Origin of the sequence: Streptomyces sp. BV286, from assembly GCF_019090165.1 — a bacterium.
GTDB lineage: Bacteria > Actinomycetota > Actinomycetes > Streptomycetales > Streptomycetaceae > Streptomyces.
On record NZ_JAHRIB010000210.1, the window covers coordinates 56,968 to 157,874 of the forward strand.

The window sequence follows — 100,907 nt, forward strand, 5'->3', positions numbered from 1 at the left end:
CGGCGGCCGTCCGCACGCCGACACAGGCGGCTGCCCGCTGCGGCGGCCCCGGAAGGGAGACGCCGTGCGGACATCGGCACACAAGGAGGCGGCGGTCACCGTCGTCCTGCCCCACTACGACTGCGCGGACTATCTGGGCGTGGCGGCGGCCTCGGTCCTCGCCCAGGACCGCACCGACCTCCGTCTGGTCGTGGTCGACGACTGCTCCCCCGACGAGACCTGGACGGCCGCGCTGCGTCCGTACGCCGACGACCCGCGTCTGACCGTGCTGCGTACCTCCGAGAACGTCGGCCATCTGCGCATCAAGAACAAGGTTCTTGAGCGCGTGGACACCCCGTACGTCGCCTTCCAGGACGCCGACGACATCAGTCTGCCGGGCCGGCTGCGCCATCAACTCACCCTGCTGGAAAGGGACAAGGCCGACCTGGTGGGCTGCGCCTACGAGTACATCGACGCCGCGGGCGACAGCACGGGCCGCCGCCGGATGCCCCGCAACGGCAACCTGTGGATGCGCCTGGGCCGTTCGACGGTGGTGCTGCACCCCTCGTCGGTCGTACGCCGCGACGTGCTGGAGCGGCTGGGCGGCTTCGACGGCACGGTCCGGCTGGGCGCGGACACCGACTTCCACCTCCGGGCGGCCCGGCTGTACCGGCTGCGCAGTGTGCGCCACGTCCTGTACCGCTACCGCATCTGGCCCCAGTCGCTGACCCAGGCGCCCGAGACGGGCTTCGGGTCTGCGGAACGCCGCTCCTACACACGGGCCATGAACGACCAGGAACGCCGCCGCCGCGAGGCGACGACCCGCGAGGAGCTGCTGCCCCTGCTGGTCGCGCCGCCCAACGACATCGACTTCACGCTGGACCCGGTCGCGGTGGGCGGGTGACGGGTGACCGACATGGAAGCGCCCCTGCCCGAAATCGCCGTGGTCGTCGCGGCGCCCGAGGGCAAGTGGGAACCCGCGGTGCACAGCCTGCTACGTCAGTCCCCCCTGCCGCCCGCAGCGATCACGGTGGTCACCCCGGACGACCCGCCGCCGGACCCACAACTGCACTTCATACGCTGCGCGTCCGAAACCGCCGCCGAGCGGTGTGTCGAGGCCGCGCGCGCCGCCCGGACTCCCTACGTCGCCTTCCTCCACGGTCGCGACGAGGCCCTCCCGGACTGGCTGCACCACCTGGCCCGGGCGGCCCAGGACGATGCGGGCCTCGTCCAGTGCGGCACGCTCCGGCTGCGGGCCGACGCACTGGTCGAGGGCATCACCCTGGCGCCCCATCTCGACGGTGCCGCGTACGCCGTACGACGCGATCTGCTGCACACGAGAGATCACCGGGCAGCGTGGGTCATGGTGCCGCGACTGCTGGTGCGGCGCCGTACCGACGACACCGCCGCCACAGCGTCCGCCGCCCTGGCCGTGGGGACCGGCCTCGTTCGGGACACCCGCCTCGCCCCCTCCACCCACGCACCCTCCACGGACGTCTCCGTGCACAGAGGGGCCCCCGACCTCGTCTCCGTCGTGATCCCCGTCCGCGACGGCGCGCTCACGCTCCCGGCACAGCTGCGTGCGCTCGCGACCCAGACCTACACCGCCCCGTGGGAGGTCCTCGTCGTCGACAACGGCTCGACCGACTCGACGCGCGAGGTGGCGGAGAAGGCTCGCCCCGACCTGCCCGGCCTGAGGATCGTCGACGCCCACGAGCGCCCCGGCGAGAGCTACGCCCGCAACCGCGGAATCGCCTCCGCCCACGGTGACTTCATCGCCTTCTGCGACGCGGACGACGTCGCCGACCCCGGCTGGCTCGCCGCGCTGGCCGCGGCCGCCCCGGACGTTGACCTCATGGGCGGCAGCCTGGACAGCAGCGTGCTGAGCCCTATGTACGCCGACGAGCAGCCGGCGCCGATGACCGAGCAGACGGACTTCCTGCCCTTCGCGCGAGGCGCCAACTGCGCCGCCTGGACAGAGGTGTTGACGACGATCGGCGGCTGGGACGAGAGCTTCCGGGGCGGCGGCGAGGACATGGACCTGTCCTGGCGGGCCCACCTGTGCGGCTACCGGGTCGGCTATGTGCACGACGCCCGCATGCACTACCGGCTGCGCGCGGAACTCTCCGGCCTGGCCCGGCAGAAGTGGAACTACGGCAGGTCCGGCGCCCGACTGTACGCCGCCTACCGTCACGCCGGTTTCGAGCGCCGCGACAACCGGACGGTCCTCATGAACTGGTCCTGGCTGCTCCTGCACACCTCCGACCTCGCCCGCTCCCCGAGTCTGCGCCGCCGCTGGATCCGCTACGGCGCCCGGCTCTCCGGCTTCCTGGCCGGCAGCACGGAACAGGGCGTCAGATACCTCTGACGCCCCGCACCCCACCGTCCTCCCCGCCCGACCACGGCTGCTGCGACTGCACCTGGGGCGCGATCAGCTCGAGGTGCTCCCGATTGGCGAGGTCGAGGATCTGGAGGCAAATGCGCCCGCCCGGCCGGTCGGAGGCACGACGACGCGCCGGGTCCGGGCCCGCGGGCACGGACCCGGCCGGCATCGGTCACCGGATCGGGTGAGCTCAGGTCCGGTCAGGTCAGGTCAGGTCAGGTCAGGTCACCGGATCGAGGAAGGTCAGCACGGAGGCGTCCTCTTCGATCAGCGGGACGAGGACGGCGTTGAAAGGGCCGCCGTACGGGGCGTTCAGGTGCGCCTGGAAGGCCTCCTCGTCCCGGTACACCTCGAAGATCCAGAAGGCGCGTGGGGCGGCTGCCTTGGTGTAGACGTCGAAGGCGAGGTTGCCTTCTTCCTCGCGCACCTTGAGGGCGTACTCGCCGATCAGGCGGGCGACCTCGTCCTCGGTTCCCTCGCGGGCGGTGAACTCGGCGAGCAGGGTCTTCTTCACGGTCTGGTTCTCCTTGTCGGCTGCGGACGTCACTTGTGGGCGGAGTCGAGATGCCAGACCGCGGCCCGGTCCAGCTTCACCGAGCCGTTCTCGGCGAAGACCTGCACCCCCTGGCTGGCGGGGTCGGGGAAGATCTGGTCGGTGATGACGGCTTCGCCGTTGCCGCCGAAGACCTCGACGGCCGACCAGTCGACGAGGATGCGCAGCTTGACCTTGCCGTTCTTCGCCTTCAGGGGTGCGGTCTGGACGCCGGGGAAGGTGCTGTTGAAGTCGACGGCGCCGGAGTGGGTGCGGTCGACGTACAGCTCCTGCGTCGTGGTGTCGTAGCCGATGACGGTCTCCTCTCCGTTCGCGCCCGTGCGCACCTTGAGTCCGAAGCGGTCGGCGTCCTTGAGGGAGAAGGTCGCCTCGATGTCGAGTGCCTTGCCCTTGGCCGCGGGGCCGATCAGGGTCTTCGTGGTGTTCTTGACGGTGACTGCGGTAGCTGTCGCCGGGCGCTTCTGCCGGAGGGACTCCAGGCTGCTGACCGGCTTGCTGGTCAGCCGGACCTGGCCGTCGACCGTACGCAGGGCCATCTCCCGGGGGACGCTCTGCGCACCGCGCCACGGGGAGGTGGGGATCGCGCCGCTGTAGTCCCAGTTGTTCATCCAGCCGATCATGTACCGCTTGCCGTCCGGCGCGTCCTCCCAGGACACCGCCGCGTAGTAGTCCTTTCCGTAGTCGGCCCAGTGGGCGCGCTGGACGACGGACTTGGCGGCGGTGTCGGCTTCGGTGAACCGGTCGGCCAGGAGGTGGCCCCAGCCGGCCTTGTTCATGTCGACGATCTGGATCTTCGCCTTCTTGCCGGCGTAGGCACGCAGGTCGAAGGAGGCCCAGTCCAGGGTCTCGCTGTTGGCACCGGTGGCGCTGCGGACGACCTGGCCGTCGACGACCAGGTTGACGGACGTCTCCTGGGAGACGGGCTGGGCCGGGGTGTCGGACAGCATGATGTGGTCGACGGTGAGGTGGCCCCAGCCGCCGGTGTTGTTGTCGACGATCCTGATCCGCGCCTGCTTGCCGGCGAGGTCGCCGACGTTCCAGGAAGCCCAGTTGAGCGCCTCGCCGTCCTTTCCGGTGGCGCTGCGCACCACTTCGCCGTCGACGACGAGTTCCATGGCGGTGGGGTCGGCGGAGGCGGCGGGGTGGTTGCCGCCGCCGATGAGGAAGTTGATGTGCTTCTTGCCGATGGTGAATTCGGGCGATGTGAGGGTGCCGGTGGTCGCGTCGCCGTTCAGGTAGCTGTTGACCAGGCCGCCGCCCAGGAATCCGGAGACTTCCTGCTGGTTGGGGAGGGTGCCGGCGGCCGGTGCCGTACCGAAGGCGTCTCCGGTCGTCGTCCAGTCGCCGTAGTTGCCACCCTCGAAGTCGGCGAGGACCGTGCCCGCGGGCGGCGGTCCCTGCTCCATGACGGTTCCGGACTCGTGCGGGTGCCGTCCGCCGCCGACCTTGAAGTTCAGGTAGGAGCTGTCGACCGTGAATTCGGGCGAGGTCAGGGTGCCGGTGGCGCCGTCACCCGAGTGGAAGCTGTTGGCGAGGCTCTTGCCGTCGAAGCCGTCGACGGTTCCCTGCCCGGCCACGGCCCCGGCCGCCGGCCCGTCGCCGAAGGCGGTGCCGGTCGTCGTCCACGAACCGAAATTGGTGCCCTCGAAGTCCTGCACCACCGTGCCGGTGGGCGGGGTGTAGGTGCCCTTGTCGTCGGCGGTGAACTTCTTGCCGTCGAAGTCGCCGACGAAGTACTGGGCGGCCGAACCGCCCGCGATTCCACCGGGGTTGATGTTGACGACCAGGACCCACTTGATGTTTTTCTTGTCTCCGTCGACCGCGAGGGGGAACAGGTCGGGGCACTCCCACACGCCGCCCGTCGCACCGGTCGGCCCGAACTCGCTCTGCAGCTTCCAGTCCTTGAGGTTCTTGGACGAGTAGAACTGCACCTTGTGCTCGGCGGACAGCGACACCGTCATCAGCCAGCTCTTGGTCGGCGCGTACCACTGGACCTTGGGGTCGCGGAAGTCCTTGGAGCCGATGTCGATGACGGGATTGCCCTGGTACTTGGTCCAGGTGCGGCCGCGGTCGGTGCTGTAGGCGAGCGACTGCGCCTGGATGCCCGTGGCCTTGTTGTGGCTGGTGTAGATCGCCACCATGGCCGGGTTCTTCTTCGTGCCGAAGCCGGTGGTGTTGTCCCGGTCGACGACCGCGCTGCCGGAGAAGACCATCTCGTTGTCGTCGTGCGAGAGGGCGAGCGGCAGTTCCTTCCAGTGCACGAGGTCCTTGCTGACCGCGTGGCCCCAGGACATGTCTCCCCAGGAGTTGCCGTTCGGGTTGTACTGGTAGAAGAGGTGGTATTCGCCCTTGAAGTACACGAGGCCGTTGGGGTCGTTCATCCAGTTCTTCTCCGGCGTGAAGTGGAACTGGGGCCGGTAGGTCTCGGAGTACGGCGGGGTGTCGGCGGCTACGGCCTGGGGGGCGAGCGGGGCCGCCGACAGGGCGCAGACGGTCGCCACCGCCGCGATCATCCGTATGCGGGCATGCCGGGATACACGTCCAGAGCTCATGCTGTCTCCTGTGCTGCGGCCGTCCGCGCAGTGAAGCCTGCTGCCCGGCGCGGATCCGGCGAAATGTGACGCCCTTTTCGGCGCCGTCGTCCACGGCATCGGCAAGGGGTGTCATCGTTGACTTGTGTCATCGATGACAGCGAGTGGCCCGATGATGAAGGCAATCCGGCCAACGCGTCAACGGTGCGGCCGGATCTCCTGCTGAGCGGCGTGCTCGTCCGTCATGCCCGGTCGGCCGCGGCAAGCTGCGCCAACTGGCTCTGCCACGGCGGGTTGGGGCCGGCGACCGAGCAGGTCAGGGCCGCGACGCGGGCACCGAAGCGGCAGGCTTCCTCGACGTCGTCCAGGCGCAGTTCCGCCAGCCGACCACCCAGAAGCCCGCGAGCGCCGAGGTGGTGCAGCAGTCCGGCGGTGAAGGAGTCGCCTGCCCCGACCGTGTCGGCGACGCTCGTCGGGACGACGGGCACCTGGACCCGTTCACCGTCGAGCGAGGCCAGGGCGCCGTCGGCACCGCGCGTGATCACGACGAGCCGCGCCCCGGCCGCGTGCCAGATGTCGCACGCCTTCTCGGGCGGGGTGTCCGGCAGCAGAAGTTCCAGGTCGTCCTCGCTGAGCCGCAGCACGTCGGCGAGGGTGCACCAGTGCGCCAGCCGTGCCCGGTAGACGTCGGGACGCACCAGCAGCGGCCGGACGTTGGGGTCGATGCTGATGGTCGCGTGCGGGGCCGCCGCCGCCAGGAAGTCCTCGACCACCGTCGCACCGGGCTGCCGGACCAGGGCCAGGGATCCGGTGTGCAGACAGGCGGTTTCGGACAGGTCGACGCGCGCCAGTTCCTCGGGCTTCCACTGCCAGTCGGCCGTGTTCTGGGCGTGGAAGGAGAACGCGGCCTGGCCCCTGTCGTCCAGCTCCGCCACGGCCAGGGTGCTGGGCTCGGCCGCCTGGACGGCGTCCGACAGGTCCACCCCCGACGCCTCCAGATGAGCGCGGAACAGGCGGCCGAACACGTCGCCCGACAGCCGCGCGAGGAAGCGGGCCGGGGTGCCGAGACGGGCCAGGGACACAGCCGTGTTCGCAGGTCCGCCGCCCGGTAGTACACGGAGGGCGAGTTCGTTCGAGGTACTGGTGGGTTCGGTGAACGCGTCGGCGACGCACTCTCCGAGGACGGTGATCCGAGGCAGGGTCATGAACTGCTCTTCTCTTGGAACAGGCCGGCGAAACGGGCACGTCGCGGGCAGTCGCTGAGCGGCTTCGGGCGGGTGGCAACGACGGGCGTTGCCGATTTGTGACGGGTGCAAGGCATTGACGTTGCCTGGCGACGGAGTCCATCATCCTGGCCAAGCAGTGTCAACGATGACATAAGTCAACGATGACACCACGGGACGGCATGCCCAGATGCCGGCCGCTCGCCCGCAATCCCGCAGGAGTCGTTCATGTCACGCATCTCTCGTCTGCCCTCTCCCCTGCTCAGAGCCGCCGCTTGCACGGGCATCGCGGCCCTCACCCTGACCGCCTGTGGATCCGGATCCGAATCGGGCACCGCGAGCACCGGATCGGGCAGCGTCAAGGTCGGCCTGATCACCAAGACCGACACCAACCCGTTCTTCGTGAAGATGAAGGAGGGTGCGGAGAAGGCCGCCAAGGAGAACGGCGCGCAACTGTCCACCGCGGCGGGCAAGTTCGACGGAGACAACGCCGGGCAGGTCACCGCCATCGAGAACATGGTCGCCGCCGGGGTCAAGGGCATCCTGATCACCCCGAGCGACTCCAAGGCGATCGTGCCCGCGATCGAGAAGGCCCGCGCCAAGGGCGTCCTGGTCATCGCCCTGGACACGCCGACCGAGCCGGAGAGCGCGGTCGACGCCCTCTTCGCCACCGACAACGTCAAGGCCGGCGAGCTGATCGGCGAGTACGCCAAGGCCGCGATGAAGGGCAAGACCGCGAAGATAGCCGCCCTCGACCTCGCGCCGGGTGTGTCCGTCGGCGTCCAGCGGCACGAGGGCTTCCTGAAGGGCTTCGGCGCCACCGACAAGGACGTCGCCTGCGCCCAGGACACCGGCGGCGACCAGGCCAAGGGCCAGACGGCGATGGAGAACTGCCTCCAGAAGGAGCCGGACATCAACGTCGTCTACACCATCAACGAGCCGGCCGCGCTGGGCGCGTACACCGCGCTCAAGGCCAAGGGCCGGGAGAAGGACGTCCTGATCGTCTCCGTCGACGGCGGCTGCACCGGGACCCAGGCCGTCAAGGACGGCAAGATCGCCGCCACCTCCCAGCAGTACCCGCTCAAGATGGCCGCCGAGGGCGTCAAGGCCGTCGTGACGTACGCCAAGGACGACAAGAAGGCGTCCGGCTACACCGACACCGGCGTCACGCTGATCACCGACAAGGCGCAGGACGGGGTCACGTCGAAGGACACCGCCTACGGCCTGGAGAACTGCTGGGGCTGAGCCGTACGCCCGAGCCGTACGCCCGAGCCGTACGCCCCCAACGGGGCGGCCGTCCCTCCCTCCCCGACCGGGTGACGGCCGCCCGCTCGTCCTCTTGTCCTCCGACCGGGAAGGACAACGACCACTGTCTTCCGACAAGGACTTCGCATGACAGCCACGACCACGCCGTACGCCGAGCTCAAAGCACCGACCACGGCCCGCCGACTGCTCACGGCGCCGACCACCGGCCCGCTGGTCGCCCTCCTCCTGGCCTGCGCCTTCTTCTCCCTCTCGACCGAACAGTTCCTCACCGGCGGGAACTTCTCGCTGATCGTGCAGCAGGTCATGGTCGTGGGCACCCTCGCCATCGGACAGACCCTGATCATCCTGACCGCGGGCATCGACCTGTCGTGCGGGGCCGTGATGGCGTTCGGCAGCATCGTGATCGCCAAGATGGCCGCCGAGGGCTCCCTGCCCCCGCTCGTCGCCATCGCTCTGGGTATCACCGTCTGCGGCGGCTTCGGACTGCTCAACGGGCTGCTGGTGCAGAAGATCCCGCTGCCACCGTTCATCGTCACCCTCGGCATGCTCAACGTGGCGTTCGCGCTGACCCACATCTACTCCGAGGAGCAGACGGTCACCAACCTGCCGGGCCCGCTGACGGCCCTCGGCGAGACCTTCCCGCTCGGCCACACCGACATCACCTACGGCTCCCTCGTCACCATCGCCCTGTTCCTGCTCCTCGCCTACTCGCTGAGCAACACCGGCTGGGGCCGGCACGTGTACGCCCTGGGCAACAGCCAGGAAGCGGCGCGCCTCAACGGCATCCGCACCTCGCGCCTGACCATCGGCATCTACACCGTGGCGGGTCTCCTCTACGGCATCGCCGCCCTGCTGCTCATCTCCCGCACCGGAGTCGGCGACCCGCAGGCCGGTCAGACCGACAACCTCGACAGCATCACCGCGGTGGTCCTCGGCGGCACCAGCCTCTTCGGCGGACGCGGCTCGGTCCTCGGCACCTTCATCGGCGTCCTCATCGTGGGCGTCTTCCGCAACGGCCTGCAGCTGATGGGCGTCGCGTCCATCTACCAGACCCTGATCACCGGAGTCCTGGTGATCCTCGCGGTGACCGTCGACCAGCTCTCCCGGAAGAAGGCCCGATGACCGCCACCTCCTCCCCCACGCCCGTGCTGCAGGCCCGCGGCCTGTTCAAGCGGTACGGGCAGGTCACCGCCATCGACGGCGCCGACTTCGACCTGCTGCCCGGCGAGGTCCTCGCCGTCATCGGCGACAACGGCGCCGGCAAGACCAGCCTGATCAAGGCCCTCACCGGCGCGATCACCCCCGACGCCGGCGAGATCCGCCTCAACGGACAGCCCATCACCTTCTCCGGTCCGCAGAGCGCCCGCGCCCACGGCATCGAGACCGTCTACCAGGACCTCGCCGTGGCCGCCTCCATGGACATCGCCTCGAACGTGTTCCTCGGGCGCGAACTCCGCCGCCCCGGCGTCCTCGGCAGCGTCTTCCGCATGCTCGACAAGAAGCGCATGCGCCAGGAGGCCGCCGAGCACATGGCCGACCTGAAGATCGGCCTGCGCTCGCTGACACAGTCGGTCGAGACGCTCTCCGGCGGGCAGCGGCAGGCCGTCGCGGTCGCCCGCTCCGTCGCCTGGGCGCGCAGCGTCGTCGTCATGGACGAGCCCACCGCCGCCCTCGGCGTCAAGGAGTCCGGTCAGGTCCTGGACCTCATCCGCCGGGTCCGCGACAAGGGCATGCCGGTCGTCCTGATCAGCCACAACATGCCGCACGTCTTCGAGATCGCCGACCGGATCCACGTACACCGCCTCGGCCGGCGCGCCGCCGTGATCAAACCCTCCGACTACTCCATGGCCGAGGTCGTCGCCATCATGACCGGTGCTCTGACCGTCGATGCGGCCGGGGATACTGTCGTAGCGGATTCCGAGGCCGCAAAGGCCGTCGGAGTCCAGGCCACCTGACAGCACAACTCTGCTCTCGCGGTTCCGGCCGAGGCCGCGGCCGGAACCGAAAACCCTCAGGAGACGCTTTCCTCCATGGCAGCAAACCGCCGACCCACCCTGGCCGATGTCGCCCGAGAAGTCGGCGTCAGCGCCAAAACGGTCTCCCGCGTCCTCAACGAGGACGGGCCCGCCTCCGCTCAGACCAGGGAACAGGTGCTCGCGGCGGTGGCCAAGCTCGGCTTCCAGCCGAACCTCATGGCACGCAACATCCGCGTCGGCGGACCCGACACCACGGTCGGACTGGTCATCCCGGACCTCGGGAACCCCTTCTTCGGGGCCGTGGCCCGAAGCATCGAGGACACGGTCCGCGACCGCGGACTGACCCTGCTCATGGGCTCCTCCGCGGACGATCCCGCACGCGAACGTGCCCTGACGGACAAGTTCCTCGCTCGCCGCGTCAGCATCCTGATCGTCGTACCGTCCGTCGGCGCCGACCACGCCCACCTCAAGGCCCACCGTACGGCGGGACTTCCGGTGATCTTCCTCGACCGGCCCGGAGTCGGACTCGCCACGGACAGCATCGTCAGCTCCAACCGTGCCGGAGCCCACAACGGCGTCGCCCACCTCCTCGCCCACGGACACCGGCGCATCGGCTTCGTCGGCGACCTGCCCCCGAAGCTGTACACCCGCCGCGAGCGGCTGGCCGGCTACCGCTCGGCGCTGCACGAAGCCGACATCCCCTTCGACCGCTCGCTCGTCACCAACGCCCACGACCAGCAAGGAGCCGAGGCTGCGACCGCCCGACTCCTCGGCCTGGCCGATCCCCCCACGGCCCTGTTCGCCGGAAACAACATCATGGCGCTGGGCATCGTCGCCGAACTCGCCCGGAGCAAACGCAAGGACGTCGCCGTCGTCGCGTTCGACGACGTCGCACTCGCCGAAGCACTCGAACCCGCCCTGACCGTCGTCGCCCAGGACGCGGAAGAACTCGGCAGGGCAGCCGCGACCACCGCCCTGACCAGACTCGACGGCGACCGCACCCGGACCCGCACCATCACCGTGCCCACCCGGCTGATAGTCCGCGGCTCGGGCGAGCAACCCTTGCGCAAGCCGTAGGCAGCCTGACCTGATGGAACCGGAGGCGGCGCTCGAAGAGCGGATGCGGAGCCGGTGAACGTGACGCCTGCATCACGGCGCGCACGGAGGCGTGTGGCTCCGCCCTTGCCGCCGCGGAGGTCGGCACGGTCGTGGTCTGCCTCGATTACCGGCTCGCTCCGGAACACCCCTTCCCCGCCGGGCTGGAGGACTGCTTTGCGACCCTGGTGTGGACCGCGAATTCAGCGAGCGAACTGGGCATCGACGCCGACAGCGGTGCTCCCGTCGTCCGCCGATCCGGTCCCACCCCGGGGGCGCGGCGCCCACGTCAACTACCCCGCAGGCCATGCGACTCGGATCACACCGTGTGCATCCAGCGCGAGAAACGCCTGACTCGTCAGATACTCTCCAGGTGAACCGCTCGCCCTCAGCGAGCCCCATTCCCGACCGAAGAGCGAAGAGCCCTGATGAGCACGCTCGAATCTGCAGTCCTCGGCCTGGACTCTCCGGTCGGCACCACGGACAAGACCACCACCCTCGCCACCGGCGAGCAGGAGGCGATGCTGGTCAACGCCCGGCCCCACCCCCGAACACGGCCGGCTCGGCGCCAAGATTCCCTGTCCCGGAAAACGGCTCACCACCGTGTTCGTCAGCCAGGCCACGGACGCCGGGGCGAGATGACACGGGGGTGACATGGGCCTGTTGAGCACGCCGTACCAGAACACCGGTTTCGCCATTTCCGCTCCCACTGTCCCGGCCGAGGCGGTCCGCCGCCCGTACCTCGGGAAAATCCCTGCCCCCACGCAGAAAGGGTTACCCCAGTGACCAGCCTCCCCAGTCGACGGGACCTCCTTGCCACCGGAGCGGGCGCCGCACTCGGACTCGGCGCCCTCGGCGCCACCGCGACCCCCGCCGCGGCCGCCCCGGCAACAGCCGCACGCGGCGCCGGCTCCGAAGAGACCAGGAGCCTCGACGAGCTGTACCAGGCCGCCATCGCCGAAGGCGGCAAGCTTGTCATCTACGCGGGCGGCGACCTCGCCAACTCCGGCAGCGGCGCAGGCGCCCGGACCGCCTTCCGCGCGCGGTTCCCGCAGATCGACCTCGACCTCATCGTGGACTACAGCAAGTACCACGACGTCCGCGTGGACAACCAGTTCGCGACCGACACCCTGGTCCCCGACGTGGTGCAGTTGCAGACTCTGCACGACTTCACCCGCTGGAAGCGCCAGGGACGGCTGCTGCACTACAAGCCCGCCGGCTTCAGCAAGCTCCACAAGAAGTTCCGCGATCCGGACGGCGCCTGGGTGGCCGGCATGGTCATCGCCTTCAGCTACCTGTACGACGTGGCGGCGGCCGGGGCCGACGCGCCGCAGACGCCGCTGGACCTGGTCGACCCGCGTTGGAAGGGCGCCATCGCCTCCTCCTACCCGCACGACGACGACGCGGTGCTCTACCTCTTCGCCCTTTACGCGGAGACCTACGGCTGGGACTGGATAGCCGACTTCGCCGCCCAGCAACCGCAGTTCGCCCGGGGCTCCTTCTCCCCCGGCGCCGCGGTCACCAGCAAGGAGAAGATCATCGGCGTCGGCACGGGTGGAAGCCCGCTCATCACCACCCCGAACCGCTGGATGATGCCCGACGGGCACCCGTTCGTGGGATGGGGACAGCGGATCGCGATCCTGAAGCAGGCCGCCAACCCCACAGCGGCCAAGCTCTACCTCAACTGGCAGCTGTCCACCGAGCGCCAGACCTCCAACAGCTGGTCGGTGCGCACCGACATCGCGCCGCCCACCGGCCTCAAACCGATCTGGGAGTACCCGAACGCCAACCTGGACGGGTTCCCGCGCTTCATGGAAGACAGGGCCCAGGTCGAGCGGCTGAAGCAGACCTTCGCCCTCTACTTCGGCGAGGTCAAGGGCGACCCGACACCCGGCTGGCCCGGTCTCCACCCGGGCGCCTGACCTCCGAATAGGCCCCGTACCGGGCTGGCCCGACGGCCTCCGGACTGTCGCACGACGTCTCGCATCCCCACCAGCTCTTCGGCGGGTGGGGATGCAGGCCGGTGTTCCTGCGACCAGTATGGGAACGCTCAGTACCGCTTGCGGGCCGCCGACAGACAGTTGCCCGCTGCGGCTTCTCTCGCCATGGTCTACCGGCGGTACGGGCCGCAGTGGGACGACCACGGCTGTCAGGACGAATTCAACGTGGTGTCCTTGCCGCGATCCTTGTTGATCAAGAGGACGTTCAAGTGGGCGTTCGCCCAGCCCGCCGCCGATGCCGGCCACTTCATCGTGATTCCTCTGCCTTCACAGCCACGCGGGGGACGTCGTCGAAACCGGTTCCCGCGTTCAGGTCGAAGGTGTGCACCCACACCTCCCGCACCCGCATCCAGGGCACCTCCGAGGCCGACACTGCCCTCCCACGCGCTGTCCGGACGGTCACACTCCAGCACTCGTCGGGCAGAGTGGTGAGTGCCTCGCACAGTCGGCCGTCGGCCGCGAGGAGCGCGGCGCCCAGTTCGTCGGCCGGGCGACGGGCGTTTGCCTCGATCTCGTTCGCACGCTGGTCGTCGTCGGCGTACATCGGGGTCGAGCTGGACGAACTGGCCGTCGGCCATGAAGCGGCCGCTCGCGTGGACCTTACGCTGGGCCCAGCTGGCCCAGCTGGCAAGGCGGTGGAGGCGGCGGGGATGTCGCTGTCCACCGTCCGCGACGGCACCAGCTTCACCACCGCCGTCCACCTGGCCTCGTACGCCGGCCCCGCCTCGACCATCAAGCCATCCGAGACATCGATCGGCGACGAACGCGCGCCCAGAGGCAGCAACCGGCTGCTCAAGGCGTGATCCGTGAGTTCCTCACGATGTTGGCTCTCTCATGAGGAGGAAGCCACGGACAGTCACTCGTCGCAGCGATTTGGTGAGGCGCCCTGACATCAGAAGAAATGCTTGCGTCCACCGACCGCGCGCCCGGTCGCACCCAGGACCCACAGAATGGCGCCCACCAGAATGAGGATGCCGCCGATCGTTGTCAGCAGCCCTATGCCGACAAGCAAGCCGATGATCAGCAGAATAAGGCCAAGAATGATCATTTCAAGCTCCTGTCGTCAGGTCCTAGACCGGTAGGTCCGGCTCCGAATTGCACCAGGACCTCGGTGCGATAGCCCTAGTGCCCGGCGACACGGTATCCACGCACATCTTCGAAAACTTGTTAGGCGCTGTTTCTCGGATCTGCTGACGTGTGTGCGGTGTTGGGGTCAGGGTGGCAGCGCAGCACAGTTGGCGCTCTCTCTTGTGCAGGTCTGCGGCGGGTTCCCGACGGGGTGGGCGAGACGGTCGTGCAGGGCAAGGACCTCGGAACCTGGTTCACCGGCAGCGGGTGGGGTGCGGACGCCGAGGCTCAGCTCGCACGAGGAGTGTTCCTCACGCCGGGCGAGGTCGCCTCCGTCGACTGGCTGGGCACCGGTGGCAGCGCGGGCAAGCTGCTGACCTACGTGACCGACGCCGCTGGATCCCGCATCGTGGTACTCACCTAGAGTCCCGGGACCGTCGCCCTGGACCTGCCGATGATGAAGTGATGGTGGTCATTGCGCCGCCGCCCCCGACGTGGACGCCGAACGGGCCTGGGGCCCGTCAGCGATGTGCGTCGCCCAGTCCAGGATCTGCACCGCCGCCCCTGCGGCTTCCAGTCCTTGGCAGTGGGAATGGTGCCTCCGGGCGATGCCCTCCAGGTCGAGGTGCCGACCGAAGGCGGGGTGGGCGGCCAGTCGCCGTGCGTAGGCCCACAGGTGTTGGTGGCCGGCGATGCGGTGGACGGCGGCGGCGTCCAGGTGCAGTCGGTGCACGGTGTCGAGCTGGACCAGGGTCACCCACAACTGCACGTCGGCGGCGGACATTTCGTCGCCCAGGACGAACTCCTGGTGGGCGAGCCGCCATTCCAGTGAGTGCAGGACGCGAAGCAGAGTACCGAGAGCGGTCTCGCGTGCCGTGGCGTCGACGTTGGCCTGCCCGGCCTGCTGTGCGGCTTCGTTGATGCGGTACTCGCAGAGTCGTTCGACGGCCTCGATCTCCTCCTCCGCGCCGTGCGGATAGAGGGTGGGCCGGTCGGAGTCGTCAACGCCGAAGCGCCGGGCCAGGTCCCTGAGGATGTCCGGGGCGTGTGTGCTGACGATGCGTCCTGTCCACGTGTCACTCAACACCGGTGCCACGGCTGGTCCGGGATGCCGGTGTGAGCTGGCCTCGTACAACGGGCGCAGAGCGGAGTGTTCGCCGTCCGCCCCGTCGGGGACTGCCGACAGAAGCACGGTCGGGAGGGTCTCTTCCAGACCGAGCAGGCTGTGGGTGATGGCGATCCGCAGACAGGAGGGGCAGGACGGCGACAGGTGGAGGCGGTAGCGGCGCGACTCGGCGTAGTAGCCGCTGTTCGCGTCACAGCCGATCCTGCCTCGGAACGACGGCGGGCGGAGGAGGGACAGCTTGGTGGGCAGAGGTGCGGCAGGCATGTGTCTCCCTGGGTCCGGGTCCGGATTCTGGCTCGCAGAGATGCGGAGGTCGGCACACGTGGGCTGATGGGCGCGCGGCGGCGTCGGCGCGTACCCGTACCGGCGGGACGCGGTGCCGATGGGCACCATCGATTCAGCGCGGAGGGCTCGCCGCGCTGCAGACACGCAGGAGATCGATGTGGCGGCGGGAGGTCAGCAGAAGCGACGGCCGGCCCGCGCGCATGGCGCGGCTGGCGTGCGGCTCCAGATGCTCCATGATTTCCTACCGCTTCACTAGGGATCTCTGCTCTGGAGTGTCGTGCGGCCCTGGTGCCACGTCAAGAGGGCCTGCTCTGGGGAAGAGCGCGCACAGCCTCGACGGCGGCGGGCATTCCCTATATTTCCCATCGATTTGCTAGGGAAGCATTGACGGCCCTCCCCTTGGGCACGCAGGATGACACACATGGCACACACGCAGCAGCGACTCGTTCGTCGTCGGCATGTCGACTTTGGTCACGTCGTCAGCGCCGCCTGCCGTCGCGTGTAAGGCACGCGACGCACACAATGCGCGTGCCACTCCGCCCCTTCCCTCATCCGAAGTGATCAGGCACGTCCACCACTGCGCCTGATGGCTCGACGTACCTCTGAAGGGCGACTGCCATGACCACGGCACTCTCGACTCAGGAAACTCCATCAGCCTCGCCACTCCCCGACATGCGCCGTCTCCGCCTCGTGGGCGACGCCGCGCAGGCAGGCGACGAGGGAAACGGTTCCGCTCCCCTCGTCGGCTACCTCGTCCTCGTCCCTGAGGGCACTGATCCCGCAGACCTCTTCGCCAAGGACGTGACCCTGCCGGAGATCCGGCCGGTCGCCTACACGAACCCGCCTCCCGTGCGTCAGACGGAAGACGGTGTCGTCCGCATCCACCCCGAACGACGCGTGGCAGAACTGGACGGACGCGAACTCGACCTCACCTACCTGGAGTTCGGACTGCTGGCCCATCTCGTCCTGCAGCCCGACCAAGTGCACTCGCGCGAGCAGTTGATGGCAGGGATCTGGGGCTACGAGCACTTCGGCGACGGCCGCACCGTGGATGTCCACATCGCACGGCTGCGCCGCAAGCTGGGCAGGGACCACCGGCACCGGATCGTCACCGTACGGCGTGTGGGTTACAAGTACCTGCCCAGCCGCCGACCTTGAGGAGACCACCACCATGAGCGTTGCCACTGCGCCGTCCGGACCCGCCCCGGAATCCGACCGAACCGGGCCCGGCCGTGCACACTGGCTTCGCGTGGCCCACGAGACGGCGGACGACCTGGCCACGGACGCGGTGGCCAGGGAGCAGGCAGGCAAGACCCCGTTCGACGAGGTCTCCCGGCTGCGCGAGTCGGGACTGCTGACGCTCCTCATACCGGGCGAACTCGGCGGAGGCGGCGCGGACTGGCCCACCGCCTACGCCGTCGTTCGGGTGATCGCCGCGGCCGACGGCGCGATCGGTCAACTGCTGGGCTGTCACTACTTTCTGTCGTACAGCGCCCGCTTCTTCACCGAGCCCTCTCTCGCCGGTCGGATTGAGCAGCGGTCCGCGGCGGAGCAGTGGTGCTGGGGCGGTGGTTTCGCCCGCCAGGAACCGCCTCTGACACTGACCAGGACAGCCACCGGTTATGTGCTCGACGGCCGGCAGAGCTACACCTGCGGGGTCCTGGTCGCCGATCGCCTCGCCGTACGGGCCGTACGGGCCGATACCGGCGAGCCACTCGCCGTCGTCGTCGATCCCGTCCGTGACGGCGTGGGGGTCGTCGGCGACACCGACACTTTCGGCCAGCGGCTCGCGGCCGGCGGGAGCGTGGAGTTCGACGGTGTACCGGTCTCCGCCGACGACGTACTCGGCTCCCTGTCCGCGGACGAGGATGTCCTGTCGCCCCTGACTGCTCTGGCATCGCCGGTCGGGCGTCTCAATTCCGTCCAGCTCTGTCTCGGCATGGCTGAGGGAGTGCTCGCCGAAGCCCGTGAGTACAGCAGGGCAACGCACTCTCCCTGGCATCCGGACTGGCCGGCCGGCTCCTCTCAGGACCCACAGATCCTGACCGTCTACGGGGAACTCACCGTCCTCACCCGCGCGGCGTCCGCGCTCACCGATCAAGCCCAGGAGGCCGTGCACGGAGGGCTGGCACGCCGCGAAAGTCTCACCTACGACGAGTACGCGGAGATCTCCATCCTCGTCGCCATGGCGGAAGCCGCCACCTCCAGGGCGGCGCAGGAGGCCACTTCCCGCGCCCTCGACATCGTCGGCGCCCGCTCCGCGTCCGCACGGCTGGGCTTCGACCGCTTCTGGCGCAATGCCCGCACCCACACCTTGTACGAGCCCGTCGCCCCCCGAATCCGCGATGTCGGGGATTACTTCCTCAACGGTGCGCACCCCCCGTTCGTCCTGCCTGCCTGACCGGGAGCCCTCTGAGCCCCTGAAGCCCCTGGAAGGAGGACTCGACGTGAGGGAGTCTCACCATGCGGACATGGGGCAACCCTCAGAAGAGACGCCTGGCAAGCAGCACAGCCACCGCTGGCCATGGCGCCCTCAGCCACAACCTAGAAGCCGACGGCGTCCCACTGAACGCCCGCCGCGGCTGAGCGCCCTCGCCGCCGGTCAGGGAGACCGGACCCAACCAGTACGGGATAATGCACCCATGAGGATCTCAGCCAGGGCGGACTACGCGGTACGTGCCGCGTTGCAGCTCGCCGCGTCAGGAAATGACGGGCCGCTCAAGGCGGAGGCCATCGCCGACGCCCAGGACATCCCGCACAAGTTCCTCGAAGGCATCCTCAACGATATGCGTCGGGGCGGCCTTGTGCTCAGCCAGCGCGGCGGCAACGGCGGCTACCGGCTGGCCAGGCCCGCCGAGTCCATCAGCATCGCCGACGTCATCCGTACCGTGGACGGACCGCTGGTCTCGGTGCGCGGAGTCCGCCCACCGGAGCTGTCCTACACCGGCCCCGCCGAGACGCTGCTCCCGTTGTGGATCGCGCTGCGGTCCAACGTGCGCGAGATCCTCGACGGCGTCTCGCTCGCCGACGTCGCGTCGGCCCAACTGCCCGCCGCTGTTTCGGCGTTGACCAAGACCCCGGACGCCTGGGTCAACCCCTGAAACGCTGCACCACGCACGGACGATCCCATGAAACGAGATGGCGGCGGCCGTTGAGGTCCGTCCGTCACACCACGGTCACCGGGTGACGGACCACGCCGTTGAACAGATAGCCCTGGGTGTTGGGCACGGCGGTGTCGGGCTGGGTGTGGCCTGCCGTGTCCGTGGCGCGGACCAGCAGGTGGGTGGCGCCCGGCGTGTCGGGCCGCCAGCCGAGGGACCAACGGGTCCAGGTGCCGGCGCGGGGCCGATCGTGCAGACGGGCAGGCCGCCAGTTCGTCCCGCTGTCGGTGCTGACGTCGACCCGGGTGACGGCACCCTCACCCGACCACGACCGTCCGTGCAGTTCGTGCCTGTGGCCCGCCGTGAACGTGGCCCCGCTCGCCAGCTCGAAAGCACTCTTCGTGGTCTGCCGGGTCAGCGGCGCACTGCCGCCCTCGGGGTAGGAAGAACCGAACAGCCGGTAGAAGGTGGTGTTCCACGGCGAGTACAGCGGCTCCGCGGACACCTCGATGTCGCCGACCCACTTGATCGACGCGATCCCCACCCAGGACGGCACCAGCACCCGCACCGGGTAGCCGTGGTCGTACGGTAGCGGCTCACCGTTCATCTCGTACGCGAGCAGTACGTCGTCCAACGCCTTGGCCAGCGGCAGCGGACGGCGTACCCGGCCCAGGCTCTCGCCTCCGCTGACGTACTCGGCGTCGAGCCCGCGCGGCTGCACGTCCACTGCGTACGGGGACAGCCCCGCCCTGCGCAGCACATCGGACAGGCGTGCCCCGCGCCAACGTGCGACGCCGATCGCTCCCAGAGTCCACGCCGTGCCGGTGACCGTCTCGCCCTGCTGGGTCGTGTAGTAGGTACGCCCGTTACCCGCGCACTCGACGAAGGCGGTGCGGGTGACGACCGGCAGGGCCCGCAGATCGTCGTACCCGAACTCCACCGGCCCGTCTTCGCCGGGGGCTCCACGCAGCCCGCTCCCCCACAGCCGCAGCCGCCAGTCGGCAGCGTCCAGGACGGAGGTGGCGGTGTGGTTGCGCACGAAGAACCGCTCGTTGGGGGTGTGGTGGCCGGTTGTGCGCAGCGCCTCCCAGCGGGTCTCGGCGTTCGTGCCGCGTTGGATGAACCATTCGGGCGGCAGAGGCTTGACGATCGGTCCTGCGGAAGCATGGGCGGGCCGCGTGGTGCCGACTGCGGTCCCGGCGGCGGTGGCAGCAAGCAGGGTGAGCAGCCGACGGCGGGTGACCCCGTCGGCCCTGGCCTCACCGGCGAGCCACTGGCGCAGTCTGCGGCGGTCGTAGTCGGTTTCGTAGCGGTCGCCGGCGGGGGTGGGCGAAGGCATGGCACGTCCTCGTCACGAAGGGGCGGAACAGCGTGGGGAGGGAGTGGTGCGGTCACGGCATGACCAACTGCCGTGCTTCACAAAGCAGTTGCCGCGGACGTCAGGAAGCGAGCGATCAGCCGGTCGTCCGACACAGCGCGGCGGCGACGCGGACGAGGTCCACGGCGCGGCGGCGGGTCAGGGGCTGCGACAACGGCATGGCGGGATGCAAACACGTCGGGCGGACGGTGTCAACGGAGCGTCCGCGTCGCTTGCCCTTGACGTGCGCGTCAGGGGTTAGCGTCTGCGCGCCGGCAGCCGGACGAACGATCCGGCTGTCACGGCCCGCGCTCAGGCGGTGCAGGAACACTGCGGTGACTGGCCCTCCGGCACGCAGGGCGTCGAACCGTTCGCCCCGGTACAGGCGGCCGCGACCGGCCCGGCCGAAACCTTCGAGCTCGAGCTCGCCCGCTCCGGGCTCACTCTCACGGTGCCGCCGGACCGCTCGGTCCTCGAAACCGTGGAGCAGGCCGGCGTCGCCGTCGACTTCTCCTGCCGGGAGGGCACGTGCGGCACCTGCGAGACCGACGTACTCGACGGCAGGCCCGACCACCGCGACTCGCTGCTCACCGAGGACGAGCGGGCCGCCGGCGACACCATGCTCATCTGCGTCTCCCGCTCGTGCGGACCTCGGCTGGTCCTCGATCTGTGACGGCAACCCATTCCAATAATTTACTAGGACGTCCTAGTATCTCTTCTGTCACCTGTACCCCACCCTGCCCGGGAAGGCCCCCATGAGCGACCTGCACCGACCCGTGCACCCTGTCCGCCTGGTCACCGCTTCGGCCCTGTTCGACGGGCACGACGCGTCGATCAACATCATGCGGCGCATCTTCCAGTCCCAGGGCGCCGAGGTGATCCACCTCGGACACAACCGATCGGTGCGGGAGGTCGTGGACGCGGTGCTGGAGGAGGACGCACACGGCGTGGCGGTCTCCTCCTACCAGGGCGGGCACGTGGAGTACTTCGAGTACCTGGTCGAGTCGCTGCGCGCGCAGGGAGCCGACCACGTCCGCGTCGTGGGCGGCGGAGGCGGCGTGATCGTACCCGAGGAGATCACCCGGCTGCGCGAGAGCGGGGTGACCATCTTCTCCCCCGAGGACGGCCAGCGGATGGGCCTGGCCGGGATGGTCAACTCGGTGGTGAAGGACTGCGACTTCGACCTCTGGGACGGCAAACCGGCCGACGCGGCCGCCGTGCTCGCCGGCGACCGGTTCGCGATCGCCCGCGCCATCACCGGCGCGGAGCTCGGCAAGCTGCCCACTGACCTGCTGGAACAGCTGCGAGCCGCCGCCGCGGCACAGGTCACGCCGGTGCTCGGCATCACCGGCACCGGCGGCTCCGGAAAGTCGTCACTGACCGACGAGCTGGTGCGCCGCTTCCGCCTCGACCAGCAGGACAAGCTACGCATCGCGGTGATCGCGGTCGACCCGACCCGTCGCCGTGGCGGGGGTGCGCTGCTCGGTGACCGGATCCGCATGAACTCCCTCGACGGGAGCCGGGTCTTCTTCCGCAGCCTGGCCACCCGCGGCAGCCGTGAACTGCCCGAGCACCTGTCCGACGTCATCGACGTGGTCAAGGCCGCCGGGTTCGACCTCGTGATCGTGGAGACGCCGGGCATCGGGCAGGGAGACGCGGCGATCGTGCCGTTCGTCGACACCTCTCTCTACGTGATGACACCGGAGTTCGGTGCCGCCTCGCAGCTGGAGAAGATCGACATGCTCGACTTCGCCGACGTCGTGGCGATCAACAAGTTCGAGCGGCGCGGCGCCCAGGACGCCCAGCGCGACGTCAGCCGCCAACTGGTCCGCAACCGCGAGGCCTTCGGCATGAAGCCCGAGGACATGCCGGTGTACGGCACGTCGGCGGCGACGTTCAACGACGACGGTGTCACCGCGCTCTACCAGCACCTGAAGACGGGCCTGGCCGAGAAGGGGCTGCCGCTGTCCGAGGGCGCGCTGGCACCGGTCGGGGTACGCCACTCCTCCGGCATCCGGCAGGTGGTCCCCGCAGGCCGGGTGCGCTACCTCGCCGAGATCACCGACACGATCCGCGCCTACCACGCCGGAACCGCGCAACTCACCGACGCGGTCAGGCGGGTGCAGCACCTGGAGACGGCGAGGGACGGGCTCGTCGAGGCGGGCTCCGACGCGGCGAACGTGCAGTCGCTCCTCGACGACGCCCGCAAGCAGCTCCCGCCCCAGGTCACGGAGCAGCTCGAGAACTGGCCCGCCGTCATCGCCTCCTACTCCGGAGACGAGCAGGTGGTGAAGGTCCGGGACAAGGAGATCCGCACCACGCTGACCCGCGAGTCCCTGTCCGGCCACAGAATCCCCCGCGTCGCCCTGCCCCGCTTCACCGACCACGGGGAGCTGGTGCGGTTCTGGCGCGAGGAGAACCTGCCCGGCTACTTCCCCTTCACGGCCGGGGTCTTCCCCTTCAAGCGCGACGGTGAGGACCCGGCGAGGATGTTCGCCGGTGAGGGCGATCCGTTCCGTACCAACCGGCGCTTCAAGCTGCTCTCCGAGGGCCAGCCGGCCACCCGCCTGTCCACCGCCTTCGACTCGGTCACCCTGTACGGCCGGGACCCGGACGAACGCCCCGACATTTACGGCAAGGTCGGCACGTCCGGAGTGTCGGTGGCCACACTCGCGGACATGAAGGCGCTCTACGACGGCTTCGACCTGATCGCGCCCGCCACCTCGGTCTCCATGACCATCAACGGGCCCGCGCCGACCATCCTGGCGTTCTTCCTCAACACCGTCATCGACCAGCAGCTGGAAGGGTTCCGCGCCGCCGAGGGCCGTGACCCGTCGCCGGAAGAGGCGGAAGGGCTGCGGGCCCGCGCACTCGCGAGCGTGCGCGGCACCGTGCAGGCCGACATCCTCAAGGAGGACCAAGGGCAGAACACCTGCCTGTTCTCCACCGAGTTCTCCCTGCGGATGATGGCCGACATCCAGGAATGGTTCATCGCGCACAAGGTCCGCAACTTCTATTCGGTGTCCATCTCCGGCTACCACATCGCCGAAGCCGGCGCCAACCCCATCAGCCAGCTCGCCTTCACCCTTGCCAACGGCTTCACCTACGTCGAGGCCTACCTGGCCCGCGGCATGCACATCGACGACTTCGCCCCGAACCTGTCGTTCTTCTTCTCCAACGGCATGGACCCCGAGTACTCCGTCCTCGGCCGGGTCGCCCGCCGTATCTGGGCCGTCGCGATGAGGGACAAGTACGGCGCGGGCGAGCGCTCGCAGAAGCTGAAGTACCACGTCCAGACCTCCGGCCGCTCCCTGCACGCCCAGGAGATGGACTTCAACGACATCCGCACCACCCTGCAGGCCCTCACAGCCATCTACGACAACGCCAACTCACTGCACACCAACGCCTACGACGAGGCCGTCACCACCCCGTCCGAGGAGTCGGTACGGCGGGCGCTGGCGATCCAGCTCGTCATCAACCGCGAGTGGGGCCTGGCGATGAACGAGAACCCACTGCAGGGGTCGTTCGTCATCGACCAGCTCACCGACCTGGTCGAGGAGGCGGTGCTCGCCGAGTTCGAGAGGATCAGCGAGCGTGGAGGTGTGCTGGGCGCGATGGAGACCGGCTACCAGCGCGGCCGTATCCAGGACGAGTCGATGCTGTACGAGCAGCGCAAGCACGACGGCACTCTGCCCATCATCGGCGTCAACACCTTCCTCCGCCCCGGCGGCGACAGCAGGCCCCCGGAGCTGGCACTCGCCCGGGCCACCGAGGAGGAGAAGCAGTCCCAGCTGGAGCGCGTGCGGGACCACCAGACCCGCCACCGCGACCAGGCCCACGAGGCCCTGGCCGCGCTCAAGGACGCGGCGACAAGCGGCCGCAACGTCTTCGCCGTCCTCATGGACGCCACCCGGGTCTGCTCGCTCGAGCAGATCACCGACGCCTTCTTCGAGGTGGGCGGCCAATACCGCCGCAACGTCTGACCCAGCCCCGGACACCACCACGCAGCGACGCATCAGATAGGACCTCAGATGGATCCCGTAACCCGTCTCGGCGTTGTCGGATGCGGCCTCATGGGCTCCGGCATCGCCGAAGTCGCTGCCCGCCACGGCATCGACGTCCGTGTCGCCGAGGCCACGCCGGACGCGCTCGAGGCAGGCCGCCGCCGGCTCACCGCCTCCCTCGACCGAGGCGTACGGCGTGGCAAGCTCGGCGAGGAGCAGCGCGACCAGGCCCTCGCCAGGCTTTCCTTCACCCATGACCTCAGCGACATGGCCGACCGCCAGTTCGTCGTCGAGGCCGTCGCCGAGAACCGCGACATCAAGACCGACGTCCTGCGCACCCTGGACAAGGCGGTCGAGGACCCTGCCGCGGTCCTGGCGACCAACACCTCATCGATCCCCATCGTCGACCTCGCCGTCGTCACCGAGCGTCCCGCACAGGTCATCGGCATGCACTTCTTCAACCCCGTGCCCGTACAGCAGTTGGTCGAGTTCATTCCCGCCCTCACCACCAGCGCGGACACCGTGCGGCGCACCCAGGGCTTCGCCGAGCAGTTGGGCAAACAGGCCATCCAGGCGCCCGACCGCTCCGGCTTCGTCGTCAACGCCCTCCTGGTGCCCTACCTGCTCAGCGCCGTACGGATGGTGGAGTCGGGCTCCGCACAGCCGGAAGACATCGACCGGGGCATGGAACTCGGATGCGCCCACCCCATGGGGCCGTTGCGCCTGCTCGACCTCATCGGCCTCGACACCGCCCAGGCCGTGGCCGAGTCGATGTACGAGGAGTTCAAGGAGCCGCTGTACGCACCGCCCGCCCTCCTGCGCCGCATGGTCGCCGCAGGCCACCTCGGCCGCAAGAGCGGTCGCGGCTTCCACACGTACGACGCCTGAACGAGCACCACTCCGTCAGGCCATTTCGCTCTCCGGCGCATGACGAACGGGGGCCAGTCGAACTACTCAAGCGTGCCTTGAGACGGCATCGCCTCCGAGCTGCCACATCTCATAGTTCCCGCATTCTGCCGTGATCTCCGCCGTCGACCGAGCCGCGGAGACGAAGTCGTCCACTACCGGCGAGATGTGCGATGCCGACACCGCGAGGCACACCTGGTCGGGCGTCAGATCAGGGATGGGCACATAGACGATGTCCGGATGCGAGTAGAACACGGACGCCGAACGGGCCAGGAAGGAGATGCCCCGTCCGGCCGCGACATGCTCGAGCGTCTCGTCCACCCCGCGCACCGAATACCCGGCGTTGGGGAGCGGGCGCTTGGTGGGCTGCGTACTTGGGTCACCGTGCCAGACCAGCGATTCGCTGGTCAGGTCGGCCTCGGTGACCTCCGCCTTGCCGGCAAACCGGTGGCCGGCGGGCAGTACCGCTACCCGCGGCTCGGTGTACAGCGGGGTGACGCGCAGGCCGGCCTCGTCGACGGGTAGCCGCACATAGCCGACGTCGATGCGGCCGTCGAGCAGCATCGCAGCCTGCTCGTCCCCTTCGATCCGCTGCACGTCCACGACCACGTCCGGGTGCCGGTCCTCGAAGGCACGGGCCGCCGGGGTGACGGCAATGCCGGCCCGGAAACCGACCATCAGCCGCCGCTTGCCGCGGGCGGCCGCGGACACCCGGCGGCGGACCGCGTGGGTGGAGGCGAGCAGCGGACCGGCGTCGGCCAGCAGTTGCCGCCCCGCATCCGTCAGCTCTACGCCGTGGCGATCCCTGGTGAACAGCGAGGCGCCGAGATCCTGCTCGAGCGCGCGGATCTGCCGGCTGAGCACCGGCTGCGCGATATGGAGCTCATCGGCTGCGCGGCCAAAATGCAACTGGTCGGCCACGGCGACGAAGTAACGCAGTTTGCGTAGATCCAGATCCATTGGTTCCCCCAGCCTGGTGATGCCTTCAAGGTATCACCAGGCCTTAAAGGGGTCTTGGACACCTACTCAGACCCAATGGCAACATAAATACAGGCACTTCAGAACGCCGAATTGAATTCGCTCCAAGAATTCGGCACTGGAAGTGAACCGCAGGGCCAGGCCCGGAAAGCAGGAATATCGATGAGCAGTATCAGCATTATCGGACTGGGAAACATGGCTCGTGCTGTGGCCGGCCGGGCGCTCGCCGGCGGCAACGCCGTCGAGATCATCGGCCGCGACCAGGGCAAGGCCGAGGAACTGGCCGCTGCGCTGGGCGGCGCCACTGTCGGGACGGCCGGCGCTGCCCCAAGGGGGGACATCGTTGTCCTCGCCACGCCGTACGCCGGCGCGGCAGCGGTGGTGAGGGAGTACGGAGACGCGCTGCGCGGCAAGATCATCATTGACGTCACCAACCCCGTAGCCCCCGACCTGCAGGGCTTCGTCGTCCCCGACGACAGTTCCGGCGCACAGGAGATCGCCAAGGCAGCTCCCGACGACGCGCATGTCGTCAAGGCGTTCAACACTGTGTTCTCCCGCGTCTTGGCGGCCGGCCCGGCCGAGGACCGCCCTCTGGACGTGTTCATCGCCGGTGACGACGCGCCGGTGAAGGCACCCGTGTCGGAGTTCGTCGAGAGCCTGGGGCTGCGCCCCTGGGACATCGGGAAACTGTTCATGGCGCGGGCTCTGGAGAATGTCGGCCTGCTGGAGCTGGGCTTGATGAACCACTCCGTCAAGCACGCCGATTTCTCCCTCGGCATCACCCTTCTCGACTGAGCACGCCCTTACCGCCACCTCTCGTGCCGCATTACGCCAGTTCACTTGCGGCACGAAAAGACCCTGCACCTACCCTCACAAGGACAGTCAGATGCGCGTATTCGTCGCTGGAGGGACCGGTCATTCCGGTTCGTACATCATCCCCGAACTCATCGCCGCCGGGCACGAGGTCACCGGCCTGGCCCGGTCGGACGCTTCCGCGGCGGCCCTGTCCGCGCTCGGCGTGAAGGTACGTCGCGGCGACCTCCAGGATCTTGACGGGCTCAAGGAGGCAGCCTCGGGTTCCGACGGTGTCATCCACGTCGCCCACAGGCAGGATCTGCTTCCCTCTGGCGGGATGGACGCCGTGGCCGCTGCGGAGCTCCCGATCATGTTCGCGTACGGAGAGGCACTCGCGGGAACCGGAAAGCCTCTGGTCACGGCGGGAAGCATTGGTTCGCCCGGGAACCTTGGGCGACCAGTCACCGAGGAGGACCCGGCCCTCCCCGCCGGTGATGAGCACAAAGGCACCCTGCGGGTCCGCAACGTCACGGAAAGGGCCGTGGTCGACCTCGCCGAGCAGGGGGTGCGGTCTTCGGTCGTGCGCATCGCCAACATCGCGCACAGCACGACCGATCGTGTCGGCTTCCTCCCCACGCTGATCGCGCTCGCGAAGGAGAAGGGGTTCGTCGGCTACCCCGGGGACGGCACGAACCTGTGGAACGCCGTGCACATCCGCGATGCCGCCTCCCTGTTCCGACTGGCGCTGGAGAAGGGGCCGGCCGGCAGGTACTGGCACGCGGTCGAGGACGGGGGAATCCCGTTCCGCGACATCGCCGAGGCCATCGCCGGCCGCCTGGGCCTGCCCGCCGTGAGCGTCCCCAACGATGCCTTGACGACGCCGGGGTACTTCGGAGTCCTCACGAACATCGTCACGCAGAGCTACCCGACGTCCAACCGCATCACCCGCCGGACCCTCGGCTGGGAACCCGCCCAGCCCGGCCTGCTCGCCGACTTGGACAACGGCCACTATTTCCCCGCCGGCTGACGGTGGGACCCGGATCGTAACGAGGTCGGCAACCGGCAAGCTCGGCCTTCTGGAGGACGTAGAGGGCACGGTGCCGGTCAGTGCCTTCCCCCACGTCCCCACCACGCCACTGGCGGCCGTACTCGAACGAAACCGCTGGACAGTGCGGGTTGAGGTACGTGAACCGGCGCACGGCCAGCTCGGTCGGGCACCCTGGGCGGTGCTGCGGCCCGCGGCACAGCACCGCTCAAGGCGGTCAGCTTTGGCGCTTCCCCTCTGTCCGTTCCGCGTCGGTGGGCTGTCGGCCGGCTTCGTCGACGACGGCGTGTTCCAGCTCGGCCGTGCTGGACAGCAGGGTCCCGGCTTTTCCGTATGAGACGTCCTTGGTCAGGTAGCTGCGGGAGCCCAGGAAGGCGAAGTCCTTCTCGTCGAAGACCCACTCGGTCCGGATGCCGTAGCGCGTGTCGTCGCGGGCGATACCGAGGCCCTTGCGACCGATCGCGTCGCGGGCCTCAGGAGCCGGGGTGACACCCGGGATCTTCGCCGCGGCCCGGTAGAGGGCCGCGGCCGTACGGGGCGGCATCACTCCGCCGAGCAAGGATCCGATCTGCTCGAACACCGCCTGGTCGCGTTCCCGTCCATCGGCCTGCGGAGTCTTGGCGTACAGATAGGTCAGCAGCTTGTCGGGCGCGCTGGGCAGCGAGCTGAGCCAGCGGTAGGTGGGCCGGTTGATACCTGCTGGTGTGCCCTCGGTGTCCCCGAGTTCGGCGTTGATGGGGAACGTCTCACCGCCCTCCCGGATCAGGCCGAGCTTCCGCAGGGGCGCCGGATCCTCGGCGGCCCACACCTCACGGTCCATCAGCGGGCCGAGGACCGCCTTTCCGCTGGTCAGGTCGGCTCCACGGGTCTTCTCCCTGGTGTAGACGAACTGGTCGTCGCGCACCGTGAGGCCGGTGCGCGTCTCCGTGGCGTCGGAGATCCGGTCCAGGAGCGCGGCGGCGGGCTGCATGTCCGTGGCCGCGCGGTGCGCTTCGGTGCGGGTGGGCGCCGGGTCACCGCCGGTCAGCGCAATTCCCGCGGTCACCGCGCAGGCCAGCGCCAGAGCGGTCGCCGGCGCCAGGACCGCGGGCCGCAGCAGTCGGCGGGCCGGCCGGGTGCGGGCGGCCTGGTCGTGGTCGATGTGGTGCATCAGAAGGTCCCTGTGACGAAGGTGCTGCTCGCGCGGAAGGTCCCAGTCAGCCGGGGCCGGGAGCCGGCGCGCGATCTCCTCGCGGTCGCCGTGCCGCTCCGAGGAAGCGCCGGTGGTGTCGTCGTTCATGTGAGCTCCTCCCGTACGGGCAGGGCCGCGATCGCGGCCTCACTTGTCATCTCTCCGCGGGCGGTCGGTGGTTCCCGGTCTTCTTCCGCGAGGTGGGCGAGTTTCTTGCGGGCACGCGAAAGGCGGGACCGTACTGTTCCGACGGCGATGCCCAGCGCCTCGGCCGTCTGCTGGTAGTCCAGGCCGGACCACACGCACAGGGCCAATACCTCCCGCTCCTGGCGCCGCAGCCGTCCCAGCGCGGTCTGCACGGCACGCAAGTACCGTGCGTCGTCGATGCGCCCGATCGCCCGAGGTGCGAAGTCCTCCTCCACACGTGGCTGCGGTTGACGCGCCAGGAACAACTGCCGTCTGCGTACTCCCCGGCGGGCGTTGTCCGCCTTGTGGGTGGCGATGCCCAGCAGCCAGGGCAGCAGGGAGCCTCCGTCCTCCTGCACCCGCTCGCGGGTCCGCCACGCGGTCAGGAACGTTTCGGACATGATCTCTTCGGCTGTCGACCAGTCGCCCGTCAGTCGCAGCCCGTGGTTGTAGACGGCGCGGGCGAACCGTTCGTACAGCAGGGCGAACGCCTCTCGGTCCCCCTCGCGCACACGGCGACGCACATCGTCTTCTGAGTCCTTCACGACCACTTCTCTCCGCGACACGGGAGGAGTTCCTGTGGCCTGTGTCACGCACTGGTGCGGGCGGTCTGGGCACAGAAGTTTGTACGCAGTGGTGCACGACAAAGTCGTACACCACTGGGGGGTGTTCAGCGGTACTTCCCCCCCCCCTCAATACGGGGGAAGTACCAGGCTACGTGCTCAGGCGGCGGTGGAGGCGTCTGTCGAACGAGCGGTGCAGCTGGGAGTAGTTGGGGTACTGACGGGCCGCTTGGAGGCGGCCATCGAAGATGGGATGCCGGTCAGTACCGGTGCTGGGCGGCCATCCACTGCCAGATGCGCGTTCCGTTGGTACTGGGGTCATTGCGGGCGACGTAGATCCACGACCAGTGGCCGGCGAACTGGTGGCCGTTCCAGGTGACGTGGTCGTACAGCGTCATCAGTGAGCCTGGAATGAGGTCGTGCGCGTGGGCGGTGTTGGCCTGTGAATCCACGGTGGTGTCGTCACGGGAGGCGACGAGCCAACTCGGGGTGCTGATCCTCTCCAACTCGGCGTCAGGGATCAGCGGGTCACCACCAGGCGGGAAAGACGTGACAACGCCACATATCGGCACGGAAGCAGCGAACAGGGTGGGATAGGCCGTGGTCATCTTCATGGTCATGTAGCCGCCGTTGCTGCAGCCGACGACGTAGATCCGGTCGTGGTCGATACGGTTCCTGCGGGCGACATCGCCGATGATCTCGTGAATGCGTGGCGCAAAGCCGGGGCCGTCCTGCATCCAGGCGGAGGTGCTCTGCGGCGCGAGGACGTAGGCCCCCTTGAAGATGCGTTGCGCCTGGGGGGTGGCGAAGCCCAGTGCGCCCCGGTTGGCTCGTAGCGTGGTCTCGTTGTCGTAGTAGTTGTCGGGGAGTGAGGCGCCCTCACCTCCGCCGTGCAGCCAGACGATCAGCGGGTGCCTGCCTCGCCGGGAGGAGCGGGAGCCGGTGGGCGAGTACAGCCGGTACTTCATTCCCGACCCGGAGACGTGGGAGCTGAACGCGTCGACCTCGGGGTCCGACAGCCTGCGGCCCTGAACGAAGTTCTCGATGGTGATCGATCGGTGATCACGTAAGGCGATCGGGGCGTGCTGCGTGATGGTGTAGGCGAGGTCGAGCATGACGTTGCGGCCCCTGCCCGCGACGTACCCGAGGGTGTTGCCGCCGGTCTGGCCTTCGGCGTGGCTCAGGTCGAGGACGATATTGCCGCGATGGTCGAGCCGGACGGCGGTCACCGTCCGGTCGAGGTCGTACTCACCGAAGATGACGTCGCCGACGGCGAGGGGGATCGGGCTGGTGGCCTTGGCGTGCACGGTGAAGGTGCCGGTGGTCAGACTGGCCGGGTCGATCGGGCCGAGCCGCGCGGTGTTGAGGGTGATCGAGGTGACCTGTTCGCCACCGTCGAGCACCTGGGCGTTCAAGGTGAATCTCGCGCTGGTGGTCGCATGGTCGTCGGCATACGCGGCGACGCCGGGCAGGGACAGGCCGGCGGCGGCGCCCGTGCCGGCGGCCAGAATGGTGCGACGGTTGATCGATGTTGCCATGCGGACTCCTCGGGTGGTGGAGAGGCTTCATCGCGGCCTGCGTACCGAATCCGGGGCGAGCGCTGCCAGGTGACAGCGGCCCGCTACGTACAGGATCAGGACCGTCAGTGTCATGAGCAAGACACAGGCGAACACCGTCGGCACCTTCCCGGCTCGTAGCGGACACGTTCTGCTCCGCTGTTCTCCAAGCGGTGAAGGCGACCTTTTTGGCAGATAGTTCACGTATTTACGCTGATGGCAAGGGTCTTGGACGGCACGTCGGAACGCGGGCACAGAGGCCCGCCTCGATCAGTTGGTCCGTCAAGAGTGTGAATCGCCGGGGCGTGCTCGCCTTCGCCGGCCCGGAGGTCATCGGCTTCACCACCACGTCGACGCCCCTCCTTCCCGTCCCCACCGACCGCTGCCGCTCGCAACCGACCCGACATCACTTCTTCTCCGGCGGGTCGCTGAGAAGTGCAGGTGCCTGAACATCGCTGGTCGGCAGTCGGCGCGGACCGGGGCGCCGACTGCCGAGACCCCGGATCAGTCGGTCTGCGCGCGCTGGAGGCGGCGGGCCTTGACGCGGCGGGCCGGTGCTGCGGGGTCGGCCACCGTGCCGGCGGTCTGCGCCCGGTACAGAGTGGGTTTGCTGGTGTCCAGCCTGGCGGCGACCCGGGCCAGGGTCTTGTCACCGGGGCGGGCAGCAATGTGGAAGTGGGAGGCCTTCACGGGGGTCAGGTCGCCGCCCCAGACGACGGTTCCCTCGCAGTCGGCGAGGATGTCCCGCACGATCTGCTCGTGATGCGGCCACAAACCTTCGCTGCCGGCCAGTGGATAGGCCCTGGGGTGGAGGGCGATGGCGGTGCCGGAGAGGTGGTTGGACTCGAAGTCGGCACCGACGGTACGGCGGGTGGTGTGGGCGGTCATGCCACCACCTTCTCCCGAGTCGACGGCGCCGATCTCGTAGTGCCAGCGGCGTGCGACATGCAGCAGTACCGCAGCGGTGTCGCCCTGGTGCAGGGAGACCGACCTGGAGGTCCCCTCGACGCGGTGGACCGCGATGGCGTCGGGATCGATCCGCCAGCCGTTGGCGGAGAGTTCACGGTCCCACTGGCCCGTGGGCATGGCGGCGGCGTCGGCTGACGCGGGGGCGGCCAGGGCACTGGATGCCACCGCAAGAACGCCTGTGCCGGCAGCGGCACTCAGGAGACTGCGTCTGGAAATCATGGGTGGGTCCTCACTCGCCTTGGCCTACAACGGACACACCTGGGTCGCTTCCCTCGCGCCAGATGTTGTGGTCCAGTCCCCAGCCCGCCTGGAACTCGTACTCGAGGATCTGGTTGAACGACCAGTTCTCCGGCAGCGGGAAGCCCAGGTTCCCTGAGAAACCCCAGGACATGCCGGAGACGAACGACCAGCGGGCGCCAACACCCTTCGATACACGGGTGCAGACGTTGCGGGAGCCGTAGACACCGAAGGTGTACCGGCCTCCCAGTTCGGCGAGACCGACCTTGACGCCTGTGAAGTAGGGCGCGATGTGGCTGACGATCTCCTCGTCCGTCGCGTCGTAGTCGACTCCGAAGTAGATGCAGGTCCCGGCACCGATGCCGTGCTCGGCGGCTTTCTGGTGTGCCTTCTTCCCCTGGTCGTAGCCCTTGTCGTAGGTGAAGTTGGCGAGTTGGGTGCCGTTGTACTGGAAGATGGGGAAGAACCTCAGTCCGGCGTCCAGTATCCGCTGCGGCTCCCCGGGCTTGAGAGCCTTCCCTCGGTAGTCCTCGTCGCCCGGGCTGAGATGCTCGTCCAGATAGCGGCCGACGATGTGATAGCCATTGGCCTTCAGCAACCGTCCACGCTGCAGAGTGATCTCGGTGATGCAGTCGCAACCAGTGGCATCCCGCGTGGTGTCACCGGAGGACACAAGGAGCTGAGCCCAGGTGGTGTAGTCGTTGTGGCCCGTGACGGGGATCTGGGAGAACGCCTGGAAGGCTTGCAGCCATCCCAGGTGGGTGCCGGTCTGGGCGTCGATGCTGATGTCCGCCGCGAGGTAGTTCACCTGTCCCTCCGCCCTGTACGTGGGCGAGTTGACGTAGCAGGCGGCGCGGAACAGGTACCGCAGATCTCCCGTGAGGGTGGTCGATCCCTTGCCCTTGAGCGCGGCCTGTGTGCCGGGGCCGAAGTATCCGTTAATGGCACTCGCAGCTATGCCGATCTCGTACTGGATGCCCATCATGAGGCCCTGTTGGACATCGCGGGAATAGATGCCGTCGCAGGGCACGAGCCCCATCGCGGGAATCCCGATACCCGCGACATAGCGGGAGTTCAGCCGCTGCTGGATGGTGCGGACATTCTTGTCACCGCCGGGTACGAGGCGGAACTGGTCCATGCGCAGCAGCGCTTTCAGGACGTGCGGCCACATCTTGGTGACCACCGCGCCACTCGCGTATGTCACGCCCAGGTCGTCGTAGACCTGCTCGATGCAGTCCTCGGAGTCGGACGTCCACTGGTCCGGGTGGATGGAGGCCCAGTAGCCCTTGCACCACAGGACGCCGTTGTAGAGGCGGATCAGGTTCTCGTTCTTTTCATCAGCGGGCATCTTCCCGCGGTTCTTCACTGCTTCGAACGTGCCCGGGCCAAAGTTCTGGACCAGGGGAGAGATGCCGAGTTCATGTTGGAGAGCCTGGGTGAGGGTCAGTACCGTGGACCAGCCGGTACGTCCGTTCTCGGGGCACGCGACGAATCCGGGCTTGTCACCGTAGGTCTTGTTCACCCATTTCTGGGTCCGATACACGTGGATGTCACCGCCGACCCCCGTCCACGGCGCGGAGGGATCGATCGTGGATCCAGGGCGCGCGTACATGCCGAGGTCCCCGGGGCAGTCGGTGTTGAACTGGTATGAGTGGGGGAAAATCATACCGCCGGTCTTCTGCGGGGCCTCGGTGCGCAGATGATCGATGAGGTCCCTGATGGTACGCAACGTGGTTTCGTTCACCACGTCGTTGGAGCGAATGAGCGCCACGATCGAATAGAACCCGGTGTTGCGGCCCACACCCTCGATGGCCGGCGCGGCATCGCCCGCGTTGGCTTCACCGCGTTCGTATCCGCGCCCCTGGTAGATGACGCCATGTGGACAGACGGCAAAGTTGTAGGCGATGTCGCCGAAGTATTTTGGCCAGTGGTCCTCGTAGACCTTCGCGATCGCCTCCTGGCAATCCTCCTCCTTCTCCAGGTCGCTGGTGCTCCCACCTCCGAGATAGTGGATGAACACCCCCTTCTCCGGTTTCCAGGCCCGCGGTGACCATTCGGGAGGTGCGGAGGCGTGTGCCCGTCTGTCCTCCGTCACGTACTTGCCCCAGGTGTCGCGCTCGTGGATCGTGACGTTCATGGTTCCTCGTTTCACGGACGGCCTGGCAAACGCAGGCGCCCGGCATGGAAAAGTCGGTATATGTAGTGCGGTACTTGCGCGAAGCCGCTGGCATGTCCCCTGCTCCGGAGCACATGCCAGCGATCGTGTCGTCCGTCTGGCAACTTGATATCGGCCCGCCTGCCAGATGTGGCCGGTGCGACGGCCCTGCCAGCCATCGGGGCCGATGCCAGTACCGGTCAACTCGGTATGCCGTCGAATCAGTCGGGGGTGCTGTCGTTGTTATGGCCCGCCATCCGCAACGAAGTTCGGTCGCCTCAGGGTGCAGGAGCCCCAACGCCCCCGCACCCACTTTCGGGCTCACCCGAAAGCCCCGCCTCTTGGGGAGATCACCGATCTGGATGCACGGCGGTCGGGCGTGCCTGCGGCTGAATCCGGATCAGGTAAAACTCGCCACGCCGCTGTCATGTCTACGCCGCGGCCGGGGCCCGAACCGTCGCCTCGGCATCCCGCCCTGCGGTTTCGACGGAGGACTTCGCATGTCGCGGAGGTCAGTTGAGCGCGTCGATTGCGTAGAGGGCGCCGAGCATGGTGGCGAGTGTGCCCAGCAGCAGACGGAGGAGCGTCTCGGGCAGCCGGGGCTGGAGGCGGGCTCCGAGGTAGCCGCCGATGAGGCCGCCGAGACCACAGGCCAGACCGAGCGACCAGTCGGGGGCAATGCTCCCGCTTTGGGCCAAGGACAGCAGTGCGTAGGTCGCGGCTCCGATGACGGAAGTGGCGAAGGTGGAGGCGAGCGCCGCGGGGGCGACCTTGGCGACAGGGACTCCGCGGCCGACAAGGACAGGGCCGAGGATCGAGCCACCTCCGATGCCGTAGATTCCGCCTACGACCCCGACGGCGAGCGCGAGGCCGGTGACAGTCCGGGGCCTGGGCTCAGAACGCGGGCTTTCCGAGTGTCTGGGGCGGAGTGTCCGGGTGATCAGCCAGATGCCGAGCGGCAGCATCAGAGCGGCGACCAGGAGCCGGAAGACCTGAGGGCCCGGCAGGGCGAAGACGCGGATGAGCACGCCGAGAATCACTCCGGGCAGGGTGCCCATCACCAGTCGGCGGACGAGCGGCCCTCGCAGCGCCCCGTCGCGCCGGTAGCGCAGCAGGGCACCTGGTCCTGCGACGACGTTGTAGAGAAGGTTCGTGGGTGTGACGGACGGGCTGGGGACGGCGAACACGCTCAGTTGCACCGGCAGCAGGAACACGGCTCCGGATACCCCGACCGGCGCGGTCACCACGGCGATCAGCAGCCCGACCACGCCGCCGGCCGCTACCAGTCCCCACTCCATCCAATTCCCCTTGTGCGCGCGTGGCAGCCGATGTGGGCCTCCACTCGTGCCCAGGTGAGAGCGTAGAGCGCCTAGTCGGCGTGACGGCGATGGGATTGCTGTTCGTCCCCACACTGCGCTGCCCCACCGCCGCACCGATCTCCGTCAGGGCGGGGCCTTCCCTGCGCTCTTCGAACGGCTGGCGGATACAGCGCAGGATCTGCTTCTTCCGCACGGTCTGATGCGCAGCCGTGCGGCTCTCCACCGCGCACCCGTATCCGGGCGCGACCGCTACTGAGGGCTGCGTCCGCCGATGCCCCCGTCGGGATCGTCCTGCAGCGCGAGGCGGGCGGTGATGCGTTTGCCGACCGTCTCCCGCTGGACTGCGAAAGCCTGGGCGACGGCCATGACGATCTCCAGACCGTGCTGTCCGACTCGGCCCACGTCAGCAGCGCGGGCCACCGGCAGGACCGGGTCACTGTCCCAGACGACCACTTCCACTGCCGCGCCCACAATGCGCAGCTCCATCAGCACCGGTCCGGGAGCGTACTTGCGGGCGTTGGTGACCAGCTCGCTGACCACCAACTGCGTCAGGTCCATCGCGCGCGCCGACACCGGCAGGCCGTGCTCAGCCTGGACACGGGCGAGGAAGCCCGCCGCGCGGTGGCGCGCCTCAGCGATGACGGACCCGTCACCGTCCAGGGCCACCGCGTCTTCAATCGGATGGGCGCCACGCACCCCGCCGCCCTCGTCCTCGGGAGCTGCATCCACCGGGTCCACCTTGATTCTTCCCCCGTTCACACGCTGCGCTTACCCCACACCCTCTCTCACATGTGCGTGGACTCCCGCTAAAATAGCGAACGGTTGTTCGCCTTACGGTCGGGGCAGGCTAGCAGCGCATACATCTGGGATCCCCCAGTGCCCCGCCAGTGAGCACAGTCGAGGAAACGGTGACAGAGACCCACGAAGCAGCCCAGTCCGGCCAGCTGTCGATCGACCACACCAGCATCGACGGCATCCGGGTGGTCACCCTGCGCGGCGAGATCGACCACACCGTAAAGGACATACTCACCGAAGCCCTGCTGCCCCCGTCCGCCGCGACACCGCTGCGGACGGTGGCAGACCTCAGCGGCGTGACCTTCATGGACTCCAGCGGCATCAACGTCCTGGTCCTCGCTCACCGGGCCACGAGCAGCGCTGAGGGTTGGCTGCGCATCGCCAACGCGTCGGAGGCTGTCCTGCGGGTCCTTCAGGTCGTCGGCCTGGACACGGTCATCCCCTGCCACCCCAGCGTCGAGGAGGCCCTGACCGCCTGATAAGGACCGTGAGCAAGGTTCACCGGATCCGGCCCCGCCCGCGGATCGTTCACTCGTCTGCTATTTGTCCAGCAGCGACATGTGGTGCTCGTTGTAGCGGTCCCCCTGTACCCCGACGCGACCGGCTAGTTCGTTGAGGCCGGCCAATTCGTCGGCGGAAAGCGGGAGTTGGGTGGCGCCGATGTTTTCCTCGATGCGGGCGGTGCGCCGGGTTCCGGGGATCGGCACGATCGACGGATGCTGCGCGAGGAGCCAGGCGAGCGCGACCTGCCCCGGCGTGGCGTCCTTGGCCCGCGCGAGCCCTGCGACGTGCTCGACGAGTGCCTGGTTCGCCGCCCGGTTCTCGGCCGTGAACCGCGGAATGTTCGTGCGGACGTCGTCGGCGGCGAACGACGTCGACGCGTCCACCGTGCCGGTCAGGAACCCTTTGCCGAGCGGGCTGAAGGGCACGAACCCGATGCCGAGTTCTCCGCACGTCGGCAGGACCTCCGGCTCGGGATCCCGGGTCCAGAGCGAATACTCGCTCTGGACCGCAGTCACCGGGTGGACCGCGTGGGCAAGACGGATGGTCTGCGCGCCGGCCTCCGAAAGCCCGAAATGGCGCACCTTGCCTTCCTCTACGAGCTCGCCCACCGTGCCGGCGACGTCTTCGATCGGCACGTCCGGATCGACGCGGTGCTGGTAGAACAGGTCGAGTGTCTCGACCCTGAGACGTTTGAGGGAGGCCGCGGCGACGGCCCGGATCTGCTCGGGCCGGCTGTCGAGTCCAGCCGGGGCGCCGTTCTCGATGCGGAATCCGAACTTGGTGGCGATCACCGTCTGGTCCCGCACCGGAGCGAGGGCTTCTCCAAGAAGTTCCTCGTTGACGTAGGGGCCGTACACCTCCGCGGTGTCGAAGAACGTGACTCCGCGGTCGACGGCGTCACGGAGTACGGCGATCATGTCGGTGCGATCGCCTGGGTTGGGGCCGTAGCTCTGGGACATTCCCATGACGCCGAGACCGATGGCGGAAACACGCAGGTCGCGTCCGAGCGTTCGAGTGTGCATCTGTCTTTCCTCCTCGTAACTGTCAATGCCGGTGAGTGGGCTCCAGACCGCAGGAAGGCGGCCGCCGCAGAATCCGTAGTCGGCTGCTCAGCCGGGTAGCGGCAGGACCAGCCCATTGTGTCTGCGGGATGCTCTCCAGCTGCCTGGACACGGAGTCACGCCGCCTCGGCCCCGGGGCGGGGCGTCGAGGGGACTCGACCGCGGCGGCAATTCCGGCGCCGTACCCGCTCGGTCCATGACGCGCAGTGGTTCACCGCGCGCTCTCCGGAAACAGGCGCTTGGCGTTCGCTGTCGTCAGCGAACGCCACGTAGTGCCCTTCGCCGGTGACTCGGCCGAGTCGATCGCCGCGAGGTGCGCGTCGGCCAGCGGCGCAGGCGTCCAGCAGTAGTCGCTGCCGAAGAGCAAGCGGTCAGGGTCGACGAGCTTCAGCAGGGCGGGGACCTGGCGTGGGAAGGCCGTGCCCGCCATGTCGTAGTACAGGCCGCGGAGTTGCTCCACCGCATCCTGGGTGGGCGACTTCTCCGCGGGCACGAACAGTCTCATGAACTCGTTGATGCGGTCGGCCAGGACAGGAAGCGCGCCACCGCAGTGCGGAACGATCACCTGCATGTTCGGATGACGTGTCAGGACGCCCGCCATGACCAGGTCTGTGACGGTGCGGGCCGTGTCGAAGATGTACTCGATCATCGGCCGTGGCCTTCCGAGTGCCGACTGTTCCCAGCACACCGGCGAGGTGGGGTGCAGGAAGACCACGGCCCGCCGGCGGTCGAGTTCCGCGAAGACGGGGTCAAGGCGCCGATCCCCCAGGTACACGCCCTGCGTGTGAGTCAGCAACGCGACACCGTCGGCGCCGAGTTCGTCGAAGGCGAAGGCGATCTCCTCCAACGCGCCCTCCACGTCCGGGAGGGGAAGCGACACGAAGTTGCCGAAGCGGCCCGGGTGGTCGCGGGTCAGTTCGGCGGTGTACTCGTTGACGCGCCGGGCCAGGCGGCACGCAGCCTTGTCGTCGCCGAAGTGCACTCCGGGCGAGGACATGGACAGCATCGCGGTCTCGATGCCGTTGCGGTCCATCAGGTCCAGGTGTGCCCGCACGGACCAGGAGGGCCAACTGCCCATGCCGTCGGGGTGGGTGTGGCCCGCCTCTGTCGCCTGTTGGACGTAGAAGTCGGGCAGGAGGTGGGCGTGTACGTCGATGAGGCCGGAGGACATGACCAGAAGTCCTTCTCGTAGGGCTTGGCCCGAGGCGGGGCGGCGCGAGGGCGGGTGTCGGGCTGCTCGGCTCACTCCACCTGTTCGCGTCCCGCCAGCCGCACCTCTTCGTTGTCCAGGGCTGCCTGGAGGCGGCGCAGCACGGTGTCGTCGATGTTGCGTTCGTCGCGCAGGCGGACGACCGTGGCGCGTTTGTGGGCGATGAGAGCGAGGCGCAGGTCGGTGTAGTGGCGGTTGTGGAGCAGGGCCGGATCTCCGTCGGAGCCCGCGCCTCTGGCCCGTACGGTGGCCAGGTGGGCCTCGTACTCCTGGCGCAGCCACTCCATGACCTTCGGGGTGGTGCCCAGTTCACCGGCGAGTTGCGGAAGCGCCCGGAGGGCTTCTTCGGTTGCCGTGGTGTCGGCCAGGACCTCTTCCTCGTCGGCGGAGGTGTCGTGCGGCAGCCGGGCCCAACGCACCACGCGCGGCAGCAGTAGTCCCTGCACCACGAGGGTCACCACGATGACGCCGGAGGTGACGAAGACGATGAAGTCACGGTCGGGGAAGGGACCGCCGGAGTCGAGGGTCTCAGGCACCGAGAGCGCCACCGCGAGTGACACCGCGCCCCGGAACCCCGCGAACCCGCTGACCACGCGTGCCCGGTGACTCATTCGCCGTAGCCGTTGCTCGGGACGGCGGTCGATGGCGCGGATCAGGTAGGCGGAGGCGAAGAGGAACGCGAAGCGGACCGCGACCAGGACGATACTGACCACGCCGATCGCGATCAGGGCGTCCTGGAGGTCGGACCGGTTCAAGTGGCGTAGCGCGTACTGGAGTTCCACTCCGACCAGGACGAACAGGGTGCCGTTGATGATGAAGGTGAGCAGGGGCCAGAAGGCCAGGGCCTGGCGGCGGTGCTCGGCACGGATGAGGCTCGGAGCCACCTGGGCCATGATCAGCCCGCTCACGACGACCGCGAGGACGCCGGAGGCGTGGATCATCTCGGCGAGCAGATAGGCGGTGAACGGCGCCAGGATCATGACGAGGTTCCCCAACAGGGGATCTTCCAGGCGGCGCCGCAGGTTCATGTTGACCCAGGCGACCGCCACACCGACCGCGGCCCCTCCGCCGTACGCCAGGAGGAACAGTGCGCCGACGTGCGGAAGAGTGAGGTGTTCCTCGCCGACGGTGATACCGACCGCCAGACCGAAGATGACCAGGGCGGTGCCGTCGTTGACGAGGCTTTCCGCGCGCAGCACGGTGACCTGACGGCGCGGCAGTGCGCGGGCCAGGACGCCCACCGCGGTCGCGTCGGTGGGAGCCACGGCGGCGCCCAGCGCCCATGCCGGTCCCCACGGCAGCCCGAGCGCGTGCCCGGCGACCGCGACGGCCCCTGCGGTGAGGATCACGAGGACCGTGCTGAGCAGGGCGATTCCGCGCAGGTTCGTACGGATCTCCCGCATGGACGTGGTGAGGCTCTCCCAGTACAGCAACACCGGCAGGAAGAGCAGCAGCACCACTTCCGGGGGAAGCTGTGTCTGGCGCACGGCGGGGACCAGCCCGACGAGGGCACCCACGACCAGCAGCACGACGGGCGGTGCTACACCCAGGCGCTGCGCGACGAACTGGCCGACCAACACGGCCACACCCAGGAGTACAACGAGTTCGAGACCGATCACGGGGCTTGCTCCTGAGTCGGGCGAACGACTGGCGGGAGGCCAGTGGCCGCCGGGCACGTCGTACTCATCTGGGCACCAGCTTCAGCGTCGTGGCGCGTGCGGCGACCATGGGATTGACGTACGCGCCGCCGAAGCGGCCGTACTTGGTGCGGTACGCGCTGTCGATGCGGTCGTTGAGGCCGGAGTCAGGCGCCTCGACGAAGGTGACGTCCTTGTCGACGCCGCCGGAGCGGATGCTCCCCGCGTGGCTCGTGCTGGCCGTGCGCCACCAGCCGCCGTCCGTCCCCCGGAAGGAGCGGACGTACAGGTCGTCACCGTCACGGACGACCCAGATCGGCACCGGCCGGTGCGGGGTGCCGTCACGCCGGAGCGGTGAGACCTCCAACTCGTCCGCTCCCCCGATGCGGTCGAGCTCGTCGCTCGTCCACGCAGGCGTCAGCGCGGCGGGAGTGGTGGTGAGCGGTTCACCGAGGTGGGTGCGGGTGATGCCGAGCGAGTCCTCGAAGACGCGGCAGTCGGCGATCAGGCCCTCGGCGACGGCGAAGCGCAGGATCATCTCGCTTTCGAGCACCTGCCCCGAGGGGTGGAACCGGGAGGTGTACCGGCCCGGCACCAGGACCCGTCCGTCGGCCTCCACCATGGTGCCCAGCTCGAAGGCGAGCGGCTCGACCGCGGCGAAGAACGCGGTGAGGGACTGCCGGATCTCCTCCGGACCGGTGCGGGCCCCGGCCCAGGGGGTCAGCGCCGGGTCACCCGGGATCGTCCACGTCACGTCGGGAGCGAAGTGGACGAGGATCCGCTCCAGGTCGCGTGTGCCGAAGGCCTCGAAGTACGCCTCGACGGTGGCGATCGCCTCGCTGGTCATGACTGCCGGTCCGTTCTGCTCGGTGGCTGCGGCGGTCGAACGGCCGCTGCTCCTCCTGGTGGTGCCGGCGGCGGTGGGCGCTGCCGACAGCGCCCACCACCGCCGGGGCTCTTTTCGGATCAGGGACGCAGCAGCGTCTTGACGGCGCGGCGATCGGCCATGGCCTTGTAGCCTTCGGCGGCCTCGTCCAGGGGCAGGGTGAGGTCGAAGACCCTGCCCGGGTTGATACGGCCGCTGAGGACGCGGTCGATCAGGTCGGGAAGGTAGGCCCGCACAGGGGCGGGGCCACCGCGCAGACCTACGTGGGAGAAGAAGAGCTGCTGGCCGTCGATCTGCGTGCCGTGGGGGAATCCGACGAAGCCGACGTTGCCACCCGGGCGGGCGGACTGCAGGCCCTGGTGCATCGACTCCTGCGTGCCGACACACTCGAGGACCGAGTCGGCACCGATACCGTTGGTCAGTTCCTTGACGCGGGCCACGCCTTCCTCGCCCCGTTCGGTGACGATGTCGGTGGCTCCGAACTCCAGGGCCAGCTTCTGCCGGGACTCGTGGCGGCTCATGGCGATGATGCGTTCGGCGCCCAGTTCCTTGGCGGCGATGACGCCGGACAGGCCCACCGCGCCGTCACCGACAACCACGGCCGTCGAACCGGGCTTGACCTCGGCGGCCTTGGCCGCGTACCAGCCCGTGCCCATGACGTCGGACAGGGTCAGCAGGCTCGGGATCAGCTCCTCGTCCGGCTCCTCCGGGGTGGTGACCAGGGTGCCGTCGGCGAGGGGGATGCGGACGTACTCGGCCTGGGCGCCGTTCACCCACTGCGCGTGCCGGCAGGAGGTCTGGTAGCCGGCCTGGCAGATCGGGCAGGTGTTGTCGGAGGCGACGAAGGAGCCGATGACGAACTGGCCCGGCCTGACGCTCGACACGTCGCTGCCGACCTCCTCGACGATGCCGACGTACTCGTGGCCGATCGGCTGCGGCTCGGTGACCGGCAGAACACCCCGGTAGCTCCACAGGTCGGAGCCGCACACGCAGGCGGCGACGGTGCGGATGATCGCGTCCGTCGGTGCGGTGATCTTCGGTTCCGGGGCGTTCTCCACCCTGATGTCCCCGGGCGCGTGAATGATGGTTGCTCGCATGATGCCTTCTCAGCTCTTGTCGGGTCCGTCGTGGCCTCAGGGGTGCGTACGGGTGCTGACGCGCGGGCCGTTGTACTCGTCGTCGGAGACGTGTTCGAGCCACGTGGCGTCGTCCGTCTCCCACAGGGCGAGGTGGCTCATGAACTGGCCGGGCGCGGCGCCGTGCCAGTGCTCCTCACCGGGGGGTGTGTGGATGACGTCGCCGGGGTGTGCCTCGATGATGTCGCCGCCGCGGGACTGCACGAGCGCGACGCCCTCGACGATGTAGAGGGTCTGACCCAGGGCGTGGGAGTGCCACGCGGTGCGGGCGCCGGGTGTGAACCGGACCATGTTCGCCCGCATCCGGGAGGGCTCCTCGCCGCGGTGGATCACGTCGGCGTAGGCGTCGCCGGTGAACCATTCGGCAGGAAGCTTCACGGTGGGAGGCTGCGTCAGCAGTTCCATGGTGCGTCGTCCCTCTGGTGTGGCGGTATGTGGGGAGAGCCCGCGACGTGGGGTGCGGGCGGAAAGGCGTCAGCCCGACTGGTCGGACTTCTCCACGATGTCCTTGAGCTGGGTCATCGCGGTCATGGCGTTGGGCCATCCGGTGTAGAAGGCCAGATGGGTGATGGCCTCGACCAGCTCGTCCTTGGTCACGCCGTTCTCCAGCGCCTTGCCGAGGTGGAAGCCGAGCTGGTCGGCCCGGTACAGGGCGGCGAGAGCGGTGACGGTGACCAGGCTGCGGTCGCGCGGGGACAGACCCGGCCGCTCCCAGATGTCGCCGAACAGGACGGTGTCGGTCACCTCCGCGAGCTTGGGGGCGAACTCCTGGATGGCCGGCGGCGCGAACTTCTTCCGTTCGGACATGGGGTGGTGCTCCTTGCGTGTGTGGGGGATTTCAGGCTGCCCGGTCTTCGGCCGGGCTGGGTCAGTGCTGACCGTGGAGCGGGGTGAGCTCGGCGAGGGCGTACCTGTGCCCCTGCCGGAAAATGGTCCGGCGTCGTCTCGTCGACTTCCTCGGGCTCGCTGTGTTCGTGGAGGGTCGGCTCGCCGAAGTCCTCGCCGTACGGAGGAGACCGGCGCGGGCGGCGAAGCCGTCGGGAGTATGCAGGTGGCCGCTCGGCGTCAGGCCATCGCTGACGAAGGTGACATCCGTCCGCACTGTCTTCGCTCGCCTCCTCCACCTGCCGCAGGGAAATCCGGAATATCGGCGACGTACGGAAGGAAATTCCAGTCAGCGGGCTGGCCGTCCCTCCTGATCGGGCAAATTCTCCCCGCAGGTCGATAGACCGACAGGCCGATTTCGGTCGCCGAACTCGCCATCGACCCTGCCACCCTCACGGGGACCCGCAAAGGGGAGAATTCCATCCGGAGGATCACTTATCCAGGGGAGAAATCCTTACCCCCCTCGTGGAGACCGCGCGGTGCGAGACTGACGGTCATGACCAGCGACGCGCATGTGAACGAGCTGGGATCATTCCTCAAGGCGCGGAGAGCCGAGTTGAGCCCGCGCACCGTCGGCCTGCCCGACACCGGTGGGCGGCGGGTGCCCGGCCTGCGCAGGGAGGAGGTCGCCCTGCTCGCCGCCATCAGCACCGACTACTACACGCGGCTGGAACAGGGCCGCATCCAGCCGTCCGCGTCAGTGCTGGCGGCCCTGGCCCATGTCCTGCATCTGTCCGATCACCAGCGTGACCACCTGTTCGAGCTGGCCGGCCGGCAGAGGGCACGACACCGCCGCCCGGCCGCACAGACGGCGCACCCGCAGTTGCGCCGCCTGCTCGACGATCTCACCACGAGTCCCGGCGTGGTGATCGGCCGTCGTATGGACATCCTGGCGTGGAATGCGCTCGCCGCCGCCCTGCTCACCGACTTCGCGAAGGTGCCGGAAGACAAGCGGAACTGCGCCCGCATCCTCTTCACCGACCCGTCCATGCGGGCGCTGTACGCGGACTGGCGTGCGGTCGCCCGTGGCTGCGTGTCCCATCTGCGCGTGACGGCCGCCAGATACCCGGACGATCCGCGGCTTACCAGTCTGGTCGGCGAACTCTCCATGCGGGACAGCGACTTCGGGCAATGGTGGGGAAGCCGTCGTGCCCCGTCACGCGGTGCGGCCATGAAGAGGTTCCACCACCCCCTCGTCGGTGCACTCGTCCTCGACTGGGACACCTTCACCTGTGGCAGCGATCCCGAGCAGGAACTCGTCGTCTGGACGGCGGAGCCCGGCACACCGTCGTACGACGGGCTCCGCGCCCTCGCCTCACGGGCCGCCGGTCGGCTCAGCGGGCCCGCAGTCGACCAGGTCGACTGACATAACGGTGTGATCCGGCCCGCCGACTCGGGAAAGCCCGGGTGATTGCCAGACACTGGGAGAAAACTCTCCCCCTCATTTTCCAGGCGAACGCTGCGACACTGGCTGCTATGTACAGCAAAGAAAATTTGTCTGAACTAGGAGAGTTTCTCAGGGAGTGCCGAGCCCAACTCAGCCCGCGAACCGTGGGCCTGCCCGAGTCCGAGGCATCCCGGCGCGTGCCGGGGCTGCGCCGGGAGGAGGTCGCCCAACTCGTGGGAATCAGCACCCACTCCTACGCGCGGTTGGAGCAGGGGCGCGCCTCCGCGCCGAGGTCGGTGCTCGCCGCGCTCGTCCGTGTCCTGCACCTCGACGACGACCAGCGGGACCACCTGTTCGAGCTGGCCGCGAGCGACGAGTACGAACCGCGCCGCCGCCCGGCACAGAAGGTCCACCCGCGGCTCAGGCGCATTTTGGACGAGCTGACAACGACCCCCGCGCTGGTCCTGGGCCGACACCTGGACATCCTCGCCTGGAACCCTCTCGCAGCCGCCCTACTCACCGACTTCGACCTGGTCCCCGAGAAGAAGCGCAACTACGCCCGGCTGCTCTTCACCGACCCCGCCTTCCGGGAGCTCTACCTCGACTGGAGGACGAACGCCCGGACCTGCGTCGCCCACCTGCGCCTGGAGGCCGCCAGGCGCCCTGGCGACCCCGGTATGGCCACACTCGTCGGCGAGCTCTCGGTGATCGACGACGACTTCCGGCAGTGGTGGGCAGGCCGGCAGATGACCGGTCTGCGGATGGGCACCAAGAGGCTGCGGCATCCGCTCGTCGGCGATCTCACCCTGGACTGGGACAGCCTGACCTGCACGGCCGACCCCGCGCAGAAGCTGGTGATCTCGACCGCCGATCCCGGGACCCCGTCCCATGACGGGCTGCTCTTCCTGGCGTCGTGGACCGCAGACCGGCACTCGCCGACCCGGGACGCGGCAGCTTGACGAAACCAGGGGCAATCGACTTGCGCCGTCGTGCCTCCAGGCCAGCGTCGACGGGGCCGGGCCGGCGCGTGTGCCGCCGTCCCGGCCCCGCCCTTGCACACGGCGCGACGCGGAATTCACAAATATGTGCCGGGGCGGCCGACGACAGCTACGCGGCAGGAAATGCACATCGACGCATGAGGGGGAGGGAGGATACGCGGACGGGCCGCGTGGAGTTGCCGCGGGAGGCGATGGCGAACGTCCACCCTGTCGGGCCTCGGGCGGAAGGAAGCGAGTCACCTACGTGACTCCGTTCAGAACGTCAGGACCAGTCAGCCTCGCACGCCGCACCACCTGCCACCAGCCCCTACCGAGCAGACCTCCGAGATCGAGACAGACCTAACGGAGTTCTACTAGGGACTTCTCCCCCGCGGACGGACGTCGGACAGGGCTCAGGTGGCGGTGTCGGACGCCGTCGGCTTCTGGTCCGCGGCCCAGGAGGCCAGGAGGCGCAGCCCGTCGTGGGACGGGGTGCCGGGTTCGGCGTTCCACACGATGATGTGCTGGTCGGGGTCCGTGCCACAGGTGAGCGTGTTCCAGTCCAACGTCAGCTCGCCCACCACCGGGTGTCGCAGCTTCTTGACGCCCTTGCCCCGCATCGCGACGTCGTGCGCCGTCCACCACTCCCGGAACTGCGCGTCACGGGCGGAGAGTTCCTCGACCAGAGCGGCGAGGCGCGGCTCGCCGGGGTAGCGCGCGCTCTCCATGCGCAACTGGGCGATGGCCAGCCGAGTGACCTCCTCCCAGTCGACGTACAGCTCGCGCATCCAGGGTTCGGTGAACAGCAGCCGGAGGAACACGCGTTCCGGCTCCGGGTAGCGCCCGAAATCGGTCCACAGGGCGGCGGCAAGCTGGTTCCAGCCAAGGATGTCGGTGCGTCGGCCGATGACGAAGGCCGGCGAGGCGGTGAGATCGTCCAGCATGCGCTGCAACTGCGTATCCACCTGCTGGCGATCGCCTGACGTGGGCGGACGCAGCCTCTCTTTCGCCGCGAGATCGAAGAGGTACGTGCGCTGGTCATCGTTCAGGCGAAGTGCCTGGGCGATCTCGTCGAGGAGGGGAGCCGAGGCCTGGAGCCGGCCCTGTTCGATCCGCGTGTAGTACTCGGTGCTGATCGCGGCGAGAAGCGCCACTTCCTCACGGCGCAAACCGCTCACTCGTCGCCGTTGCCCTCCACGCAGACCGACCTCGGAAGGGCTGAGTTCACCACGGCGGGCCTTGAGGAACTCACCCAGCTCGTTCAGATGAGGGTTGCGGTTCATGATTTGCAGCCTCGCACAAAAGCCCGGCGCTGTAAGGGGGAGAGATCGTGGCCATGCTGGGCTTTACCCATATATGAACAGGGTCTCGGCTCCGACCTGCGAGGCGGCGGGCGTACGAGGGCTCGGCGGCCCGAAGCTGCCTACCGGGCCGCCGAGGATGAGCGAGGAGCGGCGTCAGCTCAAGGCCTTGAGCACTTCCTGGGCCAGCGGGACCGCCGAGCCCGGGTTCTGGCCGGTGTACAGGGTGCGGTCGGACTCGACGTGCGCGGTGAACGGGTCGGCCTCGCGGTAGTCCGCCCCGAGTTCGTTGACGAGACGGTCCTGCAACAGCCACTTCGCGCGGTCCGCAAGACCGTTCTGCTTCTCCTCGGCGTTCGAGAGACCGGTCATCCGGTAGCCGGAGAACGGGGACGTCCCGTCAGGACCGATAGTGGCCAGCAGCGCCGCGGGGCCATGGCACACCAAAGACACCACCTTGCCGGAGGCGAGCCACTCGGTGAGCAGCCTGCCGGATGCGGCGTTGTCGGGCAGGTCCTCCATCGGACCCCAGCCGCCGGGGTAGAACACGGCCACGTAGTCGTCGATGTCGACGTCCTCGATGCGCATCGGGTGCGCCAGTTCGGTCGCCTCGCGCAGGGCGGTCCGCATGCGCTGCGCGCCTTCCTCGCCGCCGTTGAAATCCGCGGTGAGGCTGAGCGCGTCCGCCGTGGGCGGCACGCCACCGGGTGTCGCCGCCGCGATCTCGTAGCCGGCCTCCTTGAAGACCTGGTAGGGGCCGATTGCTTCCTCGGCCCAGAAGCCGGCCGGCTGCCGGGTTCCGTCGGCCAGCGTCCAGTGGTCGGACGCGGTGATCACGAAGAGGATCTTCGCCATGGGGTGTCTCCTGGTACTGGGTGGTGGTTCTCAGCCCTTGAGGGCTTCCTGGAGGATGTGACTGTCGGCGGCCTGCCGCATGCTGACGGCCTTGCCGTCGCGGACGGTCCACAGGTGGATGAACCGGACGTCGGCCGTCGCGCCGGACTTCGTCTCGGCGTGGTAGTGGCCGGACACGAAGACATGGCCGTCGTCATCCGCGTAGAACTCCTGGGGCACCGCGCCGAAGGACACGATGTTCGGCATCGGTGTGCCGAAGAAGTCCTTCGCCACGCTGTCCCAGCCGTGGTAGACGCCACTGTTCGGGAAGCCCGGGGTGATGTCCCAGACGAGGTCCGGGGCCATGACCTCCTTGGTGACCTCCGGCGCCATTCGGGATTCGTAGACGCGGCGGATGAGGGCGAGGTGCGGAGAGTCGGACATGGTTGCTCCTTGAGCGGGATGGTGGATCGGAGTGCGGAAAGTAGGCCCTGTGATCAGGCCGCGAAGGCGGCTCGCCCGGCGCGGAATATCGCGGCCTGCCGTGCGACGCGCGCACCCAGGTACTCCGCGGTGGCGAGGTCCGACCGGTGGACCGCTTCGGGGCCGGCGTCGGTGGGGCTCTGGGCGCCGGCGCCCATGAAGAAGCCCAGGCGGTTGATGTCGTCCTCGCTGCCCTTGGTGGAGTCCCAGCCCGGCATCAGCCCCAGGCTGATCCAGTGCATGCCGTGCTGGGCGGCCAAGGTGGCGAAATAGCCGAGGGTCGACGACTTGTCGCCGCTCTTGGCGCCGGAGTTGGTGAAGCCCGCGGCCAGCTTGTCCACCCAGGCGTGGGTGAACCAGCGCCTGCTGCTGGCCTCGGCGAACGCGTGGAAGGCCGCAGATGCAGTACCCATGTACGTGGCGGCGCCAAAGATGATCGCGTCAGCGGCGTCCAGCTGCGCCCACTGTTCGTCGTTGATGGTGTCGACCGGGATCAGGACCACCTCGGCGTCGGTTCCCGCCGCGCCACGCGCCACGGCTTCGGCGACGACGGCCGTGTGGCCGAAGCCCGAATGAAAGGCAATGACGACCGTGGTGCGGCTGGAATGGCTCATGGTGATCGGGCTCCTCGAGACTCTTGTTCGGTATGCGCCCGAGCATTGCACCGGAACAGCGCGCTGTGAGGGGGAGGAACTTTTCCCCTGTCTACCGTTCTCCGGGTATGCGATCCCGGCCCGACGGCCTGACCAGGAATACCGGCCCGATCCGCATACGCCAACGATTGGTGCGCGTATTCCGTCCGGCACGGTGCGGGCCACTAGAGAACAGCGAAGAACTCCACCATCTTGGGGATCGCCTGGTCCACGTACTCGGGCACGTCGTACAAGGCGATATGAGTTGCGCCTTCGACGACGAACAGCTCCTTCGGCCCCCGGGAAAGTTCGTAGGCCCGGTCGCTGAATACCTTGGTGTCCGCCTTGCTCCCGGCGATGAGGAGCATCGGCTGGGTCAGCAGTTCCGGGATCTGGTCGAACGCCGAGAAGGCGAACATCTTGTCCATGCTGGTCAGCAGGAAACGGCCCTTCGAGTTGGGATGCTGACCTCGAGGCGTCCTGTAGTAGTCGTACCCCTCACGCAGGAGGTCCGGCGTGTTCTCGTCGATCTCGTCCAGTGTTTCAGGGACGAACGGGGCGTAGAGCGGCTCCGCTCCTCGTGCTTCTGCCGTGCGCTGGTTGGCGACCATCTCCAGCGTTCCGATCTGCTCGGCCACCGGAGACAGATGCCCCAGGAAGCCCCGGGACCCTTCTCCCATGGGAGCTGCGCTGACCGTAGCCACTGCCTTGAAGCGACGTTCGGTTTGAGCCACGCTGATCGCGTAGCCGCCGCCGGCGCAGATACCGAAGACCCCCAATCGCTCGGAGTCGACGAACGGAAGGGTGGTGAGGAAGTCGGCTGCACAACGGGCGTCTTCCACCCGCGTCGTCGGGTCTTCCAGCAGGCGGGGCTCGCCGCCGCTCGCTCCCTGACAGGAGGAGTCGTAGACGACGGTGACGAATCCGTGCGCAGCAAGCCTCTCGGCGTAGTGGCCGATGGTCTGTTCCTTTACGCCGCCCGCCGGATGAATTCCGACGAGGGCTGGATACTTCTTGTCTTCGCTGAAGTCTTTCGGCAGATGAAGATGTCCCGCAAGTTCCACTGCCTTGTTCCTGAACGAGACAGTTTCCACCATGGCGCCTACCCCTTTATCGACCTCGACCCGCCGCTGGACGGTCCTCGCTCATCTTTCGCCGTGGTCGAGATTGTGTCCAGTCGTCAAGGGGGGAAGAAACCGTCCCCTGGATGCGACTCTCCGGGGCGACAATTACCTTCTCGAGTCAGCGATTTACGTCGCCTGTATGCATTGGGCTTGCACCTGGAATATTCGCTGCACTCGACCAGGCCGACGATGCGACAGGCCGCTGATCCGAAAGACCCGCAGGACGACGTCCGCACGGCGCTGGAACACACCATCGAGCGCTGCGAACCCCGCGCACAGGCATGAGGATCGGGTCCGCCGAGTGGGCGAGTCGTTGACGACGTAGCGCGCGTCGGCCTCCCTGTGCGGGGGCGCGCCGTAGGGGCCCGAACCCTGTCCGGTCTCGGGCCCCGTCCTCGACTACCCGACCTCCCCTAACCGGGCGAATCGGATGCGTCTCCCGGTAGGTGCCGCTGCACCGCCGCTTCCAACTCCCGGCGCACCGGCTCCGGCAGCGGCTGACCCAGCGCCCAGGCCATCAGGGATTCCGCGACCGAGTCCAGCTCGATGCCGGTGCGCTGGGAGACCTCGCGGAGCACGTCAAGCCCGGCTGCCGGCGAAATGCGGTGAACCGCGATGAGGGCGCCGATGGCCCGGTCGACCATCACGTAGGAGTCGACCGCATCCGAGACCCCCTCGCCGGCTCCTTCCTGCCGAGTCCCGCTGAGCAGGCTGGAGTTGTGCGGACTTTCGTGCTGAGGCCCGTGCCAGTCAATGCACAGGACAGTGGCATCATCTCTGGGCTGTCGGCCCTTGTAGGCGTCGGCCACCGCGGCGACCAGTGTGCGGACCACCTCGCGCGGGTGCTCGGCAGCCGTCGCGCGGACGAGGCCCGGCAGGTCGACCACGTCGGCTTCGCGTTCCTGCATACCGTCGGTGTGGAGGACGAGACGGTCGCCGGGGCGCAGATCGAGATCCTGCACCTGATACGGGCCCTTGTGCGCGGTGACCCCGAAGGGCAGATTGATGGCCAGGTGGAGTTCCTCGACCTGGCCGTCGCGCAGGCGAAGGGGCCAGGGGTGGCCGGCGTTGACGAGCTGGGCGCCGCTGCCGTCCAGGGCGATGCGCACCAGCTGACCGGTGGCGAAGGTGCGCCGGCCGTGGTCGAGGAGCGCCTGGTGGGTCTGGCGGGCCTGTTCGGCCAGGTCGCTTCCGGCGCGGCGGGCACCCCGGGAGGCGTTGACCAGGAGGGTCGCCATCAGCGAGGCGTCCACGTCGTGGCCCATGGCATCGGTGACCGAAAGGTGCAGTGTGTCCTGGTCGAGCGAGTAGTCGTAGGTGTCGCCGGCGATATCGGAAGCGGGCACCAGCGCGCCCGCGAGATCGAACTCGGGAGCCTCGCAAGAAGAGGCCGAGGGCAGGAGCTGGCGCTGGATCTCCGCCGCCAGGCTCACCGAGGTGGTGCGGTTGCCCCAGTGGTAAAGATCGGTGAACCGGCGGTCGGTGACGATGATGTACGCCAGCGCGTGCGCGGCCTCCTCGATCTGCTCCAGCACATCCTCGGTGACCTGGGTGAGGAACAGCTCCAGAACCCCGATGGCGTCGCCGCGGTTGGTGACCGGGGCCAGGACCCGCCAGCCCTGTTCTCCGTCCGGGGACTGTACGAGCGTTTGGGTGCGAAGGACCTCGTCGTAAACGCTGCTGCCCGCGAGGGGAACCTGATCGGGATGGCGCTCCTGCTCCGGGGCGGCCTGATCACTGACCCGCAGCAGGCGCCGGCCCACGACGTCCACGAACAGGAACGACACGTACCGCGCCCCGAACCGGTCACGCAGATCACGCGCCACCACGTCCAGCGAACGCACCGGTGCGGCATCCTCCGCCGCCGCCAGCACATCCGCCAGCCCGAACCGATCACGCAGCACTTCAACCTCCTCCAGCCGCGAGCCCTGCTTACCGACACAGCAAGCCTCGCCGCTGCGCCCCCGCCTCAGCACCTACGGCACTTCGGCAAGAGACCCGATCACACGTCCTTACCCCGGACCACAGCCCGCAGCCCTCTTCCTCACCACACAACCAGACGGATGCATCACAGACCCGGCGCACGCCGACCACAACCAGCAGCGGTCAGTACCAGTCGGCCGGCCGACTGGCGGGAGACGTCGATCGCGGCACGCACCTCCTGCGTACCATCCCACTCGCCGAGCTGTTCGGCGCCGTAACCGCGGAAGCGTCACTGTCCCGTCCGGTCCCCCAAAGATCGTGGTGGAAGTCGGCGTTGACGTCATCCGGGACGGCGCCGAGCGGTGGCGGCACTCTTGGCTCCGCATCCCGCTGTCTTGAGCGGGATGCGGTGGTCGCGCCGCCATCAGGCAGAGAACCCGGCAGCGAATGGTCGAGCAGGAACGTCGGCGTCAGGAAGAGCGGCAGCGACGACGGACATAGCGACCAGGGCGTGCCGGCCGGCTTGGTGGGCTATGTGGTGAGAGCGGTCATGCGGGTATTCCGACGGCCTCCGCGATGGCGGTTGTGTAGCCCTCGACGCTTGTGGCGCCGACGACGGCGTGGGTGCCGTTGAAGACCGCGAACGGCACGCCCTGGATGCCGAATGCCAGACCGGCGGCCCGCTCGTCGCGGACGGCCTGTGTGTAGGTGTCCCCGGACAACGTCGCTCGGGTCGCCTCGGCCGGAACTCCGGCCTCGGCGCCGACCTTGACCAGTTCGTCCCTCTCGAACCGGTTGACCACGCCGGCGATGTAGCCGCGCTGAAGCGTCGAGAACAGCGGTGTGGCCACGCCATGAGCGCGGGCGAGATGCAGTACACGGTGGACGTCGAAAGTGTTCGCGGCAGAGCGGTCCACGCTGTACGGCAGGCCCTCAGCCTGGGCCAGTTCGGCCAGCTTGCGGGCAGGACATGAGGGCGCCCTCCGATTCTTATCTTTTGTGCGCAGCGCCATCATGCGACAGTATGGAGGCCTCTACAGAAGGCACACTCGTGTCCGTATCGGAAGGGCGTGTTCTCGTGGACACCGCTGGAGCAGCCGCGAAAACGATGCCGGTGGGGCCGTGTGCTCGTATTCCGGCAGAGCAGTCCGACTTCATCCGCGCGATCCTCGACCGCGTCGGCGACAAGTGGACTCTGCTCGTGATCGCCACCCTGCAGCACGGGGTACGTCGCTACTCCGATCTGCATCACACCGTCCCGGGAATTTCCCAGCGCATGCTCACCCTCACGCTCCGGCAGCTCGTCCAGGACGGCCTGATCACCCGCACCGCGTACGCCGAGGTGCCGCCACGTGTCGAGTACGCCCTTACGCCCCTCGGAATCAGCCTCCTCGACATCGTCGGTTCCCTGATCGACTGGGCCTCGACCCATCACGACGAGATCCGTGAGCATCGCAGTCGGTTCGGACAAGCGACAACGAAGCCGACGAGTTGACCAGCCCAAAGCAGCCCAGCCTTTTGAGGAACGGGCTGGCGCAGACGTTTCAGCGCGACAACCTGGCCGCGGGCATAGGTCACGATGGTGCGGGCGCCGACGCCCACGAGATGAAGCGCAAGCCGCCGTCCGTCACGTAGCGCCTGCATGAGAATGGGCACCATTGTGGACTCCACACCGGTGCGGTCTGCTTCCACTCGTTCGTGCACCTCTGATGCCCGGCGCATAGCCTCGCGTGAGGCGAAGATCGTCTGATGCCCGGCGTCAGGTGAAAGCGGCTGCCGGAAGCTCTGTCTCTGTCTCCTCAATGGGGAGGTAGATGCCGAGCTCGCTCTCCAGGAACCGCAGGAACGCGACATCGCCCAACTCGTCACCGTTGTCCACGAAGCCGAGCGCCTCCTCGGCTGGGACGCCGTTCGTAAGGTGCGGCAGGCCAGGCTCGAAGGATGTCACCTCATCACCGCGGTAGGCATAGTCGACGCGGCTGAAGCCCTTCGCGTTGCGATGCACGCAGAACGCCCGTCCCCGTTCGGACAACGACGCGAGGTACGTGCCCGTCCGGCAGTGGAATTCCTCCAGCGCAAACGCCCAGCCCGCCACCGAGCCCGCTCGGACGATGGTCTCCGGCGGGGCGGGCAGAAAGCCGGCGCTCGTCAGCTGGGCAACAGCCGCTTCGTCTTCCGCGTCCAGGAAATCGAGGTCACTGATGGGGTCCTCCTCATCCCGCAGCAGCAACTCGTACGCTGCGGGGCGGCTGAGCAGAACAACGTCGCGCTCCTCGGCGCCGACGTGACGCAGCAGCTCGTACGGCGAGAGGCCCTCACTGAGCGCGAGCGTGAAGCTGGTGCTGTAGGCATCGGCTATCCAGCTCAGCCCGTTCTCCGTAGGTCGCCGGTTCATCAAGTCGCCCTTCCCGCACGGTGGCTGATGCCGCACAGTTGCCGGGCGGCACTGCTCTGGACGGCACTAGGAGCCCGGTGGGGAGTGTCTCAGTCACAAGGTGACTCAGGCGACGCAGCCCTCATGACGGGACGAGACGTGACGGGCGTCGCGGCCACGTACCGCAGCGGCCGCTCAGAGGTGGCCGTCCAGGACCTTCCGCACCTCGGTGATGGTCATGGGCCCCGTGCCGTGCGCCACCACCTCTCCCTCCTTCAGCAGGACGTAGGACGGGGCTCCGGTGATCCCGTATCGGTCGGTCGCAGCCGGACAACGCGTGATGTCGGCGCGGACGGCCGTCAGGCGGCCCGTGTAGTCGTCGGCGATGCCACCCACGACGAGGTCCATCACCCGGCTGGGCTCGATCGCCTTGGGCCATGTCCCGGTGAAGTATGCGAGGACCGGAACAGCGCTCATGCCGAGGATGAAATTGAACTCCGCGTCCTCACGGGGTCGGTGAACCCGCATCGCCATGGAATCTCCTGCCGTCACATTCCGCCATTCCCTCCCCATCATCCCTCGCGCTGCGTGCCGGGCCGGCCCGTGCGCATCGTCCACCGGATCCAGGCGAGCCGTATCCGCCACAGCGCTCCTCAGAAACAGCGCCCCCGACGGGCTTCCCGAGGCCTTGCCCGGTCTGCACCTCACCCCCGGTCTCAGCTGGCTCACACCGCTCTTCGCCGGCTCGCATGAGCCGGCTGATGACGCCGGGAACGAGGCACGATGCCTGGACCGCTCGCGGACGCGGTCGTGGACGGTCGGCGTACGCGTCAGTTGCCCCGAAGACCGACCGCCAGCGTCAGTTCGAGGACCCGGTGGGGCGATGCGAGATCCGGAAACAGCTCCCTCAGCTGCGTCATCCGGTACCGGACCGTCTGGGGATGGACGAACAACGCCGCCGCCGTCTCGTCCCGCCTGCCCTGGTGCAGCAGCCACGCGCGCAAGGTCTCCTCCAGCTTCCGCGCGGTCGCGACAGGCAGGGTCCGCAACGGTGCGAGGGCTCGGGCACGCAGGTCTGCGAACGCGTCCGCATCGGCGCTCAGCACCAGCTCGGGCAGGTGCTCCTCGGTGTCGCGGATATCGGAGGAGAGGGAACGCGCGCGCACGGCTCGTGCGTACGAGGCGGACGCACGAGTCCATGGCCGGGCCGGGCCGACCACGGCAGTGCGGTCGGTCAGCTGCCGCAAGAGATGTGATCGGTCGGCATCGGGGACGAGCAGCACACCGGTGGCGTCCGGCAGATCGTCGAGGACGAGGGAGCCCGGGTCGAGCCTGCGGTAGGCGGGCCGGGCCTGGGCGGCGGGCAGCAGGACCGCGGTCAGCGAAACCGGAGGCTGCCACCCGGCCCGTTGGACGGAGGCCAGCAGCACGTCCGGACTCGCGTCGGCGAGGAGGTCGCGAACCAGTTGTTCCAGGTGACGCTCATGAGCCCGGCCCCGGACGGCCAGTTCGTCGGCGTGGCCCGCGGCACTCGCGGCGGAGAGCTCGTCGATGTAGGCGAAGGTCAGCTCGGCGAACTTGGCGACCTCGGCGGCGGGCAGACCCGCGGGTACGGCACCCGCGGCCAGACCTCGCCAGGCCACGCGGGCGCCGACGCGGTAGGCGCTGAGCAGGGCGTCCATCGAACGGCCGTCGCGTACCTCGCCACGGCCCAGCTCGTAGGCTGCGTCACCGGCGTCGCCGCCGGTGACGTTCCCGCTCGCGAGGTCCAGGTAGTGACCCAGGGCGGTACGGACGGCTCGGCGGATGGTGCCGCCCATGCGGCCCGACAGCGCGTTGGCGTAGGGAGGAACCTCGTCGATGATCGCCTGGACGACCTCGTCGGCGGTGCTCTTCAGCACGGCCCGAAGTGCGGTGACCGTCGTCTCGTCCAGGGCCAGCTCGGTGGCCCTCTGGATTGCATGGCTCATTTTTTGTTCCCTGCGAACAATTCAGCCGACCAGATTTACGTCCTGTGGTCAGGACTTTACGCCCTGAGGCGCAGCAAGCTGAAGTCATGACGAGTACAGCCCTTCGCAGCAGGGCGTGGAAACTGCTGGAGATGGTCACGACGCCGCTGTTGCCGTCGGACTACCTCGACCTGGTCAGCCCGCTCCGTGCGGGCGCTGACCTGCGTGGGCGCATCGAGGCCGTGCACCCCGAGACGGGTGACGCCGCGACCGTCGTGATCAGACCGGGACGGGGCTGGCGCGGCCACACAGCCGGTCAGTACGTGCGGATCGGGGTCGACGTCGACGGGGTGCGCCTGTGGCGTGCCTACTCCCTCACCTCGCCGACCGACCGCCAGGACGGCCGCGTCACGATCACCGTGAAGGCGATCCCGGACGGCAAGGTCAGCAACCACCTGGTCCGCAGGGCGAAACCGGGCACGCTGATCCAGCTCGACCAGGCGACCGGTGACTTCGTGCTGCCGCAGGCCAAGCCTGCCAAGGTGCTCTACCTGACGGCCGGCTCCGGCATCACTCCCGTGATGGGCATGCTGCGCGACACCGAGTTCGACGACGTCGTCATGGTCCACTGCGCGCCACAGCCGCAGGACGTGATCTTCCGCAACGATCTGCACGACCTGGTCGCGGACAAGAAGCTTCAGCTCACCGAGGTGCACACCGACACCGACGGCATGCTCGACATCGCCCGTCTCGACGAACTCGTGCCCGACTGGGCCGAGCGCGAGACCTGGGCCTGCGGGCCCGCGGGCCTGCTCGACGCCGCCGAGGAGCACTGGACCGAGCACGGCGTCCAGGAGCGCCTGCACACCGAACGCTTCCGCCCCAGCATCGTCGTCGCCGGCGACGGTGGTGAGGTCACGTTCAGCACCACCGGCAAGACCGTCGACGCGGACGGCGCCACGCCGCTGCTGGACGTCGGCGAGGAGGCCGGCGTGCTCATGCCCTCCGGGTGCCGCATGGGCATCTGCTTCGGCTGCGTCACGCCGCTCAAAACGGGCGCCGTCCGCGACCTGCGCACCGGCGAGATCACCGAGGCCGAGCCGGGCGTCCTCATCCAGACCTGCGTGTCCGCTGCGGCGGGCCCTTGCGACATCGAACGGTAGGAGCACCTTGACCGCCATCGACCCCACCGCCCACCTGACCGCGGAGCAGATCGAGGAGCTCGGCCGCGAGCTGGACGCGATCCGCGACGAGGTGATCGCCGCCCGCGGTGAGAAGGACGCCGCCTACATCCGCAAGGTCATCTCGGCGCAGCGCAAGCTCGAGCTGGCAAGCAGGGGCGTACTGCTGTTCTCGATCTTCCCGCCCGCCTGGCTGATCGGCACCGCCGGTCTGTCCGTGGCGAAGATCATGGACAACATGGAGATCGGCCACAACATCCTGCACGGCCAGTGGGACTGGATGCGGGACCCGAAGATCCACTCCACCACCTGGGACTGGGATCACGTCTCGCCGGCCGAGCAGTGGAAGCACTCGCACAACGAGCTGCACCACACGTACACCAACGTGATCGGCAAGGACAACGACCTCGGCTACGGCATCATGCGCGTCGACGAGGACCAGAAGTGGCACCCGTTCCACCTCGGGCAGCCGCTGTGGAACTTCCTCAACGCCTGCTTCTTCGAGTACGGCATCGCGGCGTACGACCTGGAGCTCGGCAAGAACCTGAACAAACGACGCCGCAAGAGCCCGGAGTTCCGCGCGCGGGCCAGGGCCGTGGGCCGCAAGATCCGCAAGCAGGTGCTCAAGGACTACGTGATCCACCCGCTGTTGTCGGGCCCGTCGTTCCTCCCCACGCTCGCCGCCACGTTCACCGCGAACCTGGTCCGCAACCTCTGGACCCACTCGGTGATCATGTGCGGGCACTTCCCCGAGGGCGTGCAGGTCTTCGAGCGTCGGTCGATCAAGGGCGAGACGCGCGGCCAGTGGTATCTGCGCCAGATGATGGGCTCGGCGAACATCAGCGGCAGCAAGGCCATGCACTTCATGAGCGGCAACCTGTCGCACCAGATCGAGCACCACCTGTTCCCGGACCTGCCGAGCAACCGGTACGCCGAGGTCGCGGTGAAGGTGCGCGCGTTGTTCGACAAGTACGAGCTGGACTACGTCACCGGGCCGCTGCCCAAGCAGGTGTTCTCCGCGTGGCACAAGGTCTTCCGGCTCTCACTGCCGAACAAGAAGCCCAAGGTCACGACGCCGGACCGCGAGCAGGAGCTCGTCGCGGCCTGATTGCCGGTGTTGGCTGCGAGCTTTCGGCCATACCGGCGGCACCCCCGGGTTCGGTGAGATCCGTTGCGGACGGTGGGCGGCCGCGACATCTCCGTTGCCACGGAGATCCGCGACGCAGCCGGTTTGTCTGTCCGTCTCAGAACATGCCGCATCCCTCTGCCAAGGCCGTACGAAGCTCCGTGGCACCGGCGGGTCTCCCGGGTCGCGGGTCCAGGGCGGTCGGGGATCGGGCAGGTCGGTGATACGGCTGTCCTCGGCTGCGCCTGGTCATGCCTGCCGCCCGCGGACCGTGGTTGGGGGAGGTCCGGTCCGCGGGCGTGCCTGGCTGAGCTGGGTGATCAGTGGCCGGATTCGACGCGCTTCTTCAGAGCCCTGACGTAGCTCGCGGAGCCCTCCTCCATCTGAGCCCGGGCGGGTTCCACGGTCTCCACGGCGGCCGATCCGGTGAACTCCTCGGATTCCGTGAAGTGGGTTGCGCCGTCGTGCGGTTCGAGGACGAAGGAGTGCAGCCCCGTGAGGACGTCGGGAATGCCGCCCGTCCAGGCCAGGCGTTTGGGTGCCTCGTAGTCGACGACCGTGAACTCGTAGGCGCCGTCGTTCTCGGTTCCCAGCGTCAGCTGGGCCTGCAGCCGGGTTCCGGGCAGGACCTCGGCGGGAACGTCGACGAAGCGCAGCGCAGGGTGCCACTCCGCGTATCCGGCGAAGTCGGTCAGGACCCGCCACACCTGCTCGGGCGAAGCGTCGATGTCGGTGACCGCGGTGATCACAGGATTGTTTGCCATGGTGCTCAGACCCCCCTGCGGTTTTCGAGGACGACCTTGCCCCGGACGTGGCCGCCGGCCAGCAACTGCTGGGCCTGCGCCGCTTCTTCGAGCGGGAAGGCCCGGTCGATGTGGACGGTGAGCTTGCCTTCCTCGGCGAGTTCCACCAGCCGGGTCAGGTCGTCGCCGTCGAGGTAGAGGTAGACGTCGATGGCCCCCGGGTACTCGGCGGCGGACCGTGTGATCGAAGCGACGCGCACCCCGAGGGCGGCGACGTCCTGTGTCGTGGCCAGGGAGCCGCGCCCGGCGGTGTCCAGGACCGCGTCGACCCCGTCCGGGGCGATCTTGCGTACCTGCTCGACCAGTTCGTCGCCGTAGCGCACCGGCGTCGCGCCCAGGGAGGCGATGAACTCCTGGCTGGCCTCGGAGCCCGTTCCGATCACTCGTGCGCCCCGCGCGACGGCGATCTGGACGGCGAGGTGTCCGACGCCGCCCGCTGCCCCATGCACCAGCACGGTGTCACCGGCCGCCACCTCAAGGCTGTGCACGATCGCCTGGTAGGCGGTGAGCCCGGCGACCGGCAGCCCGGCGGCCTGGGCCCAGCTCAGGTTCCTCGGCTTGCGCACCAGTTGGCGCGGCTCGGCCGCGACCTTCTCCGCGTAGGTGCCGTGGTGCATGATCTGTCCGCGGACGAACCCGATCACCTCGTCGCCCGGCCGGAATCCCGCCGTCGCCTCTCCGGCCTGCTCGACGACCCCGGCCACATCCCACCCCGGGATCACCGGGAAGAAGAAGTCCACGACGGGATCCACGGCTCCGCTCTGGAATCCCAGATCCGCCGGGTTGAGCGCCGCCGCCTCGATTCTCACCAGCACGAGATCGGCGAACATCTTCGGATCCGGGATGTCGGTGACCTCAAGGACGTCGGGTCCGCCGAAGCTCTGGTACTGAACAGCCTTCACAGCTCTGCCTTTCGTGTTGCCTGCGGTTCGGCGCAAGCAGCCTGGGGCGCCCGGGAGTGGAGGGCGCACAACCAAGCTGACCAGGGCGTCTTCGGCGGAGCAATGACTGTCTGGGCACGGGGTTATACCTTGGATGCATGAATCAGCTGGAGACCCGGCAACTCGCGTACTTCGTGGCCGTGGCCGAGACGCTGCACTTCGGCCAGGCCGCGGAGAACCTCGGCATCACGCAGCCGCCGCTGTCCCGGGCCATCGCCCATCTGGAGAGGCGTGTGGGCGTCCCCCTGCTGGAGCGCACCACGCGACAGGTGCGGCTGACAGCCGCGGGTGAGGTCTTCCTGGCTGAATGCCGCACGATTCTGGCGGCGCTGGACACTGCCGTACGCAAGGCGCTCAAAGCCGCCGGGCAGCAGCGGGTCACCCTCGCGGTACGGCCCGCCACCGGCCCCGGCGTCCTGCCCGCGCTCCTGGCCGCCGACGCACAGGGTCCGGACGGCTCGCTCACCGACGTCGTGTTCACCTATGACGAGATCGGCGCCCTTAGGGACGGCACCGCGGACGTCGCCCTCATGTGCCAGTCGACTGCCACACCTCCCGGTCTCCAGCTGATGGAGCTCGGCGTTGAGGAGCCGGTCGTCCTGCTCCCGGCGGGCCATCCGCTGGCCGACCGCCCGTTCTTGACCCTGCCCGAGGTGGAGGCGCTGCCGAGCTACGAAGCCGAACTGCCCCACGAGGCACTGGACACCATGGTCGACCGCGTGGCGCTGGGACAGCTCGTGCTCGTCGTCGGCGACAGCGTCCGCGACCGTCTCGGCAACTCCGTACGGGCCGTGCCCGTCCACGGATACCCGGACACCCAACTGGTCCTGGCCTGGCTCCCGGACGCCAGCCCGGCGGCGTCCCGCCTCACCGCGGCCGCCCAGGCCGTGCTGGAACAGCGCACGCTGCGACGGCCGGAGCCAGCAAGTAGCTGACCGGAGCGGAACCCGGCCGTACACAGAGGACGGTCAGCACGATGTGCAGCGGGTGTCAGTGCCAGTCGGCGGCGAGGCAAGCCCTGCTGGTCCTCCCGCCTCGTAGGCTATCCGTCCCGCCTGGGTCCGGCCGCTTCCTCGGTCCGGACTCAGCCGCAGCGGCGCACAAGGTGCCCGAAACGGTTCTTCTCGCGGAGTCCCACCCTCAGGACCTACCCCCAGGACTTGCACCTGACGTTAGCGTCAGGTTCTAGCGTAGGTGATGTCGGCCCCCACCAGGGCGTTTCCGACAACGCAACTCCTACGTGAAGGACCACCCCCCATGGACATCGCCAACTCTGTCGCCCTTGTCACCGGTGCGAGCCGCGGCCTCGGCCGTCACTTCGCCACCCAGCTGCTGGAGCGGGGAGCGAGCAAGGTGTACGCCACCGCACGCAACCCCGAGAGCGTTGATCTGCCCGGAGCGGAGGTGCTGCGGCTCGACATCACCGACCCGGCTTCCGTCGCCGCTGTGGCGGAAGCCGCCTCGGACGTGACGCTGCTGGTCAACAACGCCGGCATCATCACCACCCACGGCCTGGTCGACGGCGACCTGGACCAGATCGAACTGGAGATGGACACCGCCTACTACGGCCCGCTGCGCATGATCCGGGCCTTCGCCCCAATCCTCAAGGCGGGTGGCGGCGGCGCGATCGTCAACGTCCTGTCGGTCGCGTCCTGGGTCCCTTCCGAGCACTGGGGCGCCTACAGCGCCGCCAAGGCCGCCGCCTGGAGTCTGACCAACAGCGTCCGCCTCGAACTCTCCGGCCAGAACACTTTGGTCACCGGCCTGTACCTGGGACCCACCGACACCGACATGGCCCGCGGGGTGCCGTTCGAGAAGAACGACCCGGCCGACGTCGTCAAGGCCACTCTCGACGGGATCGAGGCCGAGCAGGCCGAGGTCATCGCCGACGCGCTGTCTGTGCAGGCCAAGGCTAATCTGGCGCTGGACCCCGCCGTGATCTACACACCGGCCGCTGTCTCCGCCTGACATCCAGGCCCACTCACCACGGGCGCGACCCTGCGCAGCCGAGGAGCGCCCCCTCCACTCCCCCAGCTCACAGAGCGAAAGAAGGCCCGCCATGAACGCCCCCGTCTCCTCCAAGCCCAAGGCCCTGATCATCATCCCGTCGGCCGCTCTCCTGCCGCTCACCGCACCGGCTGACCACCCCGGCGTCTCGACCGGGTTCTACCTGGTCGAACTGGCGCAGATCCTCAAGGAATTCGGCGACGAGTACGACTTCACCTTCGCCACCCCCGGCGGAATCGTCCCGCAGCTGGAAATCAACGGCCTGGCCCTGCCGATGCACGCCGCGGACAAGTTCAGCTCCGCGAACATCACGGCCACCGCGGCGCAGGCGTTCCGTTTCGATGTCGACACCTTCCGCGCCAAACGGCCAGGGCTTGTCGCCCGCCGGGACGGCGAACTCGCCCTCGCCCGCCGCTACCTGGGCCGCCTGCCAGTCTCCGAAGCGCTGCCCGGCAGCGACAAGGAAGTCGTGGTGCTGCGCGACGACCTGGTCAAGTCGATGCAGGATCTGCCGGAGCACACCTACCTGTCCATCGAGCAACTCGTGCTCAGACACCGCGACCCCGAGGACTCCTTCGACCTGAGCGGCTTCGACTTCGTGCACATGCCCGGCGGCCACGCCCCCATGGTCGACTTCGTCGACAACCCCTGGCTCGGCGAACTCCTGCACACCCTGCGGGAAAACGGGGTGATCATCTCGCTGATCTGCCACGCACCCATCGCCATGGCCTCGGCCAAGTACCGGGTGGGTGCCGACGGCACCGTCGTCACCGACCTCGATCACGCCTTCAAGGGCGTGCGCGTGACCACGGTCGCCAAGTCCGCCGAACTCTTCGTCCTCAGCAACGGCTACCTCAAGATCCCCGGCAAGAAGGTGCGGATGGGCTACTACATCGACGAAGCCCTCCGGAGCGCCGGCTACAAGGTGGAGACGACCACCAACCCGACCGCCATCAAGGTCATCTGGGAGGAAAATGTCCGCCTGCTCACCAGCAACGGCCCCCAGTCCATCGACGAGCACACCGCCCGCCTGCGCACCCTCCTGCCGAGCCACTGACCCTCCCTCTTCCTGGCATCGCCGGGATCACAGATCTGGCGCATGCCGTCCGCGGATGGCATGCGCCAGATCTGTATGCATCCACTGATTCGCCGTGATCCGGCGCGCTGCTGCCGGACGAGACGAAAGGCCCACGATGTCGACTTCAGCTACGCTGAAACCTCACGCCGACGTCAGATGCAACTCTGGCACGACGCCAACCCGGCAAGGAGGAGCGATGCGGATCGGAGAGGTCGCCGAACAGGCGGGGGTGAGCGTCCGGGCGCTGCGCTACTACGAGGAGCAGGGCCTGCTCGGCGCCACGCGTACCGGCGGGGGGCAGCGGCAGTACCCGGACGGCGCGGTCGCCCGAGTCAGGATGATCCAGCAGCTGTACTCCGCCGGCCTGTCGAGCAGGCTTGTCCGCGAGGTCCTGCCGCGGTGCATGAACGAGGGCCCCTCGCCCGTCGGGTTCAGCGACAGCCTCATCACCGAACGGGCCCGCATCGACCGCCAGATCGGCGACCTGACAGCAGTGCGCGCCCGCCTCGACGAGATCATCGAAGTGGCTACGGACCCCAGCCACCCGCACCACAGCCACCCCGTACGCGGCGGCGCTGCCGCGAGTACCGCCTGAGCCGACCGACCCCACCCTCATTCCAGTGGGGTCGCTGCGCGCGGAACGTCGTCCTCCTGTGTGCACGTGCTCGCCGTGGCGTGCAACCGGTACCGGACGGCGACGGCCTCTGTCCCTGCAGGCCGGCAGGGACAGAGGCCGTCGTACGAGAGGGTGTCGCGCTCACTCCATGGTGAGGACGACACGTCCCTGGAGCCCGCCCCTGGTCATGCGCGCGTAGGCCTGCGTCACCTCCTGCAGGGGATAGGTCTCCGCCACGCGGAGCGCCAGGTCTCCCGCCGCGGCGAGATCGGAGAGCGTGGTGAGCATCGCTGCGTCAGGGCCTACCTGCGTCAACAGAACCCTGATCCCCCGCTCGGCCTCAGGCAACGCGTCACGTCGCGTGGTCACGAACCTGCCGCCGTCCGCCACCGCTCCGATGACGGCATCCCCCAGCCGGGCCGTGTCCAAGACGGCGTCGACTCCTTCGGCACGCACCGTGCGGACGGCCTCCACCAGCGGCTGCGACGCCGGCACGTACACGTCGGCCCCCGCCGTCTCGGTCGCGAACCCGCCCTCGGCGGACAGGTCCGTCGCGATGACCACGGCTCCCCGACGCTTCGCCAGCTGCACCGCGTAACCGCCGACCGCCCCCTCCGCACCGGTGATGAGCACGGTCTGGCCCGCCTGGATGCCGAGCAACTCGACGGACTGGGAAGCGGTCAGGCCGTTCAGCGGGATCGTGGCGGCGTGGACGGGGTCGACACCCGCGGGCGCCTCGGCGATCGCATGAGCGGCAACCACGACGTACTCGGCCTGACCACGGTTCAGCCCCAGGGGCAGACCGTAGCTGAACGCGATGACACTCTGTCCGGGCGTCCAGTGGCTACCCGGGCCGACGGCATCCACGACGCCGGCGATGTCCCAGCCGAGGCCATAGGCAGCCCCCTCCGGCGGAGCGGGGAAAAAGCCCCCGCTCCAAGCCGCCGCGTCGGTCGGGTTGAGCGCGGACGCCTGGACCCTGATACGAACCTCGCTCAGGCCCGGAACAGGCTTGTCGACCTCGGCCACCTCGACAACGTCCGGGCCACCGAGCGAACGGTAAACGGCTGCGCGCATGAGTACTCCTGCTGTCGGTCGCACCTGCTCACAGCAGACACGGAAGATCATTGACGTAAGGAGGCGATGTCCGCAGCAAACTTCGGAACGCCCACAGCCACCACGCTAAAACCTGACGTCAACGTCAGATGCAAGTCGACGGCTGCCGGACCCGGTGGCATCGGGGCGTCCGGAGCTGCCACCACGACCTGGACGATCCAGACAACGACGCAGCGCCACCGGTGGGCTGCCGCCGTCACGTTCAAGAACACGATCCGAGAAGCGCCTGGCCGCAGCGGTCGCCATAGCCAGGCTGCATGGCCGACATCCTTACAACCTCAGGGAATTGACAGGGCGCGGGTGTCCGGGAGGTGTCGTTGTGTCATGCCTTCCAGCTACGACGCACACCCCGCGGGATGGGGGTCGAGCTTGTACCCCCCATAAACCCAACCTGCCACGCCTGGCGCAGAAGCGGTCTCCTGGAAGCACGCCTCGGTCACAACACCACTGACCGTCGCGCCTTTTCCCCCACCGACCGATTATGAGGTCCACTCCATGGAACGTCGAAAAGCGCTCGGACTGATCGCCGCCACCGGCGCCGCCTCCTCCTTCACGGCTCTGCCCGCCTTCGGTGCGGAGCGCGGCCGTGCCGCGCGCGCCCCAGGACAGGGCAAGGCCGCGGCCAAGGGCGGCTACACCTTCGCACTGGACAAGAACGTCAAGCGGACCTCGGTGCGGTTCAAGAACCGCTACGGCATCGAGGTCGCCGCGGATCTCTATGTGCCGAAGGACGCCAGGGGAAAACTGCCGGCCTTGGCGGTCAGCGGCCCGTTCGGCGCGGTCAAGGAGCAGTCCTCGGGGCTCTACGCCAACGAGTTCGCCCGCCGCGGCTATGTCGCCCTCGCCTTCGACCCCTCCTTCACCGGGGAGAGCGGCGGCACCGTGCGCGACGTGGGCTCGCCCGACATCTACACCGAGGACTTCAGCGCCGCCGTCGACTTTCTCGGCCTGCAGAAGACCGTCGACCGCGAGCGGATCGGCGTGCAGGCCATCTGCGGCTTGAGCGGTATGGCGCTCACCGCGGCGGCTGCGGACAGCCGTATCAAGGCGGTCGCCGCGGCCTCGATGTACGACATGTCGCGCAGCATGTCCCGTGGCCACGAGGACTACTACACGCGTGAGCAGCGCCAGAAGGTCGTGGACCACCTCAGTCGGCAGCGCTGGATCGACGCCGAAAAGGGCACCTACGCGCGGCTCTCCCACGAAGTCCCCTTCGACGAGAACGGCGACGTCGCCCCCTCCAACCGCGTCCTGCCCAAGGCCCTCCCGGCGGACGCCGATCCGATCACGAAGATCTTCTTCGACTACTACCGCACCGAGCGCGGCTACCACCCGCGCTCGATCAACTCCACCACCGCGTGGACCGGGACCACGCCGATGTCGTTCTTCGCCTTCCAGCAGATGACGAACCTCGACATGCTGGCGCCCCGCAAGGCCCTGCTGGTGGCCGGCGCCGACGCGCACTCGCGCTACTACTCCGAGGACGTCCAGGCGATGGCCCCCGGCAGTGTCGACCTCGTGATCGTCCCGGGCGCGGACCACGTCGACCTGTACGACCGCAAGGACCTCATCCCCTTCGACAGGCTCGACGAGTTCTTCACCAAGAACCTCGCCTGACTGCAAGTGACCCCGCCAGGCCGGTACCGCCGCCGGCCTGGCGGGGCGCGTCCTCTTCGGTGTCCTGCTCCGCCTCGGCCAGGCCCGGTAGAGCGAGGCAATTGGCGGGTTCTTGTCGGCACACCAACAGGGCGCCTGATGTGACGTGGCTCACATCGGCGACCTGTCACGTCTGGTGAGGGTTGCTTGTCCCATGGGCGTCACCGACACCGAAGCCGGTTCCCGACCTTGGGAGATCGAGATGAGCAACGGCCACCACATCGTCGTCCTCGGCGCTGGATACACGGGCATGTTCAGCGCCATCCGGCTGGCCCACCGCACCCGCCGGACCAGCGTCAAGATCACCCTGGTCAACCCCTCGAGCCGGTTCGTCGAACGGCTGCGAATGCACCAGATCGCCGCCGGGCAGGAACTGACCGACCACCAGATCCCCGTCCTGCTCGCCGGGACCGGCGTCACGTTCGTCCAGGGCGCCGCCACCGCCATCGACCCCGAGGCCCGGCAGATCACCGTCGACGACGCCGAGACCCTCGGGTACGACACACTCGTCTATGCGCTGGGCAGTTCGACCGACACCGGCAAGGTCCCCGGCGCCGACACCCACACGTTCACCCTCAACAACCCGGAGATCGCCGGTCGGTTCGCCGTGCGGCTCACCGAGGTCGCCACGTCCGGCGGGACGGTCACCGTCTGCGGCGGCGGCCTGACCGGCATCGAGGCAGCCACCGAGATCGCTGAGAGCCACCCCGGCCTGGACGTCACGCTGATCAGCCTGGCCGAGCCCGGCGGAATGATGGGCGCCAAGGCCCGCGCCTACCTCTACCGCGCGCTGGACCGCCTCGGCGTCACTCTTGTGACCGGCGCCCGCGTCACCAAGGTGCTGCCCGACGCCGTCGAGCTGGCCGACGGCCGGCTCGTCCGCTCCGACGCCTGCCTGTGGACCACCGGCGTCAAGGTGTCGCCGCTCGCCGCCGACGCCGGGGTCGCCACCGACGGCCGCGGCCTCGTCCTGGTCGACGCCACCCTGCGTTCGGTCTCCCACCCGGAGATCCACGCCATCGGAGACGCCGCCGCCGTCCGGCTGGGCTGGGGACAGATCCACGGCACCTGCCAGAGCGGCCTGCCCACCGCCCAGTACACCGCCGACACCATCGCGCGGCTCGTGCGCGGCAAGGCCGTCAAGCCCTTCCGCTTCGGCTACTTCCACCAGCCGGTCAGCCTCGGCCGCCGCGAAGCCGTCATCCAGTTCACCAAGGCCGACGACACCCCCCGCCGCATGCACCTCACCGGCCGGAGCGCCGTCGCGTACAAGGAGATGATCAGCGGCAGCCCGCTCACGACCTACCGGTTCAGCAAGCGCATGAACGTCACCACCATCGTCTCCAGGGGCGGCCGCGCCACCCGCGAGCCGGCGGTATGACGGGCACAGCGGCTCCCAGCGCCGCGATCTCGAGCCTTGCCGCCCTGGTTACGCCGCTGGCAGCATGAGCCGATGGTCGACACCAGATCTGAGCAGGACCCCTATATCGAGCACCGCAGGCTGCTGTTCGCCACCGCGTACCGCATGCTGGGCAGCGTCGCCGACGCCGAGGACGTCCTGCAGGACGCGTGGCTGAGCTGGAACACCACGGACCGCGAAGCGATTCGCCACCCCAAGGCCTACCTGGTGCGCACGGTCACCAACCTCTCGTTGAACCGTCTGACCTCCGCGCGGGCCACTCGCGAGACCTACGTCGGCCCCTGGCTTCCCGAGCCCTTGCTGACCTCCCCCGACATCGCCACGGAGACCGAACTGGCCGACAGTGTCTCCACCGCGATGCTGGTCGTCCTGGAAACCCTCAGCCCCGTCGAACGCGCCGTCTTCCTGCTCCGCGAGGTATTCCGCTACTCGCATGCCGAGATCGCCGAGGCCCTCGAACGCCCAGAGCCGACGGTCCGCCAGATCGCCCGCCGCGCCCGCGAGCACGTCCAGGCCCGCCGCCCCCGCTTCGACACGGACCAGACACAGCGCCAGCAGGTCACCGCCCAGTTCATGGATGCCTGTGCAGGCGGCGACCTGAACGCCGTCATGGAGCTGCTCGCCCCCGACGTCACCGCCTGGTCCGACGGCGGCGGCAAGGTCACCGCCGCCCGCCGCCCTCTCCACGGCACCGGCCACGTCGCGCGCTGGATCGTGGGTTTCCTGGCCAAGCCCGAACTGGCCGCCCTGACCATGGAGTCGGCCGTCATCAACGGCGAGCTCGGCGTGCTGGCCACCCTCGGCGGGCACACCGTCGGCGCCCTCTCGTTCGACCTCGTCGACGGCCGCATCCAGGCCCTGCGCTTCCAGGTCAACCCCGACAAGCTCAGGGGCCTGACCTCCGACAACGGCTTGGCGCTCACCTGAAGTGTTCGAAGCTGGAGCTTTACCGGCGGGACCCTGAGCCGGGACGAGCTGCCCAGGGGGCGCAGCCCAGAGCTTGCAACGCGGAAGGCGTCCTTGACGGAGCTGAGTAGCCTCGAACCCTTCGCCGGCGGGCGAATCGCCCCCAGTTGACCGAGACAACGGCCCGGGCAGAGAAGGGCATCGCCGGCCGATCACCGCGGGGGCGCGCGACTTCGGCCGGCACCGCCGCAGCCCCCGACCGCGCGCGGCCCGAGGGCGACCGCTTCATCGGCAGAGGCGGCGCCGTCGGTGTGTACAAGACGCAATTACGCTCAGGTGCGCATTCGTCTGTACGCCGACGGCACCGCCCCATGCCCTCTTTCTTGCTGGGCTGTGTCGGTGAGGGGTGCGTCAGTTGTTGATGAGGACCTTGAGGCTCTTGCGGTCGGCCATGTCCTGGTAGCCGGCCGGGACTCCGGCGAGGTCGGTGGTGACGTCGAAGACCTTGCCGGGCTCGATGGCGCCGCTGAGGATGTCGGGCATCAGTTCCTCGATGTAGGCGCGGACCGGCGCCGGTCCGCCGGCCAGGCGGATGTTGTGGCGGAAGAGGCTGCCGAAGCCGATCGGTGCCTCCTCGTACTGCGGGACGCCGACGCGGCTGATGACCCCGCCCGGACGGACGATCCCGGTGGCCTGCTCGTAGGCGGGCATGTTGCCGACGCACTCCAGGACCACGTGCGTGCCGTGACCGCCGGTCAAGTCCCGCACCTGGGCGATGCCTTCGTGGCCACGTGCGGAGATGACATCGGTGGCGCCGAACTCGCGGCCCAGATCGGTGCGCGCCTGGTGACGGCCCATCAGGATGATCTGCTCGGCGCCCAGGCGCTTGGCGGACAGGACTCCCAGCAGGCCGACCGCGCCGTCACCGATCACGGTGACGCGGGTGCGCTCGTTCACGCCGCCCGCCACCGCGGCGTGGTAGCCGGTGCCGAAGACGTCCGAGAGGGTCAGCAGGGACGGGATGAGCGCGGAGTCGGGTGCGACGGGGAGCTTGACGAGGGTGCCGTCGGCGAGCGGGACGCGGACCGCTTCGGCCTGGCCGCCCTCCTCCGCTTCGCCGTCCCAGAAGTTGGCCTGGGCGTGGGCGCAGGAGGTGTGCAGCCCTTCGCGGCAGAACTCGCAGGTGTTGTCGGAGATGGCGAACGGGGCGACGACCAGGTCGCCGCGCTTGACGGTGGTCACCTCCGAGCCGGTGTCCTCGACGACGCCGATGAACTCGTGGCCCATCCGGGCGGGACCGTCCTCGTGCTTGTGCGAGGCGTACGGCCACAGGTCGCTGCCGCAGACGCAGGACGCGGTGATGCGGACCAGCGCGTCGGTGGGGTGCTTGATGGCGGGGTCGGGGACGTTCTCGACGCGGACGTCGCCTGCGCCGTACAGAAGTGTTGCGCGCATCAGGGATGCTCCATTTCCTCGTGGTGGGTGATGGGGGTGGTGTGGATCAGGTGCCCGTCGAGAGCAGGACCTTGCCGATGGTCTGGCGCTCTCCCAGAAGCCGGTGGGCCTCGGCGGCGTCGGCCAGGGGGAGAACCCGGCAGATGCGTGGCTTCAGCCAGCCGTTCTCGATGCCTTCGATCACGGCGTTGGCGCGGGACAGCATGTCGTCGCGGGTTTCCATGAAGTGCCACAGGTCGCCGCCGGACAGCGACAGCGAGCGTTCCATGAGCATGGTGGGCGAGATGGGGTCTGCGGGGCCGCTTGCCGCGCCGAAGACAACGATGTGTCCGCGCAGGGCGGCTGCGCGCAGGTTTCCCTGGAAGGTGCTCGCTCCGACGCCGTCGATGATGAGATCGGCGCCATGCCCGGCGGTCAGACGCAGCGTCTCTTCGGCGAAGTCGCGTTCGGTGTAGAGAACGACGTCGTGGGCGCCTGCCTGGCGGACCACCTCTGCCTTCTCCTCGGTGGACACCGTCCCGATGACGCGTGCGCCCAGGTGACGCGCCCACTGCACCAGGAGGAGACCCACCCCGCCCGCGGCGGCGTGGATGAGGACCACGTCCCCTTCGGACGGCTCGCGGTACTCGTGGATCAGGTAGTGGGCGGTCATGCCCTGCAGCGGAAACGCGGCCCCGTCCTCGAAGGACATGTCGTCGGGCAGGGGGATCAGGCTGTCGGCAGGCACGACGGTGGCTTCGGCGTAGGCACCCTGCTGCTGCGCGTAGGCGACGCGGTCACCCGGCCGGACGTTGCTCACATCGGGGCCGACGGCCTCCACCACGCCGGCCCCTTCCAGTCCGGGGGTGAAGGGCAGCGACATGGGGCGCAGGCCGCGGCGCATGTAGGTGTCCACGAAGTTGACCCCGGCCACGGCCAGGCGGACCAGGACCTCGCCCCGCGCGGGGGCTTGGAGGTGGACTTCTTCCGCGGTGAGGGTGTCCGGTCCGCCGAAACTGTTGACGACCATCGCGCGGACGTTTGCCGTGCTGGGTGAGTCAGTCATGTGTGCTGTCCTGCCTCGGGTTGTTCGGTGCGGGGCCGGCCGGGTGCGGCCTGCTTCTCAAAGCGGCGCGCGGCAGACCCCTGTTGGCGTTGTGGCCCTCAGGTCGGCGAAGGGGCTGTGTCACACGGGGAGCCGGCGGGGGACGTAATTCCTGATCACCAGGCGGTCCATCCGGCTTCGACGGGCACGGTGGCGCCGGTCATGAAGGAGACTTCCTCGCTTATCAGGAACACGATCACCTCGGCGATCTCCCGCGGCTGGGCGTATCGCTTGAGCATCTGCCGTCCGGCGAGCGCGTCGATGGCGTCCTGCGGGGTGGCAAAGCTCTTCTAGTGCTCGGCCGCCATCTGCGTGTCGACGAGTCCCGGGCACAGGATGTTCGCCCGGACGTTGTGGGGCACGTACTCCATCGCGAGCGAGCGGGTGAGGCCGAGGACAGCGGCCTTCGACGCGCAGTAGACGCCGATGTTGGGAAGGGCCGCGAGTGCGCCGATCGAGGACACGTTGACGACGGACCCGCCCCCGGCCTTCACCATCTCCGGGACGACGCGCTTGGCGGTGACCAGACACGACAGGGTGTTGATGTGCATCACCCTGTCGAAATCCTCGACCGTGTGCTCCAGCAGCGGCTTGGAGAAGACGATGCCGGTGTTGTTCACCAGGCCGTCCACCTTGCCGTAGGCGTCGACGAGTCGGGTCGTCAGTTCGTCGATGGTCTGCGCGGAGACGATGTCGCCGGCCACCGCGATGGGCTCGCTTCCGGCCTGCCGTACCAGGGCGGCGGTCTCCTCCAGCGAGGTGGCGTCCACGTCGGTCAGCCCTACGCGTGATCCTTCCGCGGCCAGCCGCAGCGCCGCCTGGCGGCCCACGCCACCACCTGCCCCCGTGACGACCGTGACCGCGTTCTCGAGGCGTGCCATTTTCGTTCCTCTTTTCCATGTGGGAGTGGGCTGCGAGTGCGCTTCTGTGTCTGTGCGGCGTCGGCCTCCGCGGTGGCCTAGACGGCTGCTGCGGAGCGGCGCCGCTGGATGAGCGCGATGGCGATGGTGGGGATCAGGGTGAGGGCGGCGATGACGGTGCCGACCACGGCCGGGCCGGTGGCCCCGAGCGGCGAGCCGAGGGTGAGTCCGGCGATCCAGGAGCCGACAGCGGTACCGAGGTTGAACGCCGAGACGGTGAGGGCCGAGGCCAGGACGGGTGCCTGGCGGGCGAAACGGACGGCCAGAGCCATCAGGACCGGGTTGGCGCCGAGCCCGAAGAAGCCCAGCAGGGCGACCAGAATGATGGTGGGCACCGCGTAGCCGGCCAGCAGGGAGATCGCCAGGAGCAGGAGGGTCGCTCCCGCAGCGGCCACGAGTGTCACGGTGTGCGGGCGACGGTCGCCCAGACGGCCTCCGACGAGCGAGCCGACCAGGGCGCCGAGGCCGAAGCCGACCAGGACCAGCGGTACGATCCCGGACGCGATGCCCGACCGGTCGGTCAGCAGGGGCGAGATGTAGGAGTATGCCGCCAGCACGCCGCCGGTGGTGGTGGCGCAGGCCGCCAGCACCAGCCACAGGCGGCCGGAGCGCAGGGCGGTCAGCTCGGACCGGATCGACACCGTCTGCTGGTCGCCATCGTCGTGGGGGACGGTGCGGGCGATCAGTGCGATGGCCGCCGCGGCGAGGGCCGCGAGCGCCCAGAACGGTCCGCGCCAGCCCATGAGCTGCCCGGCGAACGCGCCCACCGGTACGCCGACGACGTTCGCGAGCATGGCTCCGGCGCCGACCAGGCCCAGGGCGCGGGAACTGGCAGCGGGCCCTGCGGCGCGTGCGGCGGCCACATTGGCCACCGCCCAGAACGCGCCGGTGGCGATCGCGGTCAGAAACCGTGCCGCCAGGACCAGGGTGAAGTTCGCGCTGAGGGCGACGATGACGTGCCCGGCGGCGAAGACGCCCAGGGCGAGCATCAGGGTGAGCCGCTTGGGCAGCCGCAGCGTGAGCATCGCCATCAGCGGCGCTCCGACGATCATCCCGACGGCGAAGACGGTGATCATCAGGCCGGTCCGGGCGACGCTGACCTGCAGGGCGCCCGAGATCTCCGGCAGCAGGCCCGCCACCACGAACTCGGTGGTGCCCATCAGGAACGTGCCCAGCGCCAGGATGTGGACGACGAGCGGCAGCCGAGCGGACGGAGGCTGGGGGTTGTCAGCCCGTACGGTCTCGGCGGGGGCGTGGAGGGTTGCTCCTCGCGTACTCAAGGTTCATCTCCGTGGGGGTTGCGATCGGGGTACGTCTCCCAGAGAACAAGCCGCCCAACCCTTGAGGAAGGTCGCGTTTATAGGGGGTACAAGCTCAACCTCCCTAACCGCCGACCAATGCCTACCGTGTAAGGCATGGACGACCGAAGAGACCACCGCACCGAGATCCGGGACTTTCTCGCCAGCCGCCGCGCCAAGATCACCCCGGAGCAGGCCGGGCTGCCCACCAGCGGCCGGCGCCGGGTCCCGGGGCTGCGGCGCGAGGAGGTCGCCGTGCTCGCCGGTGTGAGCACCGAGTGGTACACGCGCCTGGAGAAGGGCCACATCAGCGGCGTATCGGAGGACGTACTCGCCGCGGTCGCCCACACCCTGCAACTGGACGAGGACGAACGCACCTACCTGTTCGACCTGGCCCGGGCAGCCCGCCCGGCCACCCGCACACCGTCCCGCCGGAAGGAAGTCGCGGTCCCGCCCCGCATCCAGTGGCTGCTCGACTCCATGACGCTGTCCTCCGCCTTCGTACGCAACGGCCGCCAGGACGTCATCGCCAGCAACCCGCTGGCCCGCGCCCTGCACGCGCCCGTCTTCGAAAGCGGGACCACCGACAAGCGCGGCCGGCCCAACATCGCCCGCTACATTTTCCTCGACCCGGGCTCCCGGCAGTTCTTCGTCGACTGGGAGGCCGCCGCCGTCGCCACCACCGCGCTGCTGCGCGCCGAAGCCGGACGCGAACCCCAGGACCGGGCCCTGCGCGAACTCATCGGCGAGCTGTCCACAGTCAGCTCCGAGTTCCGCGGCCAGTGGGCCGCGCACGACGTGCGTATCCGCCACGACGGCGTCAAGCGGCTATGGCACCCCGAGGTCGGCGACCTGGAGCTGACCTACCAGTCCCTGGACCTGCCCGTGTCCCACCGGGCCATGCACGACCTGACCCTCTACACCGCCGAACCGGGCACCACATCCGAGGACCGGCTCAAACTCCTGGCCAGCCTGGCCGCACCCCATCCCCAGGCAACAGAGCCCGCTGACCAGCCGGGCCGCGCTGCGCCGTCCTCGCTCGCGCCCCGCTCCGGCACCGACGAGAACCGCCCGCCCGCGCCCTGAAGCTCCTCCAGGCTTGTCCACGAAGAACGATCGGCGAGGACGCTCGACGGGCACGGGCACGGGCACGGGCACGTGAGATTGAACGGTGCGACTCTCTTGGCAATCGGCCAGATTGGCGCTTGGCGCTTGGCGCTTGGCGCTTGGCGCCGCCAGCATGCCGGTCAGCGGCTCAGCGCGCGTACGCGCGCAGGAGGACTGCGATCGTCCCGTCCGAGCCCTCCTGCGTCTTGTCGGCGGAGAGTGCGCTGCTCGGAGCCGGCTCAGACGGGAAGTTCGGTGATGCTGAGGGCGAAGTCCAGGTTCCCCACCCCGTGGTGGGCGAGGCCCACCGTGACCACGCCCGCTCCTTCCAGCCAGTGCGCCATTTTCAGGCCGCCGACGTCCAGCGGGCGCAGTCCGAGGCTCTCGACGAACGCCTCCACACTTGTCTTGGCCTGCGCGTTGTCGCCGGCGATGAAGACATCGGGCCGACCCTTTTCCAGGACATGACGGAAGACGGTGTTGAACGCCTTCACCACGCTGGCGCCGGCCGGGGCCGCCCTGGCGACTTCCTGCGCGATCGAGGTCTCCTCGCGGTGGGCTAATCCGTCGAACGTGGAATTGAAGGGATTGCTGATGTCGACGATGACCTTGTCCGCGAGAGCGTCTCCGTACTGGGCGACGACCGGCACGACACCGTCGTACAGCAGGGCCATGATGACGATGTCCCCGGCCGGGGCGGTGCCCCATTCTCCCGTCGTGGCGCCGCCGCCGAGAGCCTTGGCCGGGTCAGCGGACTTGGACTGATCCCGGCCCATGACCTCGACAGTGTTGCCGCCCGCCACCGCCCGCTCGCCGATGGTGCGGGCCATGTTCCCGGTGCCGATGATGCTGATGCTGCTCATGAGATGTCCTGCCCTGGTTGTGTGTTGGTCGGTTCAGATGGCGGTGGTGCCGCCGTCGGCGACGAGTTCCATGCCGTTGACGTAGCTGGAGTCGTCGGAGGCGAGAAAGAGGGCGGTGGTGGCGATCTCGTCGGGGCGGCCCATCTTTCCGCGCGGGATGAGGGACTCGAACTGGCGCTTGGTGGCCTCGTCGAAGAGTTCTGCCTGCTTGGCGGTGGCGACCTGGCCGGGGGTCAGGACGTTGACGCGGATGCGGCGGTCCTTGAGCTCGTTGAGCCAGACGCGCGCCCACGCCTGCTGGACGGCCTTGCTGTCGGCGTAGACGCTCCAGCCGGGGAAGGCGCCGAGGGAGGCGTTGGAGCCGGTCATGAGGATCGAGCCGCCGTCGTTGAAGAGCGGAAGGGCCTTCTGGACGGTGAACAGGGTGCCGCGGGCGTTGAGGTAGAACGCTGAGTCGAAGTGGGCCTCGGTGATCTCGCCGAGCGGGGCGGGCTCGCCCCCTCCGGCGCTGGCCCACAGCACGTCGAGACTCCCCTTCTCCCGCTTGACGGTGTCGTACAGGCGGTCCAGGTCGTCCAGGTCGGCGGCGTCGCCCTGGACGCCGGTGACGTTGCGGCCGATCTGCTGCACGGCCTCGTCCAGGGCGTCCTGGCGGCGGCCGGTGATGAAGACGTGCGCTCCCTCGTCGACGAACAGCTTCGCGCCCGCCAGCGCCATGCCACTGGTACCGCCGGTGATGACCGCAACCTTGCCGTCAAGCTTTCCCATACTCGCTCCCTGAGGGGTTGGTGGTGCCGGTGCACCTTGGGATGTCGGCGTTAAGTACACCGCTCTGTGTATGTACGGTATGGGGCGGGCAGCCGGGGCGCAACTATGTACACCGGCCGTTACCCAAGGAGGTAGGATGGCCCCATGACGGAGTTGGAGAAGGGCCCCACGGGCCGCCGCCGCGGCCGGGGCGCCCGCGAGCGCATCCTCAGCGCGTCCCAGCAGCTGTTCCGAGAGCAGGGCATCAACGGCACCGGCATGGACCAGCTCTGCGCCGCGGCCCAGGTGTCCAAGCGCACGGCCTACCAGCACTTCGCCGGCAAGGACGAGCTCGTCGCCGAGTATCTGCGCCGGTTCGACCCCTCGGTTCTGTCCGACGTGTTCGACCGCACCGACCTCACGCCCCGCGAACGGCTCCTCGCCGCCTTCGACATCCCCCCCACCACTCCCCTGTGCCCCTACATCGCCGCCGCCGTCGAACTGAACGACCCTCAGCACCCCGCGTCCCAGTACGCACGCGACTACAAGAGGGCCGTCGCCGCGCGGCTCGCCGACACCGCCCGCGAAGCCGGCGCCGCCGACCCCGAACAGCTCGGCGAGCAGCTCGCGCTACTCCTCGACGGCGCCGCGGCCCGCAGCCGGGTCCTCAACGCCGACGCCTTCCCCACCGCCGCCGCCATCGCCGCCGTCCTCATCGACAACGCCGTCCCCGCCACCGCCAAGTGAGCTCCGGCGAGGCCGACTTCGAGTCGGCAACGCTGCCGAGGGACAGCAGTGACGATCAGGGACCAGCACGCAAGCGGCGCGGTGACACAACGGTGACGAGCGGCGACGGAACGGTGACATGAGGGGCCACAACCAACCCCCGGGCCTCCTGGTCTCACCAGGTGTGGAGCCAACGGCAGGAGACCGGCCGGACCGCACCCACCGCCCGCCAGGAACGCACGATCACGTCACAGGGGGAACAGAAATGAAGCTCGTCCGTCACGCAGCAGCCGTCGCCGTCATCGTCACCGGAGGCGCTCTCGCCCTCGCGGCACCCGCCTCGGCATCGGAGCCGGTCGCCGCGCCCGCAGCGGCGAAGGCAGCCCCGGCCGCGGCAGCGTCGGAGGTCCCGGTCGCGAAGTACAACGGCGCCTGCGGCGCCGGTCACAAGGTGATCGACTCAGCCAACATGGAGAACCTCGGCACGACCTTCCTCACCTACAACAAGACGACCGGCGAGAACTGCGTGGTCACCGTACGCACCAAGCCCGGAGCCGCAGTGAACATGTTCGCCCAGCTCAGCTCCAAGACGGGTGGCACGGCCACCGACCGCGGCCGGTTCACCACGTACGCCGGTCCCGTCTACCTCGAGGCCCCCGGCGAGTGCGTCACGTGGGAGGGCGGCATCACCTCCTACTCCACGAAGGGGACCGGCCACTGCGGCTGATCCACACGACGGCCATCGGCGGGACGACGGGAAGCGGCCGGACGACGGGAAGTGGTCAGACGGCGGAGGGTGCCGAACAAGCGGCACCCTCCGTCTCAGGCCGGGGAGACCGGCCCCAGAAGGCGTCAAGCCGCTCGATGATTGCGCGGCACCCGCGGGCACTGTGCGGCGACAACGCCTGCATTGCGCCGTCGGGTAGAGCGCGCCCTTCGAACGGGCTCCCACCGCAGTGCGGCCCTTCGGCGAAGCTCTCCTGGACGGCCGCTACGGCGTACCTCCGTGGCTGGTCACGCCCCCAGGGCGAATACTCCCGCGCCCTTGCCCGGAGCCTCGTCCCAGCCCTTGATCCGGTTCGCCAGGCGGCGCAGCCGGGGATCGCCCGGGCGCACGTCGATCTGGAAGTGCGCCATGTGGGGTCGGCGCAGTCGGCCGCCCCATGCCACCACGCCGCCGCACTCCTTGACGATGTCCCGCACCACGGCCTCCTGGTGGGGGAACAGCACGCCGGTCGCGCCGAGCGGGTAGGCATCCGGACGAACCTCGAGGGCCGTGCCCGAGGCGTAGTTGGTGGCGTGCCCTGTCAACCCGGCGGCGGGCCGGTGCCCCGCCAGTTCGTGGCGGGCCACCTCCTCGACCTCGTAGTGGAAGCGGCGTGCCACGTGGACGAGAACCACCGAGACGTCACCGTCCCGCAGTGCCACCGACGCCGGGGTGCCCGGTACGAACTGGGTGGTGAAGCCGGCGGCGGTGACCGGCCATCCGTTGGCGCTCGTACCGGCCGCCTCGCCGGCAGCCGCGATCGCGGCGGGGGCCAGGAGGGGAACACTCACGCCGGCCGCCACCGCTCCCGCGAGTCCTGTCAGCAGGAACGACCGCCGCTGCAGTCCTACGGGCCCTGGTCTGGATGTGCCACTCGTGTGCATACCGGTTCCCCTCAGCCGCGCAGGGCCGCGTTGTAGCGCTCGAAGATGTTGTAGAGGTCGCGTGCTCGGCGTCCGTACTCCTGAGCGGCGTCCGGATCCGTGCCGTTGTAGCGGGCGAGCACCGCGACGTTGTCGGCGTCGCTGTAGCGCAGCCGATCGGCGGTGACGCCCACTCGGTGGGCGGAGTGGATGTGGACCAGGGCGACGGTACTGACGTTGTAGTCGTCGTCGTCCCGTAGTCGTTTCCAGATGTCCCGCCGTACGTGCCAGTCGTTGCCGTCCAGGGAGGGCCCCGGGATCACGCCCGCGCCGACGCAGTGGTTGCGCGCCAGGATCGCGGTGTTGCCGAAGATCTGGGCGGCGCCGGTGCTGGAGTCCTCCCTCCACACCGGGGGTGGGGCGGGCGGTTCGCCGACCGGGTTCTGCTCCCAGGCCTCGTACGTCTCCTTCCAGAGGAAGTAGCCCGCGACGAGCACGTCCACGCCGTCGTCGGTGAAGTCGGCCTGGTACTCCCAGAAGACCACGGCCTGGACGAGCGCCTTGCGCATGCGGAACGACCGGGCGAGGCCGGTGATCAACGGGTCCATGTCCAGGATCTTCGCGGCGCACTCCTCAGGGGTGCGGTCCCGGTACCAGTCGTCGTGCCCGTTGTCCTCGATGTAGTGGAGCAACTCTGTGGTCAGGGCGCCCTGCTGCGCCGGATCGAACGCCACGTCCAGTGCGGTGTCCGGCCCCCGCGGCGTGAACTGGTTCTGTCCGCGGTCCCGGCCGGACGCGACGTTCTTGTCGATCTCGATGAACCCGGCGCCGGTGCCCACCGTGATGGTCGCGATCTGGTCGAAGCACCAGTCCCTCGGCAGCGGGAAGCCCAGGTTTCCGCTGTAGCCGGTCGACATGTCCGATACGAAACTGCCCACGGTCAGGCCCGCCTTGGCGAGTCGACTGCAGATGTTGCGGGGCGCGTAGACACCGACACGGTATTCGCTGCCGTAGGCGGCCATACGGGCGTTCAGCGCGCGGAAGTGCGGGATGACCAGGCTGGTCACCTCCTCGTCCACGGCGTCGTAGTCGACGGAGAAGTAGATGGTGGTGCCGGGCAGGAATCCGTGTCCGCGGGCCGCCTCCAGGGCTGCCAGAGCGTCCCGTGCGCCCTGCTGCGCGTTGAAGTAGTCCCGGTCACCGCCATTGGTCTGGTAGATCGGAAAGACGGTGAGTCCGCCCGCGACGATGACGGCCAGTTCCCCGGGCTGGATCTTCTTGTTTCTCGGGTTCGGGACATTGGCGTTGGTCAGGTACCGGCCGACCGCGGTGTACCCGGCGGAGCGCAGCGCCTGGCCGCGGGCCGCGGTGATCTCGGTGATGCAGTCGCAGGCGGTACCGGGCCGGGCCGGATCACCTGTACTGACCAGCAGCGATGCCCAGGTGCGGAAGTCGGCGCTGCCGTTGGCCGGCAGCAGCTGCGCGAACCGCTGGAACTCCGTGACGGTGTCGGCGAGCGCCCCCGAGTAGCGGCCGTCGAACGCGACGTCCCAGCCGTTGAACCGCATGGCCGCCTGGAACAGGTGCACGAACTGCTTGCTGCTGTCGGCCGACCCGATGCCCAGGACCGCCTGCGTCCGGATGCCGTCCTGGGTACCCGGCCCGAAGCGCCCGTTGGCCACGTCGTCGCTCATGCCGATCTCGTACTGGATCGCGAAGACCAGGGCCTTCTGTACGTCCCTGGAGAAGTGCCCGTCACACGGGCAGACGAAGAACTCCCGGCGGTTGACGTAACGCCCGTTGAGCCACTGCTGGATCGAGCGCACCTGTTCGGTGCCGGTGCCCACCCGGACGTACGGGTCCATGGTGAGCAGTGCCTTGAACACCTTCGGTTGGAGTCCGCTGCCCGGATACGCCCCGCCCACGCCCATGTCGGACTTGAGGTCGCTGACCGACTCGGCGGTGCGACCGTTGTACGTGCCTTCCATGCCGCCGCCGTCGTAACCCTTGCAGTACAGGGCGGACTGCACGATCCGGTAGACGTTGCCGTGCCGGGTCATTTCGTCGATCTGAGGGCCGAACCTCGACTGCAGCGTGCTCAGCGTCGTCGGGCCGAAGCTGTCGGACAGTGTGGTGATGCCGAGTTCGTGCTGCAGCGCACGCGTCAGGGCGTACATCACCGTCCAGCTCGTCTTCCCGTTCACCTCCACCTTCGGGATGCCCGGCACGTTGTAGGAGTTGATGAACCGCTGCGCCAACTCCACCATTTCGTCAGCCATGTGACTTCTTCCCCCGAGTGACAGGACGTCAGACCCAGTCCTGGTACAGGCCGCCGTTGCAACGGGTGGTGCGGAATCCGCTGTCGTCGCTGTCGTCGATGCAGCGGTCGGTGTACTGGTTGCGGAAGGTGAGGCGGACTTCGTGGTGGCGGACGATGTACCAGCTCACGGCTTCCGAACTGCCGCAGAACTGGGTGCTGAAACCGGCGGGGCCGTCATAGAGGCATCGCCCCGTGGCCAGGTTCTGGAAGCGGCGCGTGCCGTCGTTGAAGACGTGCACGTTCCACTTCTGGAAGTCGGTGCCGTTGCAGGGGAACGTGCGGAACCCCAGGTTGCTGTCGTCCATACACCGGTAGGTGCCCAGGCTCTGGAAGGTGTTCACTGCCAGGACCGTGGTGCCCCCGTCCTGCGACTCCTGCGCTGCCGCCGCGGTGCCCGACGCGGTGACCAGGGCGCCCGCGCACAGCGCAGCCGCAAGCAGTGCCTTCATCGACTTCATCGGCCTCATCTGGTTCCCCCATTGCTTCTGTGGTCGCTCACGTGAGGCCCAGGATGGGACCGGACGCTCCGACGGCACCAGACGTTTCAGCCCTACCTGAAACGCTTGACCTTCCTCTGCGCCCCTGGTCTCAGCCTTTGCGTGGAGGCCCATGCCCTGGAAGAGCACCGCTCACTGATCGTTGTCTTCCCGCGCCCTGATGGCTGCGCGAGAAGACTTCCGACCGGTCCGGAGGACGGGGCCGCGTCCACCATTCCAAATCTCTCGAAATGCTTGAGGAAAAACCTCTTCCCTGCAGCTCCGGCGAATTCACGAAAGGGTCTTGAAGGGTTCCCGGGAGCGTGGTTCCGTCAATGCCAAGAGGTCGGCCGAATGGTCGGCCGGTGATCCCGAGTTAGGGGATGTCATGCCTGTGACGTCACTGTCCGAGCGGCTCGCCGGAAATGGGCTTCAGCAGCATCTGCACGCGGAGGCGACTGCGGTCGAAGAGGCCTGCGTTCCGCGCTACGAGGCGTGTGCCTGGGACTCTCAGTGCTGCCACGGTCTGATCTGTGAGTGGTTCCACTGCTACCTGCAGGGCTGACAACCGGCAGGTGAGTGAACCCCGTCGGGGCGGTGGGAGCGCAACCGGCGCCCACCGCCCCGACGGAGCAGGTCGAATCGAGGGGAGACGGCAACCCTCCTCGAACAGCGCGGCAGCCTGGGGGCAACGAAATGCTGAGACTCTGGAAAGCAGCACACACGGCACAGGAATTCGTGGAATCCGCCCGTCAGGACAGCGGCACGTACGAACTCGAATGGCCGCCTGTGCACAGGAAATTCGGCGACCGAACACGCGGCGCGCCGTTCGCGGTGGCCAGACTGCGAGTGGCCGAAAGAATGCTCATGGGTTTTCTCGACCCGGTGGAGGACGCGTTGTTCGTCACCGCCGGCCTCAACTCTCTCGGGTATCCGGCCTCGTTCCACCTCGGCCGGGAAACGGCCCCGGTCGTGGCGCCCGGGGGTTTCTACGCCTGGGTGCAGTGCGGTGGGTCCGTGGTGAGCACGACACTGCCCGTCCGAGAGGAGTACACCGAGGTGCTGCGCACCGGGAACAGGGGACTGCCGTGCTGAACGTCGTCACCTCGGACGGGCACGGCGCCGTCCGTTGCACCCCGCCGCGGCAGACCCCCGCGGCGGCCGATGTGACCGCGGTCATGAGCCCCGCGGGCTTCACACTGGAACGGGCGGGGCTCGGGGAAGGCGACGTGTACTACCGCGTCGGCCTCGGACGGCTGGAGTGGAGCGAGGATCCGGCCGACCTCGCCGAGGGGCCCGACGGGAACCTGCCGACCGCGGCTTCCGGCGGGCGCCTGCCCGGAGCCGGCACATTGCTCGCTCTGATCCACGGCCTGGCCCCTCCCCCGGACGCCACCCCTCTACCCGGGGTACGTCGACTGGCGCTGGGCACAACGGTGCACGTGGGCCCAGAAGGTGTCGTCGTCTCCCGCCGGCGCCCCACTCTCCCCGACGGACCGGCCGACCTGCTCGGGGCGGTGGCCGACGTCCTGGGCGCCGCACCCGACGACTACGCCATCGCCTACGGCGGAGGCCTGTCCTCGGCCTTCCTCGCGGTCGCCGCCCTGGCCGCCGGCCACCGGCCACGGCTGCTCCACGCGGACCTGGGCCTCCCTGGCCACCGACCGGCCCCGGCCGTCATCCCCGGACTGTCCGTCTCGCACGTACCGGTCGATGTGTTCGACCTGCTCGACCACCACCGGGCTCCCCTCGGCGGGCTGCTGCCCGTCCTGCCCGACGTCGAACTGCCCCGCAGGCTGGCCGTCGCCCTCACCGCGGCGGCGGGGCGGCCTCTGGCGTCGGCCGTGCTCCTGGAGGACCTTGTCGGCGTCAAACTGTCGGACGTCGACAGGGGCCCCCGTGACTGGCGGCTGCTGACCTGCGAACCCTTCCATCTGTCCGGCGTCCTGCCTTCCCTGCGGGAGGCGGCCGACCTTCTGGAGCAGGGCGTGGTGCGCAGCGACGGGCCCGGGCAGGCCACCCCCGACGACCAACAGGCTCCCGACGGGCCTCCGCCGACTCCGCTGGGCAGGCGCGACCTCCCCGTGCTGACCCAGAAGGGCCGGGTCGCCCTTCAGACGGTCCAGCAGGCATCGCTGTCCGTCTGGAAGGACCATCTGGATCTGCTGGGCCCCCTTCTGGGCCGCGCCGACGCCGGCCTGGCCGAGCGGGTGCCCCGGGGCGGTCTGGTCCTTCCCGCTCTCGACCCGGCCGTCCTGGGCGCTGTGCAGGCTCTGCCCTCCGAACGGCGCGGCCGTATCTCCCGGGGGCTGTTCCGCAACAACCGTCCGATGGCCGCGGCGGTCGCCCGCCACCGGGTGCGCGGACTGCGGCTCGCCTCGTCCTCGTTCGATCTCCGGCTCGCGGCGGCTGCCTATCTGCACAGCGAGAGCGCCAAGATCGTCATCGAGCTGGAGCGGGAAAGCGCCCTCGCGGACATGGGACTGATCGACGTCGACGCGGTGACCGGCCTCCTGAAGAGGGGCCCCGATTGTGCCGACCACGCCCTGCCGCTGCTGCGACTGCTGTGGATCGACCGATGGCTGAAGGGCTGACCGCCATGACCACCTCCACCGACAGCCCTGCCCGCCGTGTCGTCCTCGGCCCCGGAGTACGGCTCACCCACCTGCTGTTCGGGGGCGCCGTCCTGCTGAACGAGAAGACCTTGGCGCTCGCCGAGTGCACCGAACGCGACGCGGCAGTGATCGAGCGCCTGCTGTCCGGCGAACACCCCGGCCCCGACGACACGGACGCACGCCGGCTGACCCGTGACCTTCTGCGATCCCAATGGCTCGTCGTCACAGACGAAGTGAAGTGAGGTTCCATGTCCTCCCGACTCCCGCAGGCGGCGCTGGCCGCGCTGGCCGGACCGCTGCTCGTCGGCGGCGCCGCGAAGCTCCTCACACCCGTGTCCCGACTGGCGTGGCCCTACCGCACCGGACCCCTGCGCGCCCCTCACGGACCCCGTCTGGCAGGCGGTGCCGAACTGGCGGCGGCGACCGCGCTGGTCCTGCTGCCCGGCCGCGCGGCCCCCGCCGCCGCCATGATCACCTACGGCACGCTGACCGTCGTGGCGCAGTCCCTGGACGGACAGCGCTGCGCATGCTTCGGCGCCGCCCGGCTGGCAACCGTGGGCCGGGCACACATCGGCGCCAACGCCCTGGGCAGTGCGGTGGCGGCGACTCTGCTCACCGCCGACCTGCCCGCCCGGCCGCGCCTGCGCGGAGCCGCCGCGGTACTGGCCGCCGCCACGACGGCGGCCGCCGTGCTCCTGGCCGACCGGCGGCGGGCAAAGGCGGAGGAGACCGTGGCGCACTGCGCGGAAGCCGTGGCCGGCGTGCAGCTCTACGTATCGGACAACTGCCCCGCGTGCCGGGCGCTCAAGCAGCTGATCGGTGCGATGGAACCGGTGCGCCAGGACCGCGTGAGCATGACCGTGGTCAGCAGCGGCAGCGAACTCCCGCCCGGGATGGCGGACATGTCAGTGCCGTGCGCCATGCCGGTCGACGCGGCAGGCGCCCCCGTCTGCGCGCCCGTCTCCGGGATAGGGGCGGTCAAGGCCCTGATCGACACCGTCGTCATCGCCGGACCGGACGCACCACATGCCACCTGAACCCCCCTGGACCGCCGGGTCTGCCGGGTCTGCCGGGTCCGGCACACCCGACCGCGAAACCGTGCACTTCCGGCCCGACCTGTCCGCCTGGGCCGTGCTCGGCGCCGCCGAACTGCCCTCCGTGGCCGACCACCACCCACGCACCGCCTACTGGCGGGACCTGCCAGTGGACCCTGCCCTGACCGGTGTGACGCCGATCCGCGCCCGGCACGCGGACGTGGTGCTCGACGGCTCCCCGGTATCCACTCCGTGGCGGCTGCCGCTGCGCACCGTCCTGTCGGCGGGAATCGCCTGGCACCCACAGCTGCCTCTCGTAGCAGGCCTCGTCCAGCGGGACGACCGCCTGCATCCGTGGGTCGCCGACTACACGGCCCGTCGCCTGACCGTCCACCAGCGGGTACGGGCCGCGCTCTCCCTGGCCTGCCGCCGACCGGGCCGGCCGGCCCTCTCCTGGTGCCAGGACGGACGGCTGACCCTGCTGACACTTCCTGCCCCCGCGGCGAGCGGCCCCGAGCCCCAGGTCGAGAGCAACGATCCCGAGGTGTGGCAGCCAGTGGCGCTCGAGGCCACCGGGCCCGGGCATGTCGCGTTCGTCCCCGGCCATGCCGAACTCCTCCGCCTGGCCGGTGCCTCGGTGTCCGTCCTCGACACGGCCACCGGAGCCCTGCGTTCGCTGACCCCGCCGCTGCTCGTAGGGGGCCTCGAACCCTCCCCGAACGGACGCGCGCTGCTGGTGGAGCACGCCACCTCGGCCGACGACGGTTCGGCGGAGCAGTCACCGGGATCCGGCGACGGGCTCGGCTGGTCCCGGGCGGTGCTGCGGACCGACAGCGGCTCCTGGGCGCCGGTACCGGTCACCACACGCTGGGCCGGCGGGAGCGGCGAAACCACCGCGTCGAGCAGAACCGTCGAAGGCGGCACGGCGATCGAGTTGCGCGCACCGCACGAAACCCAGGGGCAACACCCCGCCGCCGTACCGATGATCACCCACGAGGACGACGACCCACCCCTTTGGTGGCGCTGCCTGACGGTGGGCCCCGACACGGCCGTTGTGAGCCGCCACCGCACCTCGCTGCGCCTGTACGGAGGCGACGACGCCCTCCAAGTGGCGCTGCCCGGCGCGCTCGGCAGACTGAGCACACCGACAGCCGAACACGACGCCGCGGGCGTCGTCGTCGCCTGCGTACAAGGCGGCGGGGCCGGATTCCTCCGGCTGGCCCACGGCGAGCCGGAGGCCGTCGTCACCGCCGAGTCACCGCCCGAAGGTGGCGAGGGGCCCCTCGAAGCCAGCTGGACGACGATCGAGGACGGCGTTCCCCACCTCCTCACGCGCAGGGCGGGACGCTTCGACCGCTACGAACTGCGCGACGGGCGCCTCGAACCTGTGAGTGGAGCCGCCCTCCCCCAGTTGCGCCCGGCCGCGGACCGCGGCCGCGCGCGCACGGTGTCCCCCACGCTCGTCCTGTCCCCGCCGCCCGGCGGGCGCGGTGCCCGGCTGACCCGCGTCGACGTCCCGGCCCGCGAGGCGGGCGCGGCGGCGCGACTGCTCTGGATCCAGGTACGCCGGAGCACGGGCGATTCGGCGGGCGCGGCCCCGCCGGCCGACACCTCCGCGCTGCGGACGTCCGGCTGGCTGCTCGATCTCCCCCTCTCCTGGCCGTCCGACGCCGAGCCCGCCGATGTCCGGCGGCAGATCGTTCACGCGGTCGGCCAGTCCCTGACGAAGATACGAGAACAGACCTCGTGTGAGGAGCCCGTCGTGGTCGGCGGGCACAGCTTCGCCGCCACGGTCGCCCTGCACGCGCTCGCCCACTGCCCGGGGCTGGCGGGCGCCATAGCCCACAGCGGCTGCTACAACCGAACCCTGACCCCGGAGGGCTTCCAGTACGAGCGACGGAGCTACTGGCAGGTCCCCGAGCTCTACCGTGCGTTCAGCGCCCTCGACTTCGCCGACCGCCTCAAGCGGCCGGTTCTGCTCGTGCACGGCCTCGACGACACCAATGTGGCCACTCCGCCGGACCAGGCGGTGGCCCTGTACCGGGCCGTCGTCGCCAACGGCGGGCGGGCCCGGCTCGCTCTCCTGCCGCACGAGGGACACACCTTCCGTCACCGCGAAAGCCTGGAGACCGTCACACGAGAGCACGAGGCGTGGCTGACGGCCTGCGCCACACCCTCCGCCCGCCGGACGGACCGCTCGGAAAGGACCTGATCGATGGCAGTAGTCGGCCCGGAACGCCCAGAGGTAAAACCGGCGGAGGCAGAGGCCGGGCCACCGGAGGCAGCCGGCGACGAGCCCGTCGACACCGCGCGGATCAGCACCGCCGATTTGATGCGGGCCAGCGCGTACATGGTGCGGATGGCATGGCAGGCGGACCGCCGGCGGCTGACCGGCATCGTCGCCGTACAACTGCTCACAGCGGCAGGGTTGGCCGCACTGGTGCTGGTTCTGCGGAACACGCTGGGTACGGCGTCCCTGGCCGCCGGTCCGGGCGGGCCGTCCGGGGACGGGCTGATCCTCGCCCTGTGCGGGCTGGTGGCCCTCGCGTCCGTCGGCGGCATCCTGCGTACGGTCGCGAGCGGCTGGCAGCGGGTGCTGACGGTGAAGGTCGACCGGCACATCATGTCCGCGGTGCTGAGAAGCGCGGCGCGGTCCGACCTCGCCCGCTTCGAGGAACCTGCGTTCCACGACGGCCTGAAGCAGGCTGTCTTCGCGTCCCGGTCCCAACCTGTGATGGTGGTGACGGCACTGATCGGCGCGTTGCAGGCGCTGCTGAGCATGGCCGCGGTGGGAGCCGCGTTCGCCGTCATGACCTGGTGGCTGCTCCCGTTCGTCTTCCTGGCGGTGCTGCCCGTACTCAAGGCGGCCCGGGACGAACGCGACGCCGACCACCGCCTGCACGGACGGCTCGCGGAGGGCCGCCGGGCGCGTGAGTACCTCGAACACCTCCTGGTCGGGCAGGACGCGGCCAAGGAGATCCGGGCCCTGGACCTCGGGGACACCCTGCGCGGACGATGGAACAGCCGATACGCCGAGGAGATCGCCGGCACCACCGAGATGCAGCGTCGGCACACTCGCCGGAAGCTGCTCGCGCGGCTCATCGGCGATGTCGTCTTCGTCGCCGTCATCGGTGCCATGTGGTGGACGGTGCGCAGCGGCGGCATGGCCCTGCCCACCGCGCTGGCCGCCCTGGCGGCGTTGCTCATGCTCGCCACCCGCGTGCAGATGCTCGGGTACCTCTTCAACAACATCGGTGCCGCCGCCGTGTATGTGAAGGACATCCGCACCTTCACACGGGACGGCGTCCGCACTTCCACAAACGACAGGACGTACGCCCAGGGCCAGGACGACACGGACCGCGGGCACGCCGCCGTGGCGGGCGGGAGCCGATCTGCGATTACCTCCGCGGAGAAGCCTGTGGCGGGCACACCGCAGAAGGCGGGAACGCCGGAGAGGCCCGCCTTCTCCTCCGTGAGCACCGAGAACCTCTCCTTCACCTACCCGGGCTCCACCGCGTCGGCGCTGCACGACGTATCGATCGAGCTGGCCGCCGGTGAACTGGTCGCCGTCGTGGGAGCGAACGGATCAGGCAAGACGACGCTGGCGAAAATTCTCGCCGGACTCTACGAGCCCGACGGCGGATCCCTGCTGTGGAACGGACTTGGCGCCTCCCGCCCCGGCAAGCGGCGAGCCGCGACCGCGATGGTCTTCCAGGACTTCGTCCGCTTCAAACTCCCCGCACGCGACAACATCGCCTTCGGTCGCCCCGAAGTGCCCTTCGATCCGGACGCCGTCGACCGCGCGGCGGCCGACGCCGGGGCAGGCGGCATCATCCAGGGACTGCCGTCGGGTTACGACACCGTCCTGAGCAAGGAGTTCAGCGACGGGGCGGATCTCTCGCTGGGCCAGTGGCAGCGGTTGGCGCTGGCCCGCGCCTTCTACCGGGACTCGCCCCTCCTCATCCTGGACGAGCCGACGGCCTCCCTCGACCCGCAGGCGGAGGCCGACCTCTTCGGCCGTATCCGCAGCCTGTTCGCCGGCCGGGCGGTGCTGGTGATCTCCCACCGGTTCTCCAACGTCCGGGACGCCGACCGGATCTACGTCATGGAGTCCGGCCGGGTCATCGAGCACGGCAGCCACGACGAGCTGACAGCGGCGGGCGGCACCTACGCCCGGCTGTTCCGGCTCCAGGCGGAGGCATACCAGCACGGCCGCCGTGGACGAGGCCGCACGGGGCGGGGGCACCGCGGCGGGACGGCCGCCACGCTGTCCTGAGCGCCGTCCGTCACCGGCTCAGGACGCGAGGACTCCGAGCAGCCGTTCGCCGCGCCGGGTCAGCAGCAGCCGCACCTGCTGCCCCTGACGCTTGCGCCGGACGAGCCCGGCCGCTTCAAGGAGCTTGCAGTGATGGGTTGTGGCTCCGGGCGCACAGCACAGCAGGGAGCTCACCTCCCCCATGGTCAGCCCCCGGTGTGCGAGACGCATGACCCTGGCGCGCATCCCGCCGAGCACCGCCTCCAGCGGGTCGAGGGCACGGCGGTCCGAGGTGGCGGCACCGGATGCCAGGTCCCGCAGGCCCGGTACGGGGTAGCCGATCCAGCTCGGGCCCTGCCGGCCCAGGGCGAGCACGGAGGCCGTGGTACCGGACACCAGGGGAACGAGCAGGAGCCTGCGGTCGGGTAGTTCCCATGCGTCCCGGCCCGTGCCGCGGCCCGGCAGGGACAGCCCTTCGCGGGTACGGCGGACGCGCGGCCCCAGAGTCGCGAGTGCGGAGTCGAGTGTTCCTGTGACCGTGGCGACGCCGATGCGTTCCGCCTCGAGTTCGAGAAGGTGCCGCGACCGTCGCCACATCGGCGCGAACGCCGCCCAGATGCTCGCCATCGCCTCGACATAGCCGTGGATGAAGGGCGCCGGCCTGTCGAGGACGCGCAGCCAGGCGGGCGGAACCCCGTCCGGAAACCGCTCGGTCACCTCGGCGGCGAGTTGCTCCGGTGTGGCCGCGGCCATCCGGTCGAGCTGCTCGGGCACCGCGTTCGTGTCGAGCGGGAGGGGCGACATACAGTCCGGCAGCCACAGCCCGTGGCTCTCTCGCGCCGGGCCCAGCGCCTGCGCTGTGCCGCTCGGACACGCGGCGCGTGCCGCCGACCGCCACCCGGGCGGCAGGCCCTGGCCCGCCGCGCCGACGACGTCGGCCAACAGCGAGAGCACCGTGGGCAGAGGCTGTCGGCCCACGGACACCTTCAGGTCTTCCACCGGCCCCAGTCGCAACACCGATTGGTTCACTTCTTCCCCCTCAGGAATGGGGTCCGCAGCGGTGTTCGTGCTGTGGTCTGTGCCGGTGCGACCCCTGGTGTGCCGGGCATGACGGACGGTGTCCGGTCGCCCCAAGTGCGGCCGAACACCGGCTTCAGGTTTAGCGGGTTCGGGGTTGTTCGAGTTCGAGGCCTGGTGCCGAACAAACAAGCCCTGAAAAATACGATGCCGCAGTGCAGGGTGTGGCACGAACGGGGAGCCACGGGAGCTGCGGGAACCACCGGGGAGGTGCGGCGATGCCGCGCAGGGAACAACCGCTGAGCGCTGGGAGCGGTCCGCTGTTCGCATTTGCCACGGAGCTACGGCAGTTGAGACGCAAGGCGGGAAATCCGCCGTACCGCAGGCTGGCGGAGCAGGCTCACTATTCGATTTCGACCCTGTCCTCCGCCGCCTCCGGACAGCGGTTGCCGACGCTGGCTGTGACCCTGGCGTACGTGCACGCCTGCGACGGGGACGTCGAGGAGTGGCGCAAGCGCTGGCGGGCGGCCGCGGAGCTTCTGGGCGAGGTGGAGTCCGAGCCGGGGGCCGAGGGCGGGCCGGTTCCGCCGTACGCGGGGCTGCGGTCCTTCCGGAAGCAGGACGCCGAGTGGTTCTTCGGGCGGGAACGGCTGCTGGAGGAGCTGGTCGGGCGGCTGGAGCGGCAGCGGTTCGTGATGGTCATCGGGACTTCGGGGTCGGGCAAGTCGTCGCTGTTGCGCGCCGGGCTGGTGCCGCACCTCGAGGCGGCCGGGTCGACGACGGTCGTACTGACACCGGGGGCGCGGCCCCTGGAGGAGTGCGCAGTGCGGCTGGGGAAGATGGCGGGCCTCACCCCGGGTGCCCTGTACGAGGAGTTGAGGGAGGACCCGAAGAACCTGGGGCGCCTGGTGCGGCAGATCACCGCACGGTCCGGCCCGACGGACGGGAACGGGGGTGGGGGCGGGGGTGACTGCGGGGACGGCGAACTGGTGCTGGTCGTCGACCAGTTCGAGGAAGCCTTCACCCTCTGTCAGGACACCGCCGAACGGGACGTGTTCATCGAGGCCCTCGTCTCGGCCGCCTCGGACGACGGCGGCCGATGTCGCGTCGCGCTGGGAGTACGCGCCGACTTCTACGCGCACTGCACACGCCACGCGCCCCTGGTGGAGGCGATCCGAGACGCGCAGGTCCCCGTCGGGCCGATGAGCCTGGACGAGCTGCGCCGTGCCGTGGTGCAGCCCGCTCAGCGGGCCGGGCTGACCATCGAGGGTGCGCTCCTGGCGACGCTCATCGCGCAGGCGCACGGCCAGGCAGGCGTGCTGCCGCTCCTGTCGCACGCACTGCTGCAGACCTGGCGGCGACGGCGGGGCACCACACTGACCCTGGACGCCTTCGAGGCGGCGGGCGGCCTGGAGGGCGCCCTGGCGCGCACCGCCGAGGAGTTCTACCAGGAGCTGGCCGCGGGACGGCAGAAGCTGGCCCGGCAGGTGTTCGTACGGCTGACCGCGCTGGGGGACGGCACGGAGGACACCCGGCGCCCGGCCCGCCTGGAGGAGCTGACCGGGTTGGCCGGGCGAGGTGAAGGCGACAGCGGAGACGACGGCGGCGAGGTGCGTGCCGTACTGGAGCTGGCGGCAGCCGCCCGACTGCTGACCCTGGACCGCGAGCGGGTGGAACTGGCCCACGAGGCGCTGATCCGCTGCTGGCCCCGCCTGCACGGCTGGCTGACCGAGGACCGTGAGGCCACCCGGACCGCGCGCCACCTCACCGACGCCGCCCAGACCTGGGAGGCGCTGGGCCGGGAACCCGGCGCCCTCTACCGCGGCACCCGCCTCGCCCTGGCCGCCGGGCTCGACCGTACGACGATGTCCGTGCCGGAGCGGGAGTTCCTCGACGCCGGTCTGGCCGCCCGGGCGGCGGAACACGCCGCGGTGCGGCGCCGGGCGCGATTCCGGCGCCTGGGCCTGGGGTTGTTGAGCGTCCTGCTCGTACTGACCACCACGACCGCGGCTCTCGCCGTCCGGGCGCAGCGAGCGGCGGACCAGCAGCGTGACGTGGCCGGTTCCCAGCGGGTCGCCGAACGGGCCGCGGCGCTGCGGACGGTCAACCCGGCGCTGGCCGCCCAGTTGAGCCTGGCCGCCTACCGCCTGTCGCCCACCCCCGAGGCGCGCGGCAGCCTACTCAGCTCCTTCGCCACTCCTTACGCGACCCAGCTGACCGGCGAACAGGGCGCCGTCACCGCGGTGGCGTTCAGCGCCGACGGCCGCGTCCTGGTCACCGGCGACGCCGACCGGACCGTGCGACTACGACGGGTGCCTGATCCGCACCGGCCGGCCGGTGCGGTCACGCTGGGGCGCATCGGCGGCATCGTACGCACGGTCGCCGTGAGCCCCGACGGGCGGCTTGTGGCAGCCGGGGGCGAGGACGGCACGACGACGGTGTGGGACATCGGCGACCCACGGCGGCCCCGGCTCGCGGCACGACTGCCGGGCGGCGCCGGTCCGGTCGTCGGGGTGACGTTCGGCTTCGGGGCCGGCTCTGACGGGCGTACCCTCGCGGTCGCCGCACGTGACGGAATCCAGGTGTGGCGGCTGTCGAATCCGCGCCGGCCGCGCGGCCTCGGCACCCTGCACACGGGCTCCGACGTCACCGCGGTGGCGTTCCACCGGGACGGGCGGACGGTGGCCACGGGGCATGGCGACGGTGCGGTGCGGGTGTGGGAATCGGCGAGGTCGGGTGAGCGACTGCGTCGCCTTTCGACCGTACCCGGCCAGACGCGCAAAGCTGATCAGAACGACGAGGCCGCCAGGAAGGGCGGGACAGGCGCAGCTGACCGGAACGGCGAGACCGACACCACGGACCACGTCAGCCGCTCGGGCCGCGACGCCCGTGTCGGCCACACCGGCCAGGTGAAGGCCATGGCGTTCGCTTCCGACGGGCGTCACCTCGCCACCGGCGGCGCCGACTTCACCGTACGGCTGTGGGACGTGGGCAGGCCGGGCCCACCCCGTCAGACACAGACGCTCGCCACCCACACCGACGCGGTCAACGCCGTCGCTTTCAGTCCCGACGGGCGTCAACTGGCCACGGCCGGCAGCGACGCGACCGTACGCCGGTGGAATGTGAGCCGTTCCGGAACCGCGCGCGAAGCGGCGGTGCTCTCGGGGCACACCGGCAGCGTCGGTTCGCTGGCCTTCGGCCCCGGGGGCCGCACGCTGGCCAGCGGCAGCGAGGACCAGAGCACCCGCCTGTGGGACCTGCCCGGCCCCGCACTGACCGGCCACACCAGTTCCCTCTGCTCCCTCGCCTTCAGCCCCGACGGCCGCCTGCTCGCAAGCGCCAGCTACGACGGCACCGTGCGCCTGTGGAACCTCGCGGACAAGCGCCGCCCACGCGAACTGCCCCCGCTCACCGGCCACACCGGGCCCGTCCAAGCGGTCGCCTTCCACCCCGACGGCCGCACCCTGGTCAGCGCCGGCGCCGACGGCACCCTGCGGCTGTGGGCCCTGGGAGCGGCAGACGGCCGCCGCGCCCGCCCGCTGAGCGCGGTCCCCGCCAGGATCGGCACGGTCAACACGCTCGCGTTCAGCTCCGACGGACGCACCTTGGCCACCGGCGGCGAGCAGGGCACCGTACGCCTCTGGGACACGACGGACGTCCACCGTCCCCGTCCGCTGTCCGCCCTGCGTGGAACCGGTGCGGTGGACTCCGTGGCGTTCGCCCCCGACGGCCGCACCCTGGCCGTGGCCGGCCGAGACCGCACGGCCGCTCTCTGGGACGTGACCAGCCGACGGCACCCGTCCCGCCTGGCGGCTCTCACCGGCCACACCGGCGCGGTGAAGTCGGTCGCCTTCGCCCCCGACGGGCGCACCCTGGCCACCGGCAGCGAGGACCGCACCGTACGCGTCTGGAACCTCACCGACCTGCGCCACCCGTTCTCCCGCGATCGCCTGACCGGCTATACCGATGGCGTGATGTCCGTCGCCTTCGCTCCGGACGGCCTGGGGCTGGCCGCCGCGAGCTCCGACAAGAAGGTGCGGATGTACAGCCTGACGGCCCGCGGCGAGGTCCGGGAACCCGTGCTGCTGACCGCCCACACCAAGCCGGTGGACAGCCTCGCTTTCAGCCCGGACGGACGCACCCTGGCCACCGGCAGCCAGGACTGGACCGTCCTGCTCTGGGACCCCGACACCGAACGCGCCGCGTCCCGGATCTGCGCCACGGCCTTCCCAACGATCACCCGCGCCGAATGGCGTCAGTACTTCCCTCAATGGACGTACCGGCCACCGTGCGGGAGTTGAGGGCGGGCCGGCTCGCAGGGGATACGGCCCGGGCGGGCCCCGGCCGTATCCACACCGGCCCAAGTACCGTGCGGGGCGCCGCACATGCGCGAGCCGCCACGCTGTGACACCGTCCGCATCCTGAGATGGGGCGGCTTCGGGCCGTCTGTCGCGCTGGGCCAGGGCTATGCTGCAGTAAAGGCGTCCCAGACCCCGGCGGCTTGTCGTTCCACGACACAGATGGCTGCGGGGAGTGGACCTTTCGTCCGTCACCCGGCGCATCCCTGGAGGGAACCGGGTGGATCCTCTGTCTTGTTGCGAGGTTCTCGGACCGGCCCTCGTTCTGCCTCCGCCGGACGTACGCCCCTGCCGACAGCGCACCAGGAGGGGCCGGGAAACCCGGTGTCCCCATCTCGCTGCCGGGTGGTCTCCGAACCGAGGCGTCATGCCTGTCCCACAGCTCACCAATTGCCGCCATGACCGACGGAAACGGGCACTCATCACGCTGGCAGGTGAGATCGGCCTGGAATCGGCACCGCTCCTGCGCGCGGCACTGGCGCGATGCCTGAGCGACGGCATCCGCATCGTCGATGTCGACCTCACCCCCGTGACCTTCTGCGACGGCGGCGGCCTCAACGCCTTCCTCTACACCGAGCAGCGGACCACCGAAGCCGGCGGGATCCAACGGCTACATGACCCACCAACGTCAGTGGAGCGGATCATCGAGCTCACCGCCTGCGGGTTCCCGCTTCCCGGCCTTCCGCTCCGGCATCTGACACCGTCTCTCGGGGACGTCCCTGCCCCGGCCGCTCCAGGCCTGCCGCACCGGAGCGTTCCGCCGGCGCCCGTCCTCTCCGGCGATGCGCGGTGAAGGCCCGGCCCAGGCAGGGGCAGCCACGCAAACCCCCTGCAGGCAAGCCGTCGGCCATGGACGCGGTGCGGTTGCGCCGCGTGAACCGCTGGCTGGCGCAGGGCCTGAGCGGAAAGCTCGCGGATCTGTACGTCGGCTCCCGTGAGACGTCCGCCCGCGGGCCATACCGCAGCAGCCGCCAGGCCTTCCTGAACCGTCTCACCGGTGACATCCGCCGACCGGGGTTCGCCATGGTGATCGCGGAGACGGACCACCTGGTGGGATGTGCCTTCGGGTGCCCGGTGAGCCGTAACGGCTTCTGGTGGCTCGGGTTCGACGGAGCACTACCGCGGAGCATCGAACAGCTCACCGCCTCCGGCGGCGTCTTCGCGATCACCAGCATCCTGGTCCAGCCACACCCACAGGACCAGGACGTCGCCCGCCATTTGCAGGAGCGGCTGCTGAGCGACCACCAGGCATCTCTCGGCGCCACCTTGGTGGATAAGAACGATCACCCGACCCTCGCCTCACTCCGCTCCTGCGGATGGCTGCACGTCGGAGTGATGCGGCGGCCAGCGGGCCCAACCATGTTCCACGCGCTGGTACTCCCCCTCGGGGAACGCACCACGGCGCGACTGGAGGGCCTGGCACACGACGCCTGGACACCGTGGCCCGGATGAGGGCCGACAGCCGCTCGGCCCGTATCCAGGTGCTGGTCGCCGAACACGCAGCCCGACGCGGCGCCCGGCCCAGTGTGGTCGATGTGTGCGCCGCGGCCGTGGCTGCCCTCCCAGTCGGCGGAGCCGGGGTATCGGCGATGTCCCGGACCGCTGCAAGTCATCCGCTGTGCAGCACCGACACCATCAGCGAGCAACTGGAGGAGCTCCAGCTCACGCTGGGTGAAGGACCCTGCGTCGACGCCTTCACCCAGGGCTCGGCCGTTCTGACACCCGATCTGCTCACCGGTGAGCTGCAGGACCGCTGGACCGTGTTCGCCGATGCCGCCCTGGACGCCGGCGCACGCGCCGTCTTCGCTCTCCCCCTGCAGATCGGGGCGATCAGCCCGGGAGTTCTGGACCTGTACGCCAACATCCCCACCGTGCTGGACGCGGAGGAACTGGCCGACGCGCTGGCGTTCGCCGATCTCGCCACGCTGCTCCTGCTCGATGCGCGCATCGAGGAGACGGGCGCGCCGGTCGACGGACCACTGGCAGATCGAGGCTTCGAGGACCTGGGCGGATACCGGGCGGAAATCGACCAGGCCACCGGCATTCTCACCGTCCAGCTCGAAGTCGGCATCGACGAAGCCTTCGTCCGGCTGCGGGCCTACGCGTATGCACAGGGACGCCGGCTCGCCGACGTGGCCGCCGACGTGGTGGCCCACCGGCTCCGATTCTCCCCCCACACGGAGCCCAGAGGGACCGATGAGGAATCCTGACGCACCGGTGGCATCCGAAGTACGTGCAGTGCTTCCCGTCCTCTTCCGGCGGGACTGGTCTCAATCGAGGGTGACACGATGAACCAGCAACTACTGGCCAAGACCTTCGTCGAGCTGGCGGACAACCTGGTCGCCGATTTCGACCTGATCGACTTCCTGCGTCTGCTCACCGACCGCTGCGTCGGCATGCTCGGTGTCAGTGCGGCCGGGGTGCTGCTCGCCGACCGCGACGGCAAACTCCGGGTGATGGCCGCCTCCGACGAACGGGTACGCCTGCTGGAACTCTTCCAGCTGCAGAACGACGAAGGACCCTGCCTGGAGTGCTCCCGCACCGGGGTACCAGTGATCGTCCCCGACCTGACTCGCGAGGTCGACCGCTGGCCGCACTTCGCCACAGCGGCCCACCGCAGCGGATTCGGCGCCGTCCAGGCCCTGCCCATGCGCCTGCGGGACGAGACCGTCGGCGCGCTGAACCTCTTCCGGGCCGACCCCGGCCCTTTCGATCCTGCCGCCACTCTCATCGGCCAGGCCCTGGCTGACGTCGCCACCATCAGCCTCCTTCAACAACGCTCCACCCACCGCAGCACTGTCCTCAACGAACAACTCCAGACGGCGTTGAACAGCCGCGTGCTGATCGAGCAGGCCAAGGGGAAACTCGCCGAACGCCACAACATCGACATGGAACAGGCCTTCACCGCGCTGCGCGGCTATGCCCGCTCCCACAACCGCCGCCTGTCCGATGTGGCCCGGGCCTTCATCGACGACTCCGCATCCGTCCCCGGCCTGGTGGCCTGACACCGGCGCCGAGGCCGTGATCGCACGCAGCTGCCCTGGTCGAGAAGATCGCCTCCAGCCGTTGCCAGGTGGCGAGGATCAACGGCGAGATGGACTACGTGACCGACCCGGTGTGCCGTCCGCGGTTCAAGGACTGCTCTCGCTGGGCACACCCCTTCATCGCGCTGGGCCTGTCCCATGTTTCGTTCGGTGACTCAGCCGAGCTGAACGTCCTCCTCGGAGCCGGGCAGCAAGCAGCCGGCCGGTGATGGGCTGCTCCGGACCCGCCCTCCGGCGTGGGGGAACCGCACTGCCCGACTTTTGCCGAGGTCGGCGCCACAGCAAGCCCATGGCGACCGCTGCGGAGCAAGCCTGTGCGGTGTGGCAGCGCCGTCTCCGTGGGGCGCGGCATTGCCAACCTGAATCGTCATTGAGTGGCCCCGTGGCGGAACCAGTGGTGCTTGTGACGGGGGCGTTCGGCAGGGTCTGCGTCATCCCTCTCCGCCCGCCCCGTCTGCGCGCGGGCGGAGTCGCGTTCGCTGGTCGGGACGCCGCGTTCCTGTTCGGCTGCGGCTGTCTCGCGCCGCGACTGCTTGAGCCCGCGGCGTGCGGTGCGGCCGCGATGAGCGGCGTGGCGTGCGCCGGTCAGGATCAGGCTCAGCCCGAGCAGAACCGCCGCACCGACGACGATGCCGTAAAGGAAGAGGGTGCCGGTGGAGCCGGTGACGTCGACTCCGAAGACGGAGAATCCGCCGGTGAGCTCGTGGGCGCTGCCGCTGTTGGTAAGAACGCCGGCGACGCCGATGACTACCGCGGCGACGAGAATGACAAGTCCGAGGATGATCATGACGTGCTCCCGAGATTTGCTTCCTGTCCCCACGGTAGAACCGTTCTGTCCGGCAGGCCACCACCACGGGTTGCGTCTACCCTGAAATGAGGTACTGGCGAGTCCGGACGACGTCGGCACGGCTGGACAGCCCCTCCGGTCCGCCCTTCCGCCACGGCCCCAGGAGGTGTAGCGCCATGATCTTCTTCCTGGTCCTTCTCGGCGGTGCCATCGCACTGGTCGTCATCGGCGCTGCCGTCGACGGCATGCCGTATCTGATCTCCACCGGCGTGCTGCTCCTCATCATCGCCGTGCTCTACCTGCTCGCGCGCTCGGTATCGCGCTCGCGCCGCCGCCCGGCCGCCTGACGCACGATGGTGGACGACAGACCGCCGCTCCGCATGCCCGCATGTGCTCAGTGGCGGGGGCGGGACACTTCGCCGCTGTTGTGCTGACCGGTGTGGGGTGGCACCCCGGTCTCAAGAGCGAGCCTGCGGGTGCAGCCGGCAGATCTGGCCTGGGTCACCGAGTCGCAGGCGGTGCCACCGGGCAGAGGCTAAGACGACGTTTCCTTTGGCGAGGAGAGTCGTTGTGTTGGTATGACAAGTCTTGCTGAGCATCTGGTCTCGGATGAGTTGTGGGAGCTGTTTCGGCGGGTGGTGCCGGAGACGGTGGTGGTGCGTCCGCAGGGCGGGGGCCGTCGGCGGGCCGGGGACCGTGAATGCCTGACCGCGATCGTGTTCGTGGCCACGTCGGGCTGTTCCTGGCGGCAGTTGCCGCCGGTGTTCGGGCCAGTCTGGCCCACCGTCTACCGACGTTTCGCGCGGTGGACTCAGCAGCGTGTGTGGGCTCGCCTGCACCGCGTCATCCTCGATGAACTCGGTGCTCAGGGGGGATTGGACTGGTCACGATTCGCCGTGGACTCGGTCAGTGTCCGCGCCCTCAAAGGGGGCAGTTGACGGGACCGAATCCGACCGACCGCGGCAAGTTGGGATCGAAAATCCATCTTGTCGTCGACCGTGCCGGCCTGCCCGTCTCTGTCGCGATCTCGGCCGCCAACACCCACGACAGCCTGGCCCTGCAACCGCTGGTCATGGGGATCCCGCCGGTCCGCAGTCCTCGCGGTCCGCGGCGTCGCCGGCCGGCAAAGCTCCACGGCGACAAGGGCTACGACTATCCCTACCTGCGTCGATGGCTCCGTGAGCGGAACATCGTTCCTCGCATCGCCCGCCGCGGTGTCGAGAACTCACAACGCCTGGGCCGACACCGCTGGGTGGTCGAGCGCACCATGTCCTGGCTCAGCGGATGCCGCCGCCTCCACCGACGCTACGAACGCAAGCCCGAACACTTCCTGGCCTTCACCGCCATCGCCACCAGCCTCATCAACCACCGCCGACTCACCAAGTGAAACGACGTCT

Annotated in this window: 92 protein-coding genes and 4 pseudogenes; 49 read left to right on the forward strand and 47 right to left on the reverse strand. The window is 69.2% G+C overall.

Going from position 1 to position 100,907, the window contains the following annotated elements:
* The first annotated feature begins 64 nt into the window (after positions 1–64).
* Together KUF83_RS39915 and KUF83_RS39920 are read left to right on the forward strand one after the other, a co-directional pair.
* Positions 65–883 (forward strand): glycosyltransferase family 2 protein, encoded by an 819-nt coding sequence (locus KUF83_RS39915; protein ID WP_217460008.1) that lies wholly within the window; start codon positions 65–67, stop codon positions 881–883.
* Positions 884–895: 12 nt separating this feature from the next.
* A complete protein-coding gene (locus KUF83_RS39920; protein ID WP_217460009.1) occupies positions 896–2,347 on the forward strand; it encodes a glycosyltransferase family A protein in 1,452 nt (483 codons plus the stop codon).
* Between the two features lie 235 nt (positions 2,348–2,582).
* On the opposite strand, the gene KUF83_RS39925 is transcribed toward KUF83_RS39920, so the two are convergent.
* From KUF83_RS39925 to KUF83_RS39935, 3 genes are all read right to left on the reverse strand, one after another.
* Positions 2,583–2,876 carry an antibiotic biosynthesis monooxygenase family protein gene (locus KUF83_RS39925; protein ID WP_217460010.1) on the reverse strand — a complete coding sequence of 98 codons (294 nt, stop codon included), beginning with the start codon at positions 2,874–2,876 and terminating at the stop codon, positions 2,583–2,585.
* A 29-nt stretch (positions 2,877–2,905) separates the two neighbouring features.
* Complete coding sequence (locus KUF83_RS39930) at positions 2,906–5,467, reverse strand: GH32 C-terminal domain-containing protein (protein ID WP_217460011.1); 2,562 nt, start codon at positions 5,465–5,467, stop codon at positions 2,906–2,908.
* A gap of 221 nt (positions 5,468–5,688) precedes the next feature.
* A complete protein-coding gene (locus tag KUF83_RS39935) occupies positions 5,689–6,651 on the reverse strand; it encodes a carbohydrate kinase (protein ID WP_217460012.1) in 963 nt (320 codons plus the stop codon).
* A gap of 246 nt (positions 6,652–6,897) precedes the next feature.
* Between KUF83_RS39935 and KUF83_RS39940 the strand changes: the two genes are divergently transcribed.
* The 6 genes and pseudogenes from KUF83_RS39940 (at position 6,898) to KUF83_RS39965 (ending at position 12,928) form a co-directional block, all read left to right on the forward strand.
* The gene (locus KUF83_RS39940; protein ID WP_217460013.1) at positions 6,898–7,914 is read left to right on the forward strand and encodes a sugar ABC transporter substrate-binding protein; all 1,017 of its coding nucleotides are present in this window, start codon (positions 6,898–6,900) and stop codon (positions 7,912–7,914) included.
* A gap of 147 nt (positions 7,915–8,061) precedes the next feature.
* The gene (locus KUF83_RS39945) at positions 8,062–9,057 is read left to right on the forward strand and encodes an ABC transporter permease (RefSeq protein ID WP_217460014.1); all 996 of its coding nucleotides are present in this window, start codon (positions 8,062–8,064) and stop codon (positions 9,055–9,057) included.
* The gene (locus KUF83_RS39950; RefSeq protein WP_217460015.1) at positions 9,054–9,890 is read left to right on the forward strand and encodes an ATP-binding cassette domain-containing protein; all 837 of its coding nucleotides are present in this window, start codon (positions 9,054–9,056) and stop codon (positions 9,888–9,890) included. Before KUF83_RS39945 ends, KUF83_RS39950 begins: the two co-directional genes overlap by 4 nt.
* A 75-nt stretch (positions 9,891–9,965) precedes the next feature.
* Complete coding sequence (locus KUF83_RS39955) at positions 9,966–10,988, forward strand: LacI family DNA-binding transcriptional regulator (protein WP_217460016.1); 1,023 nt, start codon at positions 9,966–9,968, stop codon at positions 10,986–10,988.
* A gap of 110 nt (positions 10,989–11,098) precedes the next feature.
* Positions 11,099–11,239 (forward strand): annotated as a pseudogene (locus KUF83_RS39960) (alpha/beta hydrolase fold domain-containing protein); the annotation flags it as partial.
* Positions 11,240–11,788: 549 nt separating this feature from the next.
* Positions 11,789–12,928 carry an ABC transporter substrate-binding protein gene (locus KUF83_RS39965; RefSeq protein WP_217460017.1) on the forward strand — a complete coding sequence of 380 codons (1,140 nt, stop codon included), beginning with the start codon at positions 11,789–11,791 and terminating at the stop codon, positions 12,926–12,928.
* Positions 12,929–13,253: 325 nt separating this feature from the next.
* On the opposite strand, the gene KUF83_RS42460 is transcribed toward KUF83_RS39965, so the two are convergent.
* A complete protein-coding gene (locus KUF83_RS42460) occupies positions 13,254–13,697 on the reverse strand; it encodes a maleylpyruvate isomerase N-terminal domain-containing protein (protein ID WP_308403388.1) in 444 nt (147 codons plus the stop codon).
* Here KUF83_RS42460 and KUF83_RS42465 point away from each other — a divergent pair.
* Positions 13,657–13,809: a hypothetical protein gene (locus tag KUF83_RS42465; protein ID WP_374106252.1), complete on the forward strand. Its 153-nt coding sequence runs from the start codon at positions 13,657–13,659 to the stop codon at positions 13,807–13,809. The two genes, KUF83_RS42460 and KUF83_RS42465, sit on opposite strands and share 41 nt — an antisense overlap.
* A gap of 89 nt (positions 13,810–13,898) precedes the next feature.
* Here the strand turns inward: KUF83_RS42465 and KUF83_RS39975 are convergent, their stop codons facing one another.
* Positions 13,899–14,054: a hypothetical protein gene (locus KUF83_RS39975; RefSeq protein ID WP_217460018.1), complete on the reverse strand. Its 156-nt coding sequence runs from the start codon at positions 14,052–14,054 to the stop codon at positions 13,899–13,901.
* A gap of 231 nt (positions 14,055–14,285) precedes the next feature.
* Between KUF83_RS39975 and KUF83_RS42470 the strand changes: the two genes are divergently transcribed.
* Positions 14,286–14,498, forward strand: a complete 213-nt coding sequence (locus tag KUF83_RS42470; protein ID WP_254645076.1) for a hypothetical protein — start codon at positions 14,286–14,288, stop codon at positions 14,496–14,498.
* 48 nt (positions 14,499–14,546) lie between these two features.
* Here KUF83_RS42470 and KUF83_RS39985 read toward each other — a convergent pair whose 3' ends face one another.
* Entirely contained in the window at positions 14,547–15,464 is a 918-nt protein-coding gene (locus tag KUF83_RS39985; RefSeq protein WP_217460019.1) for a glutathione S-transferase C-terminal domain-containing protein, read from the reverse strand.
* A 639-nt stretch (positions 15,465–16,103) separates the two neighbouring features.
* On the opposite strand from KUF83_RS39985, the gene KUF83_RS39990 reads away from it, so the two are divergent.
* The 3 genes from KUF83_RS39990 (at position 16,104) to KUF83_RS40000 (ending at position 18,586) form a co-directional block, all read left to right on the forward strand.
* Positions 16,104–16,643, forward strand: coding sequence for a winged helix-turn-helix domain-containing protein (locus tag KUF83_RS39990; protein WP_217460020.1), 540 nt, complete (start codon positions 16,104–16,106; stop codon positions 16,641–16,643).
* A gap of 13 nt (positions 16,644–16,656) precedes the next feature.
* Complete coding sequence (locus KUF83_RS39995) at positions 16,657–17,886, forward strand: acyl-CoA dehydrogenase family protein (RefSeq protein ID WP_217460021.1); 1,230 nt, start codon at positions 16,657–16,659, stop codon at positions 17,884–17,886.
* 241 nt (positions 17,887–18,127) lie between these two features.
* Positions 18,128–18,586: an Rrf2 family transcriptional regulator gene (locus KUF83_RS40000; protein ID WP_217460022.1), complete on the forward strand. Its 459-nt coding sequence runs from the start codon at positions 18,128–18,130 to the stop codon at positions 18,584–18,586.
* Between the two features lie 64 nt (positions 18,587–18,650).
* On the opposite strand, the gene KUF83_RS40005 is transcribed toward KUF83_RS40000, so the two are convergent.
* Positions 18,651–19,925: a sulfite oxidase gene (locus tag KUF83_RS40005; RefSeq protein WP_217460023.1), complete on the reverse strand. Its 1,275-nt coding sequence runs from the start codon at positions 19,923–19,925 to the stop codon at positions 18,651–18,653.
* 331 nt (positions 19,926–20,256) lie between these two features.
* Between KUF83_RS40005 and KUF83_RS40010 the strand changes: the two are divergent.
* The 3 genes and pseudogenes from KUF83_RS40010 to KUF83_RS40020 all read left to right on the forward strand — a co-directional run.
* Positions 20,257–20,616: pseudogene (locus KUF83_RS40010) on the forward strand (2Fe-2S iron-sulfur cluster-binding protein); the annotation flags it as partial.
* A gap of 82 nt (positions 20,617–20,698) precedes the next feature.
* Positions 20,699–23,926, forward strand: coding sequence for a fused isobutyryl-CoA mutase/GTPase IcmF (gene icmF / locus KUF83_RS40015; protein ID WP_217460024.1), 3,228 nt, complete (start codon positions 20,699–20,701; stop codon positions 23,924–23,926).
* Positions 23,927–23,974: 48 nt separating this feature from the next.
* Entirely contained in the window at positions 23,975–24,835 is an 861-nt protein-coding gene (locus tag KUF83_RS40020) for a 3-hydroxybutyryl-CoA dehydrogenase (RefSeq protein ID WP_217460025.1), read from the forward strand.
* 66 nt (positions 24,836–24,901) lie between these two features.
* Here KUF83_RS40020 and KUF83_RS40025 read toward each other — a convergent pair whose 3' ends face one another.
* Complete coding sequence (locus tag KUF83_RS40025) at positions 24,902–25,813, reverse strand: LysR family transcriptional regulator (protein WP_217460026.1); 912 nt, start codon at positions 25,811–25,813, stop codon at positions 24,902–24,904.
* Positions 25,814–25,993: 180 nt separating this feature from the next.
* Between KUF83_RS40025 and KUF83_RS40030 the strand changes: the two genes are divergently transcribed.
* On the forward strand, positions 25,994–26,626 hold the full coding sequence (locus KUF83_RS40030) for an NADPH-dependent F420 reductase (RefSeq protein ID WP_217460027.1): 633 nt from the start codon (positions 25,994–25,996) through the stop codon (positions 26,624–26,626).
* A gap of 91 nt (positions 26,627–26,717) precedes the next feature.
* Positions 26,718–27,653: an SDR family oxidoreductase gene (locus KUF83_RS40035; RefSeq protein WP_217460028.1), complete on the forward strand. Its 936-nt coding sequence runs from the start codon at positions 26,718–26,720 to the stop codon at positions 27,651–27,653.
* Positions 27,654–27,888: 235 nt separating this feature from the next.
* Here KUF83_RS40035 and KUF83_RS40040 read toward each other — a convergent pair whose 3' ends face one another.
* The 7 genes from KUF83_RS40040 to KUF83_RS40070 all read right to left on the reverse strand — a co-directional run bounded on the left by KUF83_RS40040 (position 27,889) and on the right by KUF83_RS40070 (position 36,556).
* Positions 27,889–28,950 carry a CU044_5270 family protein gene (locus tag KUF83_RS40040; RefSeq protein WP_217460029.1) on the reverse strand — a complete coding sequence of 354 codons (1,062 nt, stop codon included), beginning with the start codon at positions 28,948–28,950 and terminating at the stop codon, positions 27,889–27,891.
* Positions 28,947–29,552 (reverse strand): RNA polymerase sigma factor, encoded by a 606-nt coding sequence (locus KUF83_RS40045; RefSeq protein WP_217460098.1) that lies wholly within the window; start codon positions 29,550–29,552, stop codon positions 28,947–28,949. Before KUF83_RS40045 ends, KUF83_RS40040 begins: the two co-directional genes overlap by 4 nt.
* Positions 29,553–29,851: 299 nt before the next feature.
* Positions 29,852–31,129 carry a prolyl oligopeptidase family serine peptidase gene (locus KUF83_RS40050; protein WP_217460030.1) on the reverse strand — a complete coding sequence of 426 codons (1,278 nt, stop codon included), beginning with the start codon at positions 31,127–31,129 and terminating at the stop codon, positions 29,852–29,854.
* A gap of 522 nt (positions 31,130–31,651) precedes the next feature.
* Positions 31,652–32,281, reverse strand: a complete 630-nt coding sequence (locus tag KUF83_RS40055; RefSeq protein WP_217460031.1) for a hypothetical protein — start codon at positions 32,279–32,281, stop codon at positions 31,652–31,654.
* A 64-nt stretch (positions 32,282–32,345) separates the two neighbouring features.
* Positions 32,346–34,490, reverse strand: a complete 2,145-nt coding sequence (locus KUF83_RS40060; protein ID WP_217460032.1) for a glycoside hydrolase domain-containing protein — start codon at positions 34,488–34,490, stop codon at positions 32,346–32,348.
* Between the two features lie 530 nt (positions 34,491–35,020).
* Positions 35,021–35,806, reverse strand: a complete 786-nt coding sequence (locus KUF83_RS40065; protein WP_217460033.1) for a sulfite exporter TauE/SafE family protein — start codon at positions 35,804–35,806, stop codon at positions 35,021–35,023.
* A 270-nt stretch (positions 35,807–36,076) separates the two neighbouring features.
* Positions 36,077–36,556: an ATP-binding protein gene (locus KUF83_RS40070; protein WP_374106251.1), complete on the reverse strand. Its 480-nt coding sequence runs from the start codon at positions 36,554–36,556 to the stop codon at positions 36,077–36,079.
* 179 nt (positions 36,557–36,735) lie between these two features.
* Between KUF83_RS40070 and KUF83_RS40075 the strand changes: the two genes are divergently transcribed.
* Positions 36,736–37,101 (forward strand): STAS domain-containing protein, encoded by a 366-nt coding sequence (locus KUF83_RS40075; protein ID WP_217460034.1) that lies wholly within the window; start codon positions 36,736–36,738, stop codon positions 37,099–37,101.
* 60 nt (positions 37,102–37,161) lie between these two features.
* Here KUF83_RS40075 and KUF83_RS40080 read toward each other — a convergent pair whose 3' ends face one another.
* The 7 genes from KUF83_RS40080 to KUF83_RS40110 all read right to left on the reverse strand — a co-directional run bounded on the left by KUF83_RS40080 (position 37,162) and on the right by KUF83_RS40110 (position 43,863).
* Positions 37,162–38,148, reverse strand: coding sequence for an aldo/keto reductase (locus tag KUF83_RS40080; RefSeq protein ID WP_217460035.1), 987 nt, complete (start codon positions 38,146–38,148; stop codon positions 37,162–37,164).
* 250 nt (positions 38,149–38,398) lie between these two features.
* Positions 38,399–39,358, reverse strand: a complete 960-nt coding sequence (locus KUF83_RS40085; protein WP_217460036.1) for an amidohydrolase family protein — start codon at positions 39,356–39,358, stop codon at positions 38,399–38,401.
* 71 nt (positions 39,359–39,429) lie between these two features.
* Positions 39,430–41,016: a Na+/H+ antiporter gene (locus KUF83_RS40090; RefSeq protein WP_217460037.1), complete on the reverse strand. Its 1,587-nt coding sequence runs from the start codon at positions 41,014–41,016 to the stop codon at positions 39,430–39,432.
* Between the two features lie 64 nt (positions 41,017–41,080).
* Entirely contained in the window at positions 41,081–41,881 is an 801-nt protein-coding gene (locus tag KUF83_RS42920; protein ID WP_217460038.1) for a DUF2255 family protein, read from the reverse strand.
* Positions 41,882–42,000: 119 nt separating this feature from the next.
* On the reverse strand, positions 42,001–43,017 hold the full coding sequence (locus tag KUF83_RS40100; protein ID WP_217460039.1) for a zinc-dependent alcohol dehydrogenase family protein: 1,017 nt from the start codon (positions 43,015–43,017) through the stop codon (positions 42,001–42,003).
* A 36-nt stretch (positions 43,018–43,053) separates the two neighbouring features.
* A complete protein-coding gene (locus tag KUF83_RS40105; protein ID WP_217460040.1) occupies positions 43,054–43,461 on the reverse strand; it encodes a cupin domain-containing protein in 408 nt (135 codons plus the stop codon).
* Positions 43,462–43,530: 69 nt separating this feature from the next.
* Positions 43,531–43,863, reverse strand: coding sequence for a carboxymuconolactone decarboxylase family protein (locus KUF83_RS40110; RefSeq protein WP_217460041.1), 333 nt, complete (start codon positions 43,861–43,863; stop codon positions 43,531–43,533).
* A gap of 574 nt (positions 43,864–44,437) precedes the next feature.
* Between KUF83_RS40110 and KUF83_RS40115 the strand changes: the two genes are divergently transcribed.
* Positions 44,438–45,307, forward strand: a complete 870-nt coding sequence (locus KUF83_RS40115) for a helix-turn-helix domain-containing protein (protein ID WP_217460042.1) — start codon at positions 44,438–44,440, stop codon at positions 45,305–45,307.
* A gap of 110 nt (positions 45,308–45,417) precedes the next feature.
* Positions 45,418–46,287 carry a helix-turn-helix transcriptional regulator gene (locus KUF83_RS40120; protein ID WP_217460043.1) on the forward strand — a complete coding sequence of 290 codons (870 nt, stop codon included), beginning with the start codon at positions 45,418–45,420 and terminating at the stop codon, positions 46,285–46,287.
* 431 nt (positions 46,288–46,718) lie between these two features.
* On the opposite strand, the gene KUF83_RS40125 is transcribed toward KUF83_RS40120, so the two are convergent.
* From KUF83_RS40125 to KUF83_RS40155, 8 genes and pseudogenes are all read right to left on the reverse strand, one after another.
* Entirely contained in the window at positions 46,719–47,588 is an 870-nt protein-coding gene (locus KUF83_RS40125; protein WP_217460044.1) for a helix-turn-helix domain-containing protein, read from the reverse strand.
* 174 nt (positions 47,589–47,762) lie between these two features.
* Positions 47,763–48,461, reverse strand: coding sequence for a type 1 glutamine amidotransferase domain-containing protein (locus KUF83_RS40130; RefSeq protein ID WP_217460045.1), 699 nt, complete (start codon positions 48,459–48,461; stop codon positions 47,763–47,765).
* Positions 48,462–48,491: 30 nt separating this feature from the next.
* Positions 48,492–48,884 (reverse strand): nuclear transport factor 2 family protein, encoded by a 393-nt coding sequence (locus tag KUF83_RS40135; protein ID WP_217460046.1) that lies wholly within the window; start codon positions 48,882–48,884, stop codon positions 48,492–48,494.
* Positions 48,885–48,937: 53 nt separating this feature from the next.
* Positions 48,938–49,537, reverse strand: coding sequence for a flavodoxin family protein (locus KUF83_RS40140; RefSeq protein ID WP_217460047.1), 600 nt, complete (start codon positions 49,535–49,537; stop codon positions 48,938–48,940).
* Positions 49,538–49,740: 203 nt separating this feature from the next.
* Entirely contained in the window at positions 49,741–50,652 is a 912-nt protein-coding gene (locus KUF83_RS40145) for an alpha/beta hydrolase (protein ID WP_254645077.1), read from the reverse strand.
* Positions 50,653–51,092: 440 nt separating this feature from the next.
* A complete protein-coding gene (locus KUF83_RS42485) occupies positions 51,093–51,323 on the reverse strand; it encodes an ANTAR domain-containing protein (RefSeq protein WP_254645098.1) in 231 nt (76 codons plus the stop codon).
* Positions 51,324–51,413: 90 nt separating this feature from the next.
* Positions 51,414–52,583 (reverse strand): annotated as a pseudogene (locus KUF83_RS40150) (PP2C family protein-serine/threonine phosphatase); the annotation flags it as partial.
* Between the two features lie 567 nt (positions 52,584–53,150).
* Positions 53,151–53,615, reverse strand: a complete 465-nt coding sequence (locus KUF83_RS40155; protein WP_217460049.1) for a DsbA family protein — start codon at positions 53,613–53,615, stop codon at positions 53,151–53,153.
* A gap of 95 nt (positions 53,616–53,710) precedes the next feature.
* On the opposite strand from KUF83_RS40155, the gene KUF83_RS40160 reads away from it, so the two are divergent.
* Positions 53,711–54,097, forward strand: coding sequence for a helix-turn-helix domain-containing protein (locus tag KUF83_RS40160; protein ID WP_217460101.1), 387 nt, complete (start codon positions 53,711–53,713; stop codon positions 54,095–54,097).
* 264 nt (positions 54,098–54,361) lie between these two features.
* On the opposite strand, the gene KUF83_RS40165 is transcribed toward KUF83_RS40160, so the two are convergent.
* The 3 genes from KUF83_RS40165 to KUF83_RS40175 form a co-directional block, all read right to left on the reverse strand.
* A complete protein-coding gene (locus tag KUF83_RS40165; RefSeq protein ID WP_217460050.1) occupies positions 54,362–54,997 on the reverse strand; it encodes a DUF6461 domain-containing protein in 636 nt (211 codons plus the stop codon).
* A 174-nt stretch (positions 54,998–55,171) separates the two neighbouring features.
* On the reverse strand, positions 55,172–55,510 hold the full coding sequence (locus tag KUF83_RS40170; protein WP_217460051.1) for a co-chaperone YbbN: 339 nt from the start codon (positions 55,508–55,510) through the stop codon (positions 55,172–55,174).
* A 296-nt stretch (positions 55,511–55,806) separates the two neighbouring features.
* On the reverse strand, positions 55,807–56,946 hold the full coding sequence (locus KUF83_RS40175; protein WP_217460052.1) for a CdaR family transcriptional regulator: 1,140 nt from the start codon (positions 56,944–56,946) through the stop codon (positions 55,807–55,809).
* Between the two features lie 86 nt (positions 56,947–57,032).
* Here KUF83_RS40175 and KUF83_RS40180 point away from each other — a divergent pair, with 86 nt between their 5' ends.
* Together KUF83_RS40180 and KUF83_RS40185 are read left to right on the forward strand one after the other, a co-directional pair.
* Complete coding sequence (locus KUF83_RS40180) at positions 57,033–58,088, forward strand: ferredoxin reductase (RefSeq protein WP_217460053.1); 1,056 nt, start codon at positions 57,033–57,035, stop codon at positions 58,086–58,088.
* A gap of 7 nt (positions 58,089–58,095) precedes the next feature.
* Positions 58,096–59,214, forward strand: a complete 1,119-nt coding sequence (locus tag KUF83_RS40185) for an acyl-CoA desaturase (protein WP_217460054.1) — start codon at positions 58,096–58,098, stop codon at positions 59,212–59,214.
* Positions 59,215–59,552: 338 nt separating this feature from the next.
* On the opposite strand, the gene KUF83_RS40190 is transcribed toward KUF83_RS40185, so the two are convergent.
* Positions 59,553–59,996 carry an SRPBCC domain-containing protein gene (locus KUF83_RS40190; RefSeq protein WP_217460055.1) on the reverse strand — a complete coding sequence of 148 codons (444 nt, stop codon included), beginning with the start codon at positions 59,994–59,996 and terminating at the stop codon, positions 59,553–59,555.
* Between the two features lie 5 nt (positions 59,997–60,001).
* Positions 60,002–60,937: an NADP-dependent oxidoreductase gene (locus KUF83_RS40195; protein WP_217460056.1), complete on the reverse strand. Its 936-nt coding sequence runs from the start codon at positions 60,935–60,937 to the stop codon at positions 60,002–60,004.
* Positions 60,938–61,074: 137 nt separating this feature from the next.
* Between KUF83_RS40195 and KUF83_RS40200 the strand changes: the two genes are divergently transcribed.
* From KUF83_RS40200 to KUF83_RS40215, 4 genes are all read left to right on the forward strand, one after another.
* Complete coding sequence (locus tag KUF83_RS40200) at positions 61,075–61,911, forward strand: LysR family transcriptional regulator (RefSeq protein WP_217460057.1); 837 nt, start codon at positions 61,075–61,077, stop codon at positions 61,909–61,911.
* Positions 61,912–62,233: 322 nt separating this feature from the next.
* Complete coding sequence (locus KUF83_RS40205) at positions 62,234–62,944, forward strand: SDR family oxidoreductase (protein ID WP_217460058.1); 711 nt, start codon at positions 62,234–62,236, stop codon at positions 62,942–62,944.
* A gap of 91 nt (positions 62,945–63,035) precedes the next feature.
* Complete coding sequence (locus KUF83_RS40210; protein ID WP_217460059.1) at positions 63,036–64,040, forward strand: DJ-1/PfpI family protein; 1,005 nt, start codon at positions 63,036–63,038, stop codon at positions 64,038–64,040.
* Between the two features lie 217 nt (positions 64,041–64,257).
* On the forward strand, positions 64,258–64,656 hold the full coding sequence (locus tag KUF83_RS40215) for a MerR family transcriptional regulator (protein WP_217460060.1): 399 nt from the start codon (positions 64,258–64,260) through the stop codon (positions 64,654–64,656).
* A gap of 162 nt (positions 64,657–64,818) precedes the next feature.
* Here KUF83_RS40215 and KUF83_RS40220 read toward each other — a convergent pair whose 3' ends face one another.
* Positions 64,819–65,754 (reverse strand): NADP-dependent oxidoreductase, encoded by a 936-nt coding sequence (locus KUF83_RS40220; RefSeq protein ID WP_217460061.1) that lies wholly within the window; start codon positions 65,752–65,754, stop codon positions 64,819–64,821.
* A gap of 534 nt (positions 65,755–66,288) precedes the next feature.
* Between KUF83_RS40220 and KUF83_RS40225 the strand changes: the two genes are divergently transcribed.
* The 3 genes from KUF83_RS40225 to KUF83_RS40235 all read left to right on the forward strand — a co-directional run bounded on the left by KUF83_RS40225 (position 66,289) and on the right by KUF83_RS40235 (position 69,796).
* Positions 66,289–67,410, forward strand: coding sequence for an alpha/beta hydrolase (locus KUF83_RS40225; RefSeq protein ID WP_217460062.1), 1,122 nt, complete (start codon positions 66,289–66,291; stop codon positions 67,408–67,410).
* 193 nt (positions 67,411–67,603) lie between these two features.
* Positions 67,604–68,830: an NAD(P)/FAD-dependent oxidoreductase gene (locus tag KUF83_RS40230; RefSeq protein WP_254645078.1), complete on the forward strand. Its 1,227-nt coding sequence runs from the start codon at positions 67,604–67,606 to the stop codon at positions 68,828–68,830.
* A 72-nt stretch (positions 68,831–68,902) separates the two neighbouring features.
* Complete coding sequence (locus KUF83_RS40235) at positions 68,903–69,796, forward strand: RNA polymerase sigma-70 factor (RefSeq protein WP_217460063.1); 894 nt, start codon at positions 68,903–68,905, stop codon at positions 69,794–69,796.
* A gap of 390 nt (positions 69,797–70,186) precedes the next feature.
* Here the strand turns inward: KUF83_RS40235 and KUF83_RS40240 are convergent, their stop codons facing one another.
* From KUF83_RS40240 to KUF83_RS40260, 4 genes and pseudogenes are all read right to left on the reverse strand, one after another.
* Positions 70,187–71,230, reverse strand: a complete 1,044-nt coding sequence (locus KUF83_RS40240; RefSeq protein ID WP_217460064.1) for a zinc-dependent alcohol dehydrogenase family protein — start codon at positions 71,228–71,230, stop codon at positions 70,187–70,189.
* A gap of 46 nt (positions 71,231–71,276) precedes the next feature.
* Positions 71,277–72,275 (reverse strand): quinone oxidoreductase, encoded by a 999-nt coding sequence (locus KUF83_RS40245; protein ID WP_217460065.1) that lies wholly within the window; start codon positions 72,273–72,275, stop codon positions 71,277–71,279.
* 155 nt (positions 72,276–72,430) lie between these two features.
* A pseudogene (locus KUF83_RS40255) lies at positions 72,431–73,195 on the reverse strand (SDR family NAD(P)-dependent oxidoreductase).
* Between the two features lie 77 nt (positions 73,196–73,272).
* Positions 73,273–74,514, reverse strand: coding sequence for an MFS transporter (locus tag KUF83_RS40260; protein WP_254645079.1), 1,242 nt, complete (start codon positions 74,512–74,514; stop codon positions 73,273–73,275).
* Between the two features lie 135 nt (positions 74,515–74,649).
* Here KUF83_RS40260 and KUF83_RS40265 point away from each other — a divergent pair, with 135 nt between their 5' ends.
* Positions 74,650–75,618, forward strand: a complete 969-nt coding sequence (locus KUF83_RS40265; protein ID WP_217460068.1) for a helix-turn-helix transcriptional regulator — start codon at positions 74,650–74,652, stop codon at positions 75,616–75,618.
* Positions 75,619–75,878: 260 nt separating this feature from the next.
* Here KUF83_RS40265 and KUF83_RS40270 read toward each other — a convergent pair whose 3' ends face one another.
* Together KUF83_RS40270 and KUF83_RS40275 are read right to left on the reverse strand one after the other, a co-directional pair.
* Complete coding sequence (locus KUF83_RS40270; protein ID WP_217460069.1) at positions 75,879–76,502, reverse strand: NADPH-dependent F420 reductase; 624 nt, start codon at positions 76,500–76,502, stop codon at positions 75,879–75,881.
* A 33-nt stretch (positions 76,503–76,535) separates the two neighbouring features.
* Complete coding sequence (locus KUF83_RS40275; RefSeq protein WP_217460070.1) at positions 76,536–77,270, reverse strand: SDR family NAD(P)-dependent oxidoreductase; 735 nt, start codon at positions 77,268–77,270, stop codon at positions 76,536–76,538.
* Between the two features lie 144 nt (positions 77,271–77,414).
* Between KUF83_RS40275 and KUF83_RS40280 the strand changes: the two genes are divergently transcribed.
* Entirely contained in the window at positions 77,415–77,996 is a 582-nt protein-coding gene (locus tag KUF83_RS40280) for a TetR/AcrR family transcriptional regulator (RefSeq protein WP_217460071.1), read from the forward strand.
* 244 nt (positions 77,997–78,240) lie between these two features.
* Positions 78,241–78,702 (forward strand): spore-associated protein A, encoded by a 462-nt coding sequence (locus tag KUF83_RS40285; protein WP_217460072.1) that lies wholly within the window; start codon positions 78,241–78,243, stop codon positions 78,700–78,702.
* Positions 78,703–78,989: 287 nt separating this feature from the next.
* Here KUF83_RS40285 and KUF83_RS40290 read toward each other — a convergent pair whose 3' ends face one another.
* The 3 genes from KUF83_RS40290 to KUF83_RS40300 all read right to left on the reverse strand — a co-directional run bounded on the left by KUF83_RS40290 (position 78,990) and on the right by KUF83_RS40300 (position 82,382).
* Positions 78,990–79,532: a hypothetical protein gene (locus tag KUF83_RS40290; protein ID WP_217460073.1), complete on the reverse strand. Its 543-nt coding sequence runs from the start codon at positions 79,530–79,532 to the stop codon at positions 78,990–78,992.
* 104 nt (positions 79,533–79,636) lie between these two features.
* Positions 79,637–81,883: a glycoside hydrolase domain-containing protein gene (locus KUF83_RS40295; protein WP_217460074.1), complete on the reverse strand. Its 2,247-nt coding sequence runs from the start codon at positions 81,881–81,883 to the stop codon at positions 79,637–79,639.
* 28 nt (positions 81,884–81,911) lie between these two features.
* On the reverse strand, positions 81,912–82,382 hold the full coding sequence (locus tag KUF83_RS40300; RefSeq protein ID WP_217460075.1) for an RICIN domain-containing protein: 471 nt from the start codon (positions 82,380–82,382) through the stop codon (positions 81,912–81,914).
* A 406-nt stretch (positions 82,383–82,788) separates the two neighbouring features.
* Here KUF83_RS40300 and KUF83_RS40305 point away from each other — a divergent pair, with 406 nt between their 5' ends.
* The 7 genes from KUF83_RS40305 to KUF83_RS40335 all read left to right on the forward strand — a co-directional run bounded on the left by KUF83_RS40305 (position 82,789) and on the right by KUF83_RS40335 (position 90,325).
* Positions 82,789–82,965, forward strand: a complete 177-nt coding sequence (locus KUF83_RS40305) for a hypothetical protein (RefSeq protein WP_217460076.1) — start codon at positions 82,789–82,791, stop codon at positions 82,963–82,965.
* Between the two features lie 173 nt (positions 82,966–83,138).
* Positions 83,139–83,495 (forward strand): lasso peptide biosynthesis protein, encoded by a 357-nt coding sequence (locus tag KUF83_RS40310; protein ID WP_217460077.1) that lies wholly within the window; start codon positions 83,139–83,141, stop codon positions 83,493–83,495.
* Positions 83,489–84,994 (forward strand): hypothetical protein, encoded by a 1,506-nt coding sequence (locus KUF83_RS40315; protein ID WP_217460078.1) that lies wholly within the window; start codon positions 83,489–83,491, stop codon positions 84,992–84,994. The genes KUF83_RS40310 and KUF83_RS40315 overlap by 7 nt, the downstream gene beginning before the upstream one ends.
* 5 nt (positions 84,995–84,999) lie before the next feature.
* Positions 85,000–85,257, forward strand: coding sequence for an actinodefensin-associated protein B (gene adfB, locus KUF83_RS40320; RefSeq protein WP_217460079.1), 258 nt, complete (start codon positions 85,000–85,002; stop codon positions 85,255–85,257).
* Positions 85,258–85,263: 6 nt separating this feature from the next.
* Positions 85,264–86,052 (forward strand): hypothetical protein, encoded by a 789-nt coding sequence (locus KUF83_RS40325; protein WP_217460080.1) that lies wholly within the window; start codon positions 85,264–85,266, stop codon positions 86,050–86,052.
* 61 nt (positions 86,053–86,113) lie between these two features.
* On the forward strand, positions 86,114–88,261 hold the full coding sequence (locus tag KUF83_RS42490; RefSeq protein WP_308403390.1) for a prolyl oligopeptidase family serine peptidase: 2,148 nt from the start codon (positions 86,114–86,116) through the stop codon (positions 88,259–88,261).
* Positions 88,262–88,264: 3 nt separating this feature from the next.
* Positions 88,265–90,325, forward strand: a complete 2,061-nt coding sequence (locus KUF83_RS40335; protein WP_217460081.1) for an ABC transporter ATP-binding protein — start codon at positions 88,265–88,267, stop codon at positions 90,323–90,325.
* A gap of 18 nt (positions 90,326–90,343) precedes the next feature.
* Here KUF83_RS40335 and KUF83_RS40340 read toward each other — a convergent pair whose 3' ends face one another.
* Positions 90,344–91,282 (reverse strand): helix-turn-helix transcriptional regulator, encoded by a 939-nt coding sequence (locus KUF83_RS40340; RefSeq protein WP_217460082.1) that lies wholly within the window; start codon positions 91,280–91,282, stop codon positions 90,344–90,346.
* A gap of 317 nt (positions 91,283–91,599) precedes the next feature.
* Here KUF83_RS40340 and KUF83_RS40345 point away from each other — a divergent pair, with 317 nt between their 5' ends.
* The 6 genes from KUF83_RS40345 (at position 91,600) to KUF83_RS40370 (ending at position 98,932) form a co-directional block, all read left to right on the forward strand.
* Complete coding sequence (locus KUF83_RS40345; RefSeq protein ID WP_217460083.1) at positions 91,600–95,622, forward strand: XRE family transcriptional regulator; 4,023 nt, start codon at positions 91,600–91,602, stop codon at positions 95,620–95,622.
* Between the two features lie 424 nt (positions 95,623–96,046).
* The gene (locus tag KUF83_RS40350; RefSeq protein ID WP_217460084.1) at positions 96,047–96,472 is read left to right on the forward strand and encodes an STAS domain-containing protein; all 426 of its coding nucleotides are present in this window, start codon (positions 96,047–96,049) and stop codon (positions 96,470–96,472) included.
* A gap of 56 nt (positions 96,473–96,528) precedes the next feature.
* Positions 96,529–97,131: a hypothetical protein gene (locus tag KUF83_RS40355; RefSeq protein ID WP_217460085.1), complete on the forward strand. Its 603-nt coding sequence runs from the start codon at positions 96,529–96,531 to the stop codon at positions 97,129–97,131.
* Positions 97,128–97,889, forward strand: a complete 762-nt coding sequence (locus KUF83_RS40360) for an ANTAR domain-containing protein (protein WP_217460086.1) — start codon at positions 97,128–97,130, stop codon at positions 97,887–97,889. Before KUF83_RS40355 ends, KUF83_RS40360 begins: the two co-directional genes overlap by 4 nt.
* Before the next feature lie 78 nt (positions 97,890–97,967).
* Complete coding sequence (locus KUF83_RS40365; RefSeq protein ID WP_217460087.1) at positions 97,968–98,684, forward strand: GAF and ANTAR domain-containing protein; 717 nt, start codon at positions 97,968–97,970, stop codon at positions 98,682–98,684.
* Positions 98,685–98,773: 89 nt separating this feature from the next.
* Complete coding sequence (locus KUF83_RS40370; RefSeq protein ID WP_217460088.1) at positions 98,774–98,932, forward strand: hypothetical protein; 159 nt, start codon at positions 98,774–98,776, stop codon at positions 98,930–98,932.
* Between the two features lie 158 nt (positions 98,933–99,090).
* On the opposite strand, the gene KUF83_RS40375 is transcribed toward KUF83_RS40370, so the two are convergent.
* Complete coding sequence (locus tag KUF83_RS40375) at positions 99,091–99,510, reverse strand: hypothetical protein (RefSeq protein ID WP_217460089.1); 420 nt, start codon at positions 99,508–99,510, stop codon at positions 99,091–99,093.
* Between the two features lie 176 nt (positions 99,511–99,686).
* Here KUF83_RS40375 and KUF83_RS40380 point away from each other — a divergent pair, with 176 nt between their 5' ends.
* On the forward strand, positions 99,687–99,857 hold the full coding sequence (locus tag KUF83_RS40380; RefSeq protein WP_217460090.1) for a hypothetical protein: 171 nt from the start codon (positions 99,687–99,689) through the stop codon (positions 99,855–99,857).
* Positions 99,858–100,088: 231 nt separating this feature from the next.
* Positions 100,089–100,897 (forward strand): IS5 family transposase gene (locus KUF83_RS40385; protein ID WP_217456034.1). Its coding sequence is split into 2 segments (ribosomal slippage): positions 100,089–100,436 and positions 100,439–100,897, totalling 807 coding nucleotides; the frame shifts between segments, so codons are not numbered across the junction.
* Positions 100,898–100,907: the final 10 nt, after the last annotated feature.

Bases quoted from the DNA above. Each gene is read 5' to 3' on its own strand.
- KUF83_RS40370 (WP_217460088.1), top strand. From the start codon at position 98,774: ATGGACTACGTGACCGACCCGGTGTGCCGTCCGCGGTTCAAGGACTGC.
- KUF83_RS40125 (WP_217460044.1), bottom strand. From the start codon at position 47,588: ATGAACCGCAACCCTCATCTGAACGAGCTGGGTGAGTTCCTCAAGGCC.
- icmF (WP_217460024.1), top strand. From the start codon at position 20,699: ATGAGCGACCTGCACCGACCCGTGCACCCTGTCCGCCTGGTCACCGCT.
- KUF83_RS40005 (WP_217460023.1), bottom strand. From the start codon at position 19,925: ATGCCTTCGCCCACCCCCGCCGGCGACCGCTACGAAACCGACTACGAC.
- KUF83_RS40245 (WP_217460065.1), bottom strand. From the start codon at position 72,275: ATGACTGACTCACCCAGCACGGCAAACGTCCGCGCGATGGTCGTCAAC.
- KUF83_RS40145 (WP_254645077.1), bottom strand. From the start codon at position 50,652: ATGGTGGAAACTGTCTCGTTCAGGAACAAGGCAGTGGAACTTGCGGGA.
- KUF83_RS40110 (WP_217460041.1), bottom strand. From the start codon at position 43,863: ATGTCCGAACGGAAGAAGTTCGCGCCGCCGGCCATCCAGGAGTTCGCC.
- KUF83_RS40100 (WP_217460039.1), bottom strand. From the start codon at position 43,017: ATGCGAGCAACCATCATTCACGCGCCCGGGGACATCAGGGTGGAGAAC.
- KUF83_RS39985 (WP_217460019.1), bottom strand. From the start codon at position 15,464: ATGCCTGCCGCACCTCTGCCCACCAAGCTGTCCCTCCTCCGCCCGCCG.
- KUF83_RS40130 (WP_217460045.1), bottom strand. From the start codon at position 48,461: ATGGCGAAGATCCTCTTCGTGATCACCGCGTCCGACCACTGGACGCTG.
- adfB (WP_217460079.1), top strand. From the start codon at position 85,000: ATGACCACCTCCACCGACAGCCCTGCCCGCCGTGTCGTCCTCGGCCCC.
- KUF83_RS40020 (WP_217460025.1), top strand. From the start codon at position 23,975: ATGGATCCCGTAACCCGTCTCGGCGTTGTCGGATGCGGCCTCATGGGC.
- KUF83_RS40215 (WP_217460060.1), top strand. From the start codon at position 64,258: ATGCGGATCGGAGAGGTCGCCGAACAGGCGGGGGTGAGCGTCCGGGCG.
- KUF83_RS40275 (WP_217460070.1), bottom strand. From the start codon at position 77,270: ATGGGAAAGCTTGACGGCAAGGTTGCGGTCATCACCGGCGGTACCAGT.
- KUF83_RS40065 (WP_217460033.1), bottom strand. From the start codon at position 35,806: ATGGAGTGGGGACTGGTAGCGGCCGGCGGCGTGGTCGGGCTGCTGATC.
- KUF83_RS40380 (WP_217460090.1), top strand. From the start codon at position 99,687: ATGATCTTCTTCCTGGTCCTTCTCGGCGGTGCCATCGCACTGGTCGTC.
- KUF83_RS40140 (WP_217460047.1), bottom strand. From the start codon at position 49,537: ATGAGCCATTCCAGCCGCACCACGGTCGTCATTGCCTTTCATTCGGGC.
- KUF83_RS40305 (WP_217460076.1), top strand. From the start codon at position 82,789: ATGCCTGTGACGTCACTGTCCGAGCGGCTCGCCGGAAATGGGCTTCAG.
- KUF83_RS39950 (WP_217460015.1), top strand. From the start codon at position 9,054: ATGACCGCCACCTCCTCCCCCACGCCCGTGCTGCAGGCCCGCGGCCTG.
- KUF83_RS40040 (WP_217460029.1), bottom strand. From the start codon at position 28,950: ATGAACGACGACACCACCGGCGCTTCCTCGGAGCGGCACGGCGACCGC.
- KUF83_RS40350 (WP_217460084.1), top strand. From the start codon at position 96,047: ATGCCTGTCCCACAGCTCACCAATTGCCGCCATGACCGACGGAAACGG.
- KUF83_RS40025 (WP_217460026.1), bottom strand. From the start codon at position 25,813: ATGGATCTGGATCTACGCAAACTGCGTTACTTCGTCGCCGTGGCCGAC.
- KUF83_RS40180 (WP_217460053.1), top strand. From the start codon at position 57,033: ATGACGAGTACAGCCCTTCGCAGCAGGGCGTGGAAACTGCTGGAGATG.
- KUF83_RS40030 (WP_217460027.1), top strand. From the start codon at position 25,994: ATGAGCAGTATCAGCATTATCGGACTGGGAAACATGGCTCGTGCTGTG.
- KUF83_RS40335 (WP_217460081.1), top strand. From the start codon at position 88,265: ATGGCAGTAGTCGGCCCGGAACGCCCAGAGGTAAAACCGGCGGAGGCA.
- KUF83_RS39995 (WP_217460021.1), top strand. From the start codon at position 16,657: ATGAGCGTTGCCACTGCGCCGTCCGGACCCGCCCCGGAATCCGACCGA.
- KUF83_RS40345 (WP_217460083.1), top strand. From the start codon at position 91,600: ATGCCGCGCAGGGAACAACCGCTGAGCGCTGGGAGCGGTCCGCTGTTC.
- KUF83_RS40270 (WP_217460069.1), bottom strand. From the start codon at position 76,502: ATGAGCAGCATCAGCATCATCGGCACCGGGAACATGGCCCGCACCATC.
- KUF83_RS39945 (WP_217460014.1), top strand. From the start codon at position 8,062: ATGACAGCCACGACCACGCCGTACGCCGAGCTCAAAGCACCGACCACG.
- KUF83_RS40170 (WP_217460051.1), bottom strand. From the start codon at position 55,510: ATGGCGATGCGGGTTCACCGACCCCGTGAGGACGCGGAGTTCAATTTC.
- KUF83_RS40200 (WP_217460057.1), top strand. From the start codon at position 61,075: ATGAATCAGCTGGAGACCCGGCAACTCGCGTACTTCGTGGCCGTGGCC.
- KUF83_RS40220 (WP_217460061.1), bottom strand. From the start codon at position 65,754: ATGCGCGCAGCCGTTTACCGTTCGCTCGGTGGCCCGGACGTTGTCGAG.
- KUF83_RS40165 (WP_217460050.1), bottom strand. From the start codon at position 54,997: ATGAACCGGCGACCTACGGAGAACGGGCTGAGCTGGATAGCCGATGCC.
- KUF83_RS40325 (WP_217460080.1), top strand. From the start codon at position 85,264: ATGTCCTCCCGACTCCCGCAGGCGGCGCTGGCCGCGCTGGCCGGACCG.
- KUF83_RS40265 (WP_217460068.1), top strand. From the start codon at position 74,650: ATGGACGACCGAAGAGACCACCGCACCGAGATCCGGGACTTTCTCGCC.
- KUF83_RS40295 (WP_217460074.1), bottom strand. From the start codon at position 81,883: ATGGCTGACGAAATGGTGGAGTTGGCGCAGCGGTTCATCAACTCCTAC.
- KUF83_RS40300 (WP_217460075.1), bottom strand. From the start codon at position 82,382: ATGAAGTCGATGAAGGCACTGCTTGCGGCTGCGCTGTGCGCGGGCGCC.
- KUF83_RS40285 (WP_217460072.1), top strand. From the start codon at position 78,241: ATGAAGCTCGTCCGTCACGCAGCAGCCGTCGCCGTCATCGTCACCGGA.
- KUF83_RS40135 (WP_217460046.1), bottom strand. From the start codon at position 48,884: ATGTCCGACTCTCCGCACCTCGCCCTCATCCGCCGCGTCTACGAATCC.
- KUF83_RS40000 (WP_217460022.1), top strand. From the start codon at position 18,128: ATGAGGATCTCAGCCAGGGCGGACTACGCGGTACGTGCCGCGTTGCAG.
- KUF83_RS42465 (WP_374106252.1), top strand. From the start codon at position 13,657: ATGTCGCTGTCCACCGTCCGCGACGGCACCAGCTTCACCACCGCCGTC.
- KUF83_RS40120 (WP_217460043.1), top strand. From the start codon at position 45,418: ATGTACAGCAAAGAAAATTTGTCTGAACTAGGAGAGTTTCTCAGGGAG.
- KUF83_RS39990 (WP_217460020.1), top strand. From the start codon at position 16,104: ATGACCACGGCACTCTCGACTCAGGAAACTCCATCAGCCTCGCCACTC.
- KUF83_RS40280 (WP_217460071.1), top strand. From the start codon at position 77,415: ATGACGGAGTTGGAGAAGGGCCCCACGGGCCGCCGCCGCGGCCGGGGC.
- KUF83_RS39930 (WP_217460011.1), bottom strand. From the start codon at position 5,467: ATGAGCTCTGGACGTGTATCCCGGCATGCCCGCATACGGATGATCGCG.
- KUF83_RS40060 (WP_217460032.1), bottom strand. From the start codon at position 34,490: ATGAACGTCACGATCCACGAGCGCGACACCTGGGGCAAGTACGTGACG.
- KUF83_RS39955 (WP_217460016.1), top strand. From the start codon at position 9,966: ATGGCAGCAAACCGCCGACCCACCCTGGCCGATGTCGCCCGAGAAGTC.
- KUF83_RS40085 (WP_217460036.1), bottom strand. From the start codon at position 39,358: ATGTCCTCCGGCCTCATCGACGTACACGCCCACCTCCTGCCCGACTTC.
- KUF83_RS40190 (WP_217460055.1), bottom strand. From the start codon at position 59,996: ATGGCAAACAATCCTGTGATCACCGCGGTCACCGACATCGACGCTTCG.
- KUF83_RS40360 (WP_217460086.1), top strand. From the start codon at position 97,128: ATGAGGGCCGACAGCCGCTCGGCCCGTATCCAGGTGCTGGTCGCCGAA.
- KUF83_RS40050 (WP_217460030.1), bottom strand. From the start codon at position 31,129: ATGGCAACATCGATCAACCGTCGCACCATTCTGGCCGCCGGCACGGGC.
- KUF83_RS40210 (WP_217460059.1), top strand. From the start codon at position 63,036: ATGAACGCCCCCGTCTCCTCCAAGCCCAAGGCCCTGATCATCATCCCG.
- KUF83_RS40355 (WP_217460085.1), top strand. From the start codon at position 96,529: ATGGACGCGGTGCGGTTGCGCCGCGTGAACCGCTGGCTGGCGCAGGGC.
- KUF83_RS40115 (WP_217460042.1), top strand. From the start codon at position 44,438: ATGACCAGCGACGCGCATGTGAACGAGCTGGGATCATTCCTCAAGGCG.
- KUF83_RS40375 (WP_217460089.1), bottom strand. From the start codon at position 99,510: ATGATCATCCTCGGACTTGTCATTCTCGTCGCCGCGGTAGTCATCGGC.
- KUF83_RS39975 (WP_217460018.1), bottom strand. From the start codon at position 14,054: ATGATCATTCTTGGCCTTATTCTGCTGATCATCGGCTTGCTTGTCGGC.
- KUF83_RS39920 (WP_217460009.1), top strand. From the start codon at position 896: ATGGAAGCGCCCCTGCCCGAAATCGCCGTGGTCGTCGCGGCGCCCGAG.
- KUF83_RS39935 (WP_217460012.1), bottom strand. From the start codon at position 6,651: ATGACCCTGCCTCGGATCACCGTCCTCGGAGAGTGCGTCGCCGACGCG.
- KUF83_RS40105 (WP_217460040.1), bottom strand. From the start codon at position 43,461: ATGGAACTGCTGACGCAGCCTCCCACCGTGAAGCTTCCTGCCGAATGG.
- KUF83_RS40225 (WP_217460062.1), top strand. From the start codon at position 66,289: ATGGAACGTCGAAAAGCGCTCGGACTGATCGCCGCCACCGGCGCCGCC.
- KUF83_RS40365 (WP_217460087.1), top strand. From the start codon at position 97,968: ATGAACCAGCAACTACTGGCCAAGACCTTCGTCGAGCTGGCGGACAAC.
- KUF83_RS40160 (WP_217460101.1), top strand. From the start codon at position 53,711: ATGCCGGTGGGGCCGTGTGCTCGTATTCCGGCAGAGCAGTCCGACTTC.
- KUF83_RS40205 (WP_217460058.1), top strand. From the start codon at position 62,234: ATGGACATCGCCAACTCTGTCGCCCTTGTCACCGGTGCGAGCCGCGGC.
- KUF83_RS40240 (WP_217460064.1), bottom strand. From the start codon at position 71,230: ATGCGCGCAACACTTCTGTACGGCGCAGGCGACGTCCGCGTCGAGAAC.
- KUF83_RS40035 (WP_217460028.1), top strand. From the start codon at position 26,718: ATGCGCGTATTCGTCGCTGGAGGGACCGGTCATTCCGGTTCGTACATC.
- KUF83_RS42920 (WP_217460038.1), bottom strand. From the start codon at position 41,881: ATGACCAGCGAGGCGATCGCCACCGTCGAGGCGTACTTCGAGGCCTTC.
- KUF83_RS40175 (WP_217460052.1), bottom strand. From the start codon at position 56,946: ATGAGCCATGCAATCCAGAGGGCCACCGAGCTGGCCCTGGACGAGACG.
- KUF83_RS40155 (WP_217460049.1), bottom strand. From the start codon at position 53,615: ATGGCGCTGCGCACAAAAGATAAGAATCGGAGGGCGCCCTCATGTCCT.
- KUF83_RS40080 (WP_217460035.1), bottom strand. From the start codon at position 38,148: ATGCACACTCGAACGCTCGGACGCGACCTGCGTGTTTCCGCCATCGGT.
- KUF83_RS42485 (WP_254645098.1), bottom strand. From the start codon at position 51,323: ATGGTCGACCGGGCCATCGGCGCCCTCATCGCGGTTCACCGCATTTCG.
- KUF83_RS39940 (WP_217460013.1), top strand. From the start codon at position 6,898: ATGTCACGCATCTCTCGTCTGCCCTCTCCCCTGCTCAGAGCCGCCGCT.
- KUF83_RS40230 (WP_254645078.1), top strand. From the start codon at position 67,604: ATGGGCGTCACCGACACCGAAGCCGGTTCCCGACCTTGGGAGATCGAG.
- KUF83_RS40235 (WP_217460063.1), top strand. From the start codon at position 68,903: ATGGTCGACACCAGATCTGAGCAGGACCCCTATATCGAGCACCGCAGG.